Consider the following 115,343-nt stretch of genomic DNA (forward strand, 5'->3'; position numbering starts at 1 on the left):
GCGATTCAGCGGGAATGATTCATCCGCTTTGTGGAAACGGAATGGCAATGGCCATCCATGGAGCTAAAATTGCATCCAAATATGTTGTTGGGTTTTTGGATCAAGCAAATATGTCTCGGGAGCTAATGGAAAAGGCATACCAAAACGAGTGGAATGCAAAATTTGGAAGAAGAATTTGGTGGGGAGGAAAACTACAAAACCTCATGATGCATACCAAGTGGTTTAATTGGGGAATGCAAACGGTGACCAAATCAAAAACAATAATGGAGGCCATGATCAAGCGGACCCACGGAGAACCAATTTTAAACTGATGGATTTTACCGTACGAAGTAGAGTTGAGGAGTTGATGGATGATCCAAATATGTCGTTTGGGCTCCTCAAGAATGCGTACAGGGACATTAATTTTTGCAATAAATGGCTGGGAGGGGAGTCCATTACCATCCAAGCTGTATGGAAGTTGATAAAAAACACCCCTAAAAAATCATATACGATTTTGGATATGGGTTGCGGGGATGGTACCATGTTATGGAAGTTGTCCAACTTTCTTAGTAAACATGGGGTATTTCACAAGATGATGGGGGTTGACCAAAGGGAGGATGTACTGGCGATTGCAAGAGAAAGATGCAAGGGTGCACCCCAGATTTCATTCCATAAAGCGGACATCCTAATGCTTGGCCCCGGGTTCGAATGCGACATTGTAATCAATACCTTGACTATGCACCATTTTGAGGAGGAACGCATAGGGGCGTTTCTGCAAAAATTCGTGGAGCTTTCTAGCTTGGGTGTTGTTATCAATGACCTGGAACGTAGTAAGGTTTCCTATGCTCTCTTTAAAATATTCGGTCCCTTGTTCTTGCAAACGCATGTGGCTAAGTACGATGGATTGGTTTCAATTAGTAAGGGTTTTAAGAAGCATGAACTGCTCCAAATGGCTAAAAATATACCAAGTGTTTCCCATGATATTCGTTGGAAATGGGCCTTCCGCTATGTATGGGTAATGGAATTCAATCGACATAATAATTAATGGCAGAAGTACAACTTGTAAGTGTGTCCAAACAATTGCCAAAGTACAATCGCGATACTTTGGACATTATCCCCTTTGTGGACATCTGGTTGGGTGGACAGGAAGAGCGATTTCGGAGAAAGGTGGTCAAGATTTTTGAGGGTGCAGGGGTTGACAGGCGATATGGGATTATGGATATCGAAGCAGTTTTTACTGCCTCCTCTTTTCAGGACAAAAATGAAATCTATGTTCGGGAAATCAAGATTTTGGGCGAACAGGTACTGGAGAAAGCACTATTAAATTCCAGATGGGAACCGGAATCGCTGGACTTTATAATTACAGTGAGTTGCACCGGAATTATGATTCCTTCCTTGGACGCCTATCTGGTAAATGCTCTTGGCCTTCGACAGGATATAGTTCGACTTCCGGTCACTGAAATGGGTTGTGCTGCTGGAGTTTCTGGGTTGATATATGCCGCCAATTTTTTGAGGGCAAACCCGGGCAAACGGGCAGCGGTAATCGCTGTTGAAAGTCCTACCGCTACTTTTCAATTGGATGATTTTTCCATGGCGAATATGGTGAGTGCGGCCATTTTTGGGGATGGGGCCGCTTGTGTGTTGCTGTCCTCCGAAGCCACCCAACAAGGCCCAAGAATTTTAGGAGAAGAAATGTACCATTTCAATAATGCCACCCATTTAATGGGGTTCGATTTGACCAATAAGGGCTTAAAAATGATTCTGGACCCGGTGGTCCCTGAGGTAATCGCTGAGCATTTCCCTAAAATAATCCACCCCTTCCTGGAAAAGTTCAATTCCAACCTCGGACAGGTAAACCATCTGATTTTTCATCCCGGAGGAAAAAAAATTGTTAGCACAGTAGAGGAATTGTTTGGTAAATTAGGGAAGAACATTGATGACACCAGAGAAGTACTCAGGCAATTTGGGAATATGAGCAGTGTTACGGTCCTTTATGTATTGGAGCGTTTCATGAACAAGAATATTCCGTCAGGGGAGCAAGGTTTAGTTTTAAGTTTTGGACCTGGTTTTTCGGCCCAAAGGGTGTTGTTGGAATGGTAAGTAAAAACGCTATGAACGAATCATCAAAATGGGCCTTGATTTTGGGGGGAAGCAGTGGATTGGGCTTGGCCACTGCCCGCAAACTGGGAAAAGAAGGGTTTAATCTTATCATTTTGCATCGGGACAGAAGATCCGATATGGTCAGCATCCAAAAAAATTTTAAAGAAATAGAGGCCCGGGGTGTGCAAGTGTATGCTTTTAATAAAAATGCCATAGATAGGGAAACCCGTTCGCAGTTGGTTGCCGAACTGCAAAGTCTAATGGAAGATGATAGAATTTCCGTGTTGGTCCATAGTATAGCCAAAGGAGCTGTTAAGCCCATGCATGATTCCGAAGGACAAGAATTGTCCGGCGAAGACTTTCAATTGACCCTAGAAGCCATGGCCGTAAGCCTGTATGACTGGGTAAAGGCGCTTAGTAGTTCTGAACTTTTTGCGGCTGACACCCGAGTGATATCATATACGAGTGAAGGAAACCAAAAAGCATGGCGCAATTATGCGGCAGTTAGTGCGGCCAAAGCGGCATTGGAAGCGATTACCAGAAACGTTGCCCTTGAGTTTGCAGCTGTTGGTATCAAGGCCAATTGTATTCAGGCCGGAATTACAGATACCCCATCCCTGCGGATGATCCCGAATAGTGAGGCGTTGAAAAGGGTAGCTATAAGAAGGAATCCCAACAAGCGGTTAACTACGCCGGAAGACGTTGCGGATGCTGCATATTTGTTGACCACATCGGAAGCCAAATGGATTACGGGAACGGTAATTAAAGTGGATGGAGGTGAAAGTTTACGATAGTGATGACTCCTGAAGAAATATTGCACCACCTTCCTTATAATCAGCCTTTTTTGTTTGTGGATGAAATTGTCAGTATAAATTCGGAATCGGTACACGGCAAGTATTGGTTTAATCCAGAACACTCTTTTTATCAGGGTCATTTTAAGAATAAGCCTGTAACCCCTGGTGTAATACTTACTGAATGTTGCGCTCAGATTGGCCTGGTCTGCTTGGGAATCTATCTATTGGGTGCTGAAGGGCAGGATGAGGGGTTCAATGCCATTCAGATTGGGCTTTCGAGCTCAGATATGGAGTTTTTGCTACCTGTACCACCCGGTGAAACAGTAAAAGTGGTTTCAGAAAAAGAGTATTTCCGTTTCAATAAGCTTAAATGTCAAGTAAAAATGTTCAATGCCCAAGAGGAACTTGTTTGTAAAGGGGTTTTGGCTGGGATGTTTAAAACTTTGAGTCATGGAGGATAGGGTAGTGGTGACTGGAATGGGCGTTTGTGCCCCCAACGGAATTGGACTTCCGGAGTTTGAACGGGCCTTGCAAAAGGGGAAGAGTGGTATTGAATTCCATTCAGAATTGGAAGAACTAAAATTTTCATGTCAAGTAGCTGGAAAACCGAATGTTGACCGTATTTATTTAAACAAATACTTCACTAAAGTTCAACTCAAGGATTTGAATGCTACAGGAGTTGTATATGGTGTCATTGCAGGTACAGATGCCTGGGAAGATGCCGGTCTGGAACAAAATATGGAAAACCCCGATTGGGATAGTGGGGTAGTCTTTGGGACCGGGATTCTGGGAGTGGATAAGTTCCGGGAAGCCATTTACCAGGTAGATGCTGGCAATGTCCGGCGTTTGGGTAGTACCTCTGTGGTCCAGACCATGGCCAGTGGCATCAGTGCCTATCTGGGCGGAAAGCTGGGTTGTGGCAATATGGTCACGACCAATTCGTCGGCTTGTTCCACCGGAACAGAAGCCATTCTAATGGGGTATGATCGAATAAAGTCCAAAAAAGCGACTCGAATGCTTGTTGGGAGTTGCAGCGATAGTGGCCCTTATGTCTGGGGCGGATTCGATGCCATGCGGATCTTGCCCAGAAACTACAATCAAAACCCCAAACAGGCAAGTAGGCCTATGAGTACCACCGCAAGTGGATTTGTTCCTGGAAGTGGGGCAGGGGCCTTGGTCCTGGAATCGCTGGAAAGCGCCAAAACTCGAGGAGCCAAGATTTATGCAGAATTATTGGGAGGTTCTGTGAACAGCGGGGGACAGCGAAACGGCGGTAGTATGACAGCACCGAATAGCGAGGCGATTGTGCGCTGTATACAAGATGCGGTTGCCGAAGCGGGTATTCATCCGAATCAAATAGATGTGATCAATGGTCATTTAACAGCCACTTCCAAGGATGCTACCGAAATCGACAATTGGAGCAAGGCCTTGAAACGAAGTGGCGCGGATTTCCCATATATAAATTCCTTTAAAGGATTTTTTGGTCATTGTTTGGCCGCTGCAGGAAGTATAGAGTGCGTAGGGGCGCTTTTGCAATTTCGGTCCAAGCAAATATTTGGAAATCTAAACTGTGAGGATCTGCATCCGGAAATTGAGAAGAAGGTGGACCCCTCCAGAATCCCCCAAGCAAGCTTGAACATTGAGCCGAAAATCATTGCAAAAGCCAGTTTTGGTTTTGGGGATGTCAATACCTGCCTTATTTTTAAATCATACACCAATTGACGCTATATGAAAGAAGAACAGTTTTTAAAACTAAAGGAGATTGTAAGTAACTACCTTCCGGATGATGTTTCCTCCGAAGCGATACAAAGGGAAAGTAATTTTCTTGAAGAACTCAACATCAATTCTGCCAATCTGGTCGACATTGTATTGGATGTGGAAGATGCATTCGATATTATGTTGGAGAACGAAGACATGGATGGAATGCAAACCATGGCGGATGCACAAAGAATTATACAAACTAAATTAGAGGCCAAGTAAAATGAGCGAATTTTTAGGTTTTGTTCGACAAAAATTGAATGTTGACAAGCGATTGGTTTTGGTATACTGCGTGGTTTATTTTCTATGGGGCATGGGGATGGACTGGTTTGGGGAGTTCGTTCAAATAGCCAAGTTTACCTATTGGTGGCAGGTGATTACGTGCTACATTCTCTATATGGTTCCTATTTCGTTGATACTCCGAGGACTTCCATTCCATACGCAATACGCATGTGGACTTATTGCAATGGGTTTATTGGAATTTAGCGGGTATGCGTTGCAAACCTCCTATGCCTATCCGGATAATATTTTAGATCAGCTCTTCAACGTTCGAAACTTCAGTTTGGGGATGGCTTTGTTTTTTGCACTCTATTTCCCACTCGGGAATTGGCTTGTCGGGAAAATTTATGCAGCACTTTTTAGCAGAAAGCAATAAGTCTTGAGTCTGATCAATTGAAAATGGAAAATTCAAAATTGAAAATTGCCTTGCGGAAGTTCAAGTTCATATGTCAAGTTCAAGTTCATATGTCAAGTTCAAGTTCAATTTTCAAGCTCAAACTCAACTATAATCGATCTTTACTCTTGGTTCTTGACTCCTGAATCCAGAAAATCCTTCACCCAATACCTTTAACCCAAAAAACACAAGTTCAAATATCATGTTCAAGTTCAAAAGGCATGTATCTTTACTCTTGGTTCTTAACTCCTGAATCCAGAAAATCCTTCACCCAATACCTTTAACCCTAAAAAGTACAAGTTCAAATATCAAGTTCAAAAGTTCTGAATTTTGAGTTTTTAATTTTAGCTACCCATCACCCATCACCCATCACCCATCACCCATCACCCATCACCCATCACCCATCACCCAACACCCAACACCCAACACCCAACACCCAACACCCATTAACCAAATCTTATCCCAGACAGCCATCCGTCAATTCAAAACGGGCATCCATCAATTCTGACCCCAAAAAAAGCACCTTCCTTTCTACTTTGCTCTAGAATCAATAATGGATACCAATGTTCCAAATTAAAACCCAGATACTATGAAAAACATTAGCCCAAAATTTTTGACAATTAAACCCTTTACCCTTTACCTATTTCTAGTAGGTATTTGTCTTTACACCCCAATTTCTTGTGGCAAGGACAAAACAGAGGATCCCACTTGCACCGAACAAAAATGGTATAAAGATGCGGACGGGGACGACCAAGGTAATGCGAGCATTTCCCTTATGGCATGTGAGAAACCTGACGGTTATGTAGCCAACGATGATGATCCGGATGACGGCGACTCCAATATCACCTCAGACTGCGATATGGTCACCTATTACCCCGATGAAGATGGGGATGGATTTGGTAAGGACGGAGAAGATGTAATTACCCAATGCTCAGGAGTTGCTGCACCTACCGATTATGTAGCAGACAACACGGACTGTGATGATTCAAACATTGATATCAATCCAGATGAAGAAGTCATAGCTTACAAAGATGCCGATGGAGATGGGTACGGTAACCCAGGAGTTTCCAGTAATTTTCTTGCTTGTGAGGTGCCTGAAGATTATAGCTTGGACAATACGGATTGTGATGACGCGGACAGCAATAACTATCCAGGAACCCAATTGACCATTTATCAAGATAATGATGGAGATGGTTTTGGAAACGAGGCTGTAACCCAAACCATAGAAAGTTGTACCACAATTCCAAATGGCTATGTGACCAATGGATTGGATTGTAATGACAACAATGAAGACATTCATCCTGGTGCAGAAGAAACCCCAGGTGATGAGATTGATTCCAATTGTGATGGAATAGATGGCACCATTTGGAATGGCCCAGATGTAACTTTTTCCAAAGCTGCTTTTGCGGATTGGACGGACCCCACCAACCAAGATAAACTAACGGAAAACGTGATTATTACCAGACAAGATGGTAGTATACCTTATAATTACCAATGGTGGCAAGATTTGGGAGCAGACGCAGTACATAATGGTGGAGAAGAATCTGATCTAAACGCACTATATTTTGGAAATATTGACTACGCAATCAATGAGAATTTAATTGAAGAGCACCTGCAGGGCGGCATGCAAGGAATACGCTGGGCTTTGACTGAGGGTCAAGGAAAAAGTTTACCTGGATATGAACATACCTTCTATAGTTTTCGAAATCTAGTAACCATCAATTCACATAATTTGTATAGTGGATCAGAAATATTGCAGATACTTGACGATTTCAGCATATTGGTTGTAGACTATTATGATGAACTTGTAAAATCCAATGGTAACGTCACTGATCTTGTAGGAAAAAAAGTCTTAGGGTATATAGAAGCAGACGACATATACTTTTATTTGACCTTTACAGCATTTAGCACCGAAGAAGGTGGGGCAATGTCTTATACTCGTTCTTCTCCTTTTACTTTAGATTGAAACCAACCAATCATTTAGAAAAGGGCCTCGGAGTATTCCGGGGTTTCTTTTTTGTGTTGAAAATAGTCTTGGGTCTTGGCTCTTATTTCTAATAATCTAACCATCCAACAATCCATCAACAAGTTCAAGTTCAAATATCAAGTTCAAGCACAAGTAGTTCTGAGTTCTGAGTCTTGAGTCATTTGTCCTTAGTCTCTAGTCTTTAGTCTTTGGTCATTTTCCAAAAAACCAAAAATCGAATAATCCAATTGTCTAAATACAAGCTCAAGAATCAAGTTCAAGTTCAGTTACTATGGTTCTTGGTTCTTTGGTCTCACGTCTATAGTCTCCAATCTAAAATCTAGTTCACATCGAATTCCAACCTCACCTTCACCAAATTATCCTCCCGTTTCTTTTTTATTTTAATGCCATAGTCAATGGAATAGAGCGAAAAAGAGCCAACCAACTTGTTGTCCATCCTTTCAAAAATTATGGATATTGGTTTTGTCGTGGATTTAATGGTAAGATTGCCCTCGACAATCCACTGATTTTTATTTTGGGTTACTCCAGTGCTTTCGAACAAAATATAGGGATGATCATCAACGTCAAAGTATTTGCCACTGCGAAGGGACCAATTTCGAAGTCCATTGTTAGTATCCAGGGATTCGGATTGCACCCTGCCCTTAAAAACTGAATTTTCCGGGGCGGCCCAATCAATCTGGGATTCCGACTCAAATCCCGCGATGGTGCCCTTCACCCCTTTGGAGACAAACTCAAAACGAATCTTCGCATTTTGAATCTGGTTTTTCTGAGCATTCAGGAACATTCCTTGAATACCGAAGGTCAATACAAAAAGAAAGGGAATCAACCGCATAACAGGCTTTTAGTCTAAAAATAGCAAAAACCTTATCAATGTCATTTGGTTTGGAGTACTCGTACACTAAAAGGTTCCAATCGCTCCCCAATGTTAAATTATAGCAAATAATAAGTTTATGAGCGGAAAAATGTAAGATAATTACTAACTTAATGGTAGCATTTGGATAGGTCTAAAATGGTAAACAAAATGGCATGGATAGCTTGACCAAAAATAGCAAGGATTCCCTTCAAGAATTGTTGGTTCGCTTTGAAAGAAACAACAAAATGGTCCAACGCCTTTCCAAAAAAATCAATTCCTATACCTGCGAGCCCAATAACTTATCCTGTTTTGAAAAACTATACGAGCTTCGTCAAAGTTTTAAAGCATACGCGAACCAACAAAATAAGATTATGCAATTGTTGAAGCAAAAAAAGGTGGAGGCCAAAAATTTAAAGGCCGATATTAAACGACATCTGGAGTATTTTAAAAAGTTGGAACAGGAAATTGCGGCCTATCTTCTGGCTACTGATCAGTATTCCCAAGAATTCCGTCAATAGCGGTCTACCTTACTATTTTTTGAGACGTTCCAACTTATCCCCAAATTAGTTTTTTACCCCTGTAAATAGCTGTAATATTGTAGGGCAATCACCAACCTAGGCCTTATGGGGAAATCTTCCAATACCACCCTTATTGTACTTGCATTTTTCTCCATCTATGTAATTTGGGGATCTACGTATATGCTCAACAAGCTAGCGGTTATGGAGATTCCACCATTTATGTTGGCATCATACCGCTTTACCGCAGCTGGTCTGCTGATTTTTGCCCTTGCCAAACTTATGGGGATTTCCATTTCCATCAGTAAAAAGCAATTACTCAACACGACCATTGCCGGGTTCCTTTTTTTAAGCTTCGGAAACGGAGTGGTGGTATGGGCATTAAAGTTTGTGGATTCAGGTTTTGCGGCTTTGGAAATATCCGCCCAACCGCTGGTGATCCTGCTCATGATGTGGATGTTACAAGGAAAGAAAATCAAACCAATGTCCATGGTCGGAGTAGTGCTCGGAATAATCGGGATATATTTATTGATAAGCCAGAAACAGGTGATTACCAAAGAGAACTCAGTGCTTGGTATCGTCATGATCTTCCTTTGTATGTTGAGTTGGGGTTATGGGAGCTTGTTTGTGGGAAAGGCGGACCTACCCTCCAACTATTTTGTGAACACGGGGTATCAAATGTTCACGGGCGGGATTATTCTTGCTTTGATGAGCCTTGGTTTTAACGAGGATTGGTCTTCCCCCTTGGTTTGGAGCGAAGAAGTACAATTGTCGGTAGTCTTGCTTATCATTTTTGGTAGTATTGTGGCCTTTACCTCCTTCAATTATTTATTGAAGTCAGTTTCCCCGGAAAAAGTGGCAACCTCTACCTATGTCAATCCCATTGTGGCCCTTTTTCTTGGTTGGTATTTTCTGGGCGAACAGATTACCATTCAATCTGTAATTGCTGCCGTGGTCTTACTCACCGGGGTATATTTTATCAACACCAAAAAAACCTTGACCATTTTTGAGCGATTTAAGAAATAGCCTAAAACAGGGGGGATTTTTCCTTTAGCTCTTTTAGGGCCCTGTTTAGACTTCTCGGGGTTATTCCAATGTAATTGGCAATATCTTTCTTGGGGATGACCTCAATGAATTCTGGGAACAGTTGTTTCAATCGCAGTAGATTGTCTTCAATGGGATAGGAATGCTGGTACGAATGCCTAGGAGCCTTAAACCTAATTTTATTGGCAAGTGCCTTCATGATCAAGGCATTGAACTTGGAGTCCGTGTTGAGTAGCTTCCGATAGGTTTGGTGCGATAGGGAATACGTTTGCAATTTCGTGAGCGATTCCACCGAACATATGGTGGTGAGGTTATCAAACACTTCCAGTTCCCCAAACTCCATACCGGCTCCCAAAAATTCCTGGATAAATTCCCTTCCATTTTCATCGGAAATATAACACTTGGCAATCCCTTCCTTGATCAGATGTATTTTTCCATACCTTCTGTCTTGTTTAATGATCACTGCTTTGGGGGCAAAATCCTCTTCTTCAATCTCCAGGCCTCCCTGGGACCACAGTTTGTGTATATAAGTTGACAGTTCGGGATTGGTTCTAATCATTTTGTAATGGGGACAAATGTCCTTTTGGATGAAACTTGCAACACATTTCTTTGCATTTAAAATTACGAATTAGCAAAAGGATGTCAATAGCAAAGCGCACTTTGGGCACAAAAAACCAAACACTCTACAATTCTAAGTTTATCTTGGTTTGTCTTGGCTCCCTGTTTTTTTCTGCAAGCTACAACATGTTGATACCGGAGCTGCCATCCTATCTTAGCGGCTTGGGGGGAGCGGAATATATTGGCTTGATTATCGCTTTATTTACCCTGACCGCTGGGCTGTCACGTCCTTTTAGTGGAAAACTAACGGATACAATTGGCCGAAAACCGGTTATGTTGATAGGAGCATTGGTTTGTGTGGTTTGCGGAGGTTTGTACCCTGTGCTCACATCGGTCTATGGCTTTCTTTTGCTTCGTTTGTTTCACGGATTTTCCACTGGATTTACGCCAACGGCAGCCTCTACTTTTGTCTCGGATGTGGTGCCGGCGAATCGTTTAGGGGAGGCTATGGGTATTCAAGGAATTGCTTTTAGTACCGGATTGGCATTGGGTCCCGCATTAGGCAGCATGATCAAACTGCATTTTTCCTTTGAGGTCTTGTTTTACAGTTCTTCCTTGATGGCCCTATTGGCCACTGGACTACTGATGAACCTTAAAGAGACCCTGATGGCAAAACAAACCTTTCGCCCTCAGCTTCTTCGAATTTCCAAAGCGGATATTTTGGCCAAGGAAGCTTTCCCCGCAGCCATTATTACTTTTCTGGCCTATGTGGCCTTTGGGGTCATTTTAACGCTGATTCCGGATTGGACCGGGATTGTAGGATTTGCCAACAAGGGAATTTTCTTCGTTGTCTTTACCTTAACCTCCTTATTGGTGAGGGTTGTGGCTGGGAAACTATCCGACCTGTATGGTAGAACCAAGGTAATCCTTATTGGCCTTCTGCTATTGTGTGCTGGATTGATAATGATAGGGGCATGGAATGTTCCGACAGGGTTCCTTGCTGGAGCTGGGGTCTACGGGCTAGGGATGGGGATTGTATCCCCTGGCATTAATGCCTGGACCATTGATTTGAGTAAGCCAGGACAAAAAGGGAAGGCCATTGCAACCATGTTCATCGCCTTGGAAGCTGGCATTGGTTTGGGGGCCTTGCTCTCCGGATGGTATTACCAAGAAATGCCCAACCGAATCCCGATTACCCTATATGTATCTGCAGGATTGTCCTTTTTGGGGATTCTATATCTTCTTTTCAGGGCAAAGCGGAAAACTACTAAATTAAATAGTCAGTTGCCCCTAATTTAAAATATCAAAACGGTGGGTATATTTTAAAGTGATGACCTGGTTGTTCAAAAGATCCATGTCGTTGTCGTCCTTTACAATATTAAACACTACGAAGAGGCCTGTATTTGCGTTTTGCAACCACCCGAATCTTGCATTGACCGAAGTTATTTCCGAGACATTGTTCCTTTGTATCAAACTCTGGACAAACATTCTTGGGGTAAAGGAGTAGGAGAGGCGCAGGCCACCCACCAAAGCCGTAAAATCCCCGGTGTCCAATTGAATATCACTGTGGCTGAAGGTCAGGGAGCTGATAAAACGATCTCCAATTCTGTAGTTAGCCGTTCCGCTATTGGTAATGCGGTCGCCGTTAAAGTATCCTCCAATAAACGTTCTGGAACTTAGCGAAAATGCATTGTTTGGATTGGTGATAAGCACCAGTTGAAGCTCCTTGTTTTTATAATTGCCAACGGGTACTGTGACATCTGACAAGGTGAACTCTTCCAACACCCGTTCGGTCGTAAAATTGATTCCGGTATGTACTTCAAATCCACTTTTAAATTCCCAGTGGTTGTCCACATGCAGAAACCCGGTAATCAGTTCGTCATCAAAATTCCAATAGCCCCTATAGGAAATATGCGGGCGAATTTCCAAAAGATTCCCCATGTTCTTTAGTCGTTGCGCCTTCCAAATCAAAAATTCGGGTTTACGGAACGCGGTTCGTTGCAAAAATCCCACTTCCGGATTGAACCCTTCCCCAACCTCAGTATATCCAGCCCTTAAATCCCAACCGTTCCAATTGTAATTGGCCAACAATTTATAGGCGTGGTCGTTTTCTTCGATTCCGGGTGTTGCACTTTTTGCAACAAAACCGGTGACTTCGGCCTTGTTGCCAATGCCCCATTTACCATCCATGGCAAAGACCCTGTTGTAGTCGTCGTCCATAGACCCTAACCCGGCTCGGTTGATAAAAATCCCACCAAGGGAAGACCGGGTGCCTTGAAAGTCGTGATTCACCCTCCCGACAGTGTAGTTATTTTTTTCGATTCCTGCCGCCTCCACATCATCCGTGAACATGCTTAAAAAGCCCACATTTGTCTGCCCAACTTTTCCTGATAATCGGGCGCCACCGATTATAGGGACCAAATCCCCGGCAGCCCCAATTCCAATGCGTCGGCTAAAGAACAAATCAACTTCCCCGGGACTTCCTACGCTGAACTGGCCGGCGTTTTCCAAAAAAAATGCTCTTTTCTCCGGAAAGAAGAGATTAAAACGGTCTAGGTTCACTTGCTGGTCGTCCACCTCAACCTGGGCGAAATCCGTATTATACGTTAGATCCAAGGTCAAGCTGGGTGTAATGCTGTATTTGATGTCGGCACCAACTTCAAAGTTAGTGTCCGTTTCAGAAGGGTCCACGGCTTTGTTGTTGGCAACCTGGGCCAGGGCGTAGGGTATGAGTTTTAGGTTCCCTGGATTCTTTAGGTCGAGACCTGTGAGTTTCCCGGCCAAAGAAAGTCGTTTCATGTCAAAACCCAGAGGCAGGCTTGTCCAATAAGCCGTTTCGGTATTCTTGCTAATATTTCTTCTAAAGTTCATGCCCCAAGTTTTATTGGAGCCAGAGGCAAAGCGAAGCGAACGCAATGGAATGGCAAACTCAGCGCTCCAACCATAATCGCCAATTTGCGTCTTTACCGTCCATGATGCATCCCAATTGATATTGGTGCCTCCGATAACCCCGCCTTGCTGTCGGTTGGCGTTGAAATTTCCCTTTCCTTCGTTATCAATCTGTGCATCGTATTCCATCCCCTGCGCGTTGGTGCCGAACAAAAAGCCGTTTTGCCGATCGTGATAGGTGTCAATGATAAACAGAAAGCTATCCTCGTCGTTCAGGTCGGCATCCCTTCTGGAATCCGAAACAACAATTTTTTCAGGTTCGGAATGGTGACAAATTACGGCCACATAAAAAGTACTTCTGCTATAGGCTACCCTTATGACGGTTTTTTCAGAAACTGCTTGTCCGTAATTGGGTCTTATTTGAACCAGATTTTGAATGGTGGGTACAAGTTGCCAAACCGGGTCATTAATAATTTCCCCATCAACTACGGGGTCTTCCGTAAGTGCAAAGGCCCTAAATTCGGGTCGGCTGGTTAATGAATCTAAGGACTGGGTGGTTTGGGAAAGCGCGGGGGCGATGGCCAAGAGGACCAAAAGCGCTAGGACTTTTAAGCGATTAGGGCTCATAAATTAAGGTTGGTTATAGGTAAATATAATGCTAATCTTGGAATAATTTTTGAAGCTCTTTTAACTAAGTAATTGTATTCGTATCTTATTGAAAAATAAAAAGTTGAATTATGGGAACAGTTAAAAAAGCAGCAATGGGTTTGCTCGCCATTCTGGCATTTGCTTGTGGAACCTCCAAAAATTCCACACTGGTGACCGAGGCGGACATTCAAGCACTGCACAGTATCGTGGAGGAGGGGAATTTGGAAATCCGTGCACAATGGGCTAGGCCGTTATTGAGCAGCAGTATGGTCGCAATTGCGAACTCTGGACTTTTGGCACCCCAAAACAATGCGGGCCGGATAGATTTAACCGGGAATCCTGCTTTTCTAAGAATGGTTGGGGACAGCGTTTCCGCATATTTGCCATATTATGGGGAGCGAAACATGACAACGGGTTATGGCAATACCAACAATGCCATTCAGTTTGAGGGCACAGCTTTGGATTTTGAACTGAAAGAAGATGAAAAGAGCGACGGTTATGTGGTGAATTTCAATATTGCCAATGACTCAGAGACCTACACGGTCTTTGCACGAATGTTGCCGGGCAAGTACAGTACTATCAGTGTAAATAGCTCACATAGGCAGTCGATTAACTACAGTGGTGAAGTTTTGGCACTGAACGAGGAATAGTTTGTCAATTATCTGATTTTAATATACATAATGATGATATTCAAATAAAAACTTTAAGTAAAATGCCGCTAAAAACCAACGTAAAGCTACTTTGTTTTCTAATGTTGTCCCTTTGCACCTTGGGGTCGTATGCGCAAGACCAAAGGTTTATAGGAACCTTTATAAGCATGGATCAAACCTTTTCCGCCCAAACCAAGTATGTAGATGGGGAATATCAAGGCGTGTTGAATGCCGGTGGGGCTATGTTCGCCTACAAGGGAAAATTGGTCGATGGGGTTATACGAGGGGAGCTTTTTGGAGGGGATCGCATATTTAATTACGTTTCAAAAGCTGTAGAAGGTGGAATCTCAGTAGAGTCCGAGGGAAATACCGTGATGTATTACCAGACCGCCCAAACCCATCAGTTGGACCAATTGGATTTAACGCCCTATTTCACCATACAGTCGCAACCCTCCCAGGTATCCACGCCGGAAAATAGCCCAAAGGCAACAGGAAAGTATGCCAAGCTCTTTAATATGATTGCAGGGAGCCAGTTGGTATACTATCAACGAACATCCTATGTGAATAATAACAAAGCAAGTTCTCTGACCTATGTGAATTTTTGTCCAAACGGCACCTTTAATATGAACTCGGAAGGTTCGTATACCGTGCAAGGTGGGGCAGGAGGCAACGTTCATGGTGCAAACAGGGGTGGGGACTATGGCACTTGGAATGTAGAGGAACAACAAGGTGTACCTGTTTTAGCGGTTAGGTTTGCCAATGGACAAGCCACTTCCTATCCTATTAATATGGCCCACCTCAATGAAGGCCGTTGGCGCATTGGCAATACCCAGTACGCCATTCAACGCAATGGCGCGGTCTGTCGTTGAAGGCTAGGGATATTACCAATCTATTGGCTTAAACGATTGCCCAATTTTTAACCTTTTACCGGATTTTAGAACCAAGAACTCGTCCCGTTTATCCTTTTCCGTTGATTTGATTTCACTACGATTAACAACGAACTTTCTATGAATTCTCACAAAATTGGGATTTAGCCGTTTTGCAATGGCGCTAAGCCGCTCCCTTTTCACGAAAGTGTCCGTATCCGTATAGAAATTCAGATAATGACCCTCGGCCTCTATCCAGTGCACAAGTGACAAGGTAAGCGTAATTTTTTTTCGCCCTTTGAATACCGAAATGGTCTCGGTGGATGCTGTGGAAAGGTGCACATAAAAGGATGCGGCCACAAGCAGCAGCAAATGGTAAAGCGCTTCCCGGCCAAAGTAATAACGGGCGTATTCCTCGTCCACAAACCCATCAAAATATCCTATGCTGTGCAAAATTATATTGGATAAAAGGTAGAACAATCCTAAGGTAACAACACTGGTAAACCCTATTAGGACCCAATACCATTTTTTGAAATTCCTTTTGAGATATTGCTGCAATTTCACCGAAAAAATAACCACAGGAATAAACAAAAGAATCGAGACCAGAAGATATACTACGGAAACCCAAATACTGTAACTGTCGTGGTTTCGGTACCGAATGAAGTTTTGGAGCAACGTCAGCACAAATAGGATAACCAAAATGCCAATGGAAAACCTGTAGAACTTTTTATCGCTCCAGTTGACCCTCATAATCAAGTTATTTAGAATGGTATGCAAGCAAAGATAAAGAAACTGCTTCGCGACTTTTGCAACTGATCGGCAGCTGTCTATTTGGTAAAAATTCCCTTGAACATTTTTTCGGTCAGTCCTTTGGTCTGCAGCCAATCGGCCAACTCCGAGCGTTCTCCAACTTGTGCATGGTGTAAGAGCGTAAAACCGTGGGGACCTGGGGCTTTGAGCAAATGCGGATGATCTGAAATCATTTGCCTAATAAAATCATCATAGCCAAGAAATGCGTAATTGAAAATATCCAATCGCGCACCCTTGGAAACCAAATAATCCACAATATCCCTTCTCCCCATATGGCTGGCCCCGCCCACAGCGGTTTCAAAATCCCCTTTTATGAATTGGTTGGCACAATTAAGCAATAAGGGATGCTTTTCCAATATTTTTCGGGTCTCATCAAGGCTTCTATGCGCAGCAAATACAAACTCTGTTATGAGTTCTTCGGTAAATAGCTCTTTTTCGTTTTGATTGGAGGCGATTAACAATGCGCTCGGCCCCAGCGTTAAGGCTCCGCCCAATATCAATTTTCTTTTTAGGAATGCTTTTCTGTTCATTGTTTTTGTTTTTGATGAATACACAAAAAACATGGAATTTTTGATCTGTTGCCCCAGATTGGAGCCTGTTTGTCGTGAACTGGTAGGTGACAGTCATGAAACTGACGAGGAACAAAAGGTTAGTGTAAGGATTTTGTAACAGCTTCGCCTTATTACGTGTAAAACCAAATAGCCACCATTTTGGTTCCCTTATTTTATGTATTTTCGAACGTATTCAACTTCAATGCCTCGTTTACGAAATATTTACAACACGATATATTTTAACCCTTTCAGTACAAAAAGATGACACCTTCCAAACTTCTGGTTTTTAGCTTCGCTTTTATTCTGATTTCATGCAATGGAAAAAAAGCACAAAAGGACGAAAATAAAAATTCCGAGGAAGTAGTTGCCCTAGAGCCCAAAGAAAGGGTTCATAAGACTACCTTACCCCTAGACAGCCTTAATCTACCTAAGGGATTTAAAATTGAAGTTTACGCAGAAGGAGTGGATGGCGCACGTTCCATGACCATGGGTGACGATGGAACCCTTTTTGTCGGTACCCGCAATGAGGGCAAGGTATATATACTTCAAGATTTGGATGGCGACCATTGGGCGGAAAAAATAACGGAGTTGGACTCGACCTTGGAATCTCCAAATGGCGTGGCCTTTAGAAAGGGAGATCTATATGTTGCCGAAGTAAGCCGGCTATTGAAATATTCAAATATAGAATCAAATCTCACTAGCCCTCCAGAGCCCGAGGTCATTTATGATGATTACCCTACGGAATTCCACCACGGTTGGAAGTACATCGCCTTCGGACCCGACGACAAACTTTATGTTCCGGTTGGCGCACCCTGCAATATCTGCGATAGGACCAAGGAAGATGAAAGGTTCAACACCATCACTAGAATGGACCCAGATGGGAGCAATAGGGAGATATACGCAAGAGGAGTGAGGAATACAGTTGGATTTACCTGGCATCCCGAAACCGAGGAATTGTGGTTTACAGATAATGGAAGGGACATGATGGGCGATGATGTACCTCCCTGCGAGTTGAACCGGGCATCTGAAATAGCGCAGCATTTTGGATATCCACATTGTCATGGTGGTAGCGTAGCTGATCCAGAATTTGGGGACGGAAACCCCTGTTCCAATTTTGTAGCGCCGGTACAACCTCTTGGAGCGCATGTGGCGGCGCTGGGGGTAAAATTTTATACAGGAAACATGTTCCCCTCCCAATATAAGGGGCATATTTTTATGGCCGAACATGGCTCATGGAACCGTTCCTCCAAAGTGGGGTACCGAATCACCATGGTAACCTTAAAGGGCAATGAGGCAGTGGAGTACAAACCTTTTATCGATGGATGGCTTAACACCGAAACACAAGACCAATTTGGAAGACCCGTAGACCTATTGATGCTCGATGATGGTTCCATGTTGATTTCGGATGACTTTGCAGATGCCATTTATAGGGTATCTTATGTAGGAGTCTAAAATGCTAGTGAAACTATATAAAGTAAGGTTCGAAATTTTTCTGGCCACACAATTGGCCATCCTTTTTGGGTCCCTGTTTTTCCCTGGAGATTTCTATGAGCTTACCTTGTTGCCCCTGTTGTATTTAATGGGAATTTTGGCAGGTATCCTAATGATTTCCAAGCGCAGGAAACTTACTTGGTTCTTTGTGATATTGTTTGGGGTCTCTGCTTTCATTTTTGGAAGTTCCATGATTTATCGGCAGGAATCATCCGGTGATTTGATCCTGAGGTTGATCATCTATTTCATTTTTTATATTGCCGTCACCTGGAACGTTATACAGCAAGTATGGCGAGCCAAACATGTAAGCAGAAAAGTTATTGTTGGGTTGATGAGCGGTTATATTTCGCTTGGGTTCCTGGCTTTTTTCTTGTTTATGGCGATAGAACTGACCCATCCGGGAGCCTTTCAGGGTACGCTAATGGAAAGCCAACAATTTGAAATCAAGAGTGAGGCTATTTTGTACTATTCCTACATTACGTTGTTGACTATCGGATATGGGGAAATAATCCCGGCCATTCCTATCGCGCAGAAAGCGGCCATTCTAGTTGGATTGTTGGGGCAGTTTTATCTGGTTATCGTAACAGCTGTCGTGGTTGAAAAATACATTAAACACTCCCACAAAGGTTGATTGGAAAGGGTCCGAAAATGTCCAACCAACTACAAATTTTCAGAGCGACTTAGATTTTTCATTTTACCATAGAATTTTTGGGTATTGGATTCCAAGATTTCCAGAAATATGTGTTTGGCATTGGAGTTCCTTTTAATAGGGACGGTTTCCACAATATAGGAAAAGCCGTTACTACTAAACTTGTATAGTGACACACCCCATGTACTGGTTTCTTCAATTTCACCGTCATAAACCACAACATCTGGCTTTTCAAATGGGGTTTTGGGGTGCATCCAACTCAAATACCTGAGTCGCCCCTGATGGGTTCGGTCTATACGGATGGTATACTTATCGCTTGTGGAGTGAACAATTGTTTTCTCAACTTCCTCATAGATTTTTACGAGGTCCGCGTTGGCAAGATTTACATTGGTGGTCTCCAGTAGTTTTTGCTCAGTTTCGACCAATTTTTGTTGGGTGACCAAAAGTTTCTGTTCCATTTCTGAGTCCTTGCAGGAACATATCGCCAACAGCAAAACAATAAGAGTGATTGTTTTTTTCATGATTATATGGTTTGGTTCTTTGGCAAACTAAGTGAAACACCGCGCTGAATGATCTCCTATTTGATGAATGCCTCATTTGGGTTGACGGATGAAGGTTTGAGGGTCAATTACTAATAAAATGCTAAATCTTACAGGGTGTGGTCAATAGGTAGATTATTTTCATATATTTGTACCTACAAATAATGTAGTGGTAATGAATAGTTATTATCAAGCCATCTTCGAAATCATAAAAACTGGGCATTGGATTACCGACGCTGTATCGCGAGAGCTAAGGGAATATGATATTTATGAGCCACAGTTCAATGTACTTCGCATTTTGGAAGGAGCCAAGAGCAGTCCGGTGTCCGTCAACTACATCTTGGAAAACATGGTGCAACGCTCCAGTAATGTAACCAGGATAGTAGACAAATTGGAAAGCAAGGGACTGGTGGAACGTACCCTGTGCAGTGAGGACCGTAGAAAAATGGACATTTCAATTACTGAAGAAGGAAGCGAACTTCTAAAAAAGCTGAACAAAAGGGTAGGGGATTTTCATAAACCCATGCTCAACAACCTTACTCCTGAAGAAGCCAAAACATTAAAACAATTAATTCTAAAACTAAAAGGACAATAAACATGAAGAAGATTATAGCCCTAGGTGGCAGCAACAGTAAAACATCCATAAATAAAACCTTGGCGACCTACGCCGCCAACCAAATCCAAGATTCTGAAGTGACAATCATTGACCTTAATGAATATAGTTTGCCCCTATATGGACCAGACTTGGAAAAAGAAAAGGGCATTCCCCAAGATGCCAATAAATTAAACACCCAATTGGAAGAAGCCGATGGATTGGTAGTTTCTTTGGCAGAACACAACGGTTCGTACAGTGTGGCCTTTAAAAATGCCTTCGATTGGTTATCCCGAATAGACCAAAAGGTTTGGAAAAACAAACCCATGCTGCTCATGGCCACTTCACCAGGAGGTCGGGGAGGAGCTACGGTGCTTCAAGCCGCCAAAACTTCATTTCCGCATTTAGGAGCACAGATAGTGGCGGATTTTTCCTTGCCATCCTTCCACAATAACTTTTCGGAAACTGGAATCACGGATGATGCCCTAAAATCCGAGTTGGACCAAAAAATCAATCAATTGCAAAATGCCATTTGACATTGGCCTAAGATCTTAACCTGTTCTATCACCTACGATTTTACACCCATGGCCATGCTTATACAAGTAAAAGATAATTTTTTCATCTTATTTTGAGACCGACAACCTGAAATCTTCCATTTTTTATTGAAATACTAAGCAACATAAATACAAAATGGAATATGAATACACATATCTGTAATCGTATTGGATTAATGTTGTCGGCATCTAACATTATCTTGGAATCCTAATTAACCAATTAGCAAACCAAAGGTCATGAAAAAAGTAATAATTATAGGTGCCACCCGAATCGGGCATGCAATGATAAAGATTCTGTATCACGGGCAAGAATTAAAGCAATTGGAAAACAAGGACATCAATGCCCTTGTCCAGAACAACTAACAAAATCGATTTGAAAAAACTAATAAAAATCTTAAAAAGGATGTTATTATCAATTGCAATTATTATTGCCTTGTTGATTGTGGCCTATATGGCCTTTGTAAATTTTTATCCATCTTTTGGAGGTAATGTATCCAAGGAACGCCAAACGATGTATGCATCGTCCAATCAGTTTGGGGAGGGCAAGTTTAAAAACACCAAGGATGTGCCCAAAGACCCTAGTTTTTCAGAAACTTTGACAATTGCCCGAAAGTTCTTTTTTACCAAAGTGGAAGACGGGAGACCTTCGGAAGCTACCCCACTGCATACGGTGGATTCCATTTCCATTGCATCACATACCAATGGTACAAGATTGATGTGGTACGGGCATTCCGCTTTTTTGTTGCAAATGGAAGGAAAAAATATCTTGATCGACCCCATGTTGGGAGATGTTCCCGCCCCGCATCCGTTACTAGGAGGAAATCGATTTAATAAGGAACTCCCAATCACCATTGAAAAACTTCCTAAAATAGATGCCGTGCTGATTTCACACGATCACTACGATCATTTGGACTATGGCTCCATTAAAAAGTTGAAGGACAAAGTGGGACGATTTTATGTTCCGTTGGGAGTGGGAGTACATTTGGAGGCTTGGGATGTGCCCAAGGATAAAATAGAAGAGCTGGATTGGTGGCAGGATGTTACTTTGGATGGATTGCAATTCGTGTGTACGCCAGCCCAACATTTTTCGGGAAGAAAATTGAACAATGGTCAAAGTACCTTGTGGAGCTCTTGGGTGATAAAATCGGAGAAGGAGCGTATTTTCTTTAGTGGGGACAGTGGTTATTCCGATCATTTCAAGCAAATTGGCGAAACTCATGGTCCCTTCGATTTTGCTATGCTGGAATGTGGTCAGTACAACAAGTTGTGGCCAGATATCCACATGTTCCCGGAAGAGACCGCACTTGCGGGAGTGGACTTAAATGCAAAAATGATTATGCCCATCCATTGGGGCGCTTTTAAATTGGCCTTGCATTCTTGGACCGACCCCATTGAACGGGTAACCAAAAAAGCAAACGAGTTGGGAATTCCGTTGATCGCTCCGGAAATCGGCGCTATGATTGAGCTGGATTCCCTTGCAATCGGCAGCAGTAAGCGTTGGTGGTAGGATAAATTCGGATTAAAAACTAAAATATTAGGGTCGCAATCCAAAGCGACCTTGCTTCACGTATATAGGGCATCGCGCTTTATGGGAATTAAATCGCGGGAACACTAAACATAAAAACACCTATTCGCGTGAAACCAACCTTTCGACCACAGTCGCTATTCTCGCTGTTCTTGGGGCTTTGTTTTTCCATGACCATGCTTGGTCAAGAAAAACTGAGATATACCGGTCCTTTTCAATTGGGCAGCTATGTTGGCGAGGTGGACTACACCTATCAGATCATAGACGGGGATACATTGCTCCAAGGCGATTTCAGTATGAAACGCTCGAGCTTGAACGCCCTGATAGATCAAAAAGACAAGACATTTTCCTTTTCAGGCGCCTTTGAAGATGGATTTCCCAACGGCCCTTGGAATTTCCAATTTGGGGAATTTCAATCCGACCAGAAAACCGAGGTGGTAGGCTACCAATATCGGGTTAATGTGGATGGGGCCCAGCACCAGGCACAAGGGAATATTGTCAAGGGCAAGCCAGATGGGCTCTGGATAATTTCCGAACAGCGTATTGAGGATTCCGAGGTAGCTGAAACGCTGTTCAGCAGCCAAATAACCTACGCCAATGGGGTACCCCAGCAAAGTTTTAGGATTGAAGGCAAACAAAGCACCCTGGTGGGACGGTTTTTGAGAACCGGTTTGGCCCACGACGACTGGACCCTGTTTGCAGAAGAATCCAACGAAACATGGTCGTTTACTGATGGGGTTCTTAGAAGGGTGAGTATGGGCGAGGATACTTTTGACGTATTTCAAAGCCCCTTTCGAGCTGCAAGGACCATCAATTTGGACAAACGATTTTCCAAGATTATAAAACTTCAGGTAGGTCCTGAAAAATCAGAAGCATTGAAGAAGGGTATCAGCAAGTTGCTGGCCGAAAATGATGCGCACTACAAAAATCTGGACGATATTCTTTCTCAATTAGGCCAATCCCAATTTATGCCGCTGTTCAAGGTTAAGGTTCCTTACTTCCCCTTGGATTCGGTGGAAAGAAACCATGTTAAGTCCATTAAAAAAGATTATGTCCATGCAGCCAAAGTGGCCCATGGACTTTTGGAAAACACCCAACTCAATTTACTGAGACGTTCGGATGCCGAAGCGCAATTTCTGTACTCCGTTGTTCAGAAAATCAACACTGCCTATTTGAAACCCTTGCAAAAAGTGAGGCGTTTTGAGGAACAGCAGGTTTTGGATTATGTGGAGCGAAATCAGCTGGTACAGCGTTTATTTCCGAACGGAAAGCCCTCAACTCTAATTACACCAGAGCAGGGGGAAAGAGGCTTTGAAGGCCCTCAAGCCAGTACCTTCAATTTTAAAGAGGAGGCCATGGTATCCCTGGCCCAAATTTCGGCCTATGCCAAAGTGAGCTTGGATCAAATCGCATCCGTGCTCTATGAAAAGGTTAAAAATGAGCAGCAACAACAGGAATTTGTGGCCTTTGAGGAACAGATGATTGCACAAATCAATCGTCTTAACCAATTCATTGACTCTACTGATACATCTGGAGCAATGGGTGAAGCTCTTTTAAATATCAAATCAATTGCCGAGGGCAAGTTGAATGTCTATTCCAACGCTACCCAGTCTGATGGAAAGTTGGAGGAGGCAAAACTATTGGTTCCCTGTTTGGCAACCTTTGAAAAATTGGCACGAAACATCAGCGGCTTGCCACAAAAGGAACTGGAAATTCAGGAAGCCTATAAAGATGCCGTTTGGAACCCGTTTATGGCCAATTTAATGGAAGAGGAGGTCAAAAAACGCCTTACTGCAGCATATCGTAACGTATTGGTTCCTTATTTACTGGAACAGGCCAATTCAGCATTGGAATGTGACAAGGCCAAGGCCCTGGACCAACTTATAACCGATATCCATACGCGCATGCTCGAATTGCGGGAGGAGGACACCGCTAAATTGGAACGCAAACTCCGCAAGGAAAAGAATCCTGAAACCGTCCTTGAATTGTTTAACCTACAACCTCTGGAAAACTAGCTATGAAAAATTTTTGTAGACATTCCGTATGGGTTGTGGCGTTTTTGTTGTTCGCCGTATCTGGAAATGCGCAGGAAGAAGAGGTTTTACCTTCAGAATCCAAGTACAAAGACCCAAAGACCAAAGTCTGGTTCAATACCTATGGCAATTTCCGAATCTCCAAACGTTTGTTCTGGGATGCCCAGACGCATTTTCGATTTGAGGAAACGGAAGACACCCCCTTTATAGGTCAGGTTGCCCAGATATATAACCGGCATGCCATTGGGTACATCTATTCCAAGAAAGTCAACTTTAGTTTAGGAGGTGTGCTTCGGGTAAACTTTAATACCGATGAGGATTCGGACGACCGCCCTGTGGTTCCTGAGTTTCGGATTTGGCACCAATACCAATTTGCAATGCCGCTATACAACTCCATGATCTATCACAGGCTTCGGATTGAGCATCGGTGGACCAAGGGTTTTGCCGACGATAGCGAATATATTTTCCGTAACCGTTGGCGTTATATGTTCAGGGCCAAGGTGCCATTGAACAATCACAAGTTGGAACCCAAAACACTTTATGTGTCCCCGGAGGCGGAACTTATTATGCAAAGTGGGAAGGCCGTGGTGTCAAGTCCGATGGAAGATTTACGTTTGACCACAACTTTGGGCTATATTTTAACCCCCCGATTGACCATAGCAGGAGGGTTGATGTACTCCCAAGGTCAAACCTTGGAAAATGGGGGCATATACAAACAAAGTTGGACCATGCGCTTCCATGTTTACTTCTCTCCGGATATCAGAAAGGTAAAAAACAAACTTCCCGAAATCCATTTTGATGATTAACTACGTATATGAAGGGTAGCCATTCAAATCCATCATGAAAAAACAGCAATTCAACAAATTTGTTTATTTCCTTTTGGCCCTGACCATTGGGTTTGCCGGATTCTATTTTATCAAGGCGAAAAACCTTCAGCAACAGTTGGAATCCGAAAAGGAGATGCAGCAAGATATCGCCAGTATCGATGTTGTTGAGGAGGAGGATCTTACCGCGATTGATGCCATGATCATTGATGGGGATGACTATTCGGAAGCCTTAAAGGCCTATCAAGAAAAATACGAAGAACACCAAGCCGCAGAAGAAGCTGAATTGCAATTGCGAATTTCCCTTACCCAAAAGTTATTGGAGCTGGATAGGAAGCCACAGCAAGATTCGGCCATAGCTGAACTTCAGCAACGATTGGATTCCCTAACCACCGTTATCGAAACTGCACCAAAAGAAGTCCAACAATACGACTCCCTCAACTTTGTGTTGGAAAAGTCCAAGGTGCAGATAGCTAGAATGCAGCGTCAGTTAAAGCAAAAGTCCTTTGGGGAGTACCTTACCTTTACCAATGCCAAGGGAAGTCAGATGCATTATGTGGGCCAAGTAAAGGATGGGAAGGCCAATGGCTATGGTGTGGCCATATTAAGTACGGGAAGTCGCTATATAGGGGAGTGGAAAAATAACGAACGTCATGGTGAAGGCTCCTTTTATTGGGCCGATGGACAATACTACTCCGGCAACTACGTCAACGACAAGCGTTCTGGTGAAGGTACCTATCACTGGCCAAACGGTGAAAAGTTCGTAGGTCTTTGGAAAGACGACGAGCGTATGGGCGAAGGAGCCTTTTATGGTAAAAAAGGTGATATCGTCGCCAGCGGGGTATGGGAAAATGACGAATTGGTAGTCACCAACAAGCCCTAATTTTACCTTTCTTTTTGTTCAAACACCATATTTGTTCTAAATTCGTCTTCGGTAAATCAACCGCTACACTTCTGAAATAATCTGATTTCCATTGGATTACATCGCAGTAAATCCCTCTACTGCCACCAATGGACAGTTTAGAATGCAGGCTAAGACTTGTAGTGAAGGTCCCCAAGGTTGATTAGAAACATTGAACAACCAACCTCATAAACAATGAGAAATCCTTTTAAAGGCTTAATGGGTATGGCCCCATTGATGCTCTTTTGCCTTCTTGCCCAAATGGTCCATGGGCAGAATACCATTAATGGCAGCGTACAGGACGATTCGGGGAACCCTTTGGCTTTCGCCAACGTTTTACTGCTTAAGGCCAGCGATTCTTCCCTAACAAAGGGAACTATTACCATGGAGGATGGTAAGTTCCTCTTGGAAAATATCCCATCCGGCAACTATGTGTTGACCGCAAGTATGATTGGATTCGGTTCCCAAACAACGGAAATATTCAAATTCGATGGGGGTTCAAAAAACCTGCCCTTGCTTACCTTGTCCGAAGGACTCGCTCTTGACGAAGTGGTTGTTAGCGGTAGGAAAAACCTATATGTCCAAAAAATAGATCGGATGGTGATCAATGTTGCCAGCAGCATCATTTCCACGGGGTCATCGGCCTTGGAGGTGTTGGAACGCTCTCCGGGAGTAATCATAGACCGGCAAAACAATGGTATTTCATTAGTAGGGAAAGGTGGCGTTGTGGTCATGATTAATGGGAAGCAAACCTATATGCCCACCTCAAGTTTGGTGCAGATGCTACAAGGAATGAGTTCGGATAATATCGAAACCATCGAATTGATTACCACACCTCCAGCGAATTTTGATGCTGAAGGAAATGCAGGGTTTATCAATATTGTGCTCAAGCAACGTACCGATTTGGGCCTAAATGGTTCCTATTCCTTGTCTTTGGGAGTGGGTAAAGGGAGTACCACCTCAGACAACATCAATTTCAATTATCGAAAGAACAACATCAATATTTTTGGGGATTATTCCTTTTTAAGAAATGGACAAAAGCAAATTTTTGACCTCGACAGGAATTTTGTGGATATGAACAACATTCCGGTAAATATTGCCACGATTTCGGACAGGGACCCAGTACAGCGCAATCATGGAATCCGGACAGGGTTGGATTTTCAAGCCTCGGATAAAACCATTCTTGGATTGTTGCTGTGGGGCAACGACAATAAATGGACCATGGACGCCAGAAATGAAAGTGTGGAAACGGTAAACGGAACCCGCGATGCCTTTGTTGAGCTGTTGACCACGGAAAGAAACCAATTGGAAAATTTTGGAGCCAATGTCAACTTGCGCCACGATTTTAAGGAAGGTGGCTTTTTCGGTTTTGACCTGGATTATCTTAAATACAATATCGAAAATCCCACAAACTATTCCAACAGTTTCTTCGACGGAAACAACAATCTGCTAAGGGAAGAATTGACCAGCAGTGACAAAACCACCCCTATCAATATTACTGTGGGAAAGGTGGATTACAGCAATCAAATAAGCGATAAGGTAAAGCTGGAAACCGGGGTAAAAGCTGCTTTCAGTGATTTTGACAATGATGTGGACGTTGGAACATTTGAAGACGGGAATTTTATGGAGGATGATGACCTGACTAACTTGAGCAACCTCAAGGAGCGGATTTTGGCTACCTATGGTAGCCTTAACTATTCAATCAGCGACAAGACTAGCCTGCAATTGGGCCTGCGTTATGAACACACCGATTCCAAACTGGTCTCGGACAAGCAAGGGGTTGTGGTCGACAGAAGTTTTGGGGAATTATTCCCAACAGCTTTTATTTCCCATAAGATCAATGACACCCTGAGCTATAATTTTTCGTATTCACGGCGGATAACAAGGCCAACCTTTAACGATATGGCTCCATTTGTCATTTTCTTAGACCCCACTACATTTTTTGCGGGAAACCCAGCAGTGCAACCCGCAATTTCCAATGCGGTGAAATTTGATTTCAACTATAGATCCTGTATACTTTCTGCGCAATATTCCATAGAAAATGGAACCATCTCCAAGTTCCAATCCAGGTTCGATGAAGAAAATGAACGTTTGGTCTTTGGAGCCGAAAATTTGGATCGGACCAAAATTTTTTCATTGACCTTGGGACTTCCCATTAATTTTACGCATTGGTGGAAAATGCAGAACAACCTTACCTATTTGAACACCCAGATAGAAAACACCTTTTCGGACGAACCACTTACTTTCGAACAAAATACCTTCAACCTAAACAGCACCCAGTCGTTTACCTTAAACGAAAATTTATCGGCAGAAATCAATCTTAGTTATAACAGTCCAACAATTTCCAGTTTGTTGGGCACAGGGGTTTTGGCTGAAATTGTTAGTCTAAATCTTGGGGTTCAACAAAAATTGGGCGACAAATGGGGGACCTTATCCCTCAAATTAAACGATGCCCTGGATACCATGAAGTGGACAATAACAAGGAATATTCCAGAGGAAAACCTTACTACCCACAATACCTTTGACCTTTTTAACCGGACATTTTTGATATCCTACAGCAATAGTTTCGGAAACAGTAAACTTAAATCCGCAAGGCAAAGAGGTACTGGTGCTGAAGAGGAAAAACAGCGGGTGAACTAGGGTGCCGCAAATGGGTGCTCCCCAAACAATGGGAAATTTTCCGTAATTTAAAAATGGATAACAAAGGCATTTCCTTTAAGGGGAATGGTCTTATGCAATGCAATTCAAATTTTAATATCATGGCCGGAGAAATACGAAAGGAATATTCAAATGGGGAAATCACGGTAATTTGGAAACCGCGCAAATGTACACATGCTGGAATTTGCGTAAAAACCTTACCGCAGGTATACAATCCACGGGAAAAACCTTGGATCAAGATAGAAAATGCCAGTACGGAGGAGTTAAAATCCCAAGTGGACCAATGCCCTTCAGGAGCGTTAAGCTATGCGATGAATACACCCTAGGATTTTCTTATTCTGAAGCCCCATCGTTAACGGCAACCACGTTTTCCTGTAGATCGGATAGTTTACAATGGAGTACTTGGCCCGCACCCAAAAAACGGTAGCGGAGCCCCACAATTCTTCCTACGGATTCGTTGTACGAACCCGAAAACAACTCACGTTCCTCCGAGGATACGGTAAGTCGTTTGTTTTCAACCCTAATTATTAGATTCCGGGGGACGGAAAGATCTACACCCAGATTGGATAGATCGTGCTCTTTTCCACTGAGATAGACGTCATTCAGCATAATTCCAATTTCGGACACACATCCCTGGATAGCAAAAGGGATTACAAGAGCTCCCTTGGTCCCTAAAATGATAATGCCCATGTTTTGGCACACCGCCCATTTTTCCCGATAGGTGTTTTGAACAGTGGATTCCAATAGAAAATCGTCTCCAGATATTTCTGGAAAATCCTCCACCAAATGAAAAGTGGACATAAGGGGATCTTTGTTTTGTGCAATTTCCTCCAGAATTTCGGAAGGCATCTGGAGCTTGTTTTCAAACACATCCGCATTGGAAAGGTATTTGGGGATGGGAGTGTAGTCCACCGTGCCCATCCAACCTTCGGATTTGATAAACAGATCGTGCTGCTTGATCACTTTTCCATCTACCAAAAGTTTGGCCCTAAAGTAACCCGGCCGGTAATATTGTCCGGTGGCTTGCTTTTGCCCCGGATTCAAATCAATGGTCTTGGTGGGATCCCAATACTGCTGAATATGGATGCTGTCGGATTGGATGGAACCCAGGTCCAAATCAAAAACCACAGAGTTGGGGAGCCCCTTGGCAATGGGCTTGCTGGTAAATACAATAGTGGAGGGGTCAATTACCTCGGAAGCCTCACGGGTTCCTTTAAGCGAAAAGAACGAGATAAAAATCACTGTCATTACCGAGGCGCTCAACATGATCACCCCAAGATTGGCACTTACAATTCGGGCTAGGGGATTTTGCTTTTTAATGGAGGTGCGTCCCTTAAAATCGCGCCAGTTTTGGAATCCTGCAAACTGGGCCAAAGTATTCAAGGTTGTTTTACTGGGTGCACTTTGATAATCTATCCGGCCCCACAGCCTTTTTAACGTTACCGGACTAAGGAGCACTTTGGTTTTTTCTTGGATGCGCTCACTCAATTCCACAAAAACATCGTTGTGCCAATTTTCCGAAGCGCCCCACCCCAAATTCTCCTCAATTTGAAGCAAACATTTCCGCACCAATTTATGATCAGGGTACATCCTTTGGTTTTTGGGTAAAGATCACAAAAAAAATGCAGCCTGAACGGGATTGAATCAACTTGAACCAACTTGTTTTTGGATTCCAGCCTTCTTATGGGAGCTTCGTGGAATCAAAAAAACTGAACAGTCATGATCAAAAAATTTATCCTTTCAACAATATGTTTATTTAGTTTGACCCTGGTTTTCGGTCAAGATACCGTTCCCATGGATACCGTCAACTTAAAGATGAACACTTCTTCATACCTCTTTGAAAATTTCAAGGGACAGGAGACCGTGTACTTTAAAGGCGGAACCATTGGAGTAAAAGATGTGTCCTTTTTGAACGGTACAATAGAATACGATATCTATTTGACCGAAGATCGGGGTTTCCCAGGAGTGTACTTTAGAATTGACGGCGATAACGCAGAGCAATTTTATATTCGTCCGCATCAATCTGGAAACCCAGATGCCAACCAAGCCACACCGGTGACCAATGGACTTGCCAATTGGCAGTTTTACTTTGGCCCCAAATATTCCTTTCCCCATAAATACACATTCAATAAATGGACCCATGTCAAGGTTGTTGTCAATGGCCGCCGGGCACAGGTTTTCTTGGACAACGCGGAAACCCCACAGCTTTCTTGGCAATTGTTCCACGAGCCAAAAGCCGGGGGAGTTAGTTTTTCGGGGGGACTTGTACGGGGCTTTCATATTGCCAACATCAAAATAGACCACCAAACCCCAGTAATCGAAAATTTTAATCCAGGAACGCGTAAACCCATTGAAAACGTAATTGAGGAATGGACCGTTTCCAACAAATTTGAAGAAAAGGAGTTGGACAATCTGGATCATATTGATGCCTTACTATCCCGCCTTAAATGGAATAACAAAATCTATGTTGAGGAGGGTGTTGCTGCCAACATAGCCAGGGTCGTTAAGATTGATGGAGATATTCCGGGGAATACGGTTATTGCCAAGTTGACCATTACCTCGGACAAAGACCAAGTTAAACTTTTCGATTTTGGCTACAGCGACAGGGTAGTGGCTTTTTTGAACAACAAACCCATCTATAAGGGGAACAATCGCTTCCGAAGTAGGGATTATAGATATCTGGGAACCATTGGACTTTTTGATGGGATATACCTCAATCTCAAAAAAGGAAAGAACACCCTACTGCTGGCCGTTTCTGAAGATTTTGGGGGATGGCTGGTTACTGGAAGGTTTGCGGATCCAACGGGGGTGCGCATAAAATAAAACACATCAAAAAACGAACAATCCATGAAAACGAAATCATATATACTTACCATTATTTTCACCCTTGCCCTTGTGGTTGCGGGGCAGGCGCAGGACATGCTGGTGGCCACAAAAGTTAGCCCCAAGTCCAGCATAACCCAGCGCATTGGTACTACGGATGTAACCGTGGATTACCATAGTCCCTCAGCCAAAAACAGAAAAATCTTTGGAGGAATAGTACCCTTTAATTTTGTGGTGGATGGGGTGGAATACCCCTGGCGGGCCGGATCTAATCAAAATACCACCATTGAATTCACCCATGATGTGAGCATCCAAGGAAAACCACTCGCCAAAGGGAAGTACGGGCTCCACATTTTTGTCCAGGAAAAGGAATGGACCTTTATCTTTTCCAACAACTCGGAAAATTGGGGGAGTTTTAGCTATAAAAAAGATGAGGATGCCTTGAGATTGGTGGCAAGCCCAACCACAAGCCCCTATCAAGAAAACCTGAGATACGACTTTGTGTCCCTGCAACCGGAAACCGCGGAATTGGAATTGCGATGGTCCACCCTGAAATGCGGAGTGGTAATTGCTGTTGATGTGAATGCCAATGTGCTTGCCGATTTAAAGGCGAAGGAAGAAAAGACCGTGGATGATTATGTCAAAATTGCACAGCTAACCGCATCCTCCGGGCAGGATAAAATTGGTGAAGCCTTGGACTACGTGGAAAAATCGTTCGAATTGGGACCGGAATTCCGTAACCTAATGTTGAAGTCCCAGTTATTGGCCAAACAGGGGAAGCAACAAGAAAGCCAAAAGTTTAAGGAACAAGCGTTGGAGCAGGGGAAGGGCTTCCCTTATTTTTATTACTTTCCGCTTAGTTTTATGTTGTTGGAGAACAATGCAGGTAAAACCTATAAACTTCTGTCGCAAATGCTCCAAGAAAATCCAGAAAATTGGATTGCCAACTTGGCTATGGGGGAATACTACATCAAGGCGGGCGACCAAAAAAAGGCGACTTATCATTTCGGGAAGGCCTATGAGCATGCCGGAGAACGCTCCAAAGACTACACACGTTACATGTACTTGTCCAACAAATTGATTTTGGAAGGGAGTTAAGCTGTCTGAAATTGGAGGGCTTGACCGAAGGCTGACCAAATTTCCTTATTTTCCATTATAAAAAATAAGATGGGCAGTATACGAATTTTGGTGGCGGGAATTGGAGGAGTGGGTGGCTTCTTTGGAGGCCTGCTCGCCAAACAATTTGAAGATAACCCAAAGGTGGAGGTAAGCTTTTTGGCCCGGGGAGCACATCTAAAGAAAATCCAGGAAGCTGGCTTAACGGTTATTGAGGGCGAGGAGCAGTTTGAGGCCGTTCCCAAATTGGCCACGGACAAGGCCAGCGAAATTGGCAAGGTGGATTATATTATGGTCTGCACCAAAAGCTACGACTTGGAACAGACCATAGCACAATTGGCACCTTGTATAGGTTCACATACGGTGATCTTGCCCCTGCTCAATGGGGTGGACTGTAGGGACCGTATCCAAGAATTGGTGCCCAACAACCTGGTTTGCGATGGCTGTGTGTACATTATTGCCAGACTATCGCGCCCTGGGGTGGTGGAGAATTTGGGCAATATTAAAAAGCTGTTCTTTGGGATGGAAGGCGGTTCCGATGCCCGACTATATGCCCTGGATAACCTACTACGAATAGCTGGGGTTGCGGTGACCCTCACTCCACATATTGAAAAGGTGATCTGGGAAAAGTTTGTCTTTATCTCGGTAATGGCCACGGCCACCACCTATTTTAATGCTCCTGTTGGTCCAATACTAGCCGATGCTAATAAGAGAAATATCGTTACCGCTCTGGTAAACGAAGTGGCTCTAGTAGCCGAGGCAAAGGGCATTGCCATTTCCAACAACATGGCCGAACAGGTGTTGGCCAAACTGGAAAGTCTGCCAAGTGCTGCAACATCTTCTTTACATAGTGATTTTGAAAGTAAGAGGAAAAAGAATGAAATTCAATCCTTAATAGGTTATGTTGTTACCGAAGGAAGAAACCAACAAGTCGACACGCCTATTTATGTCCGGTTATTCTCGGAAATTCTTGGTAAAACATCATAAAACAGTTAAACTTGGTTAGCAATATGTTGTAACAAACCTTCCATTTTTTGTGTTACGGAATTGGAAATTATGAGGACTTATAATTCCACATCTTCTTACATTTGGGTTCTAGGTCCCTTTAGAACCAAAAGCAACGACCACCATACCAATGAAGACAACCAAGCTTATACTTTTAGCCGGACTGTGGGTATTTTTCTCCTGCGAACCGAGCGAACCTGAACCAAAAAAATACAATGTACTTTTTATCATCGCTGACGACCTTACCACCACGGCGGTTTCCGCTTATGGCAACGAACGGAACATCACTCCGAACATCGATGCGCTTGCCTCAGAGGGAACCACATACACCAGGGCCTATTGCCAATATCCGGTCTGCGGGCCTTCCAGGGCTTCCTTTTTATCAGGCTATTATCCCAACGCGACCACGACTTATGGATATGTAAGTGGTCGGGAGAACATTGGCGACGATCGGGAAACATGGCCCCAACTTTTTAAGAACAACGGCTACTATACCGCCCGGGTAAGCAAAATCTACCACATGGGCGTTCCCATCGACATTGAATTGGGCTCGGATGGCAAGGATGACCCGGCGTCGTGGACGGAGAAATTCAACAGTCAGGGCCTGGAATGGCAAGCCCCAGGGGACGGTGAGCTTGTACAAGGAAACCCTGATGGTTCCAAACCTATTAGAGGGGGTAATGTGATGACGATAGTAAGGGCAGATGGGGATGATCTATCCCATTCCGATGGAAAAACGGCAGCAAAGGCTTCCGAATTAATCCGGCAACACAAGGATAATCCTTTCTTTCTGGCCGTTGGTTTTGTAAGGCCACACGTACCCTTTGTTGCCCCAAGAGCCGATTTTGAACCTTATCCCTACGAACAAATAGAGCTGCCCCACAACTTTGAGGAAGACTGGGACGATATTCCAAAAAAGGGAATCAACTATGTGACCAGCATTAATGCCCAAATGGATTCCATCCAGAAAAAAAAGGCCATTTCGGCCTACTATGCTTCTGTTTCCTATATGGACAGGCAGGTGGGGAAGGTGCTTAAAACCTTGGAAGAGGAAGGCTTGGAAGATAATACCATCGTTATTTTTACTTCGGACCATGGTTTTCATTTAGGGGAACACGAGTTTTGGATGAAGGTCAGTGTAAAGGAAGAATCGGCCAAGGTGCCCTTGATTGTTAAAGTTCCTGGAAAGAAGCCTGCCGTTTGTAATTCGTTTGTGGAGCTGTTGGATCTATATCCCACAGTTGCCGAGTTGGCCGGTCTACAATATTCCGAGCATCTGCAGGGGAAAAGCTTGACCAAAACCTTGGATGACCCGACGCATAAAGTTCGTGATATGGCGTTTTCCGTCACCCAAAATGGAGAAACCTTTTTGTTGCGTACCGATAAATGGGCCTTTATCCAATATGGAGAGGATGCTTCGGAAGGTATGGAGTTGTTCGATATGCACCAAGACCCCGAACAATTCACCAATTTGGCAAAGTTTCCCGAGTTTTCTCAAGAAGTCAGCTATTTTCAGGATAAATTGAAGCAAAAATTAAAAGAAGTAAGAACCAACGACCTCGAAATAGAGTATACCAAAAAATGATACCAAAAACCACCAAACACCTTCTAGCAATGGTTTTATTGTGGACTGTAATCTCTTGTAAATCAGAAAAAAAAGAGGTTGAAACCCATCAGCAACCCAACATCATATTGATCATGGCCGATGACTTGGGCTTTGAAACCTTGGGGGTGAACGGGAGCAATAGTTATACAACCCCAAAATTGGATAGACTTGCCAGGGAGGGAATGAGGTTTACGCATTGCTATTCCACCCCTTTGTGTACGCCATCCAGGGTACAGCTCATGACGGGCAAGTACAACTTTAGGAATTACATAGGGTTTGGAATGCTGGACCCCAATGAAAAGACTTTCGGGCATTATTTGAAGGAAGAAGGGTATACCACCTTTGTGGCTGGTAAGTGGCAATTGCTGGGAAACGGCCATCAACAGGAATTGGCCGGAAACAGGGTGGGTACCATGCCCAATGCCGCGGGTTTTGATGAATTTTGTTTGTGGCAAGTGGATGAACGGGGCTCCCGCTATAAGGACCCTTTGTTGAGCACAAGCAAAAAAGGCATTCAGGAGTACCCGGGAAGGTTTGGTCCGGATATATTTGTGGATGAAATCAATGCGTTTATGAGATCCAACAAGGACCAGCCCTTTTTTGTGTATTATCCCATGGTGCTAACGCATGACCCCTTTGTGCCAACCCCGGAAAATCCCGAATTCATGGATTTTGATGCCAATTCCAAAACCAACGACCCCAAATACTTTGGGGAAATGGTACAGTATATGGACAGACTTCTCGGCCGCTTAGTGGCAGAGGTGGAAACGCTCGGAATCCGGGAGAACACTTTAATAATGTTCGTGGGGGATAATGGCACGGACAGGGATGTCACTTCAGTGATTAATAATGAATCCCTAAAAGGCCACAAGGGATACACCACCAATGCCGGGACGCATGTACCTTTTATTGCCAGTTGGCCAGGCCACATTAAATCAGGAAGTATCAACGACAATTTGATAGATTTCACGGATTTCCTTCCCACATTAATGGAGACGGCCGCACAGAAGAAGTTAGGCCAGGATGTAACGGACGGCTTGAGTTTTTATCCACAATTGGTAGGGGAGGACTATACCCCAAGGGATTGGATTTTTTGCCATTATGCACCGAATTGGGGGAAATTTGAAAACAAAAGGTATGTACAGGACAAGTCCTGGAAACTTTATGAAAGTGGTGCGCTTTATGATTTGAGCAGCGATGGCCTGGAACAGCAGCCATTGGTCTTAGAAGAACAACCACCCCATGTGAAGGAAAGGGTGGAAACGTTTAAAAAGGTATTGGCCGAGTACAGATAACGACAAAAATCGGATATTGTATTTAATCAATAAAGCCTATTCCTTAATTTCGAATGTACGCAGCAATCCTTTGGCCGTCGGATTTGGGACTTCGGAGATAAGCACATATTTTCCAGGATCCAACTGAACGGTAAAAAATCCGGTACGGCCTGCGGGCATATCGTTTACCCCACCCAAAAAGGTGAGTCCTTCGGGAGCCGGTTCCATCAGTCCGGTAGGCGTGGCCCAATTCATCCAGTTTTCCAGTTCTTCCATACTGGCATCCTCGCTTAGTTTTACCAGATTTATGTCGTGTCCAACAAAATTTTCATGCACAATCTGATCCACAAAGTGTACAGCAAAGGTTTGAAGTCCACCCACAATGGAATCCTTGGTGAAAATTCCATTGGAACTGGAGACGCTAAGATTAATATTGGCCTTTAATTCCTGATTCCCCGATTTTTGTTCCGAAACCACCAAATCCTTGGTCATTCCCATGGAAGTATGGAAGATGCCATTGCTCATTTTCACGTAGCACTCAAGTATATAGTTGCCCGGTTCGAGATATAATGTGGTTTCTCCGGATACCCCAGGAGACAATAATCCGGTGCCGCCCAAAAAAACAACCTCTCCAAACCATTCGGGCAATTGGCCAAAAGCTTCCATAGCCTCGTCCATTTTGCCCTCGTTGATAAGTTTCATTCCAGCATCGAAAATGGGGCCGATTACCTTCTCGGCATCTTCCGAGGTTTTTCCAGGGGGGTACTTGTCAACCAGAAAAAAATGGGTCTGGGGGGATTTATTGATATATCGAAACGTGTTCCAACCAGAAGGTATGGTATCGACCATCTGAAAATCCATTTTCTCGGAGACAATCTCGATTACTTTGCTATTCGCTTCCTCTGATTCGGAAACTTGCTTCTTGTCCGTTTTACAAGATTGCATGGAAAGCATCGCTCCCAAAAAGAACATTAGTATGGGGCTGGCGTAAGTTCCTATGAAGTTTTTTGTGGTTTTCATGATAAGGATTATTAAGCATTCCCCACCAGCAACGGTGACGAATATCCATTTAAAAACTTGAAGGGGAACTACGAATGGTCAGCAATGTAAGTTAAGAAAAAATAACGAATAACACGCTTACTTTTAACAAGTTACAAGCTGTCAAAAATCAAATTAGATACCAAGCATGGGTAAATGCTTGACCTTATGATAGGTTAGTGCAGCTTTTATGCAGGCTTTTAATTCTTCTTTGGGTAATTCGCTTTCCAAGGGTAGAATAATGGCCCGATTGCTTTCATAGCCCAATTGATTATTGAAAATGGATTTGAAAGTGGACACCAAACGACTGGAGCATTGAAAATAGAATGCATATTGGTCAGGGGCTTTGGGTTTCCAGTCCATCCGTAAGGTACTGCCTTGTGGAGTCACAAAACTGGGTTCTCCCCATTTAAGGGTCTCTTCCAATTTGGTAATGGTTGCTATTTCGTTGGCTGTTTCCAACACCAAGTTCCTAAGTCCTTCCATTTTTTGTCGTATCCCTTCGGGATAAGCAGACAATTTGGCTTCAAATTCTGGCTGGGTGGTGACTTTTAGTTTTGTCATATTCAAATCTAATTGAATTTATTGGAAGCCTATATCTATCCCAACATTAATGACTTCAGGCAACCTTATCACGTTTTTTTGAGTCTTCCAAATAGAACCAATTCCAATCAACATGGTCAAAAGGCTGCATTATATTGACTGGCTTCGCGTCATCGCATTTGGCACCCTCATTCTTTTTCATTGTGCCGTGCCCTTTGTGGAACATTATACCTGGGAAATCAACAACAAAGAAACTTCCCCCTGGATTACGCGTGTTATTTGGTGGCTGCACCAATGGCGCTTGCCCTTGCTGTTTTTTATCGCAGGGGTGGGAGTACGCTTCTCTTTAAGAAAAAGATCTATTCCTGCTTTTGTCGGAGAACGTTTTGTTCGATTGTTCATACCATTGGCCTTTGCCATTTTTTTTATCACTCCTTTCCAAGTTTATTTTGAATGGTTACAAAAGGGGAGAATAAAAGAGGGGTTCCAGGATTTCTACCCCATGGTTTATGAAATAGTGCCCTACCCCGATGGGGCTTTTACTTGGAGCCATATGTGGTTTGTCGCCTATCTATTTGTCTTTACAATCCTGTTGCTTCCCATTTTTTCCATGTCCAAGGTGAAATGGTTTGATCGTCTGAAACCTTTTTTCAATGCACTTTTTAGAAGTCCAATTTCCCATTTGGCATTAGCTCTACCATTTGTTCAGTATTATTTTCTCTTATATATCGATTGGCCAGAGCAAGGCAGCCTTATAAACGATTGGTATGTATTTGTTTCATCCATAACTTTTTACATATTCGGTTTCGTATTGGGGAATCTGGAAACATTCTGGCCGACCTGCTTAACTTACCGAAAGTTTTTTGCACGGATAGCTCTTGTGTTGGCCTTGGTTCTTATTTGGCAATATTTCTGGAACTGGGAAGTCAACAAACCCCAAGAGCAGGAACAGATATACGTATTTGGTTTGTTGAACGGCTTTCATATTTGGACCATTATTCTGGCTTGCATTGGATATACAATGAAGTACCTGAATTTTGAGAACAAGTATTTGAGTTATTTAAATACTGCAGTCTATCCTTTTTATATCATGCACCAAGCCGTGATTGTTGCGAGCGGGTATTATATACTGCAATTGGAATTGCCTATAGCTGTCAAATTAATGCTGTTGATCGTGATTTGCTTGGGTGCTATATGGGTGTTGTACCATTTTATCATTCGTAACACCATTTTAACTCGTGTATTGTTTGGAATGAAATGGAAGAAAAAGAATGCAAAAATTCCTATTCCTTGATGGTTTTGATATAATGAACTAAGACATCTTCCTTTCGGAACCCGATTTTTTCGTGAAACTGTTGGGCGTCCTTGTTCCAAAGCCAAGTGTCCGAACCCATTTCGGTACATCCCTTTTCTTTGGCCCAAACCTCTGCCTGGTCAAAAAGTTTCCGTGCCAAACCATGTTTGCGATAAGGTTCCTTCACATAGATCATATCCACATAACCCACAGGAGATGTTGTAGATCCTTCAACATAGTCAACCCTCAGGGAAGTGCTTACAAATCCAACAGCGGCCCCCGCCTCCTTCGCCATAAATGTCTGTTGGTTGGATTTTTCCAGAATGGTCTTTAAGCCTCTTTCCACTTCATCTGCGGGGTAGTCTTTAAATAGCCGCAAAGCCATTTCTTTCCAATCTGGAAAGTCGGGTGCTGTATATGGGACAATGGTGAGTTGTTTCATCTATCTGCAAAATTAGGTATCCGGATGTAAAAATATTAGGTTTTATCTAGGTTTACCACAATTTTACCATGGTGCTTTCCTGTACCAAAATACTGTACCAATCGCGGGAGTTCTTCAAAGGGATGAGGGCCATCAATGGGACATTTGAGCATGCCTTGTAACCATAAGGTTGAAACCTTTTCCAGTCCCAAATTGGGTTTCAAAGCTAAAATCTGAAACCGCTTCCCGGTAATTAGGGAGGCCAATCTTCCCCAAATTGCAAGGGATAGCAGACTACCTACTTTTCCGCCCACAGTGATGTAGTTTCCTTTGGGAGCAAGCGAACGCACCAATGTAAAAGCGGAACGGGTACTCTTGCAATCCAGAATGTGGTCATATTGAATCTTGTTTTTGGTGAAGTCACTTTTTGAATAATCGATTACATGGTCAAAACCCAGGGCAAGCATTTGCTCCAACTTCCTTTCGGAATCTACCCCGGTGACCTCGCAATCCTTAAGCTTGGCCAATTGCAGTGCAAAGGAACCCACTCCGCCACCGCCGCCATTGATCAGTACCTTTTGCCCTTTTTGCAGCACTACCTTATCCCAGGCTTGTAGGGCCAAAAGGGAGGCGTGGGGGAGGGCAGCGGCATCAATTAAATCCAAACCTTCTGGAATCTTCCGTACGGCCTTTTCGTTAACACAAAGGTGTGTTGCAAAGGTCCCAAACCCATGATCGGAAATGTCACCAAAGACTTTGTCCCCAATTTTAAGGTCTTTTACCTGGCTTCCCACTTGGGTAACTATTCCAGCCAATTCCATTCCCGGAATGTTCTTTTTGGGTTTGAACAAACCAAACATTAGGCGATATAAAAAAGGCTTACCGGTGACCATGGCCCAATCGTAATCGTTGACCGTGGTGGCTTTTATGCTGATTTGCACCTCCTTTTCTTTGGGCAAAGGTGTAGGGAATTCCTGAAGTTGGAGTACTTCTTCAGGATGACCATAAGACGTTTGGAATATAGCTTTCACGCTGTACGAAGATCAGAAATTTTATTCCAATCTAAAAAACTACTGCGAGAGGCAGAATAACAAAGTCGTATTATTTGAGATTGCTATCGACTATCTCAAAACTAAAGGAAGCCCTACCACCAGTTGCGGTCCAAAAATTAAAGAGACTTCCCCAAGAACCATCGGGGTCCCCTTCTTTTGCAAAATTCTCCAAGTTGGCATTTAGGGTGTCCAATTTATCTTGCGGTACCGATTCTGTAGAAAGTACCACCACGAGGGCCTTAAATGCTGTTTGAGCATTACCGAAGGAAGGAATCCGATTGCCATGCTCCGCAATAATATTTGCCGCTGTATAAGTTGTTAGTGCATCCGCAGTAAAAACACCAAACTCACCTGTTGAAGCAGGGTTTTCAGCCACAATGACCGGCTCCAAATCATCAGCATCAATAAGTCCCATCGCATAAAGTTCCAAATTGGCATAGGGTACGGAGTTTCCACCATTGGCCACAGCGCCAAAACCAACTTCGCCGTCGACACTTCCCCGATATCGGCCACCGCCTAGATCTTCAATTTCCTCAAAGCCACCCAACTGGCCTCCAACGCTGGAATACCCCCAATGTCCTCCCGCAGCAGTAGGGATGATGCCATGATTGGTCCAATAATGCTGGATTTCATGCAAGAAAGGTCCATTTCTAATATACTCGGCACGGGGCATATGGATGACGGTCTTTAATTTTCCCAAGGATCCAAAGGAAGCGGTATTGTCCCAAATACTTCTCCCAAGTCCCTCTATATCGTTTTGTGCAGGTGTCGATAGGCCATAGTACAGGTTATCAGGTTGTGAATCCTCCACATTTAGGATAATGATAAAATCAAAGTCATCATTGAAATATTCATAGACTTTGTTGGTTACCATTCGCATATCGCCCTCATCCTCCAAGAATTTATTGTATTCACTTTCGGAAAGGATCAAATTGGTGAATTGGTGTGATTCATCTATGGTAAAACCATCTTCCAAGATCAAGGAAGAAGGAGCTTCAGGCTCCTCGGTATTGTCCGAGTCATCTGGATCGTCGGTATTTTCATTGTCCTCACCGTTGGTATCGGTCATCTCATTTTCCGATTCCGTGTCGGGCGTCACTTCCTCAGTACTGCATGAAAGCACTACAATTGAAAGCAAAAGACAAAAGGCAAACGCGAGGTAAGATTTAGGGTTGCTCATAGGTGTTCATTTGTTTATAGCAACGAAATCCTTTCATCCATATTTTAAACAAATGCAAGATCTCGATGAAATGCGGTGCCCATTTGCAATATCCCCAATCTAATTATCTTTGAACAAATCTTTATTGAATGACGAATGCACCGAATTGGCAGACAGCCATCGAATTTGAAGATATCACTTATAAAAAGTGCGATGGCGTGGCTCGCATTGCCTTTAATCGCCCTAACATACGTAATGCCTTTAGACCCAAAACTACCAGCGAATTGTATAGGGCTTTTTATGATGCCCAGGAGGACACTTCCATTGGCGTAGTTCTGTTGTCGGCGGAAGGACCTTCCACCAAAGATGGCAAGTGGGCTTTCTGCAGCGGTGGTGATCAAAAGGCTAGGGGACACCAAGGTTATGTAGGGGATGATGGTTACCATCGATTGAATATTCTCGAGGTTCAGCGGTTGATTCGGTTTATGCCCAAAGTTGTGATTGCCGTGGTTCCCGGATGGGCTGTTGGGGGCGGACATAGTCTTCATGTGGTTTGCGATATGACCCTTGCCAGTAAGGAACATGCCATTTTTAAACAAACCGATGCCGATGTGACCAGTTTTGATGGGGGATACGGTTCTGCCTATCTGGCGAAAATGGTCGGACAAAAGAAGGCGAGGGAGATTTTCTTTTTGGGACGTAACTACTCTGCCCAGGAAGCTTACGAAATGGGAATGGTAAATGCTGTGGTCCCGCACGACGAACTCGAAGCAACTGCATATCAGTGGGCCCAGGAAGTACTGGCGAAATCCCCGACTTCCATTAAAATGCTAAAGTTTGCCATGAATCTAACCGACGACGGAATGGTAGGTCAGCAAGTCTTTGCGGGCGAAGCCACCCGATTGGCCTATATGACCGAGGAGGCCAAGGAAGGCAGAAACGCATTTCTCGAAAAACGGAAACCCAATTTTGGCAAGAATAATTGGATTCCGTGATACAGTTATCAATGTCCAATGTCCAATGATCAATGTGCAATGATTATTGTTGATTTCTAAATTGCTTTATTGGGGAGGCACACCTGTGAAGATTGGTGCAAAAAGTTTGGAACTGGCCTAAACTAAAAAGAGCCTTGCCACTTGGGTCAAGACTCTTTTACGAGAACACTATATGAAAATGAAAAAATTTACTTTCTTAATTAATACATGGTAAATGTACCACCAGTGTTCCCGTAAATGAAATTATTGTTGTGAAGTACGCTTTTGTTGTGGTTTGCCGTCTTTTTTGGGATATCTGCTCGATTTAAGGTACACTTTTCACGACAGCGGACAGGAATCCATTCACATCAAATTCAGGCTCTTCGGCCAATCCTGTGCGCACAACCACCAAATCCTTGGAAGGAATCACGAACACATACTGCCCTTGATAGCCATTGCAGGAAAACAGATCCTTGGGTACATCCGGGTATTTGCCCCCAGCGTTTAACCAAAAATGTGCCCCGTATTGTTCTTCGGAATCTTCAGTCGGGGTAACAATGTAATCCACCCAGGCTTCGTTAAAAATGCGTTCACCGTTCCACATGCCCCTATCTAGATATAGTTGCCCAAATCGACCCCAATCCCTGGTACTTGCCCACGAATAGGAGGAGCCTACGTAGTTACCTGCAATATCTGCCTCCAGAACCATGGAGTGCATCCCAATTTTGTCGATAAACGAGGTGTACGGGAAATCCAGGTATTCTTGATGTGATCTAAACTGTTGGCGTAAAATTCCGGATAGCAGGTTGGAAGTCCCAGAGGAGTAGTTCCAAATTTCTGTGGGTTGTGCCACCAAAGGTTTCTCCCGTTGCAAGGAGGTCATATCACTTTCAAGAAACAACATACGGGTTACATCCGAAATTTTGGAATAATCCTCATCCCATTCCAAACCACTTTGCATGCGCAAAAGGTGGTTCAGGGTTATTTGTTTTCGCTCATCATTTTCCCATTCAGTGATCGGTGCCGGCCAATTCACATCCACTTTTCCTTGATGTTCCAATACCCCATAGCAAGTCGCCATCACACTTTTGGTCATGGACCAACCTAAAATGGGGGTGTCTTTGTCAAATCCATCAACATATTTTTCCGCAATCAAATGTCCTTTATACAGGATCAATAGAGTTCTTGTTTTCTGGATTTCGGCATTTCCAAAAGCCATGGCCATGGCCTTATCAAGTTGGTCTTGGTTTACTTCGGAAAGAATCGTGTCACTTGGTGCAGCCTGCCCATAAGGATATGGAATGGTATCCTTGGTAATTGTGCGATTGGGTTTAAGCTTAAAACTTTCTGAGTCGTAATCATCATTGACAAGCACCGTTCCCAATCCTTGTCGATACACTGCGGTGCGTTCCATTAGCCCATAAACGGTTGAAGAAGCTGATTTTTCTTGCTGGTCGACCTCGGTATCTGCCAATTCAATTAGCGGAACATTATTGTCGTTTTGTGTGATGGAAGCCGCGGCACGTTCTGCCACAAATACCCCGGAAGCCATATTCTTTGAAGCATAGCCGGAAATGATGGTGAGTTTCGGGTAATTGAGATAGATGACCACTCCAATAATCAAGAGTAGTAATAGTAAGATGCGTTTAAGTAGTTTCATGGAATAAGATTTATCGTAATTTAAGGGTACTAAATATAAACATTTAGCTATGTCCAACATAGGAATGATCATAGAAGAACGCAGTCGTGATATTGGCGACTTTTTGGTAGGTAGACTAATTCCCTTCCGAAAAAAGAGAATGATAGGCCCCTTTATTTTTATAGATCATATGGGGCCAACAACCTTAGGCCCAACCAAGTATATGGATGTAGATCAACATCCGCATATAGGGCTTTCCACTTTGACTTACCTCTTCGAAGGAGAAGTTATGCATCGGGACAGTTTAGGGACGGAACAGTTGATCAAACCAGGTTCTGTAAATTGGATGACGGCCGGTAGCGGGGTTTCCCATACCGAAAGAACCCCGGATAGTTTGCGAAATGGAAAAATGTTTCGGGCCCAAGGGTACCAGATTTGGGTGGCCTTACCTAAAAATTTGGAAGAGATGGACCCTTCGTTTCATCACACCCCTGCTGAAGAATTGCCTAGGTGGGTGGAAAACGGTGCCCAATTTACCTTGGTTGCCGGTGAGGGGTATGGGAAAAAGTCCCCGGTTCCAACCTATTCCCCACTTTTTATGGTGGAAATAATATCCGAAGAGGAATTTCAGCTTGAAGTGAATGGCAAGCTTAAAGGAGAGATTGGCATTTGTATCGATAAGGGAAGTATTGAAGCTTGTGGGGAACATGTTGAAAAGGGAAATATCGTGGTGAGCAAGGTGGAAGATACTTGTAACATCCAAGTTAATGCAGGTTCGCATCTATTATTGTTCGGTGGGGAGCCGTTTCCGGAGGATCGTCATATTTACTGGAATTTTGTGTCTTCGAAGAAGGAAAAGATTGAAAAGGCTAAAACCAAGTGGGCGGATAAAACCTTTCCCATGATGGAAAATGACAACACCTACGTTCCGCTTCCGCCGCAAAGATTTTAGGATTATGTACTTTAGTTAGGCCGTTATATGGAATCCCTCGGAAAAATATGGTTATGTATGTGTGCTTTGGCGGCTTGTGCCCAACCCCAACCACCGGAAGTTTCCCAGCCCAAATATGAATGGATTGCCCTGGAGGTCACGGCTTCCGCCTACAATTCAGTTCCTTGGCAAACCAAGAAAGAGCACCCCAATATAGCTGCCTGGGGCGATACCCTCAAGCCTGGGATGAAGACTATAGCGGTTTCAAGGGATTTGTTGAAAATGGGACTTAGTCACAATACCAAAGTACTAATCGATACATTTCCGGATACCTTTTATGTAAAGGACAAAATGAACCGCAGATGGAAAAACCGAATTGATATTTACATGGGGAACGACATCAAACAAGCTAGGGAATGGGGCAAACGACAATTGCAAATCTGCTATCCCGTACCCATAGATTCATCACTTACAAATAACTAACACACTATGAAAAAAATCTCATGGATATTCTTTTCAACCCTTTTCATCTGCTCTTGCTCTGTTCAAAAAGAAATTGTGGACAAACCCATTGTATTTGACGCACAGCGTTTCGGGCTTACCATGGAATATCTTTCCCAGAGGTACAATCTAAATTGGGAAACTCCCCAAATCACTCCGAAAATAATTGTGTTGCATTGGACGGCAATCCCTGACTTGAAAAAATCCTTCGAAGCTTTTGAAAAGCCCACCTTACCAGATTGGCGCCCGGATATTAAAGGTGTAAGCGGACTTAACGTCTCAGCGCATTTTTTGGTAGATCAAGACGGAACCATTTATAGGTTAATGGACGAAACCACCATGGCCCGGCATGTAATTGGTCTTAACCATTGCGCTATTGGAATTGAAAATGTCGGGGGTACCAAGGAGACTCCCTTGACCAGGGCGCAGCTAAAAGCAAATATTTTTCTTGTGGATTATTTGGCCTCCAAATACAATATCGAATATGTTATTGGTCACCAGGAGTATACCCAATTTGAAGGGCATCCACTTTGGTTGGAGGTTGATGATGGTTATCGGACCAAAAAGACAGACCCAGGAATGGATTTCATGAATAAAGTGCGAAAGGCCACAAAAAAATTTAATTTTAAGCCCGTACCTACAAATCAATAATATGCAGCATACAGTCACCGCTCTTTTTTTTGGCCTCTTGTTCTCCACCTGTTTGGCCCAGGAAACCCTTACCACAAAACTCTATGGTACCTATGGGACCTATAAAGAAACTTCTTTGGAAAAAAGAAGGATCAAACACCATCAAATACAACCTTTGATTCAAAAATTCGATGCCAACCCGAAATTTGAAGTTCGTAAGGTAGGGGAGTCCATTGAGGGTCGGGACCTGCATCTTATTAGTATAGGCTCAGGGGAACAAAATATTTTTCTTTGGTCACAGATGCATGGGGACGAACCCACTGCAACCCAGGCCGTTTTCGATATTCTTAATTTTTTGGATGCCCCAGAATTTGAAAACGAAAAACAGGAAATCCTATCCAAGCTAAAATTGCATTTCCTGCCCATGTTGAATCCCGATGGGGCAGAAGTGTACCAACGTAGAAATGCACTTGGGATTGACATTAATAGGGATGCCCTACGTTTGCAATCCCCAGAAGGAAGGGTTTTAAAACGGATCAGGGACAGTCTGGATGCCAAATTTGGTTTCAATCTACATGACCAGAGCACATACTATAATGCCGAGCTAACGAATAAGCCCGCAACAATTTCCTATTTGGCAACGGCATACAACTATGAAAAGGACATCAATGAGGTGCGTTCCAATGCCATGAAAGTGATTGTGTTCATGAACAATATCATCCAGAACTATGCGCCAGGACAAGTGGGGCGCTATAGTGATGACTTTGAACCCCGTGCTTTTGGGGACAATATTGCCAAATGGGGAACAAGTCTTATTCTAATTGAATCCGGTGGGTATGCCAACGATAGAGAAAAGCAGGAAATTAGGAAGTTGAACTATGTTTCCATTCTTTCCGCCCTGTATACAATCGCCATGGAGAATTACAAGGATATTCCCATTGCCGATTATGAAAAGATACCCAAAAACGACCGCAAGCTCTTCGATCTAAAAATTGAAAACGTGACCTATAATCTTTTGGGACGGGACTATATTTTGGATTTGGGGATTCTTCGCCAAGAAGTGGACTTGGAAGGGCATGAAGATTTCTATTTCAAAAGTATCATTATTGACCAAGGGGATTTGTCTACCTATTACGGTTATGAAACCTTCGATGCATCCGGGTACACCGTGGTCGCACCCAACGTGTTTCAAGGGGAAACCAAGAATCTTGGTGGCACAACGGGAGCACTAAAAAATGGAGTTGCCTATCTATCTTCGCAGAATTTGGCTCCTGGGGCTTTTTCGAATGAACCCTTAAACCAGATTCAGCTTGGGTACCAGCTCCCGGATTTTAAACTGGCAGTGGGGCAAAACCCAACCTTCTTTTTGGCAAAGGAGGGGGCAATTACCCATGCCGTTATCAATGGGTTTTTACTGGATTTATCAAAGCCTGTAGCAGGCCAAAAATTTGGAAACGCCTTGATCTACCGTTAATATCCAAATTGGATATTCATTTCGGTTCCATACCGGAGCAATACGATCAGCATAATGAATAGTGTGCAGACGATCGAAGCGAACAGGGAAAGAACCATCCCTTTGAACCCTCTTGAAAATGGGCCTATCGCGCTATTTTTGATTATTTCTTTTACTACATCCATGACATTGAGTTTGAGTTGAACTTTTTTTACATAGTTATTGGGATGCAATTAGTTGTTGTCTGTATAAATAGAACAACTGTTGGTCTAAAAACCCTACTTTGGGTACAATGACCGCATTGAAATTCCTACCTTGAATGCTTCAAAAACAAGACAAATAAGAATAAAATGAAAAAATGTAGCTTGATTTTAGTGCTTCTGGCAATCGTTCAATTGGGAAATGCCCAGGAAACCAGCCTTTTTAATGGCAAAAACCTAGATGGATGGATCAATCACGGGGAAGAAAAATGGTACGTTGAAGATGGCCTTTTGGTTTGTGAGAGTGGCCCTAAAGCACTATACGGTTATTTAAGTACCGATAAAAACTACAAGAATTTTGAGCTAACCCTTGAGTTTAAACAAGAAAATAATGGTAATAGCGGAGTCTTTATCCGGTCTACTTTTGAGGGCACAAAGGTTTCGGGCTGGCAGGTAGAGGTTGCTCCTCCCAATAAGCATACCGGTGGTATTTACGAATCTTATGGTCGCGGTTGGTTGATAAAGCCTGCACCCGAAAAAGAAGATGCCCTAAAAATGGGGGAGTGGAATACCTTGAAAATTTTAGCTGATGGCCCTACCATTACCTCTTGGCTAAACGGGGTGCAAATGGTTCAGATCACCGATGACAAAATAGGCGCCGGTGAAGGTGCTATAGCCCTACAGATTCACGATGGGGGCGGAATCAAGGTAAAATGGAGAAATATTAAAGTAAAACCTTTGGACTAAGGCCTTAGGATTTACTCATACTGAGTTGGCTTAACCAAGGTGATCTGCAGTTTTCGGAATTCTACCGGGCCGTGGTCACCTTGGATCATTATGGGACCTGGTTGCCACTCCCTACTATCCAGTGCGCCACCCGTTATTCCTGGGATGGTCTGATCACTGATCACCGTTTTTCCGTTGGCAACAATGGTCACTCTTCTTCCAATGAGGGTGATTTCATAGGTCTGCCATTCGTTTGCAGGTTTTGCTGCATTTTCGTTTGGCTCTATAAACCCGTAGATTCCTCCAAAATAGATGTCCGAAGGCTCAAGTCCAATATTGTCTGCAATCTGTACTTCGTATCTTCCACGTAAATAGATGCCGCTGTTGCTTCCCTCAGGATATCGAAATTCTGCCTTCAATTTAAAATCCAGAAATTTCTCGTCACTTATCAAATTAGCCCCCGATTTTGGGCTTGTAAGTATCCCATCTTTTATTACCCACTGGTTTTTCCCATCCGTATGCCATCCCTTAAGATCTTTTCCGTTAAAAAGGTCGATGGGTTCATCCCAATCTGGATTGGCATTATAAGGTAGGGGTGGGGATTTGGCACCGGTCCACTGGTGTACAGATCCATCGGTATAGGTCATGGTCCCACTAAGGGAATTCCCAGAAAGTTTCCCTTCAATTTTCATGTCCTGTCCTTCCGGTTCCCATTGTCTCGGAATACTAAAGGAAAAACCATCGTCGGTTACTTGGATTTCCGAAATGGGTCGGGCACTACCGTTATAGGAAACATAGCGACCAATAAGCGTTGCAACTCCTGATTTTCTGACTTCCAGCCAAGAGGGCACCGTTTTTCCATTGAATTCCACTTCCAAATCCCATCGGCCTTCCAGAGGGTTTGCTTGTTGTGAAAATGCGAATGATGTAATGAATAGAACAATACCTAGGCCTATATACCTTTTGAGGGTGAAAATCATGGTGTAAAAATTTAATTGCTGCGAAAGATACAGATAAATCAGAATTTGGAAACAGGGAGCTTTTTAAAAAGATTATTCACATCCCCCTGTAAACCCAGTGGCACTAAATTCGGTCTGTACGGCACCTTGAAGCCCTCCATGGGTTAGCTGGATGACCAAGTTGTTGTCACCACTTCCATCCCGTTTTGGGGTACAGTATTCAAATAGGTAGTAGCTATTGGCCTGTTCCGATACCCGCTGGGAAATTTGGTTAAAGGTAGTTTCAAGTTCTTCCTTGTTCCCGGCGAATACGCTGGCGGTCCTTCCTATATCGGCCAATACATCAGCATCTATTTCTGCACCAAGACCAATGGTAAAGAAAGCAATATTTCGGTCCGCATCCGTCACGGCTTTTAATGCAGCTTCTTCTGTATATCTGGAGGCCTGATCTGTGCCATCGGTAAACAATACTATGGAGGCCGCTCCAATGATTCCATTTTCATTGTTGGCGCTTATCAGATCATCTGCTTTTTCTGTCACTTTGATAACGGCGCCATAAAGATCTGTCGAAGGGTCGTTGCTAATATCTGCCGTAATCCCATCAATCGAAGCTACCAATTCTGAAGAAGAGGAAGTGGGTTCGTTCAACAGATGCAATTCGTCCTCACCGTCAAACCAATAGATTGCCATTTTAAAAGATTCGGTTTCTGGGCTGGGCATCACATTATTGATAAAGCTCGTAGAGGCCGATTTAAGTTCATCCAAACTATTCTCTAGAACGCTGTTGCTCAAGTCCAAGACCAGTAAAGTGTTGTTATTGAACACTTGGGAGTTGGGGGAGATTCGCGCCAAGGATTCGGAGGAGGATATGGTATTGAAACAATCATCGTTCCTGCCCTGTTCGTAAATGGTGAACTGACTTGCCGTCAAACCCGAGATTGGATTTCCCAATAAATCGGATACTCTAAAAAGAATGGAAACCTTTCCCGGTAAGCTGATAAACTGATTTTGTATGGAGAGCAGCAATTCGTTGTCCTCAAAACCCAAACAATCATCAGGTTCTTTTCCTTGGCCAAGTTCCCCATGGTTGATATCGAAGCTAACATCGTCATCGGCATTGCCACAGGATACAAGAAGAATAGCAAATAAAAAAGAGAGGTATTTGAATGCAATTTTCATTTTCAAAAAGTTTGAGGTTCTGTTTGCTAAACGCATAAATAAGTTGAAAAGTATTCCCCATTTTCAGTTAAGCATTAAAGAAAAGTTAAAAACTAGGGGCCCTTGTTAAAAAAAGGTCAATCCAACCATTTTTTGGTAACTTCATCAGAAATCTTTCTGAATCAATCAATTCAATAACAACTATGCCAACGTATCAAATTAAAGTAAATGGAGAGTCCAAAACGGTCGATGTTGCCGAGGACACTCCGGTATTGTGGGTGCTTAGGGACCATTTAGACCTAGTAGGCACCAAATATGGATGTGGAATTGGACAATGTGGTGCTTGCACGGTACACGTGGATGGGACTGCAATGCGAAGCTGTTCCCTCACCCTTGCCCAAATAGATGGTAAGTCCATTACCACCATTGAAGGCCTGTCCGAAGACGGTATGCACCCTGTGCAACAGGCATGGAAAGAGGTGGATGTTCCACAATGTGGATATTGCCAAGCCGGTCAAATTATGACGGCCAGCGCTTTCTTGGAGAACAATCCGAATCCGACCGAGGAGGAAGTGAAAAATGCCATGCACGGAAACATATGTCGCTGTGCATCCTATACCCGAATCAAAAAAGCTGTAATGACCGCAGCGGACAACATGGGTTGATTCCAACTTAAACCACACCTCTAAAAACAACAAAATGTCATCAAATTCAACAATAACATTTAGTAGAAGGGCTTTTATGCGTACCTCCTCCCTTGCAGGGGGTGGGATGCTTATTGGCTTTAACCTGTTTCAAGCCTGCAAACCAAAGGCCGAACCTCCTGTAGATCTTTCACAGTTAAATTATAACGACTTCAATGCCTTTATAAAAATTGCGGACAATGGGGCCGTGACCATTTTTTCGCCCAATCCAGAAATTGGACAGGGAGTGAAGACATCGATGCCCATGATCATTGCCGAAGAGCTTGATGTGGCCTGGAAGGACGTCTATGTGGAACAGGGCAAATTAGATAATGAAAATTTTCAACGACAGGTGGCCGGCGGAAGCCAGTCCATTCGATTTGGATGGGATGCCCTAAGGCAGACCGGTGCTACGGCAAAACAAATGTTGGTAAGTGCAGCTGCGGCCCGGTGGGGTGTAGACCCCTCGGAATGTACGGTAAGTGAGGGAGTGATCACCAATGCCGCGGGGGAGACCTTGGGCTATGGCGATGTGGTCAACGAAGCCGCTTTGCTGGAAGTACCAGAAGATGTAAAACTGAAAGACCCAAAAGATTACAAGATCATGGGTAAAAGTGCGGTGAATGTGGATATTGACAAGATTACCTCTGGGAAGCCGCTTTTTGGATTGGATTATAAAACCGATGGAATGGTCTATGCCGCGTTGGTAAGACCTCCGGCCTTTGGCCAAAAATTGGTTTCCTATGATGATACCGAGGCCCGTAACATGCCTGGAGTGATTGATGTAGTTAAGATTGGCGAGAAGGTCAGGGCCCTTTTGGCAGAAGACCCAGGTTTTGGAAGTAAAATTTCCTCCAGTGACAAGGTGGCTGTGATTGCTGAAACTACCTGGCAAGCCTTTAAGGCCAAGGAGGCCATAAAAGCAGTTTGGGAAGAAGATACTTCTGTGGAAAGTACTGAGGGTCACGATAAAAAACTCACTGCCCTTTTGGATGGTAAGGAGTTCAATACCATGCGTTCCGATGGGAATATTAAAAAAGCTTTTGCAGAGGCAGACGAGGTGCTTGAGCGGACTTATGAGTCGCCATTTTTGCCCCACAACTGTTTGGAGCCCATGAATTTTTATGCCGAGGTGACCGATGAAAAGGTTCATTTGGTTGGGCCTATCCAAACCCCGGCCTGGAAGGCAGGATTAGTGGCCAAAATGCTGGGCAGGGACGAAAAGGATATCGTTTTGGAAATGACCCGAATGGGAGGGGGTTTCGGAAGGCGCTTGTTCGGGGACTTTGTAATTGAGGCTGCCGAGGTTGCTGATGTTATCAGAAAACCGGTAAAGGTGGTTTTCACCCGGGAAGACGACATGGGCATAGGAGTTTACCGACCAGCCATTAAGTATCGAATAAAGGCGGGAATCAAGGATGGAAAGATAACGGCATACCATTTAAAAGAAGCCGCCATCAATGATGGGATGTATGGCCTTATCCCCAATTTTTTCCCTGCAGGGGCTATAGAAAATTATCAGGTTGACTCTGCTTCCTACAATAGTAATATAACCACCGGAGCATGGCGGGCGCCATACACTAATTTCTTGGCTTCGGCAGAGCAAAGTTTCTTTGACGAATTGGCCGAGCTGATGGATGTGGACAAGATCCAAATGCGATTGGATTTATTGGATAAGGTGAAACCAGAAGACGATGAGCGCATCCAATATTCACCCGAGCGTATGAAGGAGGTTATAAAGGTTGCTGTTGAAAAATCTGGATGGGGCACCAAACCCAGTCATGTGTATCAAGGATTTGTGAACTACTATTGCCATAATTCCCATGTGGCCCAGGTGGCCGATGTTGAGGTGGTGAACGGAGATCCTGTGGTCAAGAAAATTACCTGTGTTGTGGATTGTGGCATTGTGGTTAACCCAACAGGAGCTGTTAATCAAGCTGAAGGTGGGGTAATTGATGGTGTTGGACATTCTATGTACGGCGACTTTACATTTGATGGTGGACAGGGCCACGCGCAGAATTTTGATAAATTCCGTCTTATCCGTATGCGGGAAGTTCCAGAAGTGGAAACCCACTTCATCAAAAATGAACTTTCACCAACAGGATTGGGCGAGCCTACATTACCTCCAGCAGGAGGTGCCATAGCCAATGCCTTTAAGGCAGCAACGGGCAATAGATTGTACCAGCAGCCATTCACCAAAAATCCAGAACTTTTAAAAGTACCTGAAAAAGAAGTAATAGGTTGATTGTATGACAATACTGTTGTTTGGGGTAACCAAGGACATTGTGGGCAGTTCCACCTTGTCCGTTCCCACAGCTAGCGCTACAGGTAGAAAAATTCCGAAAACGGTCAAAGAGCTTAAAGAGTTCCTGGGGGAAACCTATCCGGAACTTAATAAGCTCTCTTCCTTGGCAGTAGCAGTGAACAATTCTTATGCCCAAGATGATGAATCCATTGATGCTTACGATGAAATAGCGCTTATTCCCCCTGTAAGCGGTGGGTAGTAAGGGGCACAATTGGTATCTTGCATTACAATTGAAAGGATATTATGCTGATTGACAATCACAATAGAAACATCAATTATTTAAGGTTGGCTGTTACCGACAGGTGCAATCTTCGTTGCAACTATTGCATGCCTTCCGAGGGTATTGATTTTGTCAAAAACGATAAACTCTTGACTATTGATGAGCTGATTTCCGTGAGTGAAATTTTGGTGGGGCAGGGGATTGATAAAATCCGGATAACCGGAGGGGAGCCTTTTGTACGGAAGGATTTGATGGTGTTGTTGAGGGCATTGTCCAAGATGACAGGACTCAATGACATTTCGGTGACTACCAATGCGACCTTGATCGGACCTTATATTGATGAGCTTAAGGAATTGGGAATAAAGAATGTAAATGTGAGCTTGGATTCCATCAATAAGGAAACTTTTGAGCGCATTACCCGTAGGGACCAATTCGATACGGTCCATAACAACCTGATTCGGCTGATTACCGAAGGGTTTAACGTTCGAATCAATTTTATTGTATTGGATGGGCAGAACGAGCAGGACATGATTCCCATTTTGGAGGTGATGAAGCATTACAATGTATCTGTTCGCTTTTTGGAGGAAATGCCCTTTAACGGAGGAACCAAAAACTTCTCAGGAATCAAATGGCACCACAAAGCCATTTTGGACCATGTGGCACAAGCCTATCCTGAATTTGAAAAATTGGAATCCCCCAAAACATCTACTTCGGTCAATTATAAAATAAAAGGACATGCGGGGACATTTGGAATCATCCCATCCTTTACCCGAACATTTTGCGGCAGTTGTAACCGATTACGAATTACCGCAACAGGGGATGTGATTACTTGCCTATATGGGAAACCCAAGGCCAATGTCCGGGATATTGTTCGTGGAGAATCGGCTAAAGAAAATATTGAAAAGACGATTCTAAAAGCAATAGGCACTAGGGCCAAAACAGGATTTGAAGCCCAAAAAGAACATTCCCAAACAGTGTTTGACAACTCCATGACCTCCATTGGAGGCTAAACAAAACAGCTAAAATTTTACAATGTCAAAAGAATTACCACAATTATATGGTTTGGTACTGGCGGGAGGCAGAAGCACCAGAATGGGTTCTGATAAGGGTTTGTTGAATTACCATGGTGTTCCCCAAAAGGATTATCTGTACCAACTTTTGGGAGAAATATGCGATAAGGTCTACTTAAGCGTGCGGGAGGACCAACAAACTTCAAACTCCAGTGATGTGGATGTAATTGTGGACAAAAATGAATATCGGGGCCCCTTCAATGGCATATTGAGTGCCCATGACGCGCATCCCAATGTGGCTTGGCTGGTGCTTGCCTGTGATCTCCCTTTGCTCGATTTGGATTCGTTAAAATTATTAAAGGAACAACGCAATCCCGATAAACTGGCAACCTCCTTTGCCACAACAGAAAGTGGACTGCCAGAACCGCTAATAACCATTTGGGAACCGGAAGGACTTAAAACTTCGATTATGCATTTGAGAACTACCGATAGTACTTGTCCGAGAAAATTCTTGATCAAATCCGATGTGCAATTGGTGTTTCCTGAAAAAGATGAAGTACTGTATAATGCAAATTCTTTGACGGACTATGAGTTTGCCAAATCCAAATTAGGGTGACATGGATTTCCGATACGACAGACAGACCCGTTTAAAAGGATTCGGTTCCGAAGGTCAAGCCAAACTGGTAGCTGGCAAGGTATTGGTGGTGGGACTTGGGGGACTTGGACTGCCTGTGGTTCAGTATCTGAATGCAATGGGTGTTGGAACCTTGGGGCTTGTGGATCAAGATATTGTGGAACTGCATAATCTCCAACGACAGGTCCTCTATTCGGAAAAAGATCTGGGTAAATCCAAATTAGAAGTAGTCCATGAAAAGTTGGGCGCGCAAAATGCGTCAACACATTTTAATCTCTATGATACTTTTCTCACCAAGGAAAATGCAATGGATATCCTTCAAGGATACGATGTGGTAGTGGACGCAACGGATAATTTCCCTACGCGCTATTTGATCAATGATGCGTGCATAATCCTTGGAATACCTTTTGTTTATGGCGCCCTACATGGTTTCGAAGGCCATGTGAGTGTCTTTAATCATCAAGAGGGTCCAACTTACCGCTGTTTGTATCCTAACATGCCATCTTCGGAAGAAGTACCAGATTGCAATGACAATGGGGTTTTAGGCGTGATTCCGGGAATAATAGGCACCCTGCAAGCCTTGGAAACAGTAAAAGTGTTGACTGGGATTGGTGAAGTTTTATCTGGAAAATTGATGGTTTATGATGGATTAAGTCAAAATGCGACCAAGATTAGTTTTACGCCCTATCCAGCTAACCTGAAAATAAAAAGACTTCAGGATTCTTATGAGTCCTTGGACTGCGAACTGGTCCTGGAAATCAATGTTGAATCCTTCCAAGCCATAAGGGATTCTGCTACTCAACTAACCCTAATCGATGTTCGTACTCCAGAAGAATTTGAGCAAAACCACCTTTCTGAAGCTAGGAACTTACAGCTAAACCAATTAGGTGAAGTAAAACCAGACGCAGTGTTTCCACAGGAGGTCTATGTGATATGCCAATCGGGAAAACGAAGCGCCCAAGCCGTAAAACAGCTTCAAAAGCTATATCCCAACTCTCAATTTTATTCTATTTTAGGCGGGATGAACAAAATGATGGCGATAAGCCCTAACCTATAATGATTTCATACGAAACCGCTATTCAAAAGGTCCTGGAACAAGCTACGGACTTTGGTACTGAGGAAGTGGAACTCCATAAATGCAATGGCCGCGTTCTTGCGGAACCCATACTCGCTGATCGGGATTTCCCACCATTCGACCGGGCAACCAAGGACGGAATTGCCATAGATTTTAAAGGAATTAAATCCGATGGGCAGTACTTTGAGATATCGGGGATGGCCCCAGCAGGAAGTCCACAACAAAAACTGACGGATGCTTCGCAATGTCTTGAGGTGATGACGGGTGCCATTATGCCTGAAAAAACCGACACGGTGGTCATGTACGAGCATCTTGAGCAAAAGGGAAATGGTTTTTTACTCCAAGAACCGGTGAAGCAGGGGCAAAATATTCATTATAAAGGGAGCGATGTAAAACAAGGCGAAACCTTGCTCTTGGCCGGGACGCAAATCAATGAAGCCGAAATCGGGATTTTGGCTTCTGTTGGAAAATCCATGGTCAAGGTTAAAAGATTACCGAAAATTGCTGTGATATCAACTGGGAACGAGCTTGTGGACATCCATGAAACTCCAGAACCCCACCAGATCAGGAAATCCAATGTGCACACCTTGCGAGCTCTGCTCGGAGCACTTCAGATTGAGGCCGATACATTTCATCTCGTGGATAATCCATCGGTCCTCAAAGAAAAGTTGGCCGTAATTTTACAGGATTATGACGTCCTCCTATTAAGCGGGGGAGTCTCCAAGGGAAAGTTTGATTTTTTACCCGAGACCTTTGATGCCCTTGGGGTTGAAAAAATATTCCATAAGGTGCGTCAGCGTCCAGGGAAACCCTTTTGGTTCGGGCGGCATTTGGAAACCAAGACCACTATTTTTTCGTTTCCTGGAAATCCTGTGTCCACCTTTGTGAGCTACCATGTGTATTTTAAACCTTGGCTTAACAAAACTTTGGGAACAGCTTCATCCCAAATTACCGTATTTTTAAGCGTGCCTGTCCAAAATAGTACCAAACTTACCCTATTTGTTGGGGTTACGGTTGTCCTGTCAGATGGAAAGCTGATTGCCAAGCAGGTAACCACAACCGGTTCCGGGGATTTGATGGCATTGTCCAAGGCCGATGGATTTATTAAAATAGAACCAGCGGTAACGGCAGGGGAAAAAGGGAAATCAGTTCCCTTAATACCAACAAGAAACTTGGTTTCATGACGCACGAACTAAAGTATATTGTACAGCAATTTGAACGCAGAAAAAAGTTGGGTCACCGGGCTGTTCTTGCCACAGTGGTAGCCTTGGATGGGTCGTCATACCGAAGACCTGGGGTGCGTATGCTCATTTTTGATTCCGGGGAAATGGTGGGGGCTGTAAGTGGGGGCTGCGTTGAGAAAGAGGTGATTCGGCAAGCTGAGTCGGTCTTTGCTTTGGGAACTTCCAAGGTTATGGTATATGATGGAAGATACCGGCTAGGCTGCGAGGGCATCCTCTATATTCTTATTGAAGCGTTTAATCCTGATGGGGTATTTATTTCCTCGTTCTGGGATACTATAAAAAAGAGGCAGCCTTTTTCCATTCATTCCTATTTTGAAAAAGAGTACGGCGAACATGTCAATTATCATACGGTTTTTCAATTCAACACTGCTTCACAATACATTAACCAAGCAAATCCACCAGTGAGTACTGGGCTTATGGAATTTAGGCAGGAGATGCATCCTTGTTTTCAGCTTGTTATAATCGGAGCAGAACACGATGCCGTGCAGCTCTGCAAATACGCTTCGTTGACCGGGTGGGAAGTTACGGTGGTGGCCTCCCCCGGGGAGGAAAAAAAGGAAGGGGACTTTCCTGGTATCCATCAGTTGATCAATGTAGAGCCAGAGGCTTTTCGGCTTTCCCTGGACGCCCAGACGGCTGTGGTGATCATGACGCACAGTTATGTGAAAGACCTTCAGTTCCTAATGGCGTTAAAGGATGAAAAGGGGCCTTATATTGCACTTTTGGGGCCTTATCGCCGCAGGGAAAAGCTATTTGATGAGCTTTTGGAAAGGTGTCCGGATATTCATGAAGAGTTCCTGGATCAAATCCATGGCCCGGCTGGAATCGATATCGGCGCAGAGACACCCCAGGAAATTGCAGTTTCCATCGTCTCTGAAATTCTGTCCGTCGTAAGGGGTAAAAAACCTGCCTTGCTCAAACATAAAATGGGTAAAATACACACTTGACCCATGTCTGGAGAAATTCCCACCCTTATATTGGCCGCAGGAGCCTCAACCCGCATGAAAGGGGCTATAAAACAATTGCTTCCTTGGGGGGATACCAACTTATTGGAACACGCCATCGCTCAGGCAAGGCCTATTTCAGAAGAGGTTTACGTGGTTTTGGGGGCAAATGCCGATACAATCATTGAATCTATTAGCAAGGAGGTTAAAACCATTCTAAATCCAAATTGGAAATCGGGGATGGGAACCACTATAGCCACTGGGGTTAGGGCAATCATGGACACCAAAAGTTCGCCAAGGGGCGTATTATTGATGTTGGCAGACCAACCCCTTATGGATACCGCCTATCTACAGGGTTTGAAAAATGCCTTTGCTCAAGGAGACCACAAAGTGGCGGCAACCCATTACGGGAATAGCTGGGGCGTACCTGCGCTATTCCATTCTTCTTTGTTTCCAGAGTTGGCAGGTTTGAATGAAGAATTTGGAGCCAGGGCCATTATCAAAAAATATAAATATGCAGGTATTTCCATTCTTCCTATGGGGAAAGAGCGTGATATTGATACAGTAGAAAATTATAATCAACTATCTGAATTACATAATATTAACAATGAAAAACTATAGTTTTACTTTAATATTAATCCTTTTGGCGTGTTGTGCTTCGGCCCAAGAAATGGGTTTTGAGGAATACAATCCTACATCCACTTTGGTGGTCCCAGAAAATCCCGTGGAAAAGGCCAAATTCACTTTTATCGATGTACATAGTCATCAATTCAACATGGAATCCCAAGATCTATCCGGATTGATTAGGGATATGGATCATATGAACATGGGGGTGATGGTGAACCTGAGTGGGGGCTCCGGTACAGGATTACAGGCCAAGCTTAAAAATGTGAATGAGCACTATCCAAACCGATTTGTGGTGTTCGCCAATGTAGATTTCAGTGGTGTAGGTTCCCCAAATTGGGGCGAGAAAGCTGCGGCACAATTGGAAGCTGACGTGCGAAGTGGGGCCAAAGGACTTAAAATCTATAAAAGTCTGGGGTTGCGATACAAAGATGTGGAGGGATATCGTGTTGCGATTGATGACCCAAGGCTAGATCCCGTTTGGAAAAAGTGCGGGGAGTTGGGAATTCCAGTGCTGATTCACGCTGCGGATCCAAAATCTTTTTGGGACCCGATGGACGGGAACAATGAACGCTGGTTAGAGCTGAAAACACGGCCCAGACGTAAGCGGTCGGCCACTAATCCAGCGCCATGGCAGCAAATTATTGATGAACAGCACCGAATGTTCAAAAAACACCCGAATACCAAGTTTATCAATGCCCATATGGGTTGGTATGCGAACAATTTGGAAAGGCTAGGGGAGTTACTGGACGAAATGCCCAATATGTATGTGGGAATTGGTGCCATAATAGCTGAATTGGGCCGGCAACCTAGACAAGCCCATACGTTCTTTGTGAAATATCAAGACCGTATTTTGTTTGGGAAGGACAGCTGGAAACCTGAGGAATTCCCGACCTATTTTAGAGTTTTGGAAACCGACGATGAGTATTTTCCATATTACAAAAAATACCATGCGTTTTGGGCAATGTACGGATTGGACCTACCCGACGAGGTCTTAAAAAAGGTGTATTATAAAAATGCGATTAAGCTTATTCCTGGAATAGACGCCTCCCTTTTCAAGGGGTAACCTTTACCTACTTTCGCTGGATGGATTGTTTTCCAGTTCCTGATTACCCAAATCTTGGAAAATTCCACATGAAATCTGTTTTTTGATGAGGGATTTGGACCGTTTACGTTTGACCAAGGTTTCAATCTCTTTATTTAGGAATTGCATGGCGAAGGACATTTATGAAGAAACGGAATCTATTGGTTTTTAGTATGCAATGTCTAGCTTACCAACTGTTTTTCCACATATTCCAGCACCACCATCCAGTTCATTTTTAAGATGAGTGCGGCAGTTGGTACATTATTTTCCTCAATAGCTCGGATAATAGCTTCGTTTTGGTTGTCCACATTTTCGTAGAAACTAGCATCATTACCATGACCTTGCTCGTAAAAGCGTAATCGGGTTTTGAGGTCATCCAAAATTTGAAGGAGTACCAAATTGGTGCTGTTTTGGACCAATAGTTCATGAAATTTAAGCCTCGCCTCCAATCGCGCCATTGAGGTATGCGCTTGCTGCAGTTTCAGTTGTTGCTTACGCAAGGCCTCTAGGTCGGATTCATGATAGGTAGCGCTTTCTACTGCAGTGATTTCCAGTTGGGCTATGGTCTCATAGAGGTTTTTGGCTTCTTTTTTGTTCAGCTTGGGCACCACAAAGCCACGGTTGGGAATCGCACAAATAACCCTCGATTGCTCCAATTGGCTCAACGCCTCACGAATAGGTGTGACACTTACCCCAATATTCCGTGATAGGGATGCAAGATTAATGGTTTTGCCCACTTGGAGTTCTCCCTTTTGTATTTGGCCAAGTAAGTGGGACTTTACTTGGTTTCTGAGTATCTGAGGTTGCATAAAGCCAAAATACATAATCGTATACGATTCATGTATAAACATCGGTCAAACGCCTTTAAATTAGGGCAATGACCACATTACCACAAAACCTTAAGATTTATTTCGGGTAAACAAAACAAGTAGAAGCAGGGTATTCACAAGTTTTTCGAAAGTAATCATCCCATTTCCCCTGTCAAGTTCCAATTTTGTTTCATTTTTATTTACCTTAATACATATGATGAGACTTTTATGAAATTCCTTTTAAGCAAAGTCTGCTTGTTGGTACTTCCCGCAGTTTTGATGGCCCAAAATGATTTTGAGACCAATATCCTTGAACCCTTAAACAACCGGCAACCCTATTTTGAAAAAATCTTTGTCCATACAAATAAAGAACTATATTCAAAAACGGACGTGCTTTGGTTCAAGGTGTATATTGTAACCGATACCAACACACCGTCACTGCCCACTACGCTGGCTTATGTAGATTTATTCGATGCCAATGACAAGCATATTGCCACAAAAAACATCTTTATTCATAAAGGTGTTGGCCAAGGTCAGTTTTTTTTAAATGAAGACCTACCGGGAAACAGCATATACCTCCGGGCCCATACAAACTACATGAAGAATTTTGGGGAGCACAATGCCTACCACCACCAAATTGATCTTTTGGAAAGACCGGATATGTCAGATGACAAGGCTGATAGGTTATATGATGTTCAGTTTTTTCCTGAGGGCGGACACTTTCTCGAGAAAACACCAAACACCATGGGGATAAAGGCTTTGGTGAATGGAGTGAGCACTGATTTTGAAGGGTACGTCGTCAATTCCAAAGGCAATAAAATTGTGGACTTTTCCGAAGCGCATTTGGGTATGGGCAAATGTAGTTTCGAATATGAAGAAGGTGAAACGTATGAAGCCTTTGTTCTCATTAATGACACCATCATACGACATGCCCTGCCTAGAGCAAGAAAAACAGGCTTTGCAATTGCTGTTTCCAATGCAAACAAGGACAGTATTACCATACGATTGCAGACGAATAAAGAAACTATTAAAACCCTTGCTAGTGGCTATACAATACTATTGCACCAAAGAAACAAGCTGATCAATCATTTGCCCATTGTTTCTGTGGACACTACCCATATTGAAATAATAGCCGAAAAAAAACTCTTTCCCCGAGGGGTAAATTCGGTGACTATTTTTAAAGGGGACAAGCCTATTCTAGGAAGAAAGTTCTTTGTTGAAAGACCGGATAACCCTGAGGCTGAAGTTGAAATTAAGATTATGAGCCAAGACCAGGATTCCATCTTATATCAGCTCACCGCTTTGGATAAAAGGACCCAGAAACCCATAAAATCCAATCTTAGTGTTTCCGTACTGTCTATAGATGAAAACTACCGATACAGCAGCCGCTCAAGTATCTTGGGAGCTTTTTTGCTTACCCCATACATCAGGGGACATGTTGAAAATCCATTCTATTATTTCAACAGACGCGATAAGAAAAAACGGGGGCATTTGGACCTACTACTTCTGACACAAGGATGGATGCAGTATCAAAATACCATCCAGGAAATCCATCCAAAGGTCACCCATAATTTTGAACTTGGTTTTCATCTCACAGGACAGGTAGACCCTTTAGAATCAGACAGCTTGGTACTATTGACCAATCAGGATGAAATCATCGATAAAGTTTCACTCCATGGTGGCGGGGATTTTGATTTTAATAAATTACTCATCTACAAAGGGGATAGCGTAAAAATTGCGTTTGTGGATAATGGGTCTGAGATCATCAAACCTAGAAGGATTGTGATAGATACAGCAATTCCAGTTCTGCCACCGAAGAATAACCATTCCTTAAAAAAATTTGGAGGTTACAGGGTGGAACAAGAAAATTTTTCGAATTTTTTCGACGAGTATTACAACGATGAAATAACTTTTTTGGATGAGGTTGAAGTAAGCTCTAAACAATTGAGCAAAAGGGCTTTGGAACGTAAGCGCTTGATTAAAAAATACAAACCGCTTGTTTCCAATATTGGGTTATACCACAATTTGGACCCATCAGAGGTTCATCGTGCACATGTTGAGGACATATTTCAATTTTTACAACGTGAAGGAATCATGTTGAGAAACTGGAATGGTGTGGAATGGTACCTTACCACAGGCTTTAAGGAAGCTCGATTGGTAGTGGACGGGAGCGTCGTAGGGTCTGATGAATTAGGTTCCCTGTTATTACGCATGACCGATGTAGAGAATGTATTTGTGGCATCAACCAGGGGGCATCCAACCTACCAGGTCTTTACCACGGACAGCTACAAAAAAGGGATTAAAGAATTGTTTCAAGGACATATTGTCAAAAACGGATATGACAAATCCATAAGATATTATACGCCAATTTATGAACTCGATAGGCAGCCTCCACCCATAAAGGAAATAGATTGGAAACCAACACTTTATTCAGACGAGCAAGGAAAGGTTTCGTTTAAGATTTCTAGCAACCCCTTACCCAATCAATTGTTTGTTATAAAAGGGATTTCTTTGGATGGGCATATTATTGAGGAGACCATTACAAGAAACGAATAAGTTTCCATTGCTTGCAAATAGGATTGTTCAATTTCACTAGAATTGGAAAGTTACTAATCCCAGTATTTCAAGTTAAAATTTAGGTTTGGCATGTTTGAGGTGCGTACTTTGGTATTTGGCCAAGTAAAAGGGGATTTACCTGGTTTTTGACTATCTGGGATGCATTTAGCCAATTATACACAATCATATACGATTTACACATCAACAGGGGTTAAACAGCTCAAAAACAGGTACCTTACATAAAAAGTAAACCGCTGAATCATGAAAAAAACAACCAAAATTGGAATTTTGTTGCTGTTATTTGGAACAATGCTCGTTCTTGCTTGCAGCAGCTCTAAATCGGATGATTATGATCCACCAAGGGATGAAGAGGAATCTTTGATGCAAAGTGCAACAGACAGTATAAGTGCTGCTGAAAAATCAAATGGCCTGGACAATTAACCTAGGGCACCCAATAAGCGAAATCAGCGATAATCTTACATGAATTAGAAGTCCTTAAATCCCAAACGCACGGCAGATAGGTTCAGGAGCGTGATTAATTTCGCCCACTGAACCTTTTTTAGTTCCCCAAATACTCAATTAGCTGAAATTAAATCCTCGTTTTTTGGATACATGCAAAATTTAAATGAACTTGAAGCCTGACAACTTTAAGCACTGCGTAAGTTTCAGAAAGTAAAACGGACTACTACCATAACCCTCAACCATAGGCATGTCTAAATCCCTTTTGTTCATTCCCGATATTTCGGGATATACCAAATTTATCCAAACTACGGAGATTGAGCACAGCCAACATGTCATTTCTGAACTTCTGGAGGTTTTGGTCAATGCCAACACCCAAGGGCTCAAACTTGCGGAAATTGAAGGGGATGCCCTTTTCTTCTACAAGGAGAATGAAGTGCCTTCACAAGAAAATCTATTGGCGCAGATAGAATCCATGTTTACCGCCTTTTACAGTCATCTGAAGATGTTGGAAAAGAACAGGATTTGCCCCTGTAATGCATGTGCTACCGCACCCAATCTGCAATTAAAAATTATTGCACATAGTGGTCATTTGCAGCATATTGAAGTGCAGGGCAATCGTAAACCTTTTGGGGAGCAGGTGATTGAAGCGCATCGCTTGCTTAAAAACTCAGTTGACAGCGACAACTATACCCTGGTAAGTCGAAAATTGGCGCTGGACATCATGCTGTCTCCATACTATTCAAGTAAAATCTTCAGATTTAGACAAGGCTCCGATTCTTACGATGGAAAAGAAGTGGAGTATATCTATTCCATTATAGACCCTGGGGAATTGCAACTCCGAAGTTTTGTTCAACCTAAGACGATTACATTTGACGACCCGCCCCAGGTGGTCATTGAACAAGAATTTCCGACTTCTGCAGAAAATTTGATGGAGAGTATTACCAACTACTCGTTCCGACCCAATTGGCAAGAAGGGGTGGACAAATTGGAGTTCAATGAAAACGAGGTAACACGATTGGGTACGGAACATACCTGTGTCGTCAATGGAAAACTCTTGGATTTTGTGACCATTACAAAAGAGACCGAACCTGGTCGTCTTATTTATGGGGAACTCACCCATAACCATCCTTTGTTTGATGACTTTTACCTGTTCTATATTTTCATTCCCATTTCAGAGGAAAAATGTCTTTTGCGGGCGGAGTTTCATTGGGAGTCCAAATCCTTATTGAGGAAGTTGATCGGTAAACTCCTGGGTAAAAAGTTAGTTCGGAAAAGTAGCGCACAAGCCATCCAAAGCTTGCTAAAGTTTATAGAAAGCCAATAATCTGTTAATTATCTTATTTTTAGTGCTATGCAGACTCCCTCAGGATATTCTGGCACCCCACTCGGTAAAAAGTTGGGACTTAAAGAAGGTTTTATCGTGGTACTCCATAACGAGCCTAAGTATTACCTAAAGCTCTTTCCATACCTACCCGAAAAACTTAGTTTTCCATCGGAATGGTCGGAAGGCACTGTTGATTTTATCCATGTTTTTTGTACCACCCAATTTGAATTGGAGGAAGCAGTTACCCAATACAAACCAGCGTTAAAGAAAACCGGGATGCTCTGGGTGAGTTGGCCCAAAGGCAGCTCCAAAATTACAACCGAACTAAAACGGGATCCCATTCGAAGATATCTATTATCTAAGGGTTTGGTCGATGTAAAAGTAGCTGCTGTTGATGATGATTGGAGTGGCTTAAAATTTATGTACCGAAAAAAGGACCGCTAGTCCCTGATTTTCACATTTTTTTTAGAATCCCGGCTGATGTATTTGACTATCTTACAGCGGCTAATTCAACCAAATATTTTAATATGAAACACTGCTCAAAAGTTTATTCAGCAATCCTATTTCTTTTTCTTTCCACACTACACTTAACCGCACAAAAACCAGATTCCACAACCTTCAAGGGACTCGCATTTAGAAGTCTCGGTCCTGCACTTACTTCTGGAAGAATCGCAGACATTGCCATTCACCCGAAAAATGAAAGTGTGTGGTATGTGGCCGTTGGCTCCGGAGGAGTTTGGAAAACCATTAACAGCGGAACCACTTGGAAGCCCATTTTTGACAAACAATCCAGTTATTCCATTGGATGTGTTACCATTGATCCCAACAACCCAAGTACCATTTGGGTGGGAACGGGCGAAAATGTAGGAGGGCGCCATGTAGGTTTTGGCGATGGAATCTATGTCAGTCATAATGAAGGGAAGACCTGGAAGAATATGGGACTGAAGTCTTCAGAGCACCTTTCAAAGATCATTGTGCATCCTGAAAACTCCAATGTTATTATGGTCGCCTCCCAAGGACCTCTTTGGAGCAAAGGGGGAGAACGTGGTTTTTATAAATCCACAGATGGGGGAAAGACTTGGAAAAGAACTTTGGGCAATTCCGAATGGACTGGGGTTACCGACATTGTAATGGACCCAACAAATCCAGATGTAATTTATGCCGCAACTTGGGACAGGCACCGAACAGTGGCTGCCTTAATGGGCGGGGGACCAGGTTCTGGTTTGCATAAAAGTACCGATGGAGGTGAGACATGGACCAAATTGTCCAATGGGCTCCCGAAATCCAATATGGGAAAAATCGGCTTGGCCATTTCACCATTTAACAACGAAACGCTTTACGCGGCCATCGAATTGAATAGACGCAAAGGAGGCGTTTACATTTCAAAAAATGGTGGAGGCTCCTGGACCAAGCAGTCCGATGCGGTAGCTGGGGCAACCGGACCCCATTATTACCAAGAATTATATGCATCCCCACATCACGAAGGGAAATTGTTCCTGATGAACAATGAAGTACTGGTTTCCGATAATCACGGAAAGACATTTACAACCATGAACGAAGAGAAAAAACACGTGGACAGCCATGCCATGGCCTTTAAAAAATCGGACCCTGACTATGTGCTGTTTGGAACGGATGGAGGCCTTTACGAATCTTACGACCTTACGAAGACGTGGAGGTACTTTAGCAACCTTCCCCTCATCCAATATTACAAAGTGGCGGTAGACGATTCCGCACCTTTCTACAATATTTATGGGGGAACACAAGACAATGGTTCCCACGGCGGACCTTCGAGAACAGCCAGCGCCGCCGGAATCTTGAACTCCGATTGGTGGGTTACCCTAGGAGCTGATGGACACCAGTCCGCTACCGAACCTGGAAATCCCGACATTACCTATGGTGAATTCCAACAGGGATGGCTATGGAGAATTGATCAAACTACTGGGGAAACTGTTTTTGTGCAGCCGCAACCTGCTGCAGGGGAGCCCCACGAACGCTTTAATTGGGACGCACCTATTTTGGTAAGCCCACACAACCCAACCCGTTTGTATTTTGCTTCCTACAGGGTTTGGAAATCGGAAAATAGGGGTGATGATTGGACGGCCATTTCTGGGGACCTTACCCGAAACGAAGACCGATTGACACTTCCAATAATGGGAAGACAACAAAGTTGGGACAATGCATGGGATGTTTTGGCCATGTCCAATTACAACACCATTACCTCCTTGGCAGAATCTCCGATTCAAGAAGGCCTCATCTATGCTGGAACCGACGATGGCATCCTGCAGGTGACCGAAAATGGAGGAACCTCTTGGAGAAGAATCAATTTGGGTAGCATTAAAGGAGTACCTTCAAGAGCTTTTGTGAACGACGTAAGGGCCGACCTTTATGATGCCAATACGGTCTACTTGGTATTGGATAACCACAAGGAGGGGGACTTCAAACCATATATTTTAAAGAGTACGGACAAAGGGAACAGTTGGACCTTTATCAACGGTAATTTACCCAAGAGATTGGTCACTTGGAGAATTGTACAGGACCACAAGAAGAAAGGCCTAATGTTTGCCGCTACCGAATTCGGAATTTATTTTACCAACAACGGAGGAACATCCTGGATGGAACTGGACGGGGGACTACCAACCATTTCCTTCCGCGACATCACCATCCAGAGAAGGGAAGATGATTTGGTTGCTGCATCCTTCGGCCGAGGCTTTTATGTATTGGACGACATTTCCGCTTTACGGGATTTTGAGGTGTCCAAGATGGGAGAAGAGAAGCTTTATAAGGTAAAACCCGCCTATTGGTATATCGAAAAGGATGAAGTTTATGGACAGGGAAACAATCAATATGCTGCTAAAAACCCACCTTATGGGGCAGTGTTCACTTATTATCTTCCGGAGAAACTAAAGTCATTAAAGGAAGCTAGGACCAAGCGTGAAAAAACCCTGAACAAACAGAAATCCAACATTGCATTCCCGGGTTGGGATGCTTTGGATAAGGAGGCGAACCAGGAAAAACCGGCATTGGTACTGCTTGTGAGAGATAACAACGGCAAAGTGGTGAACTCGGTGAAGGGAACCAATAAAAAAGGCTTTAACCGCGTGTCCTGGAACTTAAAATACGCGGATAGGACGGGAATTAAATTGAAAAAACCGGTAGGGGGCGACGATGACTTTTTAGGTTCTCCCTACACGGCAACTCCAGGCAACTATTCGGTGACCTTGTACCAAAGGGTGGATGGAGAGCTTAAGGAGCTTTCAGGGCCTCAGAATTTTGAGGTAAAACCTCTGAGAAAAGGCGCCTTGCCTGCCAAGCCAACAAGCGAAATCAATGCCTTTAGGGAACAATTCCAGGCTTTCCAACAGGATTTGACCGCAACCACCACCAATTTAGACCGTAGCATTGCCAAGATTGATGCGATGAAACGCGCCTTTGATGAAGCGTCCAACCCAACGGCGGAGCTGTCCTCAAAAATCTATGCGGCCAAGGTCCAGCTTCAGGCCATTAAAAAGTTGATGAGTGGAAGCCCATCAAGAAACGAGGTAGGGGAGAAGACCCCACCTTCACCTGGAGATGGGGCGTTTATAGGTCAAGTGGCCTTGGGCAATACCTATGGTCCAACTGGAAATCACAAAGCTGCACTTAAGCGGGCCAGTGACCAATTGGACGATATCAAAAAAGAACTTAATGTACTTGTCAAGAATACCTTACCGTCCTTGGAGACAGCGCTTAAAACGGCTGGAGCTCCTTGGATAGAAGGTCAAGGTATGATTGAGGATTAAATCCAACAATGAAAAAAAACTATAGCACGTTTTGGCTTTTCTTTCTGGGGATGTTTTTGTGCCAAGCACAGTATACCGAGGAAGATTGGCCAGAACGTGATGAATGGATGCAGACCGAAGCCTTGTTGCAGCTCTCTGGAATTGGCTTGGGGGACAAGGTCGCTGATATAGGTTGCCATGAAGGTTATTTATCCATGCGTTTGTCCCGACTGGTACAGGAAACCGGAAGGGTATATGCGGTGGATGTGCGTTCCGATAGGTTAAAGACCCTACGGGAAAATGCCGCAGACCGAAACCTGAAGAACATCATCACCATTTTAGGGGATTACGACAATCCAAAATTGCCCAGTGACGAGCTGGATGCGGTTTTTATCATAGATACCTATCACGAAATGGACTCCTATGAGGAAATCCTGCGCCATGTAAAAAATGCGTTGAAAGTGGGAGGGAAGGTGATGCTTTTGGAAAAACTCAAGGATAGGGTCAGGGGTAAAACCCGAAGGGATCAAGTGAATGCACACTCGCTAGGACCAGAATATGTTCGCAGGGAACTGCGCCAAGCAGGGTTTACCATCATATCCGAAATTGAAGACCACGGGGATTGGGAACGAGATTCCAGCAAACAAATGTGGGTGCTCGTGGCCGAGAAAAGTTCCTAGTCCTTTTCCAGTTCCTCCAAAAGTTGATCGTAAGAGGTGATCCAACTATACAAGCGTCCCCCTAAGCTGATGACGGGCTGGGATAGCGAATCCATTTCCACGGTCGATTTTGCCAAAAACTTGCCCAATTGCTCTTTAACCCCAGGTTGTTCATCCAAAGAGACACTTCGGAAAATGTAATTCTCGGTGTTCAATTTGGTGATAATGCTGTCGCAGCTGGCACATCGACTATTGGTGTAAACTGTAATCTGTTTTTTGGGAGTGATCTTTGGCGGGGGAATGTCCAAAACCTCAAATTCCTTTTTCAACGCCCTTTTGGACAAACTATCGTTCACCTTTAAGTTTTTGGTATAAACAGGTTGCTTGTCGCGCAGTAAAATAATGGTCTTCAAATGTACCTTGGCGGCCGCCGGGACACGAATCCACCGGGGTTTTGCAGCGCTCTGCCTAAAATTGCTTCCTTTTACATCAAATAGGACATCGTAAGGGGTATGGGTCTCGTTGACCGCAAAGAACGCAATCCGGTTTTTGGATTTGGTCTCCACTACTTTCACAGGTCCTTGTTGGGCCCAGATGAAATTAACGGATAACAGCAATAAAATAAGGAAGCAGCTACGCATAAACCTTTATTGTTTTATCAACGGTTGGAATTACCTTTTTTGATACACAAAACTATCGATGCCTGGCAAATCATCACCAACATTATTGATCAAGGTGTTGTTCGGGCCTATTTGCATGGAACTAAATATAGAACTCCCGTTGAACACCACCTGCACGGTATTGGCTCCCCAGGTTCCAATACCCGAAACACTTCCCGAACATTCCGCAAAAAACTCATTGTTGGTTAGGGAGGAAATCACAATATTGGATTGTTGGAAACTCCAGGATTCATCCGCATTGATTGTCAAGGTTCCGGTAATACACTCTAATTCATCCAACAGATTGGTCGAAGCGGTATCATCCTGATTGATATCTTGGGCCGAACTAATATTGACCTCAATCAGATCCCATTGGCCAATTACATCGGTGTTGTTTGTACTGCCACCTCCATCATCGCTGCTACACGATTGAAAAGCTAATGCGGCCGAACACAAAATCAGTAAAATTGTTTTTCTCATAACTACTTTTTCAAAGCATAGACGTAAAATACTACAAATCGGCATAATTTCATCATTTCAACCCCTGTAATCGGTGTTAAAATGTGTTTTCTGTTCGCTGCCATTCATCGATAATGCCCGGTTTGGGATACTAAATATGGCCAAAATCCGTTAGCTTGGCACGTTGAAACCCAAGTTTAATGTAACGTTACCTAAAACTTAAAGCATAATGGAAAAACTAATCAAAACACTCAAAACCCTTTCCTTTTTTGGATTTGCTTTGCTTCTTTTTCAATCCTGTAGTGAAGATGCGGTAGGCACTGGCGACAACGGACTGACAAGCGCAGAACTGGAAACTATTTTGACCACTGACGAAACTGCCGGTACGGTGGACAATGCATTGACCGAGCTATTTGCCAATAACGGAGCAACAGGTAAATCTGCAAAGGGAAGTAACGAATGCTATTCGGCCGAGTACACGGATACCGGTTTTGTGGCCACATTTAATAATTGTGTGCTCAATGGTACCGATAATGTAAACGGAACAGTAACCGTTACCTACGAGGCCGGGAGTGGGGCAGCTGCTTTTACAGCCACCTATGTTGATTTTTATGTCGGCACCCTAAAGATAAATGGCACTAGAACCTTTAGTATTAGTGGCGATGCCGAACAAAATTCCATTGCTTTTTCCGTTACCAGCGATATGACTGTTGAAACAGAAGATGGTAGTGAAATTTCGGAAACAGGGACCAAGACCGTAGGCTTTACGTTTGGCGATACTTTGGCTACGAGCACGATCAGCATTTCTGGTAATTGGGAAGTCCAAGCGCACGGAAACACTTATGCGGTAAGCACAATTGATGACTTGGAAGGCTCTTTGGGCTGTGAATATTTGGTGGCAGGGAGTATGAATGTTGCCAAAAATGGATTGGTTATCACGGTTGACTTTGGTGATGGCGAATGCGATGACGCTGCTACACTCACATACCCAGATGGGACCGAAGAGGAAATTTCGCTATAGCGAAACCGTATTTAAAACATTTTGAAAAGCATCGGGATATCCCGGTGCTTTTTGTTTTGGATAAGGGTAGGGGCAACTGACTTAAATTCCCTGCTTTTCAGAGGAATAGACAGCTTTTTTATGGTTGGCTGCCAGACTCGGAATGGATATCGTGTATCTTTGAGAGAACCACAACCCAACAATTATGGAACGAAGATCATTTATAGGCAAAAGTGTTGCCATGGGACTCCTACCTTCCTTCCCCAAATCTTTTGAGCATTCCCAAATAATCAACAATACCGACAAGATAACTGTAGAAAAACATGTGTCGGGCCAACCGCATAAGGGCAAGGTTTTGGCTGCCATCCAGCCACATAACGACGATATTGCCCTGTTTGCTGGGGGAACAGTGGCCAAACTTATTCAGGAAGGATATACAGGCTACTTGATACGCACCAGTAACGACGACCATGCTGGGAGGGGAGCCACGGTAGGAGAGGTAATCCATAACAATGAAAAAGACAACGAACGGGTGGCCAAAGCTTTGGGACTGTCCAAAGTTTACGATTTGGGGTATAGAAACCATAGAATGGATAATATCAGCATCCAAGAGTTGCGGGGCAGGCTTATTTTTTTGTTTCGCTTGTTGAAGGTGGACACCATTATAACGTATGATCCCTGGGGGCATTATGAGGAAAATCCTGATCATTACATTACCGCCATGGCTGTAGAATCGGCCAGATGGATGTCTGCCGGAAGGTTGGATTATCCTGAACACTTTGAAACTGGGTTAAAACCCCATGCAGCTGCTGAACGGTACTACTTTGCAAGAGGGCCTCAGTTAGTGAACAGGATTGTAGAAACTACCCAGAGCATTAATAAAAAAGTGCATGCCAATGCAGTGATAACTACACAAGGCCCGGGAGGGGAAGCAGGGGCAAGACTTAAGAAAAGTTTGTCCGAGAAAGGAAAACGGCTACCCATTTTGGGTGATGATGATAATACGGCCAACGCAAATTACATCAAGCATTTTGTACTGGATATAGATTCGCAACGAATGCGTGGCGTTCCTTCAGATAAGGAAATTGGAAAGCCTTATGGACTGGAGTGGGCGGAGCGCTTCCATTATATTGGCCCTGAGCCTTCCATGCTGCAGGAGTATATAGAAGAGCACGCCATTAGCGAGAAGCCATAGACCCACAACCGGAATCTGTCCATCTATTACAGGTTACTTTCCGTACAGCCATAACTACCAATGGCACAAATTAAGATGTATTTTATCTTTGACTAGGATACATTTAAGGCTTTCAAATTGTAATTCCCCCGTAAAATCTGTTTTTATGTTACGGAATTTCAAAATTTTAACAGTTCAATTGTTGTGTCTAGCGGCATTTTCGCAGACAGATGGTGCTATTGTTGAACGAATTGAGTTAAAGAATTTTGACCAGCTTTTAACCTATATCCAAAATACAGAAGCAAGGGCAAGGGACAGTATAAAGTTGGACGCAAGTCGCTTTGCGTATTTTGACCAAGTAGATGTTCAAGGGATTACCTATTGGAGCGATAGTTTACGGGTTAAGGGGTTCTTGTTGCAACCTAAAAAGGCCGGAAAATACCCTGCCATTATTTACAATAGGGGAGGTAGTCTTGATTTTGGCACTTTGACCCACTATGTGTCCTCGATAGGATTGGGGGAGTTGGCTAGATTGGCCCATGGAGGGTATGTTATAGCCGCAAGTCAATATAGAGGCAATGGCGGGAGTGAAGGGCAAGAGGAATATGGAGGCCGGGATATCAATGATGTTTTAAACTTGATACCCTTGTTGGCGGCCGAACCTAAGGCAGATACCACCCGATTGGGGATGTTTGGATGGAGCAGAGGCAGCATGACTTCGTTTTTGACCTTAAAGCGAACGGACAAATTCAAGGCCATGGCCATTGGAGGTCCTTCAACGGATATATCCAGAACAGCCATTGATGATCCAGAATTGGATGAATGGTGGTCTGAATTTATTCCCAATTACAATGTGAACAAGAAGGCAGTCCTGGAAAGAAGGTCACCCATATATTGGGTGCATGAACTGCCCAAAACGGTTCCGATACTTATTTTACAAGGTGAAAATGACGGATCCATACCACCAGAATACACTTTGGATTTTGCCAAAGAGCTTAGCAAACATAAAGTGCCCTATAAACTGGTTAAGTTCGTTAACGGCACACATTCCTTAAAGGAAGTACGGGATGAGTATTTTGGGGAATTATTTGCTTGGTTCGGGAGGTATTTGAAGTAGGAGAAAAACGAGGTAAAGCGGATTCTGAAATATTCTATTTGACATAATCATAATTATAGTACAAATGTATTGTTTTGGTTTCTTAGCCGTTTATCCATTTGATAGCTATAATTCTATTATGTAAAATATCCCTCAGGCTTTGAGAATCGATTAAAACTTACAACAGGGTCATTAAACTATTTTAAGCGGTGTGCTGCGCACGGGCTATCTATCATTTGTACCATAATTTGTCGCTATGTAAAATAGCCGCTCGGCCAACAACATATTGCTTTCATAAAAAGTAAATGCCCTTGCATTTATTTTTATACGCAATTCTCAGCCACTTGGCCAGCGCCATTAAAAGCTCAACTTTTCGTTCTTATTGAAACCTTTGGTTTAATTGAAGATTTGGATAAGAAAAATTTCATGGACTTTTCGTCAGCTTGTCGCAAAAGCTAAAATTTTCTCTGTGAGCAAAATTCTTAGCACTTGCTAACATGCTCCTCCGATTCGGCTATTTTTCCTTAGCACTTTAAATATTATGTAAAATAGAAGCTATATTTGGGTTGTTGTCTCCTTTCTTTTTTCTTGACCTTGCGTCGCCGAAGCTTTGCGAAGGCACGTAAAAAAGAAACAAAAAATCAAGAAGAAAATATGCTTCCACGCTCCCTTTGTGTCTTAATAGCTTCGCTATCTGCGCGCTAAGCGCCCAACACAAAGCCCAGGGCAATGGCGCTGCCGTGTAAGCCACAAATTCACGCCCTCGCCGGCCCGCATTTTCTTCGGGCTACATTTGTTTTAAGTCTTTTTGCAAGTATCCCTTCCTTTGAAGATATCTATTATAAGCATTTCCTAAACCTTCTATTGACTCTTGTTTTGATAACCAATCTAGGGGGTTCTCTTCGTCTTCTGGAATCAATTTATACAATTTGATTGCGATAGATCTGGATATTCCTTTAGAAATTAAGAATAGTACCAATGCATTGTAAGTTCCCAATTCGAGCATGGTTGGCATTGATAAACTTAATTTGAATTCTTCCTTTTGGTTTTCATCCATAACGAATTCCAAAATATCCGCTAGTAATTTCAAATATTTGACAAGCACAAAGCTAATTATTGTGGAATAAACTTTTATTACTTCATTAATTTTACCGTTGACCTTATTTTTGTCATTTAAATCCAAGACTCCCCTTACCCTAGAGTCGAAATCTAACTCCCTATTAATTAATTCCCTCATGCTCTTGTTCTGTAGCCATAGTACAGCATAGAAAACAATATGTCTGACAGATCTTGAAATTCCATGTTTAAAATATGCCTCGCTTCTGAAATTAAATAGATCGTTTAATCGGAATAATATGTTTTCAAGCTGTCCAAACAAGTTAGTTTCTTTATGCTCTTTTTGTTCGCGAATTTCTCTTCTCCATACTCTATGTAAATTTTCGTTTTCATAAAAAACCCAATCTTCAATTCCATTGTTCTTAATTTCATTAAAAAGGATGTTTTGATATTCAGGATCAATACTAGGGTTTAGTTTGAGTAAGTCGTACGGGATGTTTATTCCCTCAAGTTTGGTTGAAAGTGTGTCAACAATTGCAATAGCATTCTCTTCATTTAGATTCTTACTTTGTAAGTAATTTTCAAGGGACATTTCACCCTTTAAAAATTTGTGTTTTAGGAAACAGGTAGCATATTCCAATTCTCTTATTGCCTCATCAACAGGTTGGTTAATTCCATCAATAATATCTCCCAAAGGATGATTCAATATCTTATTAATAGCTGGAATAATGTCCTTCTCAGGTTTGGTGGCAAATTGCTCCTCTGCCCAGTCTTCGTTAATTTTCTCTAAGCATAGAACCGTTCCGATTAACGAATCTTTTATTCTTCCCGCTCTACCTACGATATTTCCAAATTCAAAAGAGCTTAATTCAATATTTTCTTTCTTCGCTATTGGGATAAAGACTTTTTCAGCAGGTAAATTTATTCCTTCCATTAAGGTCGAAGTACAAGCGATGTTGTTCAAATTTCCACTAGCAAACAGATACTCCAATTCACCTCTAATTATTTCTGGTATTTTTCCATGATGGAAAGCTGTTCTTGTTTTTAAACTATCAATCAAGTAATATTCTGGGTGTATTTCCTCTTTAATTAATTCTATAAGATCATTAATTTCTTGATTAAGCTCACTTCTTGAGTCATTGTTGGATATTTCGGTTGCTAGCTTTAACGCAAAATTTTCGGCCCAATCAGTTCTTGGAAAATAAATTATGTTTTTACTTCTTTTACCAAAAAGCGGAACTATTTTCGTCAAAGTCTGCAGTTTTCCGGAGGCGATTAACCTTCTAAAATCAAAATCAACATCGATTAATAACTCATTAATTTGAATCCCTTGAAAGAAAATTTTGGCAACAATTGAATTATCGTTTTCCGAATTTGAACGGAGTATGGCCTTTAACTGGAATACTGGTGAAAATACAGTCTTAAGATTTCTACTCTCCTCATTAAATATTAGCTCGAACAATTCGTGTGGATTATCCAAGAAGGGTCCGGCTATAATTTTTCTGGATTTTGGCCATAGAGCCTCTATTTCATTTAATAAAAATTCTAAAAGAAATCCCCTACTACTTTCATTTTCAATATTTTGAACTTCATCTATAAATACTATATCTGGCTCTATCGGAGTTTCATAGGATTCCTGAATCAACTTTAATGTCCTTTCAGGGGTAAGTATGAAGATTTCCTTATCGCTAAATTGTTCAATTTCTTCCCCTTCTTTTTCTATGAATGCAGTATTAATTGAAACATCGTCACCCAATACTCTTTTGAAATCCTCCGAAACCTGAGATATAAGTGCTCTGGTAGGAACAACATAAAGAACGAAAGCAGTATTCTCTTCGGAAAAGAATTCTGAAATATAATTCTGTATTATATAAGATTTTCCTGCGGAGGTTGGAGCGGAAATAGCTATATTTTCTCTTGTTTTTGTTAGAACATTCCAAAGATATTTTTGATAATCTGAAGCAATAATTAATTCATTTTCAGAAACTTTTATTTCATTAGTAGCCAATTTAGCGCCTAGTTCATAGTCTAAAGTTGCTCCGAAATGTTCTTTGAATCTGAAATATCCATCTTTTGGACTTATATCTATCAATCTTTTAAAAAATCTAGAAGAAATTAAGTTGCCCGAACGAGAAAGTATTATGTAAGCTGCTTTTAAATAATCTTTGCTGTCATATTCAAGAAAAAGTAAAATTCCAAAAACAGAACTAATGTATTTATCATCTTCATCATTACTGGATGAGATTATACTTGCAAGCCATATTGCTTTTTCTACTTCCTCTGTTTTTATAGGCTGTTTGTTATCTTCAAGTTCTACCTCCTTATAAAATCTGTTGGATATTAATTCTCCCAGAACCTTTTTAAAAACTGGGTGCTCCCTAGCCGAATTGATAGTCTTATTTGACATTGTTAAATGTTTCTAGGGAATTTTTTACCGTTATGAAAAACTTCATAACACAACTCTCTAAAATTATTGACATTAATTACAGGCATCAAAAAGAACTCCAAGGTTGTATTATTGGTTTGGGATAGCGAAGATTCTATATATTTTGTTCTTCTTTCGCCTATTCTTGAAAGAAAGTTATTCACCTCATTCTCAATATCAGGCAAATTATCATTAATCATTCTTTCCACTTTACCCTCTTTGTACATCAAAAATGCGGGATAGCATATATCATATTCTTTGAACTCAGGTTGCTTTGTTCTTAAACTCTGATAGATTAAATCTAGAGATTCTTCATCTAAGTTATTTAGATCTCGACTTAAGTGTTTCTTTGCTACTCTGAGTTCTCTGTCAACAGCTTTAGGGTTATTAATATATCTGGATATTGAGTCCAAAGCATCGCTTACACAAACGCTAAAACTCCCTCTCATTTTAGACTCTCCAAGAAAAAGGGTAGATTTCCCATCTTTGCTGCCAATGAAGAGTCCATCGGACCCTTTTATCTCATCATTATCATTATATGTATGTCCAATTTTATGAACAACTAAGGGGGCTCCAAGAATTGCTTCAACAAAAAGATAGAGTATAAGTTCTCCATATCTCCCGTCTCTCAAAGGGTCTTTGTCTCCAAAATAACTTAGTGCTTTTTCTTGAGGAGAATCACCGTCCTCAAGAATTTCAGTAATTTCAAATTCTTCAAAAACATAATTTTGTACTTGGGTAAGGAGATATTTAATAAAGCCTTTATAGTTTGGCGAAGTATTGTCAAATTTTAAACAATAAAATTTGACATAAGCATTACTGATTTTTTTTCATCAACCAGTCCAAACCATCGTAAAAAACTTTCACCATCAACTCTTAATAATTTAAACCAATCAATTTCGCTAATCTTTTTAGCCATACAAGAATTACCTAATTAAACAATTAATAAGGAGGTTGAGGGGGAATCCTAAATATAAAAATAATTTTAACACGTAATAAATTACGTGAATCCAGTAAAAAAATAAAAAATGTAGTAAAATACTATTGTTTAGTGGACACCAAAAGCTCACGAATATCTACATCCAGAATTTGAGCAATTCTTTTGAGATCTTTCAGATGTGGTTGAGATTTGTTGTTGCAAATTGAAGTAATAGTATTTGGATTTCGTTCCATTTTAACCGCCAATTCTTTTTGGCTCACTCCTTTTATAACAAGTACTTCTTTTATTCTATTTATTCGCTCAGGCATAGCCTAAAGCTAGGTATAATCAAGACTTTTGACAATAGGAAATTTTCTATGACAGGTTTCAAAACGATAAAAATATTGTTTTAAACTATATTAATATAATTATAAAGCATGAAATTAATTTTCATTTTTGCAATAAAAACCTATATTTATATAGTTTTTTCCGGTATTAGTATGTGAAAAACAAATAAAATTGTCCTGAAATGAGCTTAAAAGTAACTGACCTACATCCCCTACTCTCTTATATCCAAGAATGCCACGAAGGCGAATTACTTCACTTTACCCAAAGTTTGGACAAAACCATTTTTATGCTTCACTTTCTTTCTTGGGATACCTTTTCAGATTTGGAAAGACAAAATTGTTGCCATGTTTTAATGGAACTTAAAGAGGCGGTTATGGAGATTTATATAAATGATGTAAAAGGTGGGTAGCCTAGCCTCCAACTTTACACATTACCAATCCTTTTACCCAGTCTGAAAAAAGCTTTTTCAAAAAGTTTATCGATAAATTTACTTTCACTAAAGAAGCTAATATGGCGAGTATTGCCTAAATTACCAATTAGCAACTTCTTGAATAAACTCTTCATAAAGATCAGATGACTTATTTGGGCAACCCCCGTAATTATGAATTCCTATACCTTCTGACCTGTTTTTAAGTAGAGGACATCCACTTTGTCCACCATAAGTATCTATTTCGTAATAAAATCTCCCACCCTTCTTAGTTAAACTTTCCCTCATTTTGTATTGGAACATACCTCTGTCTCTATCTGCGGGATAGCCACAAACTTCTCCATCATCCGAATCATCAATTACCGGTTTTAAGAATTCATCTAGTGGTACCGGTGCATTTAATTTGATTGCGCCCATATCATACCTAGCTGATCCGTTGTCAATCCACCCCTTAGTGGCACAAACACTAACAGCTTCGAAACGTCCATAGGGTTCCAAAAGACCGGATTTTCCAGGAATAACAATAATTTTTTCTTTCCAACCACCACTTTTTTTACTAAACACACAATGTCCTGCCGTATAAAGCTTTGTGCCAGATACTAACCAACCACTTCCAACGTATGTTTTTCCATTTTTACCTTTAGTATATAGCTTACAAATAGCATTGTAGGGTAGCATATTCGTTCCTACTACTTTTTGTCGTTGGTCTATTCCACATCTTGAATAATCAGCCAATTCCTCTTCAGATTCAATCCAATATTCCAGCATGATTTCAGTTTCATCAATCGACTCACTTTTTACATTCAACTCATGATATATTAACTCTTTCATACAGGCTATGAATTAGGAACATAAAGAATCCAATGTTTCAATAAGAATGTTTAAGGCTTTACGCCATTTTTTCGGCAATAAAGGAATCTTAGCTATCAACTTTATTATGACTCCTACTTTGTTCCAAATCCCACAAATTTTTGAGCTAATATCCAATGCTTCTGCATTAGCTTCCTGTTGCAGTTGGTCTAGATTCAAGTTTTCGATTTGTTGGTTTACTTCTTCAAATGTTAATTCTGCCATGATTTAAAAATTAATGATTTATACAATTGCTTTAATTGTGATACAAATTATGCGTTGAGTTCCAGGTAATCAATACGCCATTTGGCCTATTTTTAAAGTGTGGTAAAGGCCAAGGCAATGCGTTCAATTTCTGTACGTTTATTAGTGCCTAATTTCCGAAAGATATTTTCACAATGCTTTTTAACTGTTTTGGTATCAATAAATAAATGTTGGGAGATTTGTTTACGGGAAAGTTCTTTCCCCAAAAGTGTAAGGATTTGTTTTTCTCTTTTAGTGAGTTGCTGATAACATGGAAAGTAGCGGTCCAAAGTTTCGTTAACACCAAAGACCTTGTTAACTTTTCGACAAAGTTGCTCAATATTCTTAGGAAAGAGTGTTATTGAAATCAACTGATCTTTGTTGAGAATTTTTGAAGCTGTAAAAAGATAGAAAGGTTTGTCTTCTGGTTGGTGACGCCAATCTTGGAAAAATGGGATTACCAATCCTGAATCTCCTTTTCTAAATTCTGAAAGAATTTTGGGATAAATAACTGTTAGCGCATGTTCACTTTGATGTTTCCGAAGAACTTCTGCGCCCATTTCTTGTAATTCTTCCTTGGAATATCGAATTAAATCGCATCCTTCCTGGGAAATATATTCAATGGCCAAATCTTTCCTAGAGTTGATATGAAGAATCCCTGGAATTAGATTGGCCAAATCATCCAAATCAATTTGTCCTTTAGCAATTAAATCACTTACCCGATATAATTGTTTGGAAGACTGTTGTTGTTTTTTATCAGACACTTCTTGCTTGGGTTGGGGCAAGAATTAGGGCTATAGGGGAAGACACAATTTAAAGAACAATGAGGACAATTTATTGCAGAAAAACCTTAGAATTTCTGGGGGTTTTGTCCATTTCATGCACTTTTGCCCCTACCCTTTGGGTTATTAGGCAAAAAAGCATTCCATTACCCTTTCAAAAGAAATTTTTAGAAGAAATTTTTCTGGGAGTTAGGAAATAACTTTCGCTTTTCCTAAGCTCAAGTTACATAACGCAGAACATTATGAAACAGATAAACTTTTCCATAATCCGGATTGAGAACCCTTACATATGTACAAATGATAAAAAAACAACCCCAGAACTAGTCTGAGGTTGTTAAAATCTTAATTTGCGATATGTCCAGAAAACATCTTAATCCTTGGCAAATGCCGGTACTACGGTTTCAAAAATGGGTTTCATAATCTTGTCATCATTCCTGTCGTGACCGGAGATGACAATGGTTAGATCAAGTTCTTCCACCACCATAACACGCTGGCCACCACCTCCCCAGGCCAAGGTCATATCATAGCTTTTGTTCCCAACCTGTACAGGGGTATGGTACCAAAAATAGCCGTAAAGATAATTCTTGGGCATCCAATCTATTGCAGGTCGTACAATACCGCTGGTAGCTTTTTCCAGATAGGCTGCAGAAATGAACTGCTCCTCGTTCAATTTACCCTTGTTTTGCACCAAATGCCCAAACTTGAGCATGTCCCGAGGCAAAATACTGGCCCGTGATCCCGCTTGTGGCAGTCCACTCACATGTTTTGACCATTTATAATCGGTAATACCTAGAGGATCAAGTAACTCAGTTTTAATAAAGTCCTCAGCTGTTCCAGGCACTACGGCGTCAATAACCGTCATTACCATCATGGGGTTATAATTTCCGTACAAATAGGTCTGGGACGCTTCGGTAATGGGCTCGCTACGTTCAAGCAGTGTCTGCACCAGCCCCTGCCCTTTTAGTTTAACAGAATCATTTTCAACTTCTTTCCATTCTTCGCGGTCTATCGTCAATCCCCCCTGCATGGTCAATGCCTTATGAAGGGTGATTTTCTCCGCTCCTTGTGTGAATTTTGTAGGGTCCAAGTCTTTCAAGAAATGAATCAAAGGTTTGTCCAGGTCGTCCATGCTTAAATACCCCATTTCAATGGCTCTCCCTAACACCAAACTGGTATACCCCTTTACGGCCGAGGCTTGTCCGTGCGGTAAATTGACACGACCCTTTTTGTAATAGGACTCATATACCAATTTGTTCTTATGTGAAATAAGTAGCGCATCGTAATTACCATAGTTGCCATCAAAAATATCTTGGGACACTTGTACTAGTGCATTCTTTTTAACCTCGGAAAGGTTGAGCTTACCTACCGCTATATCATCTTCCCTATCTTCCGGCTCTTGATTGATAAATGGGATATTTAGGTGCGGAATGGACCAGAATGAGACCTCATTGTCAAGACTTGAAATAGGATTCATCAAGGATGACAACCAGGCCACACTGCGAACCGCCGTTGCAGGGAATGCGGTACTGTGGTTACCATCAATAACTTCTTTATATACGGATAAACCATCATCCCGTCTATCATTTAATAATTTAATAAATGCCTCCATTGGTGCAACCACTCTCTCTTCTTCCAATGAGCCATATGCAATAAAAACATTCGCATTTAGACTGGAGTTTTTATTTGACGACTCATAAGGTCCAAACTTGGTGTTAAGTTCCGTTAAGTAATCAAGTTCACCTTTAACCGTTGGACTACCAATGATGTAATTGTTGAAGGTATCGGGTTGCGACATTAGTATATAGGCACCAAATTCACCGCTCAATGAGTATCCAAAATACGTACGGCTGTTGGGGTCAGTGCGGTAGGTTTTATCAACATAGGTAATGACATCATTGCGAATAAAATCCAGATGATTAATGGCTTGACCATATTGATATTTTTTCTGAATTTCAGGGTTGCTACTTTTTCTCATGGAGTAATCACGAAACCTACTTACATGCGCTCCTCTTTCGTTTTTCAGGTCTTCATTGATATCCAATTGCCACGAAATTCCAACCAGGATAATATCTTCCAGCATGAATTCTGTAGCACCGGACAGCATTTCGCGATGCCACACGGCATCTGTATAATAAAGCACAGGATACTTTTTATTAGGGTTCTCAGCATAATCCTCTGGCAACTCTATATAAAGTTCATAGCTCCTTTCAGTTTTTGTGTCTTTAATAGGGACTACCTGGATCTGAGGTAATACCAAGGAAGCGCTGTTTGTTGTTGATGCAGTTTCTTTTTTGCCATTTTCCTGGGCAACGGCATTGTATGTTAGTATTAGAAGTAGTGCTAATAGCCCTTTTGTTATGCTTTTCATTGTTTTATTTGTTATATCTGAACGATAAAACTACCGTATAAACCCTGCCAGAAATTGTAAACAGGACAAGCCTAGCGATTAAATGATGAAATCACTTCATCATTGATATAGGCGTTTTGCAAGAAATTATGAAGGTTTGTGTTTGAACGTGGTACTTTTGTCCTTAACTGTAAGAGTTTATGCTGCAAAAGTCTTTGAAGAATACCATCCTCATCAACCTGGGTGCCTTTGTATTGGTGCTCACCCTTGAGCTATTGGGTGGATGGATGCACATAGATAAATATGACTCGCTTTATTCCTTTTATTTATGGGGACTTAGTTATACTATAAGTATTATGACAGTTATATGGATAAATCATTTTATCCTTATCCCATATCTTTTTGATAAGAAAAAATATGTTTTATACGGATTCCTGCTTATTGTAGCCATATTTCTTGGTGTCAGCATAAAAATATATCCAAAATTCAACTGGATCGGCATTACTAAAATGTCCTCTTTTCTTATTTACACTACAGGTACTGGTATGGCAGCTTTCTTTTTGCGAAGAAGCATGCGCGTCCAAAGAGAAAACAATGAAAAAGAAAAATTACAAAGAGATCTGGAATTGAACTACCTAAAGGAACAGGTAAATCCACACTTTTTATTTAATTCATTGAATAGCATTTATGCCCTTTCGAGGCAGCAATCCAAGGAAACTCCAGAGGTTGTCATGCAACTTTCGGAATTAATGAGATATCAATTGGAAAGTGCTAAAAAGGACTTTGTTTCGCTGAAAGAAGAGCTGGAGTTTATAGAAAATTATTTATTGCTTGAAGAAAAACGGTTGAGCAAACGGTGCGCCATTGAATTTTCAATTGAAGGAGAGTCATCAAATTATAAAATAGCGCCAATGCTACTCATACCGTTTGTTGAAAATGCAGTTAAACATGGGGCTCAGGCCACCAATGCACAGAGCACAATTGAAGTGAATGTTTCCATAAAAAATTCCAGGCTTCATGTTCATGTTGTGAATTCAAAACATAATGTAGCACCAAATTCGACAAGAATGGGAACGGGACTCGAAAATGTGCAGCGGCGGCTGAATTTATTATATCCGAATGCCCATGTATTAAAGATCAATGATATGGAGGCTGCATATCATGTAAATTTAACCATTGACATAACTGAATAGTTGGAATGATGAAAATTGCCATTGTTGATGATGAACAGTTAGCCCGGGAAGTGCTGGAAGAGTATTGTTCTAAAATAAACAACTTTGAATTGGTCCTAAGTACCGGGAACCCAATCGATTTCGTGAATTTTATTCAGCAACATAAAATCGATCTCGTTTTTTTGGATATTGAAATGCCGGAACTCAATGGCATGGGAATTTTGCGTTCTATGATTCAATCGCCTAAAGTGATATTAACAACGGCATATTCCGAGTATGCCTTGGAAAGCTATGACTTTGGGGTGGTTGATTACTTATTGAAACCTATAAAACTTGAACGCTTTTTACAGGCAGTAAACAAAGTTTCAACTTCGACAATTGCAGAACCCAAAGCGAATAAGAAACAAGAAGAACTTCGTATAAAACATGATGGATTACCGATTACCGTTCCGTTGAAATCAATACGCTACATTCAAAGTTTCGGGAATTATTTGAAAATTTTTACAGATACCAGAATGTATCTTATCTCCGAGACACTTATTAATATCACTACCCTATTGCCAGAAAATTTTCATCGTACGCATAAATCCTATATTGTCAATTTGGACAGGATTACCAAAGCTACCCGGACCCATTTATTGCTTGAAGATAAAAAGGTGCCTGTGAGCGCTATGTACAAGGTGGTTGTTTTTGAAAAATTAAAAGGTTTGGCGAAGCCATAAATATACCTCCCCACTCTCCCATTCCGCTAAAGGGATTCTTTACCTTTTTACAGCGTACTCTTAATTGCATGCTTTAACCTCTTTATTAATTCATAAATTTCTTCCTCGTTATACGTAGCAAAACCAATTCTAATTGCATTGTGGCCTAATTTGGCTGCATCATACTGCCGCCAATCTCCAATTTCCAATTTGTGTTTTCTTGCCGCCTCGGAAATGGTATCCCAAGAGTAATCCGGGTGCAACTTTATCCAAACCGCCATACCACCTTTTGGTATTTCAAACTGAAAAACACCATCGAATTCATCGTTTAAAAGTTTACAGAACAGATCACGTCGTTGCTGGTAAATTTTCATCACTTTACGAATGTGCCTATCCAAATCGCCAGACTTTATAAAGTTTGCGAAGGTCAATTCTAAAAGCGCATCACCTTGCCTATCCACATAACCTCTTAATTTAGCGGCTTCATCCACAAACTCTTTTGAAGCGATTAAATACCCAACCCTAAACACTGGTGCGACGGTTTTACATACAGAACCAATGTAAACTACGTTTCCATTCGTGTCGTGACTTGCCAATGGAAGAATTGGAGCATGATTGTAATTAAAATCATAATCGTAATCATCTTCAATAATCGCAAAATTATATTGCTGTGCAAGGTTTAAAAGGTGGATTCTTCTTTTCGCAGAAAGCGTTACCGTGGTTGGATGGTGATGATGGGAGGTCACATATACCGCTTTAATCTGGTGCCGCTTACATAGTTTTTCAATATCGTCGGTTACAAGTCCATTTTTATCTACCGAAACGCGTTCCAATTTTGCTTGCTGGTTTAAAAAAGTGAAATCAGCAGACACATAATTGTTATTACCGACCACGATAACATCTTCTTTTTGAAGCAATAGTTTTGCCGACAACCATATTCCCATTTGGCTGCCACGAGTAATCAGTACATTTTCCTTGTTAATGTTCAGCCCCCTGGTTGAATTCAAATATTCAACCAATACATTTCGTAGGGTCTCATTACCATATGTAGAACCATAGGACAAATGTTCGTATATCTTTTTTTTGGATGAAACAGTTCTATACGTCCTTGCAATTTCATCAATGGGAGTTAATCTTGTATCTGAAATACCATCATTCAGGTACATAAAGTCCTCCCGCTTTTCGGTGGGTATTTTTGGTAGGATACTACTTTTATAAAAAGAAAAATCAGCATTATTAATTACACCAAATACTTCATCATCATTTAATTTTTGCTGATGTAGCACCGGTAAATTACGATGTACATACGTTCCCTTTTTTGGAATACTCTCAATCCAACCCTGGAGCAATAACTCTTCATAACAAGCCACGATTGTTTTCCTGTGCACATGTAATTGCTCTGCCAATGTTCTGCTTCCAGGAAGTCTGGTATTGGGCGCCAACTTTTGGCATTTAATCAATTGAATAATTTGATTGGACAATTGAAGGTACAGTGCCTGATTACTTTTTCTATCGAATTGAATACTTGTTTTAAATGGAAACATCTGGACTATTAATTATATCTATTCTGGACGATTATGGCAGTCCACTAATATAGTACTTTCGTGCTATAATATTATAAAGACATGAAAAATCAATGCAAATCAAAACATCTATTTTATGTGCTGTGCCTTCTTTTAACAGCGTTTTCATCCTATGCACAAAATGATGTGAAATGGCATGTTTATGAATTGGATAAGCTTTCATTGAATGAGCCAGGGGTTTATGTAGATACACCAACCATAAGTGGGAAAACATACGTCACTAAAAGTGCCACTACCCTAAAAGCCTCCTCATACGATCGTATGCTATTTATTGTTGAGGGCATGTGTACTGCAACTGTAAAATCTGAAGCCATGAATTTAAAAACAGGAGATGTGGTGTTTTTAAAAGCTGATGATGCCATAAAATTTTCAGGGAGTTTAAAAACAATGATTTGGACAAGTAAATCGACCAAAACAAATCATCAAAACAAAACAAAGAAATTTTCGAAAGCGGAAATTGAAGCTGAAAGGGATGCATCAGAAAATGTATGGAATTCATTCATAGAAACTTCAACAATGGTTGCTGGTCTCTATATGTTGCCAAAATCACTAAATGGCGATAACACGCTTACACACAGTTTTGATGAAATCAATTATGTAGTAAATGGCAGCGCAAAATTTAAAATGAACGATACCGTAATCGATGTTAAACCAGGTTCCATGATGTGGGTGAAAAGAGGGGTTGGCCATTACTTTTATGACCTTTCAGCTGACTTTGATGTTTTTATACTTTTTGAGACCATTAATATGGATCATGACCATTAATGAATAAAATATGTTAGAAATAAGACCCAATTGCGAGCACTGCAACAAAGATTTGCCAAACACCTCGACTGAGGCAATGATTTGCTCCTTTGAATGCACCTATTGTAGCACCTGCGCTATGGAAATATTCGAAAATGTATGTCCAAGTTGTGCAGGAAATTTTGTGCCACGCCCTATAAGGCCACAAAAAGAAATTGAGCAATATCCTGCTTCAATCAAACCCATATTCAAACCTAAAGATTTATATAAAGCCAGGTTGAACATATCCCGGTATAAAAGCATTCCTCCAGAAAAAAGATGAGCCCAATTATAATTGATACCATTGGTTACGCAGCGTTGGTCATTAATCTGTATTCAATGTCCACAAAGGGTGAATATAAGCTGCGATTGATTTCACTGATAGCAAACATAGGCTACATTATTTATGGTTTATTAATTAGTGCCGCCCCAATAATAATAGGATGCACCATAGCAGTGTTTCTACACGGCTTTCATTTAAGAAGATTACAAATAAAAAAACAGCAATGATCAACATAAAAAGAGCTAACGAGGCAGATCTTGACATATTGGCCCTTTTGGGAAGAGTAACTTACGCTGAATCACACGGTCATTTTATTGATAATAAAAACGACTTGTCGGCTTATCTCGATGAAGCTTTTTCAGTCGAAAAAACCAAACGGGAAATCAACAATCCGAAGCATCTATACTACATCATTTATGTGAATGATCTACCGGTTGGTTATGCCAAATTGGTAGTAAACGCATTGCACAAAAATGTGGCCTCACAAAACAATTGTCGATTGGAAAGAATCTATATTTTAAATGAATTCATCCCCTTAAAAATTGGACAACCCTTTCTAAATTTTATTGAAGAGAAAGCTAGAGCCATGCAATTGGATACGATGTGGCTTTCGGTTTACATAAAAAACAACAGGGCCATCAGATTCTATCATAGAAATGAATTTGAAAACGTTGGAGAATTAAATTATATAGTCAACGGTAAGGGTTATGAAAATGCCGTTTTATCGAAGGAGTTATAAGTATGAAAGAATATCCAAAATCCAAATTAAACAGGGTAAAACGCGGTCATAACAGAGCAACTTATGATGTTAAAAACATAAACGCCATTTTAGATGATGGATTTATTGGCTATGTAAGTTACATGTACAAAAACAGGGCAATTTCATTACCCATGGGATATGGAAGAAAAGACAACAAAATTTATTTACACGGTTCCCAAGCAAACAGAATGTTGCTGTCGTTATTGGAAGCCAAAGAAATGAGCATAACGGTAATGCATTTAGATGCTTTGGTTCTGGCACGATCTGGGTTGCACCATTCTGTAAATTATCGCTCTGCAACGCTATTTGGTTCCACAAGAAGACTTGAAGATACAAGGGAAAAGGAAGCAGCCCTGTTCTGTGTTATGGAGCAAATGATGAAAGGGCGTTGGGATGGCATTAGGCCAATGGACCAAGACGAAGTGGACAGAACCATGGTTGTAGAAATGACTATTGAAACAGCGTCAGCTAAAATAAGGGATGTTGGTGTTGCGGACGAACCAGCAGATTACGATTTAGATGTTTGGGCTGGTTTGGTACCTTTAAAGCAAACAGCGGAATACCCGATTGCTGACAAGGGTTTGCCCCAGGAAATGGAAATTCCTAAACATGTAATGGATTATTATCAGCAAAATCAATGAACTATCACAACAAACGGTTTAGAGTAGTAGAGCTCTCAGCAAATGCAGACACGACCGAAGAAACCATATTTACATATAAGCAAAATGGCAATATTGTAACTTCGGAATACAAGGGTGGGAATATCGTAAAAGGCCATTTGATAGGATTAGTGGACAACGATGGATCTATCGATATGCGTTATCATCAAGTCAACCTAAAGGGGGAACTAATGACTGGTATCTGTCATTCAACACCTAAATTGAACGAAAACGGAAAAATAAGACTTCATGAACAATGGAAATGGACTTCAGGAGATCGGTCAAGCGGAAATTCCATTCTTGAAGAATTATAAAGAAAGCCGGTTAAAGAATCTTGAAAGCATTAGGTGTGTCCATTAAAAAAACTACAATCAATGCGTTATAAACCGTTAAATCATTGGATTGGACCGATGACATAACTGAATGGCTAAGCCCCAAGGATCTCTGAGCATGGCCAAAACATCCCCAGCTGACGTCTCGTCCATGGAAATGAGGGTTGCTCCTGCCTGTGTTAGTTTTTGGGTTGCATGGGGAACATCGTTACATACGAATGCAACATGAAGCAATAAAGGATCCATGGTTGAATAATTTGGAGTTTCCACCTTGGGGTTATTGTAAACTTCCAACATAACTTGTCCAGATGCATCTGCCAAAAACCGGACAGGAACTGGGATGTCAGATTCACGTTTTACAGTAAAGCCAAAATTATCCTTGTACCACTCAGCTACTTCGGCTGGATGCTCCACTTGATAGGCAAAATGCTCAATTCTCATAACGTTCCAGTTTGCGATAGGTTTTGTTTGTTCGGAATCCGAATTTAATAGTTTGTTGTCAAAATTGCGAAACTTGTGAATGATTCCGAATCTTTTCCTCTCCAAGTCGTTACACTCTTTCTGCAACTTGACTGTTCCCAATCCAAAGAAATTCAAGCCTGCCGGATGGCACAAAATTTGTTGGGTTAAAGCAGGGACGTTCTCAGAAACGGTTGCCAATAACCAAAATAGCCCAACAAAGTGAAATCTCTTTTTACAAAAACGGTTTTTCTACTGTTTCTTGCCCAACTATTATGGCAATGTAGCAAGGAAGATGACCTGCCCAAAATCATTGATCAGGATTCTTTAAATGCCTTAATTGAAAAAGAGCGGAAACGGGAAAATGCCCCTGCCATTGCGGCTGTTATTGTAAAGGATGGTCAAGTGGTCTGGGAAAACTTCGCTGGTTTTAAAACGCTAAGCACTAGCGAGAGTCCAGATGAAAATACTGCTTTTATTCTTGCATCCGTCTCCAAAACCGTAGTGGCCGTTGCCGTGATGCAGTTGATGGAACAAGGGCTTTTGGAGCTCGAGGAGGATGTAAATACCTATATCCCTTTCGCACTCCGAAATCCCAATTTTCCCAATACCCCTATCACCACTAGAATGCTACTTACCCATACCTCTAGCCTATCCTGGCCCACCAACCAGGAAGATCCGAATTTCAATAAAACCTTTGAATCTGCCAATGCACCAGATATTTATCCTTGGCTACGGGACTACCTTACTCCCAATAATCCCAATTTTCAACCCAATAGCTGGCAAAATAATGCGCCTGGCACCTCCTATCAGTATAGCAATTTAGGCGCTGCCGTATTGGGCTACCTGGTACAAACCATCAGTAGAAAGGACTTTCACAGTTATTGCAAAGAACACATTTTCACCCCGCTGCAAATGCACAATACTGCCTTTAAGATTGCAGACTTATCGCCCACTACAGATTTTGCCTCCTTGTATTTTGAAGATGAACTTATCCCGCAATATTCAGCCTCCCACTACCCTGCTTTTGCCTTAAGGAGTACCACCGCAGATATGGCCAACTTTATGATTACCATGCTTAATGGAGGTGTTCTAGGAAACACTCGGGTCTTGGAAGAAGCAACAGTGCAACAAATGCTTGCCATTAAAGTTCCTGACAAAAAGGTTGGGTTTCTCTGGACAGAACTCAGCGGAAAATGGATAGGTCATATTGGGGAATATTGGGGGGTGTCCTCCAGCATGGACATTCATAGGGAGAAAAACCTAGGCGTATTTATTGTAAGCAACAACTCGCATATAGAGTCTATTTATCCCGAAGGACAGATCTATCGATACATCCATAAATACGCTGAACAATTGGCGGACTAGTTTCATGTTTGTGTTTTTCAATTCATCAGTTGGATGCAATCCTTTCTAAAATGGATTCAAAAAAACCTTCATTATATCCTTCAATTTTATCTATGATCATACCATTTTGGTCAATTAAAAATGATTTTGGCAGGGCTTGAACACTGTACAATTTTGCAATGCTATCATTTCTACCTCCCGCTGCCCATATATTTGTCCATTTAATACCATCTTCTTTAGAAGCCTTCTCCCAGACCTTTTTATCCTTATCGATTGAAAAACTAACAATTTTCAATTCCTTTGGAATTGTTTTAAAATTTTTACTGAAAAACCTGTTTTCTAAGCGACAAGGTTTGCAACTTCTACTCCAAAAACTCAGATAAATGTAATTTCCTTTTAGGGAGGAAAGATTTATTGGCTCACCGGTCATCGAAATACCATTAAAATCAGCAAACATGTCTCCTTTTTTTAACTCAATTTCGTTGCCCTTAACATATTTGTCCAAGGCCAATGCATCTGGTATATTTTGGTGTGTAGGGTCAAGGTTAGATATGACTTTTTCAAGTGTATCTTTAGGTATGAATTTTCTGTTTCTGTACAATAGGTCCAAGGTAAAATAAGAATTGGGATTTTCTACAATAAAACCTCTCATTAGCTCCTTTGATTTGGCAACATTTTCTTCATACCTACGGACTAGTTCACTTTTGTGAAGCTCATCTGTGAACAAGTTTTTGGAAAGACTATCTCCAATTTTCAAGTACTTGGTATCATATTTTCCGGTAAGTTCCCACATTTTATTTTTGAGATCCTGTTCGGGACCACCGGTTACCTCTTTCTGAAAATAGATGTCTGAGTAGGTTGATTCAAAACGTATTTCAGTATTTTCAATAATTAGATCGGAATACTTGTTCTGGTCGGGAATGATCAAAACACATTGGGTCGGGTGGTCTATTTTTCCTTTCATTACAAATTCATCGTTCTTGACCATTGCAGAATCTATGTTTGATTGCAATTCCATACTGAATAAATAGATTTTTGTGTCTTGGGGAGTGCCATCAATATGACCTGTTAATCTGTAACCTTTACTTTCACTATCCCCACCGCAACCATATGCAGAGAGCATCAGGACTACCATCAATTTAGATATAGGAATTTTACCATTTGCCATATTGCGTTGATTTAGGTTGAAGAATTTTGTTAACCGATGTTGAACAACGTACCTAATAGTATGTAAGTTTTAACGGCTAACATTTACTACCAAAGACGGTTAAAAAAAGACGATGTGACAATTACCCTATTCCGGAATTGTAAATTGGAATCAAGGACTATTTACATACCTGTTGCAAAGCACTAAAACTTGTCAATTTGGTAAGGTAGATGTGACATGCAACTTTAACAAAAAGGGTTACTATTGCTCCGGTACCAAACGTATAAGTCTGCCCGGGCCTTCTACCGCAATGTACAGATAGCCATCCAAGCCCATTTCTGCGTCTCGTACCCGGCCAATACCCTCCACTAGCCGTTCATGGCCCACGACTTCGTTACCATTCATTTGTAAACGATGGAGGTATTCAAATTTGAGGGAGGCGACGAACAGGTCATTTTCCCAATCTCCGTAGAATTCGCTGGACACAAATGTCATTCCACAGGGCGCAATGGAAGGAGTCCAGTAATACACAGGCTGTTCCATGCCATCCAGTTCGGTAAGGTCTGTAAAGGTGGTGCCATCGTAATTGATGCCGTATGAAATTACCGGCCACCCGTTGTTGTTTCCTGCTTCCAAAATATTGATTTCATCTCCCCCTTGGGGGCCATGCTCTCCTTCCCAAATCGCTCCAGTTTCTGGGTGCCGGGTCATGCCCTGGGGATTCCGCGTCCCGTATGTGAAAATGGAGGCTACCGCTCCAGAAGTGTTGTAAAAAGGATTGTCAGTAGGAATCTGACCATCGTCGTGGATACGGTGTATCTTACCAATGGCATTGTCCAATTCCTGGGGGTAAACATCCCTAAATCCACGATCACCCACGGAAACGTATAAGTAGCCATTATTATCAAACTCTAGTCGTGAGCCATAATGGTTACCACTGTTGACATACGGAATTGCCGCAAATATGTTTTCCACATCAACCAAGCTGTTGCCCTCTAGCCTACCTCTTGCCACGGCCGTTGTACGTTCGGATGAATTATCGGGATTGGCCCGGGAATAGGAAAGATATACCAACGAGTTGTTTTCAAAATCAGGATGAATTTGGACATCCAACAAACCTCCCTGTCCTAGGGAAGCAACATCTGGAATACCACCAATTTCTGTCAATTGTTTGTCATTATTTACCATATACAGCCCTCCCCCACGCTCGGTTACCAAAATTTCACCAGTTGGCAATTGTGCTATACCCCATGGAATACCAGGAATATCATCGGTCAGGGTTTCCAATCGGAAGCTAAGGTCGTCGGAAGTGATCAAGCCGGACAAATCGGGGTTCTCCTCCTCCAACATGGCTTTGGTCTTTCCATCTATTTCTGTAAGGATATAGTTGGTGAGCTCCTCGATGGCTTGAGCACTTAAAGCAGAACCGTATGCGGGCATCCCATTGGCTGTATAGCCATCCGTTATGGATTGTATGATATCTTCCATAGCGTTGCCATACGTCCAATCGCGTTCTACAAAGGAGCCAAGGTCTTGTCCATGACAACCTCCACAGTGATTTCTATAGGTAAGGGCCGGACCTTCCAAGTTTTCAATATCCCCTGGTGATTCGGGGTCCTCTGAATTGTTACAGCTACACAGTACTGCTGCGAAAACCAACAATACCAACTTGGCTGTCGTCTTTAACGAAAAGAATATGTCCTTTAATTTGAAAGCTGGGGCAAAAAAGCGATTTGAGGTGATTGGGGCCATAATAATCCATTTAAATACAGCTTGAATTACCAAAGACAGGGCTAATCTATAGTGTCCTAGTAATTAGCACGTTAACGTTACATATATGTAACGTTGTTAATTGGAATAAAGTATGGACAATTCTTAAAGCTCGCGGATTTTCATATTGCGAAACTTAGACTCAAAGTACCAGTTTTGTAGCGCAATCTTTCCTTGGGTGGCTTTACCGAAGCCCGGAGCATTTTTAAAACCAGAGCTACCAACCTTATTCCTCCATTCCGAGGAAGTTAAATCTTCTTCTGCAGTCATTTTTCCATTAAGGTAGAATTGCAGCTTTCCGTCTTGTTGGACAATTCGAGCAGTATTCCATTGCCCGGTAGGATTCGCTTCCACTTGATTTACCTGGGGTGATAATCCCCACAGGCAACCAGGCCGTTTCAAATCGGTTTTATTATCCATATGGGCCGGTTCCAACAATTGGTATTCCGGTCCTGTCTGATAGGTTGCCGTATATTCCGGAGATTCCTGCACGTTTACAAAAACACCTCCGTTACCCCTGAGGGCCATCTGCCATTCAAATTCCAACTCATAGTTTGCATAAGCCTTATCCGTCACCAAATCCCCAAAGACCTTGGTTTCGTCGGTGGCGTTACAAAAAATAGCGCCTTCCCTTACCTCCCATGCAGAAAATCGGGTGGAATCTGGCTTGTTGAACAGGTGCCACCCCTCAAGGGATTCACCGTCGAAAAGCAACTCCCAGCCCTGTTCTTTTTCAATATCGAGCAATTGATTGTGAACTTTATTTTTAACGGCCAACTCCTTGCTACGCAAAACCTCGAATTTCTTTTTTTCGTCGGATTTGCAAGAGACTACGACGAGCAATGATATCAATACAATTAAAAGGGAGGTTCGTGTCATTTCTTTTGGTTTACAATAGGGTGAGTCGAAGGTTGGGTTTGGAACTTAATTTGTTAATTCTAATCTTCAAGTGTGACTAAAATAATAATAAACCTCGGGAAGCCTTCAACATTCAATAATTTGTAACTAAAGAAAGTTTTTTGTTTCTTTTTTTTAAGCTGCTTTTTCCTTTTTCTTGTGATTTTGAATTCGGATGGATTGGCCCATGCATCAAGGGATCCCTAATGCATTTAAAGATATTGAAGGGAAGTAATTTGCAATAACTTCATGTCCTAGAACCTGGTATGCCTTGGTTTTAGTGGTTTTTGATTTGGACTTAGGTTCCTATCGCTCCAATTGTTTCCCCTCCACAAAAATCTGCCACGCATCCATGGTAAGTTCGCTGCCCGTATCTGAATTGGTATAAATAATATATCCCATTTTCAGCTTGTCGTAAACCTCGAACTGGCATTTAAAGTCGCCATTATTTCCGCCATGATAAAAGGTGTCGCCGTAGTCGGTTTTTCGGATAAAAATGCCGAGGCCCGCACCTTCGGCCTTGTCTGGGTGGTTCCAAAATTCTTGTTTGGATTCAGTATGAATTTCCAAAAATTCCGAATAGGTATTTGGTTTTAACCCTCTTCGTTCCAAAATGGTCAGTGCGTAACCTGCAAAGGCTTTTGCCTCTGTATGCATGCTGAAGGCCATGCCCGCTTGTTGAGGGATTCCCCAACCCGTTGGCTGATTCCCCACATGACCTTCGGAAACCACCTCGCGTAACGCTTCGCTATCGCTGAACTCCATGTGATACAGTTCATTTGGCCCTATCAGTTCCTCCTCCAAGATTTGTTCGATGGGTTTACCGGTAATTTTTACAACAACCCGTTTAAGGTATTCAAAACCTTCGCCGGAGTATCCATACTTTTCTCCGGGTGTATTGATCATTTCAATGCCCCAATTGGGAAGCCCACTCCGATGTATCAAAACATGTCTTGCCGTCATTTTTTTATATTCTGGATATGCATCCAGCTGCTCAAAGGGTAAATACTCATGTAGGGGTTTGTCCAAATCGATGATATTTCTATCCGCCAGTCTTAAAACCACAAAGGCGAAGACAGGCTTGGTAATTGAGGCGGCCTCGAAAAGTGTTTTCTCATCAACTGGCACCTTTGTGGTGGAGTTTTTCACCCCATAGGTTTTATGATAGACCACCTTTCCATCCTTGATCAAGGCCAAAGAGATACCCGGGATATTGTAATGTTCCTGATAAGCTGCAATGATTTGGTCCACGTGTTTCTTGGATTCTTCATTAAAATCATGGAGCAGGCCGTTGGCAGGGATAATGTCAGGTTCCGATAGCATCTTGACCTCCAAGGCCGGAATAGGTTCATGCCCCTCAGCACTTAAAGTAAAAGCCACTGGATTTGTAGGGGCCAATCGGTAGAATCTATAGTCCAATTCAAAAATTTTAGTCGGCACCTCAATTTGATAATTTCCCACTGGTAAAGGAACAGTGAAGTTTCCTGTGGTATCGACCACCGTCTGGACCCACATTTTTTCATTGTCCACGTTACTAATTCTGATGCTGATGGGTATAGGCTCCTGAAGTTGGGAGGTATCTATCTTACCTTCGACCATTCCAATGTCGACATTGTCCGCTATAAAAATTACATTGCCCAACCTATCCGGATTTGCCACCTTTTGGGTGCCCCGCCCCCATGAAAGCCATGTAAAACTTTCATCCTCATCTTTGTCTATCGCCACCAAATCCATTCCCAAGGAAGAGCCTTCCTCAATTTTTCCGTCGAGCTTTAGCTTCCACTCAATAGTTTTGCCTTTATCAGTTTTCTTTTTGGCCATTTCCACCTTGTCCCAAGCCGTTCTGGCACCATAGGCGTTCCGTTGGTCGCCATATTCACTGTATTGGGTCACTGGGGAACCTGTTTTTAAGCTCTTTTCGTTGACGTAGAGCTCCAATCCATCTTGATTGTCCCAAAAAGAATCTTCAGGAGGCACCATTACGGTGGATTCGTCCGATATTTCCATGGCGATATAGACTTCATTCTGATCAGGATTGTAGGCGATGCGGAAATTCCCATGGAAATCCTCTTCGCCTGCTGGTTTTTCCCCAAGCTCCGCATTCTTTATGGGATATTGGATCATGGTACTAGGCCATTCCGATAGGTCTCCATCCAAATTGAAATTTTGCATTGGAATTGCATAGGCAATGGCATCTTCAGAAGAAACAAGCTTGTCTTGTTTGGAATTTTGGCAGGAGAAATTTAATAATGAAATAGTCAAGAGGGCATAAACGAATACGTGACATTGGGATTGGTTAAGGTGTTTTTTCATGACGTGGTCTTTAGTTGTATACCTAATGAGTCATTAAAAATCAGATTGTTACAGTCCGCTAACCCTCACATGGCAAATTTCTAAATGAAAGAAAAAGCGGGCTGTGAACCAAATGCCCTACCAGTTAAACCAATGCGTAAATTTCAAGGTAAGGGACCAACTCTTTCCCACATTGGGATCCAACAATTGGGTATTTGTGTACACCAAGAAAAGGTCGGAAGCCGGTTTGTACCGCCATTGAAAGCGGGAGTTGAGATTAAAGTTCTTTGACTGCTCATTGTATTGAAATAAAGTCGCAAAAAACACCTTGTTGGTAAAAGTGATATCCACTTCGGAACCAATCAGCCAAAATTCTGTGTCGTTCCAGGGAGCCGGCATGCTAATATGGTTATAACTAAGATTGGCATTTAGGCTTACGTGAGGTTGAAACCGATATCCCAATTCCCCATTGAAGTTGATGCGCCTACCATCCAGATAATAGCCGCCAAAATAACCCCCAGCTGTATAGGTAAACATGCTTTGCGGTTTGGAGGCATAGTCGAGCCGAACGCCATTCCAACGATGTTTGGTACCCGTGGCCAAGGAATCCTTGCCCGATCGTGTTGGATCAAACGGGGCCAACAACTCCACATGTTCGTTTACAAGTCCCACCTCAAAACTACTTCGGTTCCGGAAACTTAAGAGGTATTCCAGTTCGCTAAAATTATCAGTTCGTTCCCATTTTTGATTTAAGAAATAAGAGCTGCTTAGTTTTGGTCCGTGGCTCACAAGCCCCCAATCCTCATTTTTTGGAAAAAAGGTGTGGCCCAAAAACGCATTTAGGTTTATAAAGTCCTTTCTGGGCACAAAGCCCACCTCGGCTGTATAATGCTCCCCAACAGACTGTTCTTGTATTCCCCAATTCCAAATACGGCTTTTGTATTCCAAATGGGCGGCTTGCGTAATGCCGTTTCCGTTAACCCTGCTTGGCGCAAAGGATTTGAGCACAAAGGCTTTTCCTGTCCATAGATTATTGGAAGAAGCCAAATTGTATTCCACTCCCAAATTCCGATTAAACTTGGGGAATTGCGTCCGTAGCGAATCCGCTTCTTCGGGATAACGGAGCGATTCCTTGTCCACAAACAACAATCCAAGACTTGATCGACTGAACATTTTTCGTTGCAGGGAAACCACTGCAAAATTCTGGTTGGGACGACCGGTTTCCTCTACGCTTGCCGTTTGCATGTCCATGACCCCCAAACGCCAGTTCTCGTTTAAATTTCCGCTGAGTCGGGCTCCCGCTCGAATGGGAACACCCAATCCTATCCGTCTTGAAAAGAAAGGACGGATGGTGGAATATCCAAAGCTGGCGAACAAGTCAGCATTTTCTAGAAAAAATTGCCGTCTTTCAGGAAAAAACAGCTCAAACCGGTCCAAGTTGGTGACTTGGCGATCTACCTCCACCTGTGAAAAATCCGGATTTACGGTAAGATCTAGATTCAAGGACGAGCTTATGCTAAATTTTACATCACCCCCTACCCTTTTCTCAAAAACTTCGGGTTCATCAAAATCCTGAACCAACTCGCCCAACACGTAGGGAATCACCGAAATATTGGATTTTGGTGCAGGTGGTGGTTGGTCCCAAACCAATACCCCCGTATATGCCAAAGAAGCCGTAGGGAATTGCCTCGGTATGGGGGTCCAACTTGATTTTTCACTGGACTTTAGGTCCAACCTACTAAAATTGATACCCCATTCGGTAACCCCATCCTCGTACCGAATGGACTTAAAGGGAATGGCCATTTCAACCACCCATTTATCCGGGTCTTGTTTTACTTCGGAAATCCATTTGGTATCCCAATTCAAATCTACTCGTCCCCCTCCAAACATGGTACCGTCCCATTGTGCCCCTGCAGCGTTGGACCCAAAGGAAAATCCCGTGGTCTGATTGTTGAACGGATCCATAAACAACAGGAAATTATCGTTCTTTCCGAAGGAAAAATCCCGTCTTAGGGATTCCACAAAATATTTGCCGTGCACACTATTGAAGAAAATAGCGGCCAAGTAAATGTTCTTATCATCGTAGGTCATCCGAATTTCGGAAGGTTCATTGGCCTTTCCCGTATCCATGGGCAAAACCATGAAAAAATCATCGGCCACATCGGCCTCTTGCCAGGCTTGCTCATCCACAATACCATCTATGGTAATGGGCTGGGTTGTTTTCCGGATATGATACCTGAAATCCTCGTTCTTTTTTTGGGCAAGGCCTTGAAATAGGACAAACGATGCAAAAATGGGGATGCCCACATCCCGTAGAAAGTAATAAACGCTTTTGGTTCCCATGGTTGATTAGGGATGAAATTAGGACTTTCCTCCACCAAACCAATCACTTTTTATCTGAACGACACTTGTTTAGGCATAAAGAACCGTTGCCCACATCTTGAGGTTTACGACAAGCGTAATGCTTAGGTTACTACTTGAGCCAATCTCTTTGAACTTCTCAACTTCTTTAGCGCTGTGCAATATTGTTATCATGGTTTCGTTTTTTCAATCTTTGCAGTCTTTGAAATCAACCAAAACCAGCCAACCTTCAAATGTCAACCTTTCTTAAAAAAATTACCCTCATTGCAGTTACCGGATTCCTTTGCAACTCTTGTTTTATTGGAAAGGCAGTAACAAAATCCAAAGCAAAAAAGGAATTTACTGTTGAGCACTATGGCATTCCACCAACCTTTGGGGAAAACAAGGATATTGTGCTTATCGGACTTACAGGCAACTTTAAGCACTACAATAAGTTTATGAGGAAAAAATTTGCCAAGGTCTATGAAGCGGATTATGTCATTTTGGATGCGGGCGAGCTTGAATCGGATAAATATTCCGATCTAAACAAATACAGATACTACTTCTCATATACCCTTGGTACCACTGTACAGTCCAAGATAACATACTCCTATAAAAAGTTATATGTATACGACCGATTGGAAAAGGAACAGTATATAACCGGCGCCCAATATTCCTATTACGCCAAGGCCATGGAGGCCTATTTGGAAAACTTAAATGAACTCATAACCTCTAATTAATAAAGAATGAATTTTGCACGATTAAAAATCGCCTTACTTTTTGTATTGGTAGCCAACCTAGGAATTTTACATTCCCAAGTTTTGGTTTATAATACCTATCAAGACTTTTTAAACCAAACCCCAGTACAATATGACGGTTTGGACAACTACCGCGCTTTCGGGGAAGCAATGAGTTTAAAGGTGATTAAAAATGGCGAAACCGAACGTATTCGATGCAAAGACTTTTGGGGTTTTGTGTATAAGGATGCACTGTTTAGAGTGGATCACAACAGTCCAGGAAGTATGATTGCCAGACTGATGAGCGATGGTAAATTGTATTATTATGAAAATGGCATTCCACATATCGATATGCTACTTAAGGACAGTGATTCTGCGAGCTACTTGGCAAGCATGGGATATACGGCCTACATATCAACTGAATTGGATTCTGAAATGATTCCGCTTACCAGTGGCACTAACTTGATCGACAGAAAAAGAGCAAAAAAGAAAAGAAAGCGGTTTAGAAAAGAGAATACCGAACATGAGGAACTCTTTAATTGTATTCGGAATACTGCAATTGAAACCTTAAGGAGGTGTATTTCTAAATATAATGCTGACGATAGTCAGTAAATTGTTTTACGCCTATCCCAGTCTAGAATTTAAGCCCTGCAGGGCTACCTATTTGGGTATAAACGGTTAAGATGGCAATTCATATGAGGTGTTTGAAGTGGTATTGTTAAGGGTTGGATTTTCTCCGATTGGAATGTGATGCGATTGTGCTACATTTCCTAGTGTACAATCAGGCAATCCACGTTGGAATGTTCCCATAAATAGGAAGCTGGACAAGCGGCATCTACCTTTCCTGAAAAAAAAGCTTGTTTTGCTTGTTCCTTACCTTCTCCGGAAACAATCAGAATAATATGTTTTGAGGACAAAATATCCTGCATACCCAAGGTTAGACCTTTGGTGGGTTTGATATCCAAATTCTCTACCATGGCATGTTGTTGGGATTGCGGGGTGAGGTTGTTGATATGACAATGAGGTTGTAGGTTCTCTGCAGGTTCGTTAAACCCTAGATGTCCATTTTGGCCCAAACCCAAAATGCAAATGTCTATTGGACCTTCGGTTTGTAGCATTTCCTGAATGCGCGCACATTCCTGATTTAAATTGCCTGATTTCGGATTAAACCTTAAGTAATTCTTCTTGTTAATCCCTAAGGGCCCGATCAAATGCTTTTGTAGAAAAGCATCACATGAGCCCTCGGTAGATGTTAGACCTATCCATTCATCTAAGGGTATTAGCCGAAGCTGTCCAAACAAAATTGGATTTTGGGCCGCCACCTTCACTAATTGTTTGTATAGCGGCAAGGGTGAATTGCCCGTGGCAGCGCATAATAGCAAGCTTGGATTTTGGTCAAGCTCATCCATTACAAGCGATTTCGCCATTGATCCCATTTCCTCTGTACTTCCAAATTCTAAAATCCTCATGGTTTTTCCTGCGTTTTTACCGCGGCCACCAAACGTAAAGTAAGCCAACCACAAACACTACCTAACAATAACAGTAAAAGCGCAGTTTTATAACTGCCTAAAACGGCATGTCCAACACCAAAGAGCAAACTATTTAGAAAAATGACCCCAAATACAAAGCCAAACCACGATACTTTGGTAGAGCTTCTCTCCACCAAATCGGGCAGCTGTTTTGCAATGGGACCCCACCATCCTTTAGGTCGTACTTTTTTATAAAAGTTGAGCAAGGTTTCATTGTCCACAGGTTTGGTCATAAAGGTCACTATAATGGCAATCACCGTACAAACCAAAAGGAGAATGGTCGCTCGGATAAGTGCTACATCTTCATGATACCAAGTGTTTACGGTTTCCAATACAGCATCGTCCACCCAACCAAAACCATGTAGCCAACGCACCCATAGAAAGCCATTGGCAAGCACTAGGGCCGAAAGCATGCTCGCAATTTCAGACCAAGCGTTTATACGCCACCAAAACCAGCGTAGCATCAGAATTATGGAAATACCGGACACTATTTCAATGATATAGACCCAAGCTCCAGCAATACTATCCATTTGCCAAGCTGCCATGGCGCTAATCAGTAGTAAAAGCACAATGCTAATACGCGAAACCAACATATAATGCTTATCTGTTGCATCTTTTCTGATAAAGCGTTTGTAGATATCATTTACCATATACGAGCCACCCCAGCAGAGGTGGGTATCCACGGTGCTCATAAACGCAGCCATAAAGGCTGCGATCAACAATCCTTTGAGGCCTATGGGTAGCACTTCATTGATCATCATTGGATATGCCAATTCAGGATCCGCCAACAATGCTTCGGAAGCTTCGGAAATCGGCAGGATGACAACGGAACCCAAACCTACCACTATCCATGGCCATGTAAGAATGACCACTCCTGCCACAGCAAACCATAGCGAAGCCTTAATGGCATGTTTTTCATTTTTTGCCGAGAACAATCGTTGTACGATATACCCATCACCTTGAGCCTGTCCCAACCATAGAATCCCTATCAAAAATACAAAGCCAATCATTTCTGTGGTGCCTATATGCGAAAGGTCAGGGAGCATATCAAGTACACCTGCAGGAGCATCGCTCCGAGCGGCAATTTGCGAAGCCAATTCTGTTGGCCCACCGATTTGAATCAGAACAAAGATGGCCAAAATAATGGTCCCTAATGTTCCTGCCGAAAAGTGGAGCATATCCAGAACAACAACTCCTTTGATACCAGAACTTAATGTGTGGATTAACGCAAAGGCAAGGGTTATGCCCAGAGCAAATTCAGCACTCCATCCCAACATTATTTGAGAGAATTTAAGCATGGCCAACATTATCCAACCGAGTGTAAAACAGTTCTTAAAAACTCCATAAAAAGCGGCCGTAAACCCTCGGAGTACCGAGGCAGATTTACCGCTATAGCGCAATTCTATCATTTCCGCATCTGTGAGAATTTCTGACCTACGCCAATATTTGGCATAAAAAAACACCATCATCATGATGCCTGCTCCCAAATACCACCAAAGCCAATTGCCATAAATACCTTTGCTCCGCACAAGGGCGGTTACTGCCAATGGGGCATCGGTGGCAAACCAGGTTGCCGCAATGGAAGTTCCCAATAACCACCAGGGTAAATTACGGCCAGCAACAAAAAAATCGGTGATGTTTTTAGAATTATGCTTGACCACAAAAACACCGATACCAATGCTTAAAAGCAAGTATCCTATGATGACAACCCAGTCTAAGTATGCTAATCCCATCTATATTTTTTGGAGTAGACTGTCAATCTAATTGAGTTCAGGTAAAACATCTTTTTGTAGGGCTAACATTTCATCGCACATTGCTATGGCATTTCGGTATGAATCAACTGTAGGCTCAATAAGAATGGCTTGTAAGAGTTTGTCTTTGGATTTTTCTACAAAAGCCTCAACCAACAGCTTATGTATACTGGCATGCAAACGGATGGTGGCGGCAATTCCTTCGGCCATTGGCTCCATTTGCACGGGCTTAATTCCAGAGGCATCGCAATAGGCTGGTACTTCAACCACCAGATCATTGGGTAGATTGGGGATGGCCCCACTATTGGGTACGTTGACCGCCTCTAACCAACGCTTGTTATTGGTAACAACCGATTCCATGATCAGGGTTGCAATTTCTCCAGAACTCTTAAAACTTCCATCCTCATTTTCAAGTTGTATTTCTTCAGTAGAACCAACAGGTAAAAGGGTCTTGCTCCAATCTTTGGTCCATTCCCGCTCATAATTTACACGGTCTACAGTATAGACTCCTTCGGGAATTTGATTGTTTTCCCATGGGTGGCCTTCATAGGGGTCATAAAAAAATTGCAATTGAGGAATCACAAACTCCTCTGCCCACCTCAAGTATTCGCCATAATGATTAGCGGCCGGTGACGGCCATTGCCCAAACCTTCTAAAGAGGATTCTCCCCAAAGCCAACTCGTGCCACTGGGCCAACCAATCCCCTTTTTTCTCAATGATTTTCAGTTTAGGATATAAATCTTCTCCTGTTGACTTTTGCCTGATTTCTTGAAACCAAGTAAAGTGATTAATACCACATGCCTTAGTCTGCAAATCTTCCAATGGAACCTTTAAAAGCTTGGAAAGTTGTTCTCTCCCCATAAAAACACCATGACATAGGCCAACGGTTTTAATTGAGGTCAATCGGGTTACCGCTTCACAAATTTTATGTTCTGGATTTGAGAAATTCAGTAGCATGGCCTTGGGGCAGAGCCTTTCCATTGCTTTAGCCAAATCCACAATTACCTTAATGTTCCGTAGCGCGTGGAACAAAGAACCTACTCCCCCGTTCTCACCGTATACCTGTCGGAATCCATACTTTCTTGGAATATGAAAATCCTGGGACCAATAGACATTACGGTCTTTTTCCAATGCACATATAACAAAATCTGCATTTTTGATGGCGGAATCCCTATTTGTAGTAGCTACAATTTTTGCCTTTCGCTTCAATTTTTGATTAACGTATTCGCCATGCTTGACCACATGTTCCAAGTGCGATTCTTCAACGTCCATTAAGTGAATTTCAAGGCCATTTCTGCATAGAGCATTGCTCAGGAGAATGTCTTGAACTATAATTGGCCCAAATTGGATGCTCCCTGCTCCTATATATGCTATTTTAATCATATTTAAACACGATTATTTTTGGCAATCACGATATAATATCGGGTCTCCAATATAGGCAATATCCCATTGTTCTACATTCACCCTGAAAATAGGTATACCAAAAATCGACAGCCGACATCATTCATTCACAATGGCGTAAGACAAATACCATGACAAATATCCAAGCGACCTTTGTTTTAACTGCCAGCACTCATCTGTCGTGCTTTCATGAACAAATCAAAATATCTGGAATGCCGTGTACAATTTGATTGCAGAATTAATCAGGTTTAATCCAAATTGGGCATTGCCCACTCTTGAATTCCATTAGCTTCTTCTTGCTCGTAATAAGCGGTCCAAAACGGTTTTTTCTCGGCTAAGGGCACCTTTTCGTTTATCAAATACGGTTGAACACTGTACCACCAATCATTGTAGACCTTTTGCAGTTGGTCCACTACTTCGGGGTGTTGCGAAGCAATATCGGTGGTCTGTCCAGGGTCTAGCAACATATCGTACAGTTCCGTGTTGTTTACAAACCGATATTGTTCATTACGAACTGCAACGTTCTTGTATTTCGAGTTTTCGGGATTGGCCGATTGTTCATCCTTGCCAAACTGCTTACTGACATTTTCCACCTTAGGATCATTGGGTTTATCCTGACCATTGAAATTTTTTGGGTTCAGGGGCCACCTTCCTCCATGAACAAAACGATATCTGTCCTTTCCTTCAAACTCGCCACCCATTAACAAGGGAAGAAAGCTCTTCCCATCCAAATCCGCGATGTTTGAAATATCGATATCGGCGACATCCGCAAGCGTTGGCAACATATCGTAATGATTTAACAATACCTCAATCTTTTTACCTGCAGCAAACTTTTTGGGCCATCGAATAAAGAAGGGAACCCTTGTTCCACCCTCATGGGCACTTCCTTTAAATCCCTTCATCCCAGCATTGTAAGTTATCTCCCCATGTACTGTATTTTGTCCGCCCCAAGTCTTCCCATTGTCCGACATAAATATGAGAATGGTATTATCGGCGATTTCCCAATCCTGTAGTTTTTCCATCAATCTTCCCAGATTGTCATCTATATTTTCAATCATCCCATAAAATCCCTGGGCTTTTTCTGGATAACCTTGTTCCACAAATTTTGACTTATAGCTTTCAGGGGCAATAAAGGGTCCATGCGGGGCATTGGTCGGGATGTAGGCGAAAAATGGTTGGTCTTCTTTTAATTGCTGTTTTATCCACGATAAGGCCTGGGTAAAAAACACATCGGTACAGAATCCCTGGGTCTTTACAAATGTACCATTGTGCTTGATTGTGGGGTCAAAGTATTTGTTATTGGGTGCATCTGCACAAGAACCTGGATAAGCTTGGCCAATACCTCCCCCACCATGAATGAACACTTCATCGAATCCTCTACTTTCAGGTTGATATTCGGGTTGGTCCCCAAGATGCCATTTGCCAAAAATTCCACTGCTGTAGTTACCTCGCTTTAGCACTTCGGGTAGGGTGGCAATATTAAGTGCCAAACGTTCCCGCTCCAAAATAGTATGGGTAATCCCATTTTTAAAGGGATGTCGACCTGTAAGAATGGCCGACCTGGTGGGAGCGCAGGTGGGGCTCACCTGAAAATCGTCCAGACTTATCCCCTGCGATTTTAGTTTGTCCATGTTGGGAGTTACAACATCAGGACTGCCATGGGCTGAAATATCCCCATATCCTTGGTCGTCGGTAAGAATTAAAATGATGTTGGGCGGATTTTCCTTCATTTCTTCTTGCTTGTTGCTATCCTTACAGGATAAAAGCAGCAGCAACAGTGTTAATAATGAAGTTTTTACCAATGTAAATAACAGTTTTGGTTTCATGTGATGGTGTTGGTTAGGTTGAGCAGAAATCTTACCAGAAAAGTAGAGATATACCTGGCTAGGAATGAATTCAAGGATAGTAGCAGTTCATTGCTTTCACAATCTTTTTTGCCTTGGCTCTAGATCAGTAAGCTCCGCTATCTTGACAGGGTGACCACTTTCAATACTTTTCCTAGCTCCAATTCCGATGAGGATGGACATGGCACCATCCCTTACCCCGGCAGCACGGTCAAACGGGTCTTGGGTATCTGGCAACTTGAATATTTTTTCATGAAGTCGTTTATCGCCACCTCCATGCCCCCCGCGTTCCATAGGGACTTGTATTGTTTTATGGTCCTCCCATAAATGATGTACGATCAAGGGTTTAAATTCCTCTACCTCTTTCAAGTTTTGTTCCATTTCCAAGGCATGGAGCTCTTCCTGGCTTAATTGGTCTGTCTTTCGGTATGGGATGTCATACCAAGCCTCTATCCTACCCTTGGTTCCATTAAAGGCAATTCGCCATCCTTCGAAAGGGGAATACGTGGTCAGGGAATAATTCACCACGGTTCCGTTGGCATATTTAATCTGGGAAGACATCTTGTCATAAATGTTGATTTCTTTTCTGAACAAGCAATTATCCCGAATATATCCGTCATGTTTTTCGTTGTTCACGTAGAGGTCCATATTCATTTTGCTCTTGGTAATATCCCAATGGTAGTCGCAGCTTTTCGTATGCTGGCAATCCCTACAATTGTTGCCCCTAAACGAATTGGAACTACCATAATGCTCCAAATCGCCATAGGCGAATACCTCCATAGGGTCCGAATTCAACCACCAGTTTAAGAGATCAAAGTGATGCGTGGCCTTATGCACCCAAAGGGTCCCTCCAGTTTGGCGAAGGCCGTGCCATCTTCTAAAATAGGACGCTCCATGATAAGTATTCAAATACCAATTGAAGTCCACCGAAGTCACCTGCCCAATGGTTTCTTCCATGAGCAACTGTTTTATCTTGGTGTTATAGGGCATCCAGCGATAGTTGAAACCGACAATGACCTTGTTGTTGTGTTTTCTTTCCGCATCCAGGATTTGTTGGCATTTAACCTCGTCTGTGGTCATAGGTTTTTCGGTGAGTATGTCGCACCCCAACTCTAATCCCCGAATAATGTATTCGTGATGGGTGGAATCCGTGGTGGTAACAATGACCAAATCCGGTCGGTTGTCTGTTACCATCTTGTCAAAATCGGAATAGGTATTGCATGTAACGCCCATATAGCCCTTGGCGAAGTCAAGTCTCCCGGGATTGGGGTCACAGAGTCCCACAAATTCCAAAGTGTCCGAGTATTCTTCCACCAATCGTTTTCCCCAAAAGGTAATGCCTCGAATGCCTGTGCCGATCAAGGCTATTTTGAGTTTTCTTCCCAAAAATGCAAAACTTATTGGAGAGGCCTCCATCATGGTTCCAGCGGCCAACATGGACACTGCTGCTAAAAATTTTCTTCTGGTTTGGTTATTTTTCATACGGCTTCCCTTTCCCCCAATTTATGCAATTAAAAGCTATCTTCCATGGATTGACCCCATTAGCCAATGAATTTCACAAATTGAACCGAATCGAAATGAAATTAATGTACTGAACCAATAAATGGAATGTTCGTGGACCTTGGCTATTTTCCAGTTTATTGTGGATTCTTTCTTGTGAAGGGAACAAAACGGACCGCCATCAATTCTTTTTTGACAATCTTGTTTTTCCGCTTAATGACCAATACCAATTGACGGACCCCATTATGCGGTCCAACGGGAATTATCATTCTCCCACCAATTTTTAGTTGATCTATTAATGGTTGGGGAATATACGGAGCGCCAGCGGTAACCATTATGGCATCGAAGGGGGCTTGGTTTGGCCAGCCATTGTATCCATCTCCGTCTCGAACAACCACGTTTGAATACCCTAAGCGCGATAATCGTTTTTCCGCTTCCTGGGCGAGTTCCGATACGATCTCAATAGTGTAAACAGAGTCCACTACCTTGGCAAGTATTGCTGCCTGGTATCCCGAACCTGTGCCAATTTCAAGTACTTTGTAATCAGATTTTAATCGAAGGGCCTGGGTCATAAAACCAACAATAAAGGGCTGGGAAATGGTTTGTCTCTTTCCTATGGGCAGCGGACTGTCGTTGTAGGCAAAGGCTCGTATGTCCCTGGGAACAAATTCATGGCGGGGGACGTTCAACAGGGCGTACAAGGTGGCATAATCCTGTATTCCACGGGCCTTTATCTGGGTTTCCACCATTTGCTTTCTCCGGTGGGTGTAGTTTTCTTGGCCCAATACATTACTGGACATGGTAAAAACCGACAACCATAGTATCAACACTCTATGCAAAACAAAGCAATTAACGCATTGACAGTAAGTTACAAAACAATAGTAGGAGAATCAATATTGAAAATAATTGAAATTACTCAGTTAGAAGTAATTTGCAATGCTTCCGGTAGGCAGTTGGGGTCATGCCCGTACTTTTCTTGAAAGCTGTATTGAACGTGGATTTTGAATTGAAACCTACCTGATAATAGACCTCCTGTATTGTCATTCCCCCATCATCAGTGTTTTCCAAGATTTTTTTGGATGCATTGATTCGCTGGGTGTTGATGATGTTCAAAAAAGTATCGCCATAATGGTTGCTTAGGAACCTGGAAATATGATGGGGCGACACCTGTAACGCTTTGGCCACTTTTTTCTGACTAATCAGCGGGTCGGTATACACATCGGGTTTGGTTATGTAGCTCGAAAATTCAACCTCCAAATGGTTTAATATTTCTCTGGGAAGCCCAGATTGCTGGGAGGTTTTTAATCTTGCTTTTTTGGAGGCCAAAGAGAAGGTAAGGTATAGTAGGGAAAACCCAAGTAAAGCCTCTGACAAGCAAAATAGTACCCATGCCCAAGTTTCGGATATGATCCCAAACTGCGCCCACAGCATTAATTCCAACAAATGAAGCATATAACTCCCTATCCATAATCCCAGCACCGGCTTTAATGTGTTCATCATTCTCGGTGATACCGATGCCAATAGCCAGATTGCGTAACCCATAAAATGAACTTGGCTTGCGATTAAAAGTGAAGGTTCATATCCTGTGTTTGAAGACAATATGAAAATTCCCAAAAGTGCAGGTACAAAGTGAAGCAGGGTTATCAATTTGGGAAATCTATGTCCCACTCCCATTAGTAGTACCGGTCCAAGTAAAAAATTCAAGGCGAAACCAAAGGAGTGAATTGTGTCAATAATAGAACTAAGCGAATTGATCCATGGGGTAAACCTCATAAATCCCAATAAATGATGTAGGAGGACAATCGCAATGGGAGCTGCCCACATTCGAATTTCCGTTTTGCCCTTTTGATTGAAAAGGATAAATAGAATTAATCCACTTATACATACGATAAGAAAATTGAGCAAACTCTTTATCCAAAAAAGCTCTACCATCATTGGGGGTTTATACACTTAAAAACAGGGTTCTAATTAAATAATCCGTACAAATATAAACGTACTGCGATGTAATATTGGGTATGAAATCGTTCCTAATACTATTCTTTTGGGTTGTAAACTCTTCCCTAGTCCTATGCCAACAGGTAAATTTTGTACAAGAACTGCCCTTTCCAGAGGGACTGATCAGCAGCGAGTCCATGCTAAGGTACCACGAGGAGAATCCAAAAAAGTTGATGGCTTCCATTTTGGCCGTAGACCCCAAGGCAAAAGATTTAGAGTATTATACTGTTGTGTTGGGTTCCAATGATTTGGGCAGCAGTTGGTCCCTTGAGAATCGGATTTTTTCGAAAGAAGCAGCCGATCCGTGGATCCATGCCCCAAACAAGAATCAATTTATCCTTTCTGATATCAGTGAGGGAAATGCCTTCCATCTTAAAACTTGGGAAGAAAAAAATGGGTCCTGGAGTTCGCCGACTTCCCATGGTTTTGGGCATGATCACGCCACCATTATTTCAGATAAGGAGGGACATTATCTCTTTTCTACCCAGAAGCTGGATAACAAAATGGTTTTGTACGTAGCAAAGGGAAACAGTAGCGACATGCTTTTGAAAAGTAAAACCATTGAACTTTTCAACGGTTGTGACCTTAGTGTAAAAAAACCGGTATTCTTTCAAGAAAAAATAGCCATACCTGTTGTGCTTCGGGGAGAATGGGATGGGAAATCTTCCAAACCTTTTGGGCAAATGTCCAGTTGGTTGATCATGATGGATAAGGAAACTTTGGAAACTACCGCCCCTTTGTTTATGACCAATAAATCTGGAGCCAAGCATCACATCTTGGTCAATGGAAATGATGAGCTTTATTATTTCTATACCGATGTTGACCGAAAAAAAATGGAGGTAATTAAGTTGCCCGCTTCAACTTCAAAGTGGACAGCGCCAACAACTCTTGCTGAATCCCCACACCTTATCAACTTGGATGCAGTCCAATGGCACGGTAATAAGGGGGTCGTGCTTTACACGGTAGAAGAGTCCCCTGGAAACTTTCAGAAATACCTTTTGGCAATTGACCCAAACTTGAGCTGGACAGCACCTGTAAAGCTTGGTCCCCTGAGTATTCCCGACGAAAGGAACGGTTGGGCTGGTAGGGCTTGGCCACAAGGTGGGGATTATTGCGGTCTGATTTCACACCTTGACGGGGCACTATATGCTGTATGGTCCGCAGCTCCCAAAGGAATTTTCAAACCTTATTTTTCTAAAATAACCCTGCCATGAAGCCAATAATTCCACTACTGTTACTAGTTACCCACTTCGTCTTTCCCCAAGATTTAGAAGGCTTAAAGGAGGACACATCCAATTACCTGGATCAAATCAAAGATGAATTATATGCCACAAGCGACAGCATCTGGGAATATTCAGAACCTTCGTTTGGAGAGCATCGTACCGTTGAGTTGCTAAAAACAAGACTTACACAGGCAGGATTTACCATTGAACATGCCGTAGCTGGCTTTGAAACCATGTTTATCGCATCTTATGGTTCCGAAGGACCGGTTATCGGGATACTTGCGGAAGCCGATGCAGATAGTCCTTTAATCCACAGAAAGGGTTTTGATCTACCCAATTCGGAATATGGGCAGGCAGCCGGGCATCACCTACTGGCCACAGGAAGTTTGGGAGCTGTACTTGCACTAAAAACGCTAATCGAACAAGATAGGATTGAGGCACAAATACATTATTATTTTAGTACCGCCGAGGGTAGTTTGGGAGGAAGGGTTCCAATGGCCAATAAGCGTTACTTTACTGAGTTGGACCTTGCATTTTTTTGGCACCCTGCCCCGGTCACAAGTGCGAACCCATCAAGATGGGATGCTATAATTGACATGGAATTTAATTTTCCCAACGACCGGGCAACCCCGGCACAAAGCGTAGAGTTTCTAAAATTTTTAGAGGTTTTAAAGCAGGATGACGACCCCAATCTTGCACTTAGGTACCGTATTCGGCATACCCAATTGGATTTGTCCCATTCGGACAACGGCCTAAAAATTTATTTGAGGATAACCCACACGAAGCAGGAAAAAGCTATTGAAATCTACAATTTGATCCTTAAAAAACTAGCTGATTTAAGATTGGATGAAGCTGTTACTTGGAATGTTTTCCGAGCTGTACACGAGTTTATCCCGAATTTAAAGGGAAACCAGTTGGCCTATGCCAATATGATAGGGCTGCCTGTCAGGAAAACAATAGAAATTGATAAACAGCTGGCAAACAATATTTGGAATGCTTCAGGAAAAGGAAAAGGTAAATTTTTGACCCAGCCCTTACCCCTAAACGAAGCCATTGCGGCTGGACTTTATGGTTATGGCAGCGATATAGGTGATGTAAGCTGGCAAGTTCCCTTAGTATCCTTTGTTGTTAGTTGTATTCCAACAGGGATGTCCATGCGCAATTGGGAAGCCACGGCTTTTGGTAAAAGTAACTATGCCAAAGAGGGAATGCTACAAGCGGCCAAAATAATGGCTGCCACAACGCTGGACTATTTGTCGAATTTGGAGGTTCAGAAAAGTATCAAAAGCGAATTTGAGGGACGACTACGAAATAGGAACTACTTTAATTCGATGGAAATGGTACCCAATGAATACTCCAGATTGAAAAGGAGCCATTGAACTTGATTCATTTTAAAAGTCATAGGTCGTAGCTTATCCGATGTGTTTTTTCCGAAATGCAGAAGGGGTTATGCCCTCGAACTTTTTAAAGGCACTGTTAAATGATGATAGACTACTAAAACCTGCATCAAAAGCAATGGACGAAATGGTAAAGTCTTTATTGCTTTCGTCAAGTAGAAGTTGTTTTGCCTCTTGAATCCTATACTGGTTTATAAAATCATTAAAATTCTGTTTGGCGTATTGATTGATTACCTCGGAGGTTTTTTGGGTACTGGTATTGACCAACTTGCTTAGGCTGGACAAGGATACATTGGGCTCCAAGAACAATTGGTCCTCTTCAATATGCTTGGATATCTGGTTAAAGAGCTCCATATTGTTATTCCTTTTAAAGGAATTGCCATTCAAATCCGTGATTTTGAGTTGGAATGCCTTAAAACTCAGAAAATAGACCACCGTGGAATACATAATGGGACCCACGATGTAGGGAACAGTATCTTCAATAATGTTCAATACATAGGAAATCCAGATTATGACAAATCCAATAATCAGCAACAATAACCAGTTTAATATTGCTTTTTGTGACTTTGTTCGTACTTCCTGGGGGAATTCCTGCCTTATTTTCTTGCGAATACCACCCGCTAGAAAAATATAGAAGGCAAAATGTAGATAAATAAAAATAAGGATGCTGCCAAAAAGAATAATGACATCCTTGTTGTTCGTTTCGAACCAACTTTTGTCAATAAAAAAACTGGAGAGAAACACTAACCCAAATGGAAGCAATTCCAAGAGGTAAAACTTGGGCAGGGTAAAATTGACAGATGTCATTCCGGCAACGTACCATCGCAGCAAAGGACCAATGCACAATAAAAAAGCCAAGCCTGCGAAAATAAACGCAGGCTCCAAATCATCTCCAAAATTCAGCATCACCGATTTGCCTATTCTGAAGGCCATCAGAATGAGAATTAAGGCCAGCAAGTAATTCGGTAGGGATTTTTTCTTTTTGATGGTGCAGAGGTAGACCGCAAAGGCCACTCCGTGAAGCAGGCCCGCACTACTGACAATAACAAGAAGTATATCTAAAAATCCCAACTGACCAATTTCTCAAATGTAGCTATATTTTCCCGCTTTTAGTTTCGCATTTTTTGGCATAGGAAACCAGACTTATAAGGTTGGCAAAGTTCCCTAATTCCCCTTTCATTGCAGCGAGGATTCCGTGTTTTGCTATTAGCACTCGGTCAAAAGGCTTGTTTTGGTCCACCATGATCGTTGCTATCATTTTTTTGGCTTGTTGTTTACCATTTTCGTGGTATGCGGTCAATACTTCCACTGCGTTTTCCTCTG

112 protein-coding genes (2 of these 112 running past the window's edge) are annotated in these 115,343 nt (G+C 42.2%); 69 read left to right on the forward strand and 43 right to left on the reverse strand.

What is annotated here, in order from left to right:
• From M3P07_RS05270 to M3P07_RS05310, 9 genes are all read left to right on the forward strand, one after another.
• Positions 1-311, forward strand: partial view of an NAD(P)/FAD-dependent oxidoreductase gene (locus M3P07_RS05270; protein WP_249968846.1) — the end only. Its footprint begins 817 nt before the window's first position; only the last 311 of its 1,128 coding nucleotides appear in the window; the start codon falls outside the window, past its left edge; the stop codon is at positions 309-311.
• The gene (locus tag M3P07_RS05275) at positions 311-1,024 is read left to right on the forward strand and encodes a methyltransferase domain-containing protein (protein WP_249968847.1); all 714 of its coding nucleotides are present in this window, start codon (positions 311-313) and stop codon (positions 1,022-1,024) included. Before M3P07_RS05270 ends, M3P07_RS05275 begins: the two co-directional genes overlap by 1 nt.
• Positions 1,024-2,079, forward strand: a complete 1,056-nt coding sequence (locus M3P07_RS05280; protein ID WP_249968848.1) for a type III polyketide synthase — start codon at positions 1,024-1,026, stop codon at positions 2,077-2,079. The genes M3P07_RS05275 and M3P07_RS05280 overlap by 1 nt, the downstream gene beginning before the upstream one ends.
• 11 nt (positions 2,080-2,090) lie before the next feature.
• The gene (locus M3P07_RS05285; protein WP_249968849.1) at positions 2,091-2,873 is read left to right on the forward strand and encodes an SDR family oxidoreductase; all 783 of its coding nucleotides are present in this window, start codon (positions 2,091-2,093) and stop codon (positions 2,871-2,873) included.
• 2 nt (positions 2,874-2,875) lie between these two features.
• Complete coding sequence (locus M3P07_RS05290; protein WP_249968850.1) at positions 2,876-3,334, forward strand: 3-hydroxyacyl-ACP dehydratase FabZ family protein; 459 nt, start codon at positions 2,876-2,878, stop codon at positions 3,332-3,334.
• The gene (locus tag M3P07_RS05295) at positions 3,324-4,595 is read left to right on the forward strand and encodes a beta-ketoacyl-[acyl-carrier-protein] synthase family protein (RefSeq protein WP_249968851.1); all 1,272 of its coding nucleotides are present in this window, start codon (positions 3,324-3,326) and stop codon (positions 4,593-4,595) included. Before M3P07_RS05290 ends, M3P07_RS05295 begins: the two co-directional genes overlap by 11 nt.
• Before the next feature lie 6 nt (positions 4,596-4,601).
• Positions 4,602-4,853 carry an acyl carrier protein gene (locus M3P07_RS05300; RefSeq protein WP_249968852.1) on the forward strand — a complete coding sequence of 84 codons (252 nt, stop codon included), beginning with the start codon at positions 4,602-4,604 and terminating at the stop codon, positions 4,851-4,853.
• A 1-nt stretch (position 4,854) separates the two neighbouring features.
• Positions 4,855-5,286 (forward strand): hypothetical protein, encoded by a 432-nt coding sequence (locus M3P07_RS05305; protein WP_249968853.1) that lies wholly within the window; start codon positions 4,855-4,857, stop codon positions 5,284-5,286.
• 607 nt (positions 5,287-5,893) lie between these two features.
• Positions 5,894-7,270: a putative metal-binding motif-containing protein gene (locus tag M3P07_RS05310; protein WP_249968854.1), complete on the forward strand. Its 1,377-nt coding sequence runs from the start codon at positions 5,894-5,896 to the stop codon at positions 7,268-7,270.
• A gap of 340 nt (positions 7,271-7,610) precedes the next feature.
• Here the strand turns inward: M3P07_RS05310 and M3P07_RS05315 are convergent, their stop codons facing one another.
• The gene (locus tag M3P07_RS05315) at positions 7,611-8,123 is read right to left on the reverse strand and encodes a YceI family protein (protein WP_249968855.1); all 513 of its coding nucleotides are present in this window, start codon (positions 8,121-8,123) and stop codon (positions 7,611-7,613) included.
• A gap of 194 nt (positions 8,124-8,317) precedes the next feature.
• Between M3P07_RS05315 and M3P07_RS05320 the strand changes: the two genes are divergently transcribed.
• Complete coding sequence (locus M3P07_RS05320; RefSeq protein ID WP_249968856.1) at positions 8,318-8,662, forward strand: hypothetical protein; 345 nt, start codon at positions 8,318-8,320, stop codon at positions 8,660-8,662.
• Between the two features lie 105 nt (positions 8,663-8,767).
• Positions 8,768-9,685, forward strand: coding sequence for an EamA family transporter (locus M3P07_RS05325; protein ID WP_249968857.1), 918 nt, complete (start codon positions 8,768-8,770; stop codon positions 9,683-9,685).
• 1 nt (position 9,686) lies between these two features.
• On the opposite strand, the gene M3P07_RS05330 is transcribed toward M3P07_RS05325, so the two are convergent.
• Entirely contained in the window at positions 9,687-10,262 is a 576-nt protein-coding gene (locus M3P07_RS05330) for a Crp/Fnr family transcriptional regulator (RefSeq protein ID WP_249968858.1), read from the reverse strand.
• Positions 10,263-10,342: 80 nt separating this feature from the next.
• Between M3P07_RS05330 and M3P07_RS05335 the strand changes: the two genes are divergently transcribed.
• The gene (locus M3P07_RS05335) at positions 10,343-11,560 is read left to right on the forward strand and encodes an MFS transporter (protein ID WP_249968859.1); all 1,218 of its coding nucleotides are present in this window, start codon (positions 10,343-10,345) and stop codon (positions 11,558-11,560) included.
• On the opposite strand, the gene M3P07_RS05340 is transcribed toward M3P07_RS05335, so the two are convergent.
• Positions 11,552-13,777, reverse strand: coding sequence for a carbohydrate binding family 9 domain-containing protein (locus M3P07_RS05340; protein WP_249968860.1), 2,226 nt, complete (start codon positions 13,775-13,777; stop codon positions 11,552-11,554). The two genes, M3P07_RS05335 and M3P07_RS05340, sit on opposite strands and share 9 nt — an antisense overlap.
• A 110-nt stretch (positions 13,778-13,887) precedes the next feature.
• On the opposite strand from M3P07_RS05340, the gene M3P07_RS05345 reads away from it, so the two are divergent.
• A complete protein-coding gene (locus M3P07_RS05345) occupies positions 13,888-14,448 on the forward strand; it encodes a DUF4251 domain-containing protein (protein ID WP_249968861.1) in 561 nt (186 codons plus the stop codon).
• 62 nt (positions 14,449-14,510) lie between these two features.
• Positions 14,511-15,317, forward strand: coding sequence for a hypothetical protein (locus M3P07_RS05350; RefSeq protein ID WP_249968862.1), 807 nt, complete (start codon positions 14,511-14,513; stop codon positions 15,315-15,317).
• A 12-nt stretch (positions 15,318-15,329) separates the two neighbouring features.
• Here M3P07_RS05350 and M3P07_RS05355 read toward each other — a convergent pair whose 3' ends face one another.
• Entirely contained in the window at positions 15,330-16,064 is a 735-nt protein-coding gene (locus tag M3P07_RS05355) for a LytR/AlgR family response regulator transcription factor (RefSeq protein ID WP_249968863.1), read from the reverse strand.
• A gap of 77 nt (positions 16,065-16,141) precedes the next feature.
• On the reverse strand, positions 16,142-16,654 hold the full coding sequence (locus M3P07_RS05360) for a hypothetical protein (RefSeq protein WP_249968864.1): 513 nt from the start codon (positions 16,652-16,654) through the stop codon (positions 16,142-16,144).
• A gap of 282 nt (positions 16,655-16,936) precedes the next feature.
• Here M3P07_RS05360 and M3P07_RS05365 point away from each other — a divergent pair, with 282 nt between their 5' ends.
• Together M3P07_RS05365 and M3P07_RS17820 are read left to right on the forward strand one after the other, a co-directional pair.
• Complete coding sequence (locus M3P07_RS05365) at positions 16,937-18,127, forward strand: PQQ-dependent sugar dehydrogenase (protein ID WP_249968865.1); 1,191 nt, start codon at positions 16,937-16,939, stop codon at positions 18,125-18,127.
• Positions 18,128-18,134: 7 nt separating this feature from the next.
• A complete protein-coding gene (locus M3P07_RS17820) occupies positions 18,135-18,797 on the forward strand; it encodes an ion channel (RefSeq protein ID WP_249968866.1) in 663 nt (220 codons plus the stop codon).
• Positions 18,798-18,826: 29 nt separating this feature from the next.
• On the opposite strand, the gene M3P07_RS05375 is transcribed toward M3P07_RS17820, so the two are convergent.
• Positions 18,827-19,336 carry a hypothetical protein gene (locus M3P07_RS05375; protein WP_249968867.1) on the reverse strand — a complete coding sequence of 170 codons (510 nt, stop codon included), beginning with the start codon at positions 19,334-19,336 and terminating at the stop codon, positions 18,827-18,829.
• A gap of 193 nt (positions 19,337-19,529) precedes the next feature.
• Here M3P07_RS05375 and M3P07_RS05380 point away from each other — a divergent pair, with 193 nt between their 5' ends.
• The 9 genes from M3P07_RS05380 (at position 19,530) to M3P07_RS05415 (ending at position 28,767) form a co-directional block, all read left to right on the forward strand.
• On the forward strand, positions 19,530-19,949 hold the full coding sequence (locus M3P07_RS05380) for a MarR family winged helix-turn-helix transcriptional regulator (protein WP_249968868.1): 420 nt from the start codon (positions 19,530-19,532) through the stop codon (positions 19,947-19,949).
• 2 nt (positions 19,950-19,951) lie between these two features.
• A complete protein-coding gene (locus tag M3P07_RS05385; protein ID WP_249968869.1) occupies positions 19,952-20,482 on the forward strand; it encodes an NADPH-dependent FMN reductase in 531 nt (176 codons plus the stop codon).
• Positions 20,483-20,737: 255 nt separating this feature from the next.
• Positions 20,738-20,863, forward strand: coding sequence for a hypothetical protein (locus M3P07_RS17745; RefSeq protein ID WP_284042089.1), 126 nt, complete (start codon positions 20,738-20,740; stop codon positions 20,861-20,863).
• Between the two features lie 40 nt (positions 20,864-20,903).
• Positions 20,904-22,007: an MBL fold metallo-hydrolase gene (locus M3P07_RS05390; RefSeq protein ID WP_249968870.1), complete on the forward strand. Its 1,104-nt coding sequence runs from the start codon at positions 20,904-20,906 to the stop codon at positions 22,005-22,007.
• 128 nt (positions 22,008-22,135) lie between these two features.
• Positions 22,136-24,040, forward strand: a complete 1,905-nt coding sequence (locus M3P07_RS05395; RefSeq protein ID WP_249968871.1) for a hypothetical protein — start codon at positions 22,136-22,138, stop codon at positions 24,038-24,040.
• Positions 24,041-24,042: 2 nt separating this feature from the next.
• Positions 24,043-24,864: a DUF2490 domain-containing protein gene (locus M3P07_RS05400; protein ID WP_249968872.1), complete on the forward strand. Its 822-nt coding sequence runs from the start codon at positions 24,043-24,045 to the stop codon at positions 24,862-24,864.
• Positions 24,865-24,898: 34 nt separating this feature from the next.
• Positions 24,899-25,765, forward strand: a complete 867-nt coding sequence (locus M3P07_RS05405) for an MORN repeat-containing protein (RefSeq protein ID WP_249968873.1) — start codon at positions 24,899-24,901, stop codon at positions 25,763-25,765.
• Positions 25,766-25,978: 213 nt separating this feature from the next.
• Positions 25,979-28,423, forward strand: a complete 2,445-nt coding sequence (locus M3P07_RS05410) for a TonB-dependent receptor domain-containing protein (protein WP_249968874.1) — start codon at positions 25,979-25,981, stop codon at positions 28,421-28,423.
• Positions 28,424-28,542: 119 nt separating this feature from the next.
• Positions 28,543-28,767, forward strand: coding sequence for a (4Fe-4S)-binding protein (locus M3P07_RS05415; RefSeq protein WP_249968875.1), 225 nt, complete (start codon positions 28,543-28,545; stop codon positions 28,765-28,767).
• A 7-nt stretch (positions 28,768-28,774) separates the two neighbouring features.
• Here the strand turns inward: M3P07_RS05415 and M3P07_RS05420 are convergent, their stop codons facing one another.
• The gene (locus M3P07_RS05420; RefSeq protein ID WP_249968876.1) at positions 28,775-30,031 is read right to left on the reverse strand and encodes a hypothetical protein; all 1,257 of its coding nucleotides are present in this window, start codon (positions 30,029-30,031) and stop codon (positions 28,775-28,777) included.
• 129 nt (positions 30,032-30,160) lie between these two features.
• Between M3P07_RS05420 and M3P07_RS05425 the strand changes: the two genes are divergently transcribed.
• From M3P07_RS05425 to M3P07_RS05445, 5 genes are all read left to right on the forward strand, one after another.
• Positions 30,161-31,264 carry a hypothetical protein gene (locus tag M3P07_RS05425; protein ID WP_249968877.1) on the forward strand — a complete coding sequence of 368 codons (1,104 nt, stop codon included), beginning with the start codon at positions 30,161-30,163 and terminating at the stop codon, positions 31,262-31,264.
• A 24-nt stretch (positions 31,265-31,288) separates the two neighbouring features.
• The gene (locus M3P07_RS05430) at positions 31,289-32,362 is read left to right on the forward strand and encodes a DUF2911 domain-containing protein (protein ID WP_249968878.1); all 1,074 of its coding nucleotides are present in this window, start codon (positions 31,289-31,291) and stop codon (positions 32,360-32,362) included.
• Between the two features lie 69 nt (positions 32,363-32,431).
• Positions 32,432-33,367, forward strand: coding sequence for a ketopantoate reductase family protein (locus tag M3P07_RS05435; protein ID WP_249968879.1), 936 nt, complete (start codon positions 32,432-32,434; stop codon positions 33,365-33,367).
• A gap of 148 nt (positions 33,368-33,515) precedes the next feature.
• Positions 33,516-34,970 carry a sulfatase gene (locus M3P07_RS05440; protein WP_249968880.1) on the forward strand — a complete coding sequence of 485 codons (1,455 nt, stop codon included), beginning with the start codon at positions 33,516-33,518 and terminating at the stop codon, positions 34,968-34,970.
• A 29-nt stretch (positions 34,971-34,999) separates the two neighbouring features.
• Complete coding sequence (locus M3P07_RS05445; protein ID WP_249968881.1) at positions 35,000-36,286, forward strand: sulfatase family protein; 1,287 nt, start codon at positions 35,000-35,002, stop codon at positions 36,284-36,286.
• Positions 36,287-36,322: 36 nt separating this feature from the next.
• Here M3P07_RS05445 and M3P07_RS05450 read toward each other — a convergent pair whose 3' ends face one another.
• Both M3P07_RS05450 and M3P07_RS05455 read right to left on the reverse strand, forming a co-directional pair.
• Positions 36,323-37,285 carry a hypothetical protein gene (locus M3P07_RS05450; RefSeq protein ID WP_249968882.1) on the reverse strand — a complete coding sequence of 321 codons (963 nt, stop codon included), beginning with the start codon at positions 37,283-37,285 and terminating at the stop codon, positions 36,323-36,325.
• A 153-nt stretch (positions 37,286-37,438) separates the two neighbouring features.
• Entirely contained in the window at positions 37,439-37,867 is a 429-nt protein-coding gene (locus tag M3P07_RS05455; protein WP_249968883.1) for a DUF1801 domain-containing protein, read from the reverse strand.
• 112 nt (positions 37,868-37,979) lie between these two features.
• Here M3P07_RS05455 and M3P07_RS05460 point away from each other — a divergent pair, with 112 nt between their 5' ends.
• Positions 37,980-39,140 (forward strand): acyltransferase family protein, encoded by a 1,161-nt coding sequence (locus M3P07_RS05460; RefSeq protein WP_249968884.1) that lies wholly within the window; start codon positions 37,980-37,982, stop codon positions 39,138-39,140.
• Here the strand turns inward: M3P07_RS05460 and aac(6') are convergent.
• The 3 genes from aac(6') to M3P07_RS05475 all read right to left on the reverse strand — a co-directional run bounded on the left by aac(6') (position 39,130) and on the right by M3P07_RS05475 (position 41,793).
• Positions 39,130-39,582, reverse strand: coding sequence for an aminoglycoside 6'-N-acetyltransferase (gene aac(6') / locus M3P07_RS05465; RefSeq protein WP_249968885.1), 453 nt, complete (start codon positions 39,580-39,582; stop codon positions 39,130-39,132). The two genes, M3P07_RS05460 and aac(6'), sit on opposite strands and share 11 nt — an antisense overlap.
• A gap of 35 nt (positions 39,583-39,617) precedes the next feature.
• Positions 39,618-40,592 carry an NAD(P)-dependent alcohol dehydrogenase gene (locus tag M3P07_RS05470; protein ID WP_249968886.1) on the reverse strand — a complete coding sequence of 325 codons (975 nt, stop codon included), beginning with the start codon at positions 40,590-40,592 and terminating at the stop codon, positions 39,618-39,620.
• A 70-nt stretch (positions 40,593-40,662) separates the two neighbouring features.
• Positions 40,663-41,793, reverse strand: a complete 1,131-nt coding sequence (locus M3P07_RS05475) for a hypothetical protein (RefSeq protein ID WP_249968887.1) — start codon at positions 41,791-41,793, stop codon at positions 40,663-40,665.
• A gap of 128 nt (positions 41,794-41,921) precedes the next feature.
• On the opposite strand from M3P07_RS05475, the gene M3P07_RS05480 reads away from it, so the two are divergent.
• Positions 41,922-42,767 (forward strand): 1,4-dihydroxy-2-naphthoyl-CoA synthase, encoded by an 846-nt coding sequence (locus tag M3P07_RS05480; RefSeq protein ID WP_249968888.1) that lies wholly within the window; start codon positions 41,922-41,924, stop codon positions 42,765-42,767.
• 304 nt (positions 42,768-43,071) lie between these two features.
• On the opposite strand, the gene M3P07_RS05485 is transcribed toward M3P07_RS05480, so the two are convergent.
• A complete protein-coding gene (locus tag M3P07_RS05485; RefSeq protein ID WP_249968889.1) occupies positions 43,072-44,406 on the reverse strand; it encodes a serine hydrolase domain-containing protein in 1,335 nt (444 codons plus the stop codon).
• Positions 44,407-44,455: 49 nt separating this feature from the next.
• On the opposite strand from M3P07_RS05485, the gene M3P07_RS05490 reads away from it, so the two are divergent.
• Genes M3P07_RS05490 through M3P07_RS05505 form a run of 4 tightly spaced genes read left to right on the forward strand, consistent with a single transcriptional unit; the run spans position 44,456 to position 47,921 of the window.
• A complete protein-coding gene (locus M3P07_RS05490) occupies positions 44,456-45,337 on the forward strand; it encodes a pirin family protein (protein ID WP_249968890.1) in 882 nt (293 codons plus the stop codon).
• A gap of 57 nt (positions 45,338-45,394) precedes the next feature.
• A complete protein-coding gene (locus M3P07_RS05495) occupies positions 45,395-45,799 on the forward strand; it encodes a 3D domain-containing protein (protein WP_249968891.1) in 405 nt (134 codons plus the stop codon).
• A 6-nt stretch (positions 45,800-45,805) separates the two neighbouring features.
• Entirely contained in the window at positions 45,806-46,468 is a 663-nt protein-coding gene (locus tag M3P07_RS05500; RefSeq protein ID WP_249968892.1) for a peptidoglycan recognition protein family protein, read from the forward strand.
• A 1-nt stretch (position 46,469) separates the two neighbouring features.
• Positions 46,470-47,921 carry a M14 family zinc carboxypeptidase gene (locus tag M3P07_RS05505; protein WP_249968893.1) on the forward strand — a complete coding sequence of 484 codons (1,452 nt, stop codon included), beginning with the start codon at positions 46,470-46,472 and terminating at the stop codon, positions 47,919-47,921.
• Here the strand turns inward: M3P07_RS05505 and M3P07_RS05510 are convergent.
• The gene (locus M3P07_RS05510; RefSeq protein ID WP_249968894.1) at positions 47,918-48,085 is read right to left on the reverse strand and encodes a hypothetical protein; all 168 of its coding nucleotides are present in this window, start codon (positions 48,083-48,085) and stop codon (positions 47,918-47,920) included. The two genes, M3P07_RS05505 and M3P07_RS05510, sit on opposite strands and share 4 nt — an antisense overlap.
• 165 nt (positions 48,086-48,250) lie before the next feature.
• On the opposite strand from M3P07_RS05510, the gene M3P07_RS05515 reads away from it, so the two are divergent.
• The gene (locus M3P07_RS05515) at positions 48,251-48,847 is read left to right on the forward strand and encodes a 3-keto-disaccharide hydrolase (RefSeq protein WP_249968895.1); all 597 of its coding nucleotides are present in this window, start codon (positions 48,251-48,253) and stop codon (positions 48,845-48,847) included.
• An 11-nt stretch (positions 48,848-48,858) separates the two neighbouring features.
• Here the strand turns inward: M3P07_RS05515 and M3P07_RS05520 are convergent, their stop codons facing one another.
• Positions 48,859-49,806: a 3-keto-disaccharide hydrolase gene (locus M3P07_RS05520; RefSeq protein WP_249968896.1), complete on the reverse strand. Its 948-nt coding sequence runs from the start codon at positions 49,804-49,806 to the stop codon at positions 48,859-48,861.
• Positions 49,807-49,878: 72 nt separating this feature from the next.
• Complete coding sequence (locus M3P07_RS05525; RefSeq protein WP_249968897.1) at positions 49,879-50,964, reverse strand: vWA domain-containing protein; 1,086 nt, start codon at positions 50,962-50,964, stop codon at positions 49,879-49,881.
• A gap of 182 nt (positions 50,965-51,146) precedes the next feature.
• Between M3P07_RS05525 and M3P07_RS05530 the strand changes: the two genes are divergently transcribed.
• Genes M3P07_RS05530 through M3P07_RS05575 form a run of 10 tightly spaced genes read left to right on the forward strand, consistent with a single transcriptional unit; the run spans position 51,147 to position 60,748 of the window.
• Positions 51,147-51,608, forward strand: coding sequence for a (2Fe-2S)-binding protein (locus M3P07_RS05530; protein WP_249968898.1), 462 nt, complete (start codon positions 51,147-51,149; stop codon positions 51,606-51,608).
• Between the two features lie 34 nt (positions 51,609-51,642).
• Complete coding sequence (locus tag M3P07_RS05535; RefSeq protein WP_249968899.1) at positions 51,643-53,871, forward strand: xanthine dehydrogenase family protein molybdopterin-binding subunit; 2,229 nt, start codon at positions 51,643-51,645, stop codon at positions 53,869-53,871.
• Between the two features lie 4 nt (positions 53,872-53,875).
• Complete coding sequence (locus M3P07_RS05540; protein WP_249968900.1) at positions 53,876-54,130, forward strand: MoaD/ThiS family protein; 255 nt, start codon at positions 53,876-53,878, stop codon at positions 54,128-54,130.
• Positions 54,131-54,174: 44 nt separating this feature from the next.
• The gene (moaA, locus tag M3P07_RS05545) at positions 54,175-55,161 is read left to right on the forward strand and encodes a GTP 3',8-cyclase MoaA (protein WP_249968901.1); all 987 of its coding nucleotides are present in this window, start codon (positions 54,175-54,177) and stop codon (positions 55,159-55,161) included.
• A 22-nt stretch (positions 55,162-55,183) separates the two neighbouring features.
• Positions 55,184-55,777 carry an NTP transferase domain-containing protein gene (locus tag M3P07_RS05550; RefSeq protein WP_249968902.1) on the forward strand — a complete coding sequence of 198 codons (594 nt, stop codon included), beginning with the start codon at positions 55,184-55,186 and terminating at the stop codon, positions 55,775-55,777.
• Between the two features lies 1 nt (position 55,778).
• On the forward strand, positions 55,779-56,852 hold the full coding sequence (locus M3P07_RS05555) for a HesA/MoeB/ThiF family protein (protein ID WP_249968903.1): 1,074 nt from the start codon (positions 55,779-55,781) through the stop codon (positions 56,850-56,852).
• The gene (locus tag M3P07_RS05560) at positions 56,852-58,054 is read left to right on the forward strand and encodes a molybdopterin molybdotransferase MoeA (protein ID WP_249968904.1); all 1,203 of its coding nucleotides are present in this window, start codon (positions 56,852-56,854) and stop codon (positions 58,052-58,054) included. The genes M3P07_RS05555 and M3P07_RS05560 overlap by 1 nt, the downstream gene beginning before the upstream one ends.
• Positions 58,051-59,061, forward strand: a complete 1,011-nt coding sequence (locus M3P07_RS05565; protein ID WP_249968905.1) for an XdhC family protein — start codon at positions 58,051-58,053, stop codon at positions 59,059-59,061. Before M3P07_RS05560 ends, M3P07_RS05565 begins: the two co-directional genes overlap by 4 nt.
• A 3-nt stretch (positions 59,062-59,064) precedes the next feature.
• Entirely contained in the window at positions 59,065-59,679 is a 615-nt protein-coding gene (locus tag M3P07_RS05570) for a nucleotidyltransferase family protein (protein ID WP_249968906.1), read from the forward strand.
• Positions 59,666-60,748, forward strand: coding sequence for an amidohydrolase family protein (locus M3P07_RS05575; protein ID WP_249968907.1), 1,083 nt, complete (start codon positions 59,666-59,668; stop codon positions 60,746-60,748). Before M3P07_RS05570 ends, M3P07_RS05575 begins: the two co-directional genes overlap by 14 nt.
• 3 nt (positions 60,749-60,751) lie before the next feature.
• Here M3P07_RS05575 and M3P07_RS05580 read toward each other — a convergent pair whose 3' ends face one another.
• Together M3P07_RS05580 and M3P07_RS05585 are read right to left on the reverse strand one after the other, a co-directional pair.
• Positions 60,752-60,895: a hypothetical protein gene (locus tag M3P07_RS05580; protein WP_249968908.1), complete on the reverse strand. Its 144-nt coding sequence runs from the start codon at positions 60,893-60,895 to the stop codon at positions 60,752-60,754.
• A 53-nt stretch (positions 60,896-60,948) separates the two neighbouring features.
• Positions 60,949-61,575, reverse strand: a complete 627-nt coding sequence (locus M3P07_RS05585) for a GntR family transcriptional regulator (RefSeq protein WP_249968909.1) — start codon at positions 61,573-61,575, stop codon at positions 60,949-60,951.
• A 228-nt stretch (positions 61,576-61,803) separates the two neighbouring features.
• On the opposite strand from M3P07_RS05585, the gene M3P07_RS05590 reads away from it, so the two are divergent.
• The 6 genes from M3P07_RS05590 (at position 61,804) to M3P07_RS05615 (ending at position 70,355) form a co-directional block, all read left to right on the forward strand.
• Positions 61,804-64,131 (forward strand): hypothetical protein, encoded by a 2,328-nt coding sequence (locus M3P07_RS05590; protein ID WP_249968910.1) that lies wholly within the window; start codon positions 61,804-61,806, stop codon positions 64,129-64,131.
• Positions 64,132-64,392: 261 nt separating this feature from the next.
• Positions 64,393-64,572, forward strand: coding sequence for a hypothetical protein (locus M3P07_RS05595; protein WP_249968911.1), 180 nt, complete (start codon positions 64,393-64,395; stop codon positions 64,570-64,572).
• A gap of 268 nt (positions 64,573-64,840) precedes the next feature.
• The gene (locus M3P07_RS05600; RefSeq protein WP_249968912.1) at positions 64,841-65,917 is read left to right on the forward strand and encodes a DUF2652 domain-containing protein; all 1,077 of its coding nucleotides are present in this window, start codon (positions 64,841-64,843) and stop codon (positions 65,915-65,917) included.
• Positions 65,918-65,944: 27 nt separating this feature from the next.
• Positions 65,945-66,361 (forward strand): DUF3052 domain-containing protein, encoded by a 417-nt coding sequence (locus M3P07_RS05605; protein WP_249968913.1) that lies wholly within the window; start codon positions 65,945-65,947, stop codon positions 66,359-66,361.
• An 83-nt stretch (positions 66,362-66,444) separates the two neighbouring features.
• Positions 66,445-69,696 (forward strand): WD40/YVTN/BNR-like repeat-containing protein, encoded by a 3,252-nt coding sequence (locus M3P07_RS05610; protein ID WP_249968914.1) that lies wholly within the window; start codon positions 66,445-66,447, stop codon positions 69,694-69,696.
• Between the two features lie 8 nt (positions 69,697-69,704).
• The gene (locus tag M3P07_RS05615; protein ID WP_249968915.1) at positions 69,705-70,355 is read left to right on the forward strand and encodes a class I SAM-dependent methyltransferase; all 651 of its coding nucleotides are present in this window, start codon (positions 69,705-69,707) and stop codon (positions 70,353-70,355) included.
• Here the strand turns inward: M3P07_RS05615 and M3P07_RS05620 are convergent.
• On the reverse strand, positions 70,352-70,975 hold the full coding sequence (locus M3P07_RS05620; RefSeq protein WP_249968916.1) for a hypothetical protein: 624 nt from the start codon (positions 70,973-70,975) through the stop codon (positions 70,352-70,354). The genes M3P07_RS05615 and M3P07_RS05620 overlap by 4 nt on opposite strands.
• Positions 70,976-71,005: 30 nt before the next feature.
• The gene (locus M3P07_RS05625) at positions 71,006-71,473 is read right to left on the reverse strand and encodes a hypothetical protein (protein ID WP_249968917.1); all 468 of its coding nucleotides are present in this window, start codon (positions 71,471-71,473) and stop codon (positions 71,006-71,008) included.
• A gap of 208 nt (positions 71,474-71,681) precedes the next feature.
• On the opposite strand from M3P07_RS05625, the gene M3P07_RS05630 reads away from it, so the two are divergent.
• The 3 genes from M3P07_RS05630 to M3P07_RS05640 all read left to right on the forward strand — a co-directional run bounded on the left by M3P07_RS05630 (position 71,682) and on the right by M3P07_RS05640 (position 74,743).
• Positions 71,682-72,473, forward strand: coding sequence for a hypothetical protein (locus M3P07_RS05630; RefSeq protein ID WP_249968918.1), 792 nt, complete (start codon positions 71,682-71,684; stop codon positions 72,471-72,473).
• Between the two features lie 184 nt (positions 72,474-72,657).
• Positions 72,658-73,647: a PIG-L deacetylase family protein gene (locus tag M3P07_RS05635; protein WP_249968919.1), complete on the forward strand. Its 990-nt coding sequence runs from the start codon at positions 72,658-72,660 to the stop codon at positions 73,645-73,647.
• A 145-nt stretch (positions 73,648-73,792) separates the two neighbouring features.
• Positions 73,793-74,743 carry an alpha/beta hydrolase family protein gene (locus tag M3P07_RS05640; protein ID WP_249968920.1) on the forward strand — a complete coding sequence of 317 codons (951 nt, stop codon included), beginning with the start codon at positions 73,793-73,795 and terminating at the stop codon, positions 74,741-74,743.
• A gap of 766 nt (positions 74,744-75,509) precedes the next feature.
• Here the strand turns inward: M3P07_RS05640 and M3P07_RS05645 are convergent.
• The 3 genes from M3P07_RS05645 to M3P07_RS05655 form a co-directional block, all read right to left on the reverse strand.
• Entirely contained in the window at positions 75,510-78,185 is a 2,676-nt protein-coding gene (locus M3P07_RS05645; RefSeq protein WP_249968921.1) for a DEAD/DEAH box helicase, read from the reverse strand.
• Positions 78,186-78,187: 2 nt separating this feature from the next.
• Positions 78,188-79,027 carry a HamA C-terminal domain-containing protein gene (locus M3P07_RS05650; RefSeq protein WP_319946567.1) on the reverse strand — a complete coding sequence of 280 codons (840 nt, stop codon included), beginning with the start codon at positions 79,025-79,027 and terminating at the stop codon, positions 78,188-78,190.
• A 217-nt stretch (positions 79,028-79,244) separates the two neighbouring features.
• Entirely contained in the window at positions 79,245-79,451 is a 207-nt protein-coding gene (locus M3P07_RS05655; protein WP_249968922.1) for a helix-turn-helix transcriptional regulator, read from the reverse strand.
• 200 nt (positions 79,452-79,651) lie between these two features.
• Between M3P07_RS05655 and M3P07_RS05660 the strand changes: the two genes are divergently transcribed.
• Positions 79,652-79,879, forward strand: coding sequence for a hypothetical protein (locus M3P07_RS05660; RefSeq protein ID WP_249968923.1), 228 nt, complete (start codon positions 79,652-79,654; stop codon positions 79,877-79,879).
• A 120-nt stretch (positions 79,880-79,999) separates the two neighbouring features.
• On the opposite strand, the gene M3P07_RS05665 is transcribed toward M3P07_RS05660, so the two are convergent.
• The 4 genes from M3P07_RS05665 to M3P07_RS05680 form a co-directional block, all read right to left on the reverse strand.
• Positions 80,000-80,728: a trypsin-like serine peptidase gene (locus M3P07_RS05665; protein WP_249968924.1), complete on the reverse strand. Its 729-nt coding sequence runs from the start codon at positions 80,726-80,728 to the stop codon at positions 80,000-80,002.
• A 12-nt stretch (positions 80,729-80,740) separates the two neighbouring features.
• Positions 80,741-80,971, reverse strand: a complete 231-nt coding sequence (locus tag M3P07_RS05670) for a hypothetical protein (protein ID WP_249968925.1) — start codon at positions 80,969-80,971, stop codon at positions 80,741-80,743.
• Between the two features lie 92 nt (positions 80,972-81,063).
• Complete coding sequence (locus M3P07_RS05675) at positions 81,064-81,753, reverse strand: response regulator transcription factor (protein ID WP_249968926.1); 690 nt, start codon at positions 81,751-81,753, stop codon at positions 81,064-81,066.
• Between the two features lie 388 nt (positions 81,754-82,141).
• Positions 82,142-84,139, reverse strand: a complete 1,998-nt coding sequence (locus M3P07_RS05680) for a serine hydrolase (protein ID WP_249968927.1) — start codon at positions 84,137-84,139, stop codon at positions 82,142-82,144.
• A 335-nt stretch (positions 84,140-84,474) separates the two neighbouring features.
• On the opposite strand from M3P07_RS05680, the gene M3P07_RS05685 reads away from it, so the two are divergent.
• Together M3P07_RS05685 and M3P07_RS05690 are read left to right on the forward strand one after the other, a co-directional pair.
• Positions 84,475-85,311 carry a sensor histidine kinase gene (locus tag M3P07_RS05685; RefSeq protein WP_249968928.1) on the forward strand — a complete coding sequence of 279 codons (837 nt, stop codon included), beginning with the start codon at positions 84,475-84,477 and terminating at the stop codon, positions 85,309-85,311.
• A gap of 5 nt (positions 85,312-85,316) precedes the next feature.
• Positions 85,317-86,012, forward strand: coding sequence for a LytR/AlgR family response regulator transcription factor (locus M3P07_RS05690; RefSeq protein WP_249968929.1), 696 nt, complete (start codon positions 85,317-85,319; stop codon positions 86,010-86,012).
• Between the two features lie 47 nt (positions 86,013-86,059).
• Here M3P07_RS05690 and pdxR read toward each other — a convergent pair whose 3' ends face one another.
• Complete coding sequence (gene pdxR, locus M3P07_RS05695; protein WP_249968930.1) at positions 86,060-87,535, reverse strand: MocR-like pyridoxine biosynthesis transcription factor PdxR; 1,476 nt, start codon at positions 87,533-87,535, stop codon at positions 86,060-86,062.
• Positions 87,536-87,616: 81 nt separating this feature from the next.
• On the opposite strand from pdxR, the gene M3P07_RS05700 reads away from it, so the two are divergent.
• From M3P07_RS05700 to M3P07_RS05720, 5 genes are all read left to right on the forward strand, one after another.
• Positions 87,617-88,339 carry a cupin domain-containing protein gene (locus M3P07_RS05700; protein ID WP_249968931.1) on the forward strand — a complete coding sequence of 241 codons (723 nt, stop codon included), beginning with the start codon at positions 87,617-87,619 and terminating at the stop codon, positions 88,337-88,339.
• Positions 88,340-88,349: 10 nt separating this feature from the next.
• Complete coding sequence (locus tag M3P07_RS05705) at positions 88,350-88,640, forward strand: DUF1272 domain-containing protein (protein WP_249968932.1); 291 nt, start codon at positions 88,350-88,352, stop codon at positions 88,638-88,640.
• 223 nt (positions 88,641-88,863) lie between these two features.
• A complete protein-coding gene (locus M3P07_RS05710; protein WP_249968933.1) occupies positions 88,864-89,379 on the forward strand; it encodes a GNAT family N-acetyltransferase in 516 nt (171 codons plus the stop codon).
• A 2-nt stretch (positions 89,380-89,381) separates the two neighbouring features.
• Positions 89,382-90,041, forward strand: a complete 660-nt coding sequence (locus M3P07_RS05715; protein WP_249968934.1) for a pyridoxamine 5'-phosphate oxidase family protein — start codon at positions 89,382-89,384, stop codon at positions 90,039-90,041.
• Positions 90,038-90,373: an avidin-fold protein gene (locus tag M3P07_RS05720; protein ID WP_249968935.1), complete on the forward strand. Its 336-nt coding sequence runs from the start codon at positions 90,038-90,040 to the stop codon at positions 90,371-90,373. Before M3P07_RS05715 ends, M3P07_RS05720 begins: the two co-directional genes overlap by 4 nt.
• 75 nt (positions 90,374-90,448) lie before the next feature.
• On the opposite strand, the gene M3P07_RS05725 is transcribed toward M3P07_RS05720, so the two are convergent.
• Positions 90,449-90,832 carry a VOC family protein gene (locus tag M3P07_RS05725; protein ID WP_249968936.1) on the reverse strand — a complete coding sequence of 128 codons (384 nt, stop codon included), beginning with the start codon at positions 90,830-90,832 and terminating at the stop codon, positions 90,449-90,451.
• A gap of 240 nt (positions 90,833-91,072) precedes the next feature.
• On the opposite strand from M3P07_RS05725, the gene M3P07_RS05730 reads away from it, so the two are divergent.
• Positions 91,073-92,218 (forward strand): serine hydrolase domain-containing protein, encoded by a 1,146-nt coding sequence (locus tag M3P07_RS05730; RefSeq protein WP_249968937.1) that lies wholly within the window; start codon positions 91,073-91,075, stop codon positions 92,216-92,218.
• A gap of 25 nt (positions 92,219-92,243) precedes the next feature.
• On the opposite strand, the gene M3P07_RS05735 is transcribed toward M3P07_RS05730, so the two are convergent.
• The 5 genes from M3P07_RS05735 to M3P07_RS05755 form a co-directional block, all read right to left on the reverse strand.
• Positions 92,244-93,365: a TlpA disulfide reductase family protein gene (locus M3P07_RS05735; protein WP_249968938.1), complete on the reverse strand. Its 1,122-nt coding sequence runs from the start codon at positions 93,363-93,365 to the stop codon at positions 92,244-92,246.
• 240 nt (positions 93,366-93,605) lie between these two features.
• Positions 93,606-95,096, reverse strand: coding sequence for a PQQ-dependent sugar dehydrogenase (locus M3P07_RS05740; RefSeq protein ID WP_249968939.1), 1,491 nt, complete (start codon positions 95,094-95,096; stop codon positions 93,606-93,608).
• 123 nt (positions 95,097-95,219) lie between these two features.
• On the reverse strand, positions 95,220-95,993 hold the full coding sequence (locus M3P07_RS05745; protein WP_249968940.1) for a 3-keto-disaccharide hydrolase: 774 nt from the start codon (positions 95,991-95,993) through the stop codon (positions 95,220-95,222).
• Between the two features lie 324 nt (positions 95,994-96,317).
• Complete coding sequence (locus M3P07_RS05750) at positions 96,318-98,324, reverse strand: beta-lactamase family protein (RefSeq protein WP_249968941.1); 2,007 nt, start codon at positions 98,322-98,324, stop codon at positions 96,318-96,320.
• A 117-nt stretch (positions 98,325-98,441) separates the two neighbouring features.
• Positions 98,442-100,646: a carbohydrate binding family 9 domain-containing protein gene (locus tag M3P07_RS05755; RefSeq protein WP_249968942.1), complete on the reverse strand. Its 2,205-nt coding sequence runs from the start codon at positions 100,644-100,646 to the stop codon at positions 98,442-98,444.
• A gap of 251 nt (positions 100,647-100,897) precedes the next feature.
• Between M3P07_RS05755 and M3P07_RS05760 the strand changes: the two genes are divergently transcribed.
• Positions 100,898-101,383 (forward strand): PH domain-containing protein, encoded by a 486-nt coding sequence (locus M3P07_RS05760; RefSeq protein ID WP_249968943.1) that lies wholly within the window; start codon positions 100,898-100,900, stop codon positions 101,381-101,383.
• Between the two features lie 6 nt (positions 101,384-101,389).
• On the forward strand, positions 101,390-101,992 hold the full coding sequence (locus tag M3P07_RS05765; RefSeq protein ID WP_249968944.1) for a hypothetical protein: 603 nt from the start codon (positions 101,390-101,392) through the stop codon (positions 101,990-101,992).
• A 158-nt stretch (positions 101,993-102,150) separates the two neighbouring features.
• Here M3P07_RS05765 and M3P07_RS05770 read toward each other — a convergent pair whose 3' ends face one another.
• The 7 genes from M3P07_RS05770 to M3P07_RS05800 all read right to left on the reverse strand — a co-directional run bounded on the left by M3P07_RS05770 (position 102,151) and on the right by M3P07_RS05800 (position 111,340).
• Complete coding sequence (locus M3P07_RS05770) at positions 102,151-102,849, reverse strand: galactosamine-6-phosphate isomerase (protein ID WP_249968945.1); 699 nt, start codon at positions 102,847-102,849, stop codon at positions 102,151-102,153.
• Positions 102,846-104,642, reverse strand: a complete 1,797-nt coding sequence (locus M3P07_RS05775) for a sodium:solute symporter family protein (protein WP_249968946.1) — start codon at positions 104,640-104,642, stop codon at positions 102,846-102,848. Before M3P07_RS05775 ends, M3P07_RS05770 begins: the two co-directional genes overlap by 4 nt.
• Positions 104,643-104,669: 27 nt before the next feature.
• Complete coding sequence (locus tag M3P07_RS05780) at positions 104,670-106,043, reverse strand: family 4 glycosyl hydrolase (RefSeq protein ID WP_249968947.1); 1,374 nt, start codon at positions 106,041-106,043, stop codon at positions 104,670-104,672.
• Between the two features lie 266 nt (positions 106,044-106,309).
• Positions 106,310-107,887 (reverse strand): arylsulfatase, encoded by a 1,578-nt coding sequence (locus M3P07_RS05785; protein ID WP_249968948.1) that lies wholly within the window; start codon positions 107,885-107,887, stop codon positions 106,310-106,312.
• Positions 107,888-107,983: 96 nt separating this feature from the next.
• The gene (locus M3P07_RS05790) at positions 107,984-109,387 is read right to left on the reverse strand and encodes a Gfo/Idh/MocA family oxidoreductase (RefSeq protein WP_249968949.1); all 1,404 of its coding nucleotides are present in this window, start codon (positions 109,385-109,387) and stop codon (positions 107,984-107,986) included.
• Between the two features lie 155 nt (positions 109,388-109,542).
• Positions 109,543-110,235 (reverse strand): protein-L-isoaspartate(D-aspartate) O-methyltransferase, encoded by a 693-nt coding sequence (locus M3P07_RS05795; protein ID WP_249969447.1) that lies wholly within the window; start codon positions 110,233-110,235, stop codon positions 109,543-109,545.
• 82 nt (positions 110,236-110,317) lie between these two features.
• Positions 110,318-111,340: a helix-turn-helix domain-containing protein gene (locus tag M3P07_RS05800; RefSeq protein WP_249968950.1), complete on the reverse strand. Its 1,023-nt coding sequence runs from the start codon at positions 111,338-111,340 to the stop codon at positions 110,318-110,320.
• An 80-nt stretch (positions 111,341-111,420) separates the two neighbouring features.
• Here M3P07_RS05800 and M3P07_RS05805 point away from each other — a divergent pair, with 80 nt between their 5' ends.
• Together M3P07_RS05805 and M3P07_RS05810 are read left to right on the forward strand one after the other, a co-directional pair.
• A complete protein-coding gene (locus M3P07_RS05805) occupies positions 111,421-112,614 on the forward strand; it encodes a hypothetical protein (protein ID WP_249968951.1) in 1,194 nt (397 codons plus the stop codon).
• The gene (locus M3P07_RS05810; protein WP_249968952.1) at positions 112,611-114,002 is read left to right on the forward strand and encodes a zinc-binding metallopeptidase family protein; all 1,392 of its coding nucleotides are present in this window, start codon (positions 112,611-112,613) and stop codon (positions 114,000-114,002) included. Before M3P07_RS05805 ends, M3P07_RS05810 begins: the two co-directional genes overlap by 4 nt.
• Before the next feature lie 33 nt (positions 114,003-114,035).
• Here M3P07_RS05810 and M3P07_RS05815 read toward each other — a convergent pair whose 3' ends face one another.
• Together M3P07_RS05815 and M3P07_RS05820 are read right to left on the reverse strand one after the other, a co-directional pair.
• On the reverse strand, positions 114,036-115,091 hold the full coding sequence (locus M3P07_RS05815; RefSeq protein WP_249968953.1) for a helix-turn-helix domain-containing protein: 1,056 nt from the start codon (positions 115,089-115,091) through the stop codon (positions 114,036-114,038).
• A gap of 22 nt (positions 115,092-115,113) precedes the next feature.
• Positions 115,114-115,343 carry the end of a type 1 glutamine amidotransferase domain-containing protein gene (locus tag M3P07_RS05820; protein ID WP_249968954.1) on the reverse strand. It continues 877 nt past the right edge of the window, so the window shows 230 of its 1,107 coding nt (coding positions 878-1,107); its start codon lies off the right edge, out of view; it ends in the stop codon at positions 115,114-115,116.

Origin of the sequence: Flagellimonas myxillae, assembly GCF_023502235.1 — a bacterium.
Classification (GTDB): domain Bacteria; phylum Bacteroidota; class Bacteroidia; order Flavobacteriales; family Flavobacteriaceae; genus Flagellimonas; species Flagellimonas myxillae.

Coding starts and splice junctions, on each gene's coding strand:
- M3P07_RS05460 (WP_249968884.1), top strand. CDS start 37,980: ATGGTCAAAAGGCTGCATTATATTGACTGGCTTCGCGTCATCGCATTT.
- M3P07_RS05410 (WP_249968874.1), top strand. CDS start 25,979: ATGAGAAATCCTTTTAAAGGCTTAATGGGTATGGCCCCATTGATGCTC.
- M3P07_RS05700 (WP_249968931.1), top strand. CDS start 87,617: ATGAAAAATCAATGCAAATCAAAACATCTATTTTATGTGCTGTGCCTT.
- M3P07_RS05445 (WP_249968881.1), top strand. CDS start 35,000: ATGGTTTTATTGTGGACTGTAATCTCTTGTAAATCAGAAAAAAAAGAG.
- M3P07_RS05520 (WP_249968896.1), bottom strand. CDS start 49,806: ATGATTTTCACCCTCAAAAGGTATATAGGCCTAGGTATTGTTCTATTC.
- M3P07_RS05455 (WP_249968883.1), bottom strand. CDS start 37,867: ATGACAAAACTAAAAGTCACCACCCAGCCAGAATTTGAAGCCAAATTG.
- M3P07_RS05355 (WP_249968863.1), bottom strand. CDS start 16,064: ATGAGGGTCAACTGGAGCGATAAAAAGTTCTACAGGTTTTCCATTGGC.
- M3P07_RS05645 (WP_249968921.1), bottom strand. CDS start 78,185: ATGTCAAATAAGACTATCAATTCGGCTAGGGAGCACCCAGTTTTTAAA.
- M3P07_RS05320 (WP_249968856.1), top strand. CDS start 8,318: ATGGATAGCTTGACCAAAAATAGCAAGGATTCCCTTCAAGAATTGTTG.
- M3P07_RS05705 (WP_249968932.1), top strand. CDS start 88,350: ATGTTAGAAATAAGACCCAATTGCGAGCACTGCAACAAAGATTTGCCA.
- M3P07_RS05670 (WP_249968925.1), bottom strand. CDS start 80,971: ATGGCAGAATTAACATTTGAAGAAGTAAACCAACAAATCGAAAACTTG.
- M3P07_RS05580 (WP_249968908.1), bottom strand. CDS start 60,895: ATGCAATTCCTAAATAAAGAGATTGAAACCTTGGTCAAACGTAAACGG.
- M3P07_RS05300 (WP_249968852.1), top strand. CDS start 4,602: ATGAAAGAAGAACAGTTTTTAAAACTAAAGGAGATTGTAAGTAACTAC.
- M3P07_RS05290 (WP_249968850.1), top strand. CDS start 2,876: ATGACTCCTGAAGAAATATTGCACCACCTTCCTTATAATCAGCCTTTT.
- M3P07_RS05475 (WP_249968887.1), bottom strand. CDS start 41,793: ATGAGCAACCCTAAATCTTACCTCGCGTTTGCCTTTTGTCTTTTGCTT.
- moaA (WP_249968901.1), top strand. CDS start 54,175: ATGCTGATTGACAATCACAATAGAAACATCAATTATTTAAGGTTGGCT.
- M3P07_RS05600 (WP_249968912.1), top strand. CDS start 64,841: ATGTCTAAATCCCTTTTGTTCATTCCCGATATTTCGGGATATACCAAA.
- M3P07_RS05620 (WP_249968916.1), bottom strand. CDS start 70,975: ATGCGTAGCTGCTTCCTTATTTTATTGCTGTTATCCGTTAATTTCATC.
- M3P07_RS05550 (WP_249968902.1), top strand. CDS start 55,184: ATGTCAAAAGAATTACCACAATTATATGGTTTGGTACTGGCGGGAGGC.
- M3P07_RS05515 (WP_249968895.1), top strand. CDS start 48,251: ATGAAAAAATGTAGCTTGATTTTAGTGCTTCTGGCAATCGTTCAATTG.
- M3P07_RS05585 (WP_249968909.1), bottom strand. CDS start 61,575: ATGCAACCTCAGATACTCAGAAACCAAGTAAAGTCCCACTTACTTGGC.
- M3P07_RS05765 (WP_249968944.1), top strand. CDS start 101,390: ATGAATTTTGCACGATTAAAAATCGCCTTACTTTTTGTATTGGTAGCC.
- M3P07_RS05590 (WP_249968910.1), top strand. CDS start 61,804: ATGAAATTCCTTTTAAGCAAAGTCTGCTTGTTGGTACTTCCCGCAGTT.
- M3P07_RS05540 (WP_249968900.1), top strand. CDS start 53,876: ATGACAATACTGTTGTTTGGGGTAACCAAGGACATTGTGGGCAGTTCC.
- M3P07_RS05755 (WP_249968942.1), bottom strand. CDS start 100,646: ATGGGAACCAAAAGCGTTTATTACTTTCTACGGGATGTGGGCATCCCC.
- M3P07_RS05505 (WP_249968893.1), top strand. CDS start 46,470: ATGCAGCATACAGTCACCGCTCTTTTTTTTGGCCTCTTGTTCTCCACC.
- M3P07_RS05560 (WP_249968904.1), top strand. CDS start 56,852: ATGATTTCATACGAAACCGCTATTCAAAAGGTCCTGGAACAAGCTACG.
- M3P07_RS05390 (WP_249968870.1), top strand. CDS start 20,904: ATGTTATTATCAATTGCAATTATTATTGCCTTGTTGATTGTGGCCTAT.
- M3P07_RS05780 (WP_249968947.1), bottom strand. CDS start 106,043: ATGATTAAAATAGCATATATAGGAGCAGGGAGCATCCAATTTGGGCCA.
- M3P07_RS05535 (WP_249968899.1), top strand. CDS start 51,643: ATGTCATCAAATTCAACAATAACATTTAGTAGAAGGGCTTTTATGCGT.
- M3P07_RS05575 (WP_249968907.1), top strand. CDS start 59,666: ATGAAAAACTATAGTTTTACTTTAATATTAATCCTTTTGGCGTGTTGT.
- M3P07_RS05750 (WP_249968941.1), bottom strand. CDS start 98,324: ATGAAAAAACACCTTAACCAATCCCAATGTCACGTATTCGTTTATGCC.
- M3P07_RS05630 (WP_249968918.1), top strand. CDS start 71,682: ATGGAAAAACTAATCAAAACACTCAAAACCCTTTCCTTTTTTGGATTT.
- M3P07_RS05295 (WP_249968851.1), top strand. CDS start 3,324: ATGGAGGATAGGGTAGTGGTGACTGGAATGGGCGTTTGTGCCCCCAAC.
- M3P07_RS05495 (WP_249968891.1), top strand. CDS start 45,395: ATGTGTGCTTTGGCGGCTTGTGCCCAACCCCAACCACCGGAAGTTTCC.
- M3P07_RS05510 (WP_249968894.1), bottom strand. CDS start 48,085: ATGGATGTAGTAAAAGAAATAATCAAAAATAGCGCGATAGGCCCATTT.
- M3P07_RS05565 (WP_249968905.1), top strand. CDS start 58,051: ATGACGCACGAACTAAAGTATATTGTACAGCAATTTGAACGCAGAAAA.
- M3P07_RS05450 (WP_249968882.1), bottom strand. CDS start 37,285: ATGAAAACCACAAAAAACTTCATAGGAACTTACGCCAGCCCCATACTA.
- M3P07_RS05380 (WP_249968868.1), top strand. CDS start 19,530: ATGAATAGTTATTATCAAGCCATCTTCGAAATCATAAAAACTGGGCAT.
- M3P07_RS05400 (WP_249968872.1), top strand. CDS start 24,043: ATGAAAAATTTTTGTAGACATTCCGTATGGGTTGTGGCGTTTTTGTTG.
- M3P07_RS05725 (WP_249968936.1), bottom strand. CDS start 90,832: ATGAGAATTGAGCATTTTGCCTATCAAGTGGAGCATCCAGCCGAAGTA.
- M3P07_RS05315 (WP_249968855.1), bottom strand. CDS start 8,123: ATGCGGTTGATTCCCTTTCTTTTTGTATTGACCTTCGGTATTCAAGGA.
- M3P07_RS05340 (WP_249968860.1), bottom strand. CDS start 13,777: ATGAGCCCTAATCGCTTAAAAGTCCTAGCGCTTTTGGTCCTCTTGGCC.
- M3P07_RS17745 (WP_284042089.1), top strand. CDS start 20,738: ATGAAAAAAGTAATAATTATAGGTGCCACCCGAATCGGGCATGCAATG.
- M3P07_RS05275 (WP_249968847.1), top strand. CDS start 311: ATGGATTTTACCGTACGAAGTAGAGTTGAGGAGTTGATGGATGATCCA.
- M3P07_RS05285 (WP_249968849.1), top strand. CDS start 2,091: ATGAACGAATCATCAAAATGGGCCTTGATTTTGGGGGGAAGCAGTGGA.
- M3P07_RS05525 (WP_249968897.1), bottom strand. CDS start 50,964: ATGAAAATTGCATTCAAATACCTCTCTTTTTTATTTGCTATTCTTCTT.
- M3P07_RS05710 (WP_249968933.1), top strand. CDS start 88,864: ATGATCAACATAAAAAGAGCTAACGAGGCAGATCTTGACATATTGGCC.
- M3P07_RS05605 (WP_249968913.1), top strand. CDS start 65,945: ATGCAGACTCCCTCAGGATATTCTGGCACCCCACTCGGTAAAAAGTTG.
- M3P07_RS05685 (WP_249968928.1), top strand. CDS start 84,475: ATGACAGTTATATGGATAAATCATTTTATCCTTATCCCATATCTTTTT.
- M3P07_RS05345 (WP_249968861.1), top strand. CDS start 13,888: ATGGGAACAGTTAAAAAAGCAGCAATGGGTTTGCTCGCCATTCTGGCA.
- M3P07_RS05720 (WP_249968935.1), top strand. CDS start 90,038: ATGAACTATCACAACAAACGGTTTAGAGTAGTAGAGCTCTCAGCAAAT.
- M3P07_RS05625 (WP_249968917.1), bottom strand. CDS start 71,473: ATGAGAAAAACAATTTTACTGATTTTGTGTTCGGCCGCATTAGCTTTT.
- M3P07_RS05555 (WP_249968903.1), top strand. CDS start 55,779: ATGGATTTCCGATACGACAGACAGACCCGTTTAAAAGGATTCGGTTCC.
- M3P07_RS05385 (WP_249968869.1), top strand. CDS start 19,952: ATGAAGAAGATTATAGCCCTAGGTGGCAGCAACAGTAAAACATCCATA.
- pdxR (WP_249968930.1), bottom strand. CDS start 87,535: ATGTTTCCATTTAAAACAAGTATTCAATTCGATAGAAAAAGTAATCAG.
- M3P07_RS05310 (WP_249968854.1), top strand. CDS start 5,894: ATGAAAAACATTAGCCCAAAATTTTTGACAATTAAACCCTTTACCCTT.
- M3P07_RS05595 (WP_249968911.1), top strand. CDS start 64,393: ATGAAAAAAACAACCAAAATTGGAATTTTGTTGCTGTTATTTGGAACA.
- M3P07_RS05425 (WP_249968877.1), top strand. CDS start 30,161: ATGATCAAAAAATTTATCCTTTCAACAATATGTTTATTTAGTTTGACC.
- M3P07_RS05805 (WP_249968951.1), top strand. CDS start 111,421: ATGAAATCGTTCCTAATACTATTCTTTTGGGTTGTAAACTCTTCCCTA.
- M3P07_RS05735 (WP_249968938.1), bottom strand. CDS start 93,365: ATGGCAAATGGTAAAATTCCTATATCTAAATTGATGGTAGTCCTGATG.
- M3P07_RS05740 (WP_249968939.1), bottom strand. CDS start 95,096: ATGGCCCCAATCACCTCAAATCGCTTTTTTGCCCCAGCTTTCAAATTA.
- M3P07_RS05610 (WP_249968914.1), top strand. CDS start 66,445: ATGAAACACTGCTCAAAAGTTTATTCAGCAATCCTATTTCTTTTTCTT.
- M3P07_RS05490 (WP_249968890.1), top strand. CDS start 44,456: ATGTCCAACATAGGAATGATCATAGAAGAACGCAGTCGTGATATTGGC.
- M3P07_RS05440 (WP_249968880.1), top strand. CDS start 33,516: ATGAAGACAACCAAGCTTATACTTTTAGCCGGACTGTGGGTATTTTTC.
- M3P07_RS05690 (WP_249968929.1), top strand. CDS start 85,317: ATGATGAAAATTGCCATTGTTGATGATGAACAGTTAGCCCGGGAAGTG.
- M3P07_RS05635 (WP_249968919.1), top strand. CDS start 72,658: ATGGAACGAAGATCATTTATAGGCAAAAGTGTTGCCATGGGACTCCTA.
- M3P07_RS05405 (WP_249968873.1), top strand. CDS start 24,899: ATGAAAAAACAGCAATTCAACAAATTTGTTTATTTCCTTTTGGCCCTG.
- M3P07_RS05715 (WP_249968934.1), top strand. CDS start 89,382: ATGAAAGAATATCCAAAATCCAAATTAAACAGGGTAAAACGCGGTCAT.
- M3P07_RS05665 (WP_249968924.1), bottom strand. CDS start 80,728: ATGAAAGAGTTAATATATCATGAGTTGAATGTAAAAAGTGAGTCGATT.
- M3P07_RS05500 (WP_249968892.1), top strand. CDS start 45,806: ATGAAAAAAATCTCATGGATATTCTTTTCAACCCTTTTCATCTGCTCT.
- M3P07_RS05330 (WP_249968858.1), bottom strand. CDS start 10,262: ATGATTAGAACCAATCCCGAACTGTCAACTTATATACACAAACTGTGG.
- M3P07_RS05680 (WP_249968927.1), bottom strand. CDS start 84,139: ATGAAAAGCATAACAAAAGGGCTATTAGCACTACTTCTAATACTAACA.
- M3P07_RS05415 (WP_249968875.1), top strand. CDS start 28,543: ATGGCCGGAGAAATACGAAAGGAATATTCAAATGGGGAAATCACGGTA.
- M3P07_RS05775 (WP_249968946.1), bottom strand. CDS start 104,642: ATGGGATTAGCATACTTAGACTGGGTTGTCATCATAGGATACTTGCTT.
- M3P07_RS05420 (WP_249968876.1), bottom strand. CDS start 30,031: ATGTACCCTGATCATAAATTGGTGCGGAAATGTTTGCTTCAAATTGAG.
- M3P07_RS05800 (WP_249968950.1), bottom strand. CDS start 111,340: ATGATGGTAGAGCTTTTTTGGATAAAGAGTTTGCTCAATTTTCTTATC.
- M3P07_RS05760 (WP_249968943.1), top strand. CDS start 100,898: ATGTCAACCTTTCTTAAAAAAATTACCCTCATTGCAGTTACCGGATTC.
- M3P07_RS05325 (WP_249968857.1), top strand. CDS start 8,768: ATGGGGAAATCTTCCAATACCACCCTTATTGTACTTGCATTTTTCTCC.
- M3P07_RS05485 (WP_249968889.1), bottom strand. CDS start 44,406: ATGAAACTACTTAAACGCATCTTACTATTACTACTCTTGATTATTGGA.
- M3P07_RS05305 (WP_249968853.1), top strand. CDS start 4,855: ATGAGCGAATTTTTAGGTTTTGTTCGACAAAAATTGAATGTTGACAAG.
- M3P07_RS05375 (WP_249968867.1), bottom strand. CDS start 19,336: ATGAAAAAAACAATCACTCTTATTGTTTTGCTGTTGGCGATATGTTCC.
- M3P07_RS05350 (WP_249968862.1), top strand. CDS start 14,511: ATGCCGCTAAAAACCAACGTAAAGCTACTTTGTTTTCTAATGTTGTCC.
- M3P07_RS05745 (WP_249968940.1), bottom strand. CDS start 95,993: ATGACACGAACCTCCCTTTTAATTGTATTGATATCATTGCTCGTCGTA.
- M3P07_RS05430 (WP_249968878.1), top strand. CDS start 31,289: ATGAAAACGAAATCATATATACTTACCATTATTTTCACCCTTGCCCTT.
- M3P07_RS05810 (WP_249968952.1), top strand. CDS start 112,611: ATGAAGCCAATAATTCCACTACTGTTACTAGTTACCCACTTCGTCTTT.
- M3P07_RS05435 (WP_249968879.1), top strand. CDS start 32,432: ATGGGCAGTATACGAATTTTGGTGGCGGGAATTGGAGGAGTGGGTGGC.
- M3P07_RS05335 (WP_249968859.1), top strand. CDS start 10,343: ATGTCAATAGCAAAGCGCACTTTGGGCACAAAAAACCAAACACTCTAC.
- M3P07_RS05660 (WP_249968923.1), top strand. CDS start 79,652: ATGAGCTTAAAAGTAACTGACCTACATCCCCTACTCTCTTATATCCAA.
- M3P07_RS05640 (WP_249968920.1), top strand. CDS start 73,793: ATGTTACGGAATTTCAAAATTTTAACAGTTCAATTGTTGTGTCTAGCG.
- M3P07_RS05790 (WP_249968949.1), bottom strand. CDS start 109,387: ATGAAAAATAACCAAACCAGAAGAAAATTTTTAGCAGCAGTGTCCATG.
- M3P07_RS05785 (WP_249968948.1), bottom strand. CDS start 107,887: ATGAAACCAAAACTGTTATTTACATTGGTAAAAACTTCATTATTAACA.
- M3P07_RS05360 (WP_249968864.1), bottom strand. CDS start 16,654: ATGAACAGAAAAGCATTCCTAAAAAGAAAATTGATATTGGGCGGAGCC.
- M3P07_RS05530 (WP_249968898.1), top strand. CDS start 51,147: ATGCCAACGTATCAAATTAAAGTAAATGGAGAGTCCAAAACGGTCGAT.
- M3P07_RS05365 (WP_249968865.1), top strand. CDS start 16,937: ATGACACCTTCCAAACTTCTGGTTTTTAGCTTCGCTTTTATTCTGATT.
- M3P07_RS05655 (WP_249968922.1), bottom strand. CDS start 79,451: ATGCCTGAGCGAATAAATAGAATAAAAGAAGTACTTGTTATAAAAGGA.
- M3P07_RS05280 (WP_249968848.1), top strand. CDS start 1,024: ATGGCAGAAGTACAACTTGTAAGTGTGTCCAAACAATTGCCAAAGTAC.
- M3P07_RS05615 (WP_249968915.1), top strand. CDS start 69,705: ATGAAAAAAAACTATAGCACGTTTTGGCTTTTCTTTCTGGGGATGTTT.
- M3P07_RS05570 (WP_249968906.1), top strand. CDS start 59,065: ATGTCTGGAGAAATTCCCACCCTTATATTGGCCGCAGGAGCCTCAACC.
- M3P07_RS05770 (WP_249968945.1), bottom strand. CDS start 102,849: ATGAGGATTTTAGAATTTGGAAGTACAGAGGAAATGGGATCAATGGCG.
- M3P07_RS05480 (WP_249968888.1), top strand. CDS start 41,922: ATGACGAATGCACCGAATTGGCAGACAGCCATCGAATTTGAAGATATC.